Origin of the sequence: Marinoscillum sp. 108, assembly GCF_902506655.1 — a bacterium.
In the GTDB taxonomy this organism is placed as follows: domain Bacteria; phylum Bacteroidota; class Bacteroidia; order Cytophagales; family Cyclobacteriaceae; genus Marinoscillum; species Marinoscillum luteum.
On sequence record NZ_LR734811.1, the window covers coordinates 1 to 115,343 of the forward strand.

The window sequence follows — 115,343 nt, forward strand, 5'->3', positions numbered from 1 at the left end:
TCCTCCTGACTCCTGAAGTGACATCCCCCTCGGCCGATTCAACTTGCCCCCGTAGTTACCCAAACTTGTTGCGGTGGGTGTATTATCCAGAGTAACTCCAAAATCAAGAAATATTAAATTATTAGTCGCCTGGTCATTGGTCATCAACCCATACCAATGACCTCCCTCTTCGTGAAGCAATATCCTATCTGGTGAGGATAATAACCCGGATGGGTTACCTAGATTGGTTACAGTGGCTGTATTTGAATATACCACCCGATAGATTTTATTTCCGTTTCTATCTGAAACAAAATGATAATATTTGTCATTGTACCATTGCACCGTCTGATCAATAGGTAAAGAGCTACCCATTGTAGAAATGATAGATTTCGTCGGAATTAGGCTCATTTCTCCAGCGCAAAAATCCCACTCAAACTGAGCACTTTCGCTAGAGTGATTGCTGACTTCCAGACTCTGATCAACACATAAATCAGAGTCAACATCAAAATCGGGAGATATACACTGGCCGTATGAAGTGAAAAAATTTAGATTTGCCACCAAGGCAAAACTCACTACCCAAAATGGTTTGCAAGAATACCGCATAAATTTGCCCTTAAACAAGGGTTATTTAATTGCAATTTAAGAATAATTAATGCGACACTATCAAGTTGTTTCGTTGAACTGAAGCTAATTCACTATAAATAAGGTACTATTCACCACTATTGAAGTCCCTAACGAAAGAATTGCTCGTTAGCAGATTTTGGAGTAGTTAAAAAGGTTGAAGGTCAAATGAGTCACTATGGATTTCTTAAAGCCGTTTCTATTAAAGCTTGGTTATTGCTCTAAACCACAATTTATAATCATTGGAACCCAGAAGGGTGGTACCTCAGGTCTATTCAATATCCTAAACCAGCATTCACTACTTTATGGATCAAGTCAAAAAGAAGTGCACTATTTTGACAATGACGAATGGTATGAGCAGAACAAACTGGAAGAATACCATAGTTACTTTCCTCTACCACATCAAATCCCAAAAGGAGCAAAGGTTTTCGAAGCTTCTCCACTCTACCTGTTTCACCCTAAAGCTGCCGAAAGATTATATTCATACAACCCCAAACTAAAATTAATTATACTACTCAGAAACCCTGTCGAAAGAGCTTTCTCCGCCTGGACCATGTACCACCATCATTTTTCAAACCAGCTAAGTAGTCGCCATGATCCAAGAAGTTTTTCACAAGCCATTCATTATGAACTAAATCACCTTCAAACTTCGGACTACTACAGTGATTTTAGATCCTATTTAAAAAGAGGGATTTATGTTAATCAGATTCAGAATTTCTTAAAGTTTTTCCCTAGGAAACAACTGCTTGCCATTGAGAGTGCTAGTTTAAAAAATGATTTTGACCCTACAATTAGAGAAATATTAAATTTCATTGGAATCCCATATGCCAAGCTGGAAAATATAACCTCAAACAAAAGTCAGATTAATGATAAAAACCAATACCAACAAGAAATGAAGGCGCTTCATCAATTTTTTGAACCTTTCAATAAACAGCTGTTCGACCTACTAGACACCAACTGGAATTGGGATTACAAAACCTAGGTAGAAGTTTTTCTAGATAAGCGAAGGCCTATCTTCCTTAAGTAAACTCTCATTTTAATAATCAGTGCCTTCATGAGGCCTCTGAAGGGGGTTACCGAGGCTATTTTTTGTGGATCTGACAATACCCGCAAGTACTTATCCGCATTCATCAGATCAACAATCTCCTCAATTCCGGCTGTGGCTGCATCAGTATATTTGTTGTCAAAAGAAATGTTTACACAAGTATACAAGTATGAAAGACTGAGTATGAGTTTACCTTTGGTGAATCTACTTGAAACACCTCCTGGATGTCTTCTATAAACAGCCATGGGAGTATCATTATAGTGGATTTTACCCCCATTCCTCATTAAAGTAAAATACAATCCCAAATCCCCATGTGGAGAATTGAGGTACCAATCTGGCAAAACAATTACCGGAGGCTTTCTAAAAACCACACTGCATGTTGGGATGAACCAAGGTGAAAATAAATCTTCGATTTGAAACTCTTCTTTCACAATCTTCCCTTCAGAATTAAATAAATTCAATTCCTGATCCCGGCGCTCCAAAACATTGTGGCAAGAAATTATATAATCGGAGTTAGATTCTAATAGGTCAACCTGTTGCTGAAGCTTAGAGGGGTCAGTCCAGTAGTCATCTCCTTCGCAAAGAGCTATATATTTCCCTTTAGCCTTGGGCCATAGGTACGTTGGCGAGGCTCTAATCCCCTTAGACCATTGATTCTCCGTCTGATAAATAGGTTTGATAAGCCCAGGGTGCTTCTTTTCAAATTCCTGAATGACATGAGCTGTATGATCAGTCGAGGCATCATCATGTATGAGAATTTCAATCTCAAAATCCACGACTTGGCTTAAAAAACCGGAGATTGTATCTCTGATGAACTCTTCATGATTAAAAGTAATGCAGCAAATACTCACTAAGGGCTTATTCATCATTACTAGTTCCTGGTTATCAGCACTTATATGTATTTACCATATTAAACACTACTGCTTCGATTTGTAGTTTAACCTTGCTTCATCTATGTGCTCAAATCGTCCAAGCTCCATCTCAAGTTTCATATCTTCGAGAAGCTGTAAGTAATTATACTTTGGTTCGTACCCCAAATCTTTTTTGGCATTTTCAATATCATATAGGTACGAGGTTTGACTGGGTTTTTCAGGGCGATAGATAATTTCAGAACTCCTCCCTGTTGGGTTAAATACTTTAGCCACACCTCTTACTTGTTCTTCCAAGGAGGTGGCTTTCCCAGTAGCAACATTATAAAAACCTCTCGAATTTTCACTAGAAATGGCCTTAACCACCATTTGAGTAAAATCTTTCACATAAACTATATCCTTTGAAATTGTTGGGTCTCCCCAAATTTCAAGAGGGCTCCCTTTTTTAGCCTCATCAATTAAGAATCTATATGCCATGATTGCCCTCCTTCCATCCACATACATTTCTGAGAATGACCTATAGCTGTAAATCGTTGGAAGCCTGAGAATTACATTTTTTATCCCGAAATCCTGAAAATAGTGTTCAGAAAGATCCACCGCGGCATTCTTGCTAATGATGTAAACCGCATGATCCCCTTTTAAGTTGAGTCTCCTTGAAGCATCTGGTGGTATTGCCTTGCCGGTATTCCAAAAACCAGCAACGTCTGAATGAGATTGAGTAAAGATGTATTTCTCAACATTATGAACTCTGCAATATTCCAGAACATTGAAGGATCCAAGTATATTGGTTTCAAGATAAAGCGAAGGCTCATACCCTTCCATTCTGGAGGGCATCACTCCGGCTATTTGGACCACAGCTTTGACGTTAGATGTAGGTAAGGCCTCAAAAGCAGCCTTCTGCCTAATATCAATCTTTGCTGTTTCAATTCCCAGCCTTTGATAGTAGGCCTCATTAAGATTTCTATTGCCACAAACAACCAATCTATACTGTCCCATTTTGGACAATTCATCTACCAGATAAGTACCAAGTGTGCCAGAAGCACCCAAGATTACGATCGTCTCCTTCATTGTTCTAATGTATAACTTCTTAATAAATGGCCCATACTGGTAACATCATTGTACATCATGGCGTCTAGGATTGACAAATTATCTGAGAACTGCGTATTGGACTGATTATAGGTTAGGTCTTTCATTTTTATAAATGCCAATCTTATATGCTCACGCTCAAAGTCCTCTTTTTTATAAAGGATTCTGCCGTTAGACGCATTAATATAAAAATCACAGTTTAATCTCTTACAAATATCCAACACTCTATCTAATCCTTTCAGATGGTCGTTATCCCACGCTGCTGAGGACACAATGAACTCTTTATCAATACTAAGATGCTTGCATAACTTCTTTAAGCCGTTGATATTGAACTCCGAAAGGCTCCTGAATGGGGTGTTAACTATTTCAGAAATAAGCGGAAAAACCTGATCAAACTGTGGTGCTCTATAGTAGCACGATTCAATATTCTTCAATAGTTTATCCTTCCATCTAATATTTTCAACTACTTGTAATTCATTAATCCTCTTATTGGCAGATGCCCCCTCAATCATGGCATTAATGTATCGTACTTCACCTCTATACTGAATCCTGTTTCTGTTAACCCAGCCCCCCTTTATGTACTGAACATCATCATAAAAGACGAAGCTATCACATGAATGTATTAGCTGAAAGTAACCCAAATATGGAAAGAAGTAGGGTTGCATTATTGCTAATTTCATAAACTAAGGTAGTTATACTTTTCCAGCAGAGAATCACCAGTCAGTGTTTTGAAATTCTGGTTGGAAGCATTGAGTAAGTCCTTTATCAATCCACCATAATTAGACTCCCAGGATAAGTTAATATCATCTATATCTAAAATGGGTGCTAATTTTTTTGACAAATCACAAAGACTGTTTCTGAAATGATAATCTATGTAATGTTCGTTATCAACCCTGGGTTCCCTCAGGAAATCGGTATAATAAGGAATAAATCGGTGGGTGTCAAAAGGATGCAAAAAGCCACTCTCGAAAGAATGAGGGAATCTCCTGTTGAGCTCAAGCTTAATGGCTAATTCCCGGTCTGTAAGCTGCTCATTATACTCCGATTCGACATGGGTGATCCTATCATCCAATTCTAATTCATTTGAAATTCTTTTGAGGAATTGCTTCGAATTTTCTCTCATTTCCTCGAAAAAGAAGACTTTTATATTCTCTCGGCCAAAAAGATGAGCATATAAATTGAAAACCCGATCATAATTCAAATCACTCAGAAAATTTCTATCCTGATACTGCCATATGTATTTCAGGTAATCATCAAAACTTCCGTTATACCCAAACCTGACTGTTTCCTTATAAAGTGAGCGGATCAAATCAGTCTGTCTCCTAACAACCATTAGAATTTTTGTGCCCGATTCGAATATTCCAAATAACCTTTTGGCTTTGGTTGTTGTATCTATACCTCCGTGCCAGTTGAAGCAAATGTTTTCATTGGAGATACCAACCGCGCTTACCATTTTATTACTGTCAGACTGAAGGAAATAATTTTCAAAAATCCCCTTCACTTGAGCTTGATCATAGGAAAGATCGTTTTTGAATCTCAGATCTATCTCAAGAGCCATGTTCACATGCTTATCAATGTATCCATGGTCATCCCAGTAACCCTTCACACTATCATTTCCACATCCCAAGTGTAGAAGTTGCTGATGCCTACCAAAAAAACCTCTCTGAAGTGCTGTAGAAGCAGATTTTGGATATCCGATATGGATATAGCGGATTGCCTTCTCAGTTTTTCTCGGCTTAATTGGTTTACTCAATTTGGTCACTGATGACTGTTCTTTTGCCAAATGCTCTTTGAGGATTTTATGTATACCAAAATGCGAAAATATCTTTCTCAGATTGAGATGGTACAGGCTCCTTGCTAATGTGCTAATCTTTTTCATACCTTAAAGAGCCTTTAGAAGAATCTCAGCAATCTTTTCTTGATCACTCTCGGTCAACCCATAATACATAGGGAGACATAAAATTCTTTTTGAGATGTCCTCGGCTATAGGACAAGATTGGCTTTTCACATAGTCCAAACTATTTAAAGCCGGATAAAAATACCTCCTTGGAAAAATATCACTTTCTTCTAGTCTTTTCTTTACCTCGAGTAAAATTCGTTCACTCTCAAAAATTATGGGATAATAAGAGAAGTTAGATTCTCCGGCTGAACTAACGATAGGCCTTCTAACTCCAGAGTGCTGCAATAATGTATCATAAAAAACACTCAACTTCTTACGATCGAGGAGTATTTCATCAATATAGTTCAGGTTTACTAAACCCATGGCTGCATGGAATTCACTGACTTTCCCATTGATTCCAATGCCTTGGAATTTTTCTGAACCGTCGTGACCAAAATTTCTCATGAACGCAACCTTTTCGAGCCATCTCTCATCTTTAGAGAAGATTCCACCTCCCTCAATGGTGTGATATAACTTAGTGGAATGAAAACTAGATATGCTTATGTCTCCATATTCAAACAATGATTTGTCCTTATATTTCGAACCAAACCCATGTGCTGCATCAAAAATAAGTTTTTTTCCCCTGCTCTCACTTAAAAATTCAAGAGATTCAACATCACATGGATTTCCAAAACAATGAGTAGCAAGAATCCCATCGACCCCATGACCAAGTGCTTCCTCAACCCTCTCTGGGTCAATGTTCAATGAATCTGGGTCAATATCAACAAAAATGGGCTCACACCCTTCCCACACCAAACTACTGGTAGTGGCCACATAACTAAAGGGAGTGGTAATGACCTTACGTTTCATCCCCAAAACTTTGATAGCCAATTGCAAAGCAATGGTTCCATTATTCACTAGCAACATCTCCTTAATTTTTAGGTATTTTGCTAGTCTATCCTCCAATTGGCGAACATTAGGTCCATTGTTCGTTAACCAATTATTCTCCCATATTTCGTTGATATATTTTTGATATTCGTCCTTTTTTGGCAGGAAGGGCTGTGTAATAGGAATCATTGGACTCTTTTAGTAAAATGGAAATTATATACTAATGACTTGAATTAAGTTTTGGGAAAACTTCCCTCACAGGATTAACACTGAGAAACGAACAAAACTTATTATAGCTAGATTTATCATTCAAATTGATCACCAACAAATCCATTTTCCGCTCTTTGAAGTAGTCCTTAATGCCACGGTTATACTCATTGTAAAACCGAATCAAAATCTCCCTGTTGTATGGATCACTCTCGGGAGTGTCAAATAAAAGCCTATTCACCTTCCAAGGTCTTCCTGGTGATGAGTTGAATGCAGCTTGCAAGTGCTCTTTGGTGGGTGTTTGTCCGTTTGCCCACAACTTTCCATGAAAATTGATTAGGGAGGAAACCCACTGATCCGGATCATCCCTTTCCGTTAGAATAAACTTACTCCCTGGAAATGCCTGATCCAGCGCAACGTAAGTGTAGGGAAATGAAAAGGGTGAATCCTGAAAGGCTTCAGCGCTTTTACAATATTTCACTATTGGACGGAAATCTCTCATAGCCCAACTATCTAGTAAACCCTTGGCCTTCTCCTCATCACCCACTTTGAATCCGAGCTCACCAAGAGCGAATTTCAGCGAGGTGGTACCTGTCTTGTTAAGACCAACACAAAAAATCTTCCTTGCTTGAGAATACCTTCCGAACATGCTTTTGACGTTAAGACCAATAGGATTCAAACTCGATGGGTTGCCAAATATCTCTGTCTGATAAAATCTGAAATGTCAGAACAGAAGATATTCTCAAAACTCTCTCCCCATCATTGGTTACGGATAGAGTAAGGGAGTAAATCCCCTTAGATAGATTAATATGGTCAGTTTTAAGGTTCAAATGAATTTCACTAAACTCAGAATCTATTCTCGTAATCTTGTCATTCGGAATATCCTCTTTTGGCCAAATCAAACCAATGGGTCGCTGTTCCAAATCAAACACAATTAAATGTATTTTCGGATTTGCATACTGGTTGGAAATTTTGAGTCTTATTTCCACCACCAGATCATCTCCATGATTAACACTAAGGGTGCCCTGCGTCAGTTGAGCATTCTGGATACCAATTTGCAAAAGTTCCACCCCCCCCTCAGTATTAATGAACTCAAGACCCTTGGTGCTCATCATACTGTAATACTGATCTATCCCGGAGGGTACATTGCTCCCCGTATATACCACCTTCCCGTGGTCCAGCAACATCAGTTGATTTGAAAGTCTGGAAACCTGGGGCATTTGATGGGAAACAAAAATGACCGAGCAATTTGCAATTAGTCTGTCTAATAAGTTCAAGCATTTTAACCTAAAACCAATATCCCCTACAGCCAGAACCTCATCAATAATTAAAATGTCGGGCTCCAGTTGAGCTGCAACAGCAAAACCCAACCTAACCTTCATGCCTGAACTGTAATTTTGGACAGGTGTATCAATAAATTCTTCTAATTCTGCGAACTCAACGATTTCATCAAACTTCTCTTCAATTTCCTTTTTATCAAACCCCAGAACCGCAGCATTGATGAAAACATTCTCCCTCCCTGTCAAAATAGGATTAAATCCAGCTCCCAATTCAATCAGGGCACCAACCTTACCTCTCATCTCTATTCTACCAGTATCCGGTTTTATCAACCCATTCAAAATCTTAAGTAATGTGCTTTTTCCAGCTCCATTATGACCTATTAATCCAAGACATTCACCCCTGCGAAGTTCAAAAGAAACATCCTTTACAGCCCAAAATTCTTCCTTCCGTAATGTTCTATTCCGATCGCGACCTATCAGCTCAAAACCAATATCCTTCATGCCATACCACAAGGATCGTTTTAGACTTTTACAGAACTTTTTCGAAACTCCTTCGGCTTTGATGAGTATTTCTCCTGATCCTCTATTCTCCATAATTAGCTCCCAATTCGTTCAATAAGATGTGGCAAGGAGAGTCTAAACAATATCAACCCGCATACCATCCCTAATAATGACAGACCAAATATTAATATAAAATCAGCACTCACCCCATTGTATCCTATTGCCAGCCATGTTCGTGACTCGTCAAGGATGGTTGCTACCGGATTAATTCTGGCCACCACTGCAATCATTCCTCCTTTAGGCATTGGGTAAATAATGGGAGTAAGAAAGAATAAAAACTGAGTAATTATGGCTATCCCCTTCTGTACGTCACCGTATAGCAAGGATATCGGAGCCAGGATCAGGCTAAATGTAAACCCCAGAAAAATGATCGTCAATATGCCAATGAGGCCAGCGAAAGCACTGACGTGGAAATGCATACCTGTAAACACGAAAACGAATATCAATAGCACTAACTTGATGAGAAGGTTAAATACAATCTCATAAAACCCAGAGAGTAATATCGCCTCTCTCGGGAAATTGATTTTAACCAGCATTGACTTAGCTTGTTGTATGACCTTTAGCGGGGTATTAAGAGCATCCAGAAAGATTTGCCAGAGAATAGTACCCGTAAATACAAACACTATATATGGGATTGGAGTGTCATCTACCGTAAAAACGTTCTGACCTCTCAGGAAAACCCAAAACAGAGTGCTCATAATCGGTGGAATAAACGCCCAAGCCAACCCTAAGAAAGATTGCCTGTACATCGCGCTAATGTTCCTTCTAAACAATCGCCAAGCCAGAAATTTACCCTCAGAAAATCCTATCAGAATTGACCTTAACAATCTCAGCGGGTGATGCAATTGGGATTCCGGTTCGTAAATATGAATTTCCTGAGGCTTATCCAAATTGAAATAATCTATTTGACAGAATGAAAATTATAAATGCTAAAATAGGCATCTACGCCCACATCTAATGAAAAAACGGCCTTACATCTATTCCTTATCAAGTTACTATTCGCTGAAAACGCCAATAACCTCTGTGAACTTACATTAATCTCTGCCGGGCCCTCTACATCAACCATTACCCCCATCTCCCTTGAAATATAATTATCCGAATCTCCAATGCCTTTGTTTGCTATAATGGGCACTCCCATGGCCATAATTTCGCCCATCTTAGTGGGGGAAGACGCCTGCTTTGAGAACACAGGCTTGATAAAGAAAATAGAAAAACTGGAAAGTGCTATATGCGCCGGCATCTGAGATCTGGAGACAGGTCTGATCATGATGCTATCCAAGGGAATCTTAAGCCTTCTGGCAATTCGCAAAACACCCTCCGGATCATCCTTAGTTAGTAATAGGAATTTAGCCAATGGCTGAGAATTTAACATTTTGCTGAAAAACATGACCATTTCTTCCACCATGTACCATGTACCGAGTGAACCTACATAGGTCAATACAAATTCATCTGGCCCTATCCTGAGGTCTTCACGTAACTCCTTCAGATGGTCAGGATCCACCTTCTCTGGATCAAAGTGATCCATATCCACGCAGCAAGGAATAACAGTAACCGGTAAATCTCCAGGTTTTATAGCCCAAGAGTTTATAATATCGCGCGCTTTAAATGTGAGCGTCACCACATGATCAGCCTCCCTAAGAAAGAGCCTTTCTTTTCTTTTGAAGTAGTTGTAGACTAATCGATATGCCGGGTTTTTTAGATTCCAAATTCCGCCTTCCACACGTTCATCCGCCCAAAAACCACGCATGTCAAAAATAAATTGGCTTCCAAACTTTTTTTTAGTCTGAAGACCAACAAGCGCTGTTACATAGCTCCTACAATGAACGATCTCGGCTGAATCCTTAGTGACTAATTCCCTTACCTTCTTCCACAGGCGAATCACATCAAACAACGTAGAAATGATCGGAGGATTTCTGTGGTAAGTATTCGGAATCCACCTAATCTGCCTTTCCCTAATCAAATCTTGGATAACACCTTTCTCCTTTTCGAAATTTTCAGGTTTCTCAAAACTCACTATGGTAAACCTATGAATCCCCATAGCTTCCACCCCTAAAATATAAGGAAGTACCTGAGACTGTCCCAGTGGATCTGTAAGACCATCATAGGTCAAATACACCACATGCTTTCTCATTTGATGCCTCGCACTACACTCACATGATTTTGACCCCCAGAATAAGGAACCACTTCTCCCTCTATTTCGCTCAGTCCCCCTTTTCTAAAGGTATCAATTACCTCTTCCATCTTAAGTGGATTATCGAAGGCCGGTGAAAGCATGTTAAATGTATCCAATACCACCCATTGCCTCAGTTTTTCTTTAGCCAACCCTTTGGGAATTGTATTGTCAATATCACAGATAGGCAGAAACCTGTTTACAGCACGGTTGAGTCCAAGACGAGAGAAAAAGCGATAGGTTTTCATCAACCAATCAATATTGTTCTCGATGGCCTTCAATAGCCTTTCATTTGATAATTTCGATGTGTAAGGTCTAAGAATGTATTTGGCATGGATCTTCGTCCACCAGCCCTTCTTAGGAAAAAAGTCTACTACTAATTGCCCACCTGGCTTCAACACCTTTATCAGGGATTGGAGTGAAGAAATAGGATCAGGTGTAAACTGCAATACACCAAAACAAAAAATATAGTCAAATGAATCTTCAGCAAAGGGCATTTCATAAATGCTGGCCTGAAATAGATGAAGACGATCATTCGGACCATTCATCCTATAATTGGCAGACACGGAATCAGAATAGTCAAAACTATATAACTCAGCTTCGGTCTCGTTCAAAATCACCGAAGTAAATCTTCCGGCTCCACATCCCGCCTCCAGTACTATTTTACCCTTCAACTGTGCCGGTGTCCATTTTGTAGCTTTAAAAAAACGCTCTGATGTGATTCCGCTTCCCGAAAGGGTATCTACCTGCAAATCCCCAAACTTGTTCCATTGAAAGCCGAAATTACTAGTGTAATTCTCCGGTTCTACAAATCTATAGGCTCCGCTTACCAGTTCAAATTCCTTTCCTGTTTCATCAATCAGGTGATTCTCCCGAAGTGTAAGTCTTTCGGATGTGTTTGGGTTTATTAATTGCATTTGATTATTAGAATCTCTTGCGAAGATAAACAAACAGCACCGACGGTGTATTAATCAAGGACCTTAAAAGAAAATGGAGTGACCTTAAGAAACGTGTATCATCCTTGATATAACAAAGACAAAGCGTCAAAAACAATTTAGCCTTACTCCTCCTCAACGCTTTTTTGTTTCTCCAGACTCCAAGAGTTTGTAACTTATCAAACGAAGTACTCATGTCTTTCTCCATCTGACCTATGTTACTATGCATCTGATTTTGATGAAGTCTGTATTTAGTATAAGGCGAGCCCAGAAATCCAAAAGGAGTTACTAATGCCATCCTCACCCACATATCCCAGTCCGCAGATACTGAAAGTCGTTCGTCAAACAGACCAGTCGCTGCAAGGAGTTTCCTTCGCACAAGGACACTAGAGGGACTATGAATTACCGTTGTATCCAACAAAAGTAACTCCGAAAGAACTGTACCTCCCAGTCCTGACGACACCCTTTGGTGCGCTCCAGTATTACCATCAAAAATGATTTCAGGAGCATGTACCAAATCCATATCAAGGTGCTCCCTCAAAAAACCAATCTTCACCGAAAGGTTTTCGGGCATGAAAAGATCATCTGCATCTAAAAAGGCGATGAACTCCCCTCTCGCCATCCCTATACCAAAATTCCGGGCATGACTCACCCCACAGTTTTTGGTTCTGAAATACCTCAATCTTGCATCACTGCATTGCGCTACGACATCCCCAGTGCGATCCAATGACCCATCATCCACTATGATCAATTCGAGAGACTCATAACTCTGATCCAGTACGGACTGAATGGTTTCAGAAATATAATCCTCACCGTTATAACATGGCACGATTACCGAAACATCGGGGTTCAAAAGGTTGCTCATATTCCCAATTGGGTCTGATAAGTAGTTTCCAAGGAACTGATCATTTTCTTAAGTGAAAAACTTTCCTTCACAGTAGCGCTCCCACTTATACTTATTTGATTTCTCAACTCTGAATTTCCAAGGAGCTCTTTTAAGGCTTCGAAAATGGCGTCTTCAGACTGAAAGTCAACGATCAGTGCGTTGTCTTTATGTATCACAAACTCTCCAGCCACCCCGGACAAAGTGAAAACAGAGGGCACTCCGGCAGCCATGGCCTCCACGTAGATCTGCCCGAAAGCCTCTGAGTGGTTATCTATAGGCACATGAACGAACACATCAAACAATTGATATAATGACTGAATGTCAGCCTCAAAAGCAATTTCCCTATAGTTCCTTTCTTCAAGAGTTTTGTCCAGGATATCTTCTATTTCCTTCTTATAATCACCATTTGCGTTTGCCAAAATCAAAATCGCGTCTGGGTAAATCTGCAACAATTTTCTGAACGCCGGAATAGCGAATTGAATACCCTTCCAGTGTGTGTACCTGCTAATCATGCCCACCACCGGAAATGATTCTTTTGGAATAGTGTACTTTTCACGAAGTGCCGCCACATCGCGCTCCAACACCTCACTAAAACCAGATAATTCAAAGCCATGATGCACCACCTTTACCTTAGATGCTGGCACACCTTCAAGTCCTGTAAGGACCTGGCGGACGTTTTCTGAAACAGCAATGAGCTTGGTTGCCCTCCGATTGATCCAACTGTCTACCAATTTCCCTTTGGGAAAATAATGATGATGCAGTGTAGAATAATGTCTGGTATAAATTCTGCATTTAACACCGGCACACCAGGCTGCTGTGATTCCCATGTATCCAGCCTCATAAAGGTGAGCATGAACGATTTCCGGTTTTTGCTTTAGAAAATATAGGGTTAGCCTCAGGAAGGTCAGGATTTTAGACCAGAAGCTCAAAATCTTCATGGTTTTCACAGGAATATCAATGGAGATCAGATACTTTTCCAGATCAGAGGAATGATCATTGAGAAGAATAAAGGAAAGTTTGAACTTGTCATGATCCAGATCTTTAGCTATCCACTCAAAAGCAAGTGATTTGTTGATGTTAGAGACAATGTATGTTACACCTATCCTCATCTGCTCTTAAGGTATGAACTCCCTGTAAAAACCCAATCATAAACCAGATAGCGCAGTTTCAAGGGGAGTACCATGAACACGTTAAAATGGTCGATCATCCATATCCATATTGATTGACCGAAAAAAGCATAAACAATTTTTTGAAGACTGCTAAATCGTTTCTCTTTACTTGTAAAAAACTCGGGGTGTAATAATTGCAGCTGACTATTAGCTTTTTCGTATTCATGCAATCGCTTACTGTAGGATCTGGCTGTGATTAAATCATTGTGCCATGCGTTGATTTTTTTATCAAAATGAATTGGAATATTATCCTGAACACAACGAGCGGCCAGTTCTCGGTCTTCAGCATCCGTTAGAGATTCATCAAAGCCACCTATTCTTTGAAATAATTCTTTTGAAATAGAAAAATGAGCTGCCGTAATAAAAGGCTGAACTAATCTTCCGCTAGCATCTGTATGAAGCTGATTCAACCATTTGCGACTTAAAAACGCCTTATACCTCTGAACATCTGTTTTCAAAATGCTAGAATCCTCCATTTGATTACCCACCAATACAGAACCGGTAAATTTCTGATGGTGAGCCAAATGTGCTGCGAGACAGTGAGCATCTGGCTCCATATCATCATCCAGAAATAAAAGCAACTTCCCCTTGGCCAGTCGAGCACCCTGATTTCTAGTAGCAGATCGTCCCCGGTTGGGCTGAACTTTGTAGTTCAAATTAAACGTGTTTTCAAATTCCAGACTGCTTAGATACTCCTCGGTTCCGTCAGTAGAGCCATCCACTATCACCCACACTTCAAAATTCCCGACAGATTGCTTCATTAGACAACTCAGAAGGCCAGGGAGTTTAGCCAAGCCATTAAAGGAAGGTATGATGACACTTATTTCCAATTTAACTTTTGGTTAACCTAGACAGTTTCAACATTCTCTCCAAACCACGAATAAGAAAGATCTCCCAAGGACTATAATGCATCTTTAAGAAGATCTCCTCATTCTTTTTCATCATCGCATTTTTAGGTCCATTGCTGCCTCCCATCATGTGAATCACTTCAGCTTCTGGCCGATAGGCTATCTTAAAACCCAGTCTACTAAAGTGAAGACACCACTCCACATCCTCCTGGTACATGAAGAAGGTCTCTTGTAATTTACCATTGGGAAACTGCTTGAGAAGTTCCCTATTAAACATAAAAAAGGTTCCCCATACCCAATCCGCAAAACATGGTGTTTTATGATCAAAAAAAGCACCTAAAAGGACGGTAGCTCGTTTCTCTTTGGACCAAAATTTCTGCAACCGAAGAAGTTCTATCATCTGATACTTTAGCCCTGGAAATCGCTGACAGACATGTTGGATTACCCCATCGGGATACTCAAGTTTGGCTGAAGCCACGGCCACATCCGAATTCGACCTAAGGTAATTGAATACCAAAGAAATCGCATCATTTTTGAGTAGGGTATCACTATTGAGCAACAATATGTAATCGCCCGAAGCCTGTTCTATTCCTAAATTATTACCCGCTGCAAACCCGACATTTTTATGACTCTGAATAAATTTAACATCCTTAAATGCTCTTGGAATATCGGATGGGTCTTCGTCTGAATGATTATCCACCACAATGATTTCAAATGAGCACCCCAGTGTTCGTTGGTATACGCTCTGAATAGCACCTTTGGTAAGGTCTAGTGTATTATAATTAACGATGATAACAGAAACGTCCATTAAAACAACCACTTAATCCAATGCATAATGCGTGCGATATTTCTATTATTTCGGACGGCCAATCGAAATGAAGACAGTGGGAAAATCGGGGCTTTCATATGATCAATAAGTTCGTCGATATTAGCACCTTTCTCCAAAGTTAACGCAGGCCATTCGGGGGGATTGGCAGGGTGGACATTCTGGGCCATTTGGTAATTCGACACATTAAGTGATTTCCACCACTCGAAATAGCTCATTTTTTGTTCCTGAGCAGACAACTCCTCTGAAGCATGTCCCCAATTATTAAGCTTATACCACAGTTCTGCTTCACCCCTCGCCCAGGTTTCATGGAGAACATAAAAAGGTGACAACCTATTAAAATAACCATTGTGTCTCGCTCTTTCATAATTTGGGCAGGTAGTGGCGAAAGGAGCCATTTCCGGGAGTTCCCCACCGAAATCAACCATCAGAAAGCCCTCATCAAGTTTCTTGATAAGTGGTATCCAATTCGCCAAGACATTAAAGGGCTTTTCAGCTCCAGAAGGATTGGGATTTAGCTGAATAAGGTATTCCGTGAAGCCTTTAAAATCAAGAAAATACTCATCACTATCCACCTGAACATGCCACCCCCCTATACCCAGGCGATTAGCGATCATCATCCTCTGTCTGTTGCAGTTTCCTCTTGAATCAAGTGAGCTCAAAGAAAAGTCATCTTCATAAAGAATGATCTTTTTATCTTTATCAATTGACTCTACAAAAGCATAAAATTTATCGTCCTCGATATCATATTTTTCGCCAGACCAGGATCTTCTGTTCTTATCTATAGCCAAACAAATCACATCAGAGCTTTCATAAACCCGAGGCAGAGAATTCTTGAGAAACTCCCAGTCATAAGAAACACAAAATCCGGTCTTTATCATGGTACAGATTGAAATTACATGGCCCCAGATGGAGTAAAATGCGCATTTGGTGAAGCATCCCCGCGCAGATGATCTTCGATGCGTGCCAGCAACTCATCATCTAAGTAATTCCGCCAATCCGTAGGGTCTGCTTTTCTATACATTAATCTGCCTTCTCCTTTCCGCTGATCGGTCGAATTTCTCTTTTTCATTAAATCGAATGACTCACTTGCAATCGCCATATCAATGATTCCTTCCTCCAATTTGGGGAGTTGAAGTTCCTTAATTATTCGCTCAACTTCACTCCGGGTATTCGAGACAAGTTGATTATAATCAGAAAAACAACAGGCTCCTTTCAGGCTATTAGATTTCCACCCTTCAAGGTGATTTGTCCAGGTTCCAAACCACGGGACTCCATTGAGTAATAAGTCTTCAATAAATGTATTTAACCTTTTTCTATTTCTCCTGTATACGAAAATTTTCTTTGGCTTCAGAAGGAGGTCAGTCCATCTAAACAACCTATAGTATTCCTGAAAATCAGGGGACTCATAAAAATAAAAGAATGATGAAATGGCTACTGATGGAAAATCTCTGGATAAATAAATCACTCTTTCCGGGTCAGAATCTATCTGTCTAAAATTATCTATGGTATAGTGACCCTTCCCTATAAAGCCGTTTTTAGAGTCTGAGGAAATTCGATCATTTATCTCTGTCGCTATTTCGTGGTTTCCCATCACCACCTTTACTTCCAAGTTATAAAGATGGGCAAATAGCCTGGTCACCCAGGTATTTCCTGATCTGGGATACCCTATCACGTACAACTTAATTTTATCCATCAATTTCTATTTGATGCCACCCCTCGGGAATGACAGCCACAGGGTACTCACGTTTCACTTTGAACCCCAGCCAGTACTTTGGAACTATAACTTGCCGGTCTTCCTTCTTATTCAAATATGCTGCCCACCAGGCAAAAGTGCTATTTGAAATGATCGCTACGTCTGCAAATTGAATCAGCTGGAAATCAATAATCGCTTCATTTTGCACAATCTCATGCGCTCCCCACCCTGTCAGGTTTTTCTCACAATAGGCCACATCATTTGTGACCACCACCTTGTAGTATTGATCAATTCCATCAATGTAGCTCCTTGCCATTTCATAATACTGAACTGGCAAACTCAGATCGTACCCAAGCTTTTCATTGCCTGAGTGTTGGTAGTCTCCCCTCCTTACATGAATGACCAGAAGTTTTCTTCTCCTTAACTTATTGGCGTATAGTTTATCAAACGCCATGACATATTTTGGTCTTACTCTGAAACTGTTTACAATAAGATTCCGATGCGACTCAAAAAACAAACTTGATTGAAAATAGCCAATAAAAAATGCACCACGCTCAAGCAAGGGTTTAGCCGAATCGGGGTGATCCCAATTACTAACATTTACCTCTTTTTTCAGTACTCCCCCCCACATACATCGAAGCATAAAATTGTACAACCGCGGGTGTAATATTCGTTTTAACAAATAACCCAAATTTCTTGACGGACCTACAAAATATTGCAAGTCATCCTTTAGATCAATTTTAGTAATCAAAAAGGGTGTCTTCAAGTGTCTGGAAGTGGCTAGTCCAAATGCGTATTGAAAGAGCTGATTACCCAGCTGGCCTCTGGAATTGATTATGATCATCTGAAGAAGAAAATTCGATCCAAATGAAGTATTTCTAAGAAGGTACGCCGAGGAAAACTAAATAAGCATAAGAACAGACACTTCCCCATATGAAGATAGCTTGATTCTTTGCGAAACTTGGAGATCAAATACTTGTTATGCTCAAATATTGTGATTTTCCTAAAATCCATAAGTTCATGCTCTGACACAAGACCGTGTTGAAAATAATAATTGACCACCTGCATCCGTGTCTTATAGAGCCCAGAATATATTGTGTCCATATTTTGAGAGATGATTTTCACCGTATCGCTGTCCGACCATTTACGATGGTGATGAAGTATGCGGTCTACATAATAGGTTTGCGAATGAGCTCCGATTCTAAACCACATTTCAGTGTCGCCCCAGTGAAACTCCATAAAATTACCCACTTTTTCAATCAAGCCCCTTCTCATCAACCCAATACCCTGCTTCATCACGGGATAAGATAAAAACCCATGGGGGCCCTGTTTGACCAAGTCTACGCAGGAAAATGCTTGATTCATAAACTGATCAGGAGCTGGCAAGGGTTGATCGTTCATTGTTTCTCCCGATTCATTAATAATATCATGACCTGCACAGACCAACCCCACTTCCGGTTGAACATCTAATATATTGACGCATACTTCGATCATTTCCGGATCCCACCAGTCATCGGCATCCAACTTACCCCAGTAATCCCCTGTGCAGAGGGACATCCCATAATTCCAGTTTGGCATCATTCCAAGATTTTTCTCATTCCGGAAAAGCTTGATTCTGGAATCCGATGAGGCATACCGCTGGCAAATGCTATATGTATCATCCGTAGAACAGTCGTCTACAATTACCAATTCAAAATCTCCATAAGTTTGATTCAGTATAGATTCGATGGACTCAGCAATGAAATCCTGAGTATTGTAAACTGGAATTAAAATAGAAACCTTAGCCATTCTTCTGTGCCTGCATCACAATTGTTTCAACCTTATTTGGCACCAATCCCATTTCGTTCATATGCTGCTCCACACCTGTTAGCTCCGGGTCATTACTTTCTCCCACCTCATACTTCCTGACATGATTGAATCCATTCGTCTCAAGCAAATGAGTTAATGTGAACTCAGTGTGAATGAACCGATGCTTAAAGCCATAGAACAGCTTATTCACCACAAATGCGGGATCTCTGGGAACACCCTGATCAATGAATAGATTATAATAATGGTCTATATATTCTTTGTGCTCAGGGGTATCAGGATTTTGCAAAACCTGGATGGCACCCATCAGATTAGGGGTTGCAATCCTGATTTTTCCTTGAGGCTTCAGAACTCTAAAACACTCCTTGATCATAAAATCTGCGTCCCCATAGGGTATATGCTCGATCATGTGTTCAGCAAAAACGTAATCCAACGTATTGTCCCCAAATGGAAAAGTCTTGGTAGCGTCCATGTAGACCACATGGTTTGCCTTAGGCTCAATATCTGCATTGAGCCAGCCATTTATGGAATTGCCTTGCGCACCAATTTGTAGCTTTTTTGGACTGCTTGAGGACATGTAATCTTGAATCAATTGGTCTTGACGGCTTATGTGAAAGCGCTGGGACAATTTTTCCGGGGTTTGTCCCAATAAAAGCCTTACACTCCGTACCACATGGACGATTATTGGATACTTCTTCAATCTATTGAACATAGTGCAACTAAATTAACTTTTGATAGGTTTCCTGATATTCAGCACTAATTAATTTCCAGTCGAATCGTGAGATCACTTTGTCGATATTTCTTCTTAAATCGGCATAAACCTCTGGGTCAGATGCCATTTTGACAATGGCATCTTCAATTTCCCCAATATTTGGTTTTCCATCATCGTGAAATCCCACCACATAGCCTGCATAATGCTCACCATCTTGCATTACTTCTGGCAATCCACCCCAGTCCGTGACAATCACCGGCTTACCATTGGACAAATACTCCAGCACAGAAATACCAAATGTCTCTCCTTCAAAAAAGGAAGGTAGCACCCCGATATCAAAACCAGCAATATAAAGCCCCGGATTTGAACTATAGCCTGTGAAAACAATTCCTTCTTGATCACCATAGGTTTTGGCTAACTGGTCCAAAAAGGTGCCCTCCCCCACCAAAACCAGCTTCATTTGTCTCTGGACTCTCTTTTTGGCACCTAAAAATGCCAAAATCAGCGCCTCCCAACCTTTGCTCTGATGCCCTCTGGCAACCATCCCCACTACAAATGAATCCTTATCTTTTTGTTCTTCATTTTTCACTGGAACAAATGGCAGACCATTGTAAATAAGCTTTATTCTTTTCGGATCCAAAGCTAAATAGCTGGCTAATTTCCTCTTAGCAAACTCTGATACAGCCACCCAGCTATTCACTCTCCCTATGACAATCTCATCAATCTCCTCACCCTTTCTCATTCTCAATAGATAGTCCCCTTCTTCGGTAACCACGAGTGGAACGGATGAATGCAAGTGCTTCGCACAATTCAAATCAGAAGGATATAAAAAAGAATGGACCACGTCAACCCGGTGTTTCCAAATGATATATTTAAACAAAAGACCAATCATCTTTTGGCGAATCGAAGGTGATTTGCCACTCGATTCTTCAAGTGCATTCAATTTCCACCCAAGGTAATTAATTAGGTGAAAGCGGTTTAGGTCATAATATCTAACTTTTTTCGAGAGGAGCGTATTCAACATTTGAGTCTCTACCTTATCTCCATTCCAGACAAAAAAGTAAACTTCCGTCTGAGAATTCTCACTCAATATTGAGGCCAACTTGAGCGCAAAGGTCTGAGCCCCTCCTACTTCAAGTGTACTAATCGAGATCAATATTTTTTTGTGGGTGCCAGATTTATTCAATTTCGAAAGGACTTTTGTCTTAGAATATTAGCTAACCAGTACGCATTAAAAACTGCAACCACCAGATAGAGTAGATACCTCACACCGGGTTTGATCAAGAATGCTTGAAATACCTTTTTTACCCCTTTTTGGTAGTCTAGTTTGAGCGTATCGATAGCAATGTTCATCAAAAAATCTATATCAGAATTCAGGTACTCCAAATTGAGATTGACCAACTCGAAAAAGGGGGAATGCTTGCTAAATTCCCTTCTCATCACTATCCGATAATAATAGGTATTCCACAAATTACTACTTGTGTTATTTTCATGTCTTCTCACTAAGGCCAACCCTCCGGGTTGACTATTGAAGATGAATTTACATCCCGCATTCAGGCAAGATAACCAAAACATCCAGTCTTCATTATATCGAAAATCCGGGTTAAACAACCCGACTTTCCTAAAAAGTTCTTTCGGTATCAAGGGGGAATTAATTGTAAAGGGTCCTTTGAGCAGAGTTCGGCCAATCTCCACCCCAGATCCTGATACCTCGGGAGTATCAAATGATCTTACCTGGTTTTTGTGCCCGTTGAAAGATTCACCAAAAATCCGGTGATGTGAATAAACAATATCAACATGGGGATTGATACGATGGATTTCAACTTGATAACGGATCTTGTCAGGCTCCAGCATATCATCGGCATCCAGTAATTGAATGAAATCCCCCTTTGACACTTCCAATCCCAGATTTCTGGCGGCATTGGGTCCTGAATTTTTCTGGAACAAATAGCTAATTCTTGAGTCCTTTTTAGCGTATTCCAGTGCTACTTTCCTGGTGTCATCCTCCGAGCCATCATCTACTATAATGCACTCCCAACTGGGATAGCTCTGTGCCAGCACACTATCCAGACACTCCGGGAGATACCTCGCATAGTTATAACAAGGGATAATGACTGAAACCAAGGGATATTTACTCATGATTTTCTAAAGAACCTCTTCTTCAAAACATACAATACATCAAGCAGTTTCCTCATTTTATTTCTACCCAACAATACTGAAACAATGCTCATCTTAATACCAGTCATCATTGAGCCCGCTTCAATCTCATGATTGCCCTCTTTGCTTAAGTGTTCAAAATAAGCTTCATTATTAGAATCTATCCCCAAATGAGTCTTACACAATTTGTGCTTAATCCTAAGGAACGGTAAATCCAAATGAGCAGCACTAAAGCCTCTTTCATCAAAAACGGCAATTGGCTCATTCGTATAGAAATTATGGTTCGGATTCAAACCAAAAGCCTTAATCATGAATGCATAATCCGCACAACTTTTATAGCGCTGATCAAATAAACCGCACCGCACAAACAAACTCCTGTGAGCAAATATAGCCTGATGACAAATGACTCGCTCCGCCAGCTTTTCATTCGTATATTCAAATCCATATCTCCTCCCAGAATGCTTGAAAAAGACATCTCCATAAACGAAATGGACTTTCGGGTAATAAAGGTGGTCAGCAATTGCAGAGAGGGCATTCTCGTACAACTGATCATCCGAACCCAGAAAATACAACCACTCCCCACTGGCCATGGCAACGCCCTTATTCATGGCGTCATAAATACCCGTATCGCTCTCACTTATCCATTTAACTCCATATCCCTTATAATCCTCTATGATTTCTAACGTTCGGTCCGTGCTGTTCCCATCAATCAACAGTACCTCATAAGACGAATAGGATTGGTGGCAAACAGAATCCAAGCAACTTCTCAGAGTAAGTTCCGCATTGAAAGTAGGGATGATTATCGATATTGTAGGTTTATCAGGCACGGCTATCAGTCCTTTTCCTGAAGTTTTGTCCCTCACTAATAAGATAAAGGCCAATGATGAAAAACGGAATTAGAGGTATCCTGTACCTAACCAAAGATCCGAAATTATAGGTGGAAATTCCGATAGCGAATGCAAATGCCAGTGAAAAAACCATACAAAACCCTACCACTGGGTTGGAAAATATCTGGCTAAAAAACCGCGAAAGGCCAATTTTCCAAATAACCCTGATCAACAGAACGATCATAAAAAGACTCTCCAATGCAGACAACAGCATGACAGGATTGCGTACTTCCCAAATTACTGGCCGAAAAAGCCCTGTAAACACGGCCATTGGAGCCTTCCTTATCATCCCGCCCGTGGAGAAATCATAATCTCCGAATGTATATACCGACCCAGCCTGTTGCTCGCCCACATACTCCAACCATTTGGCAGTCTCTTCGGCAGTATAGGCTATTGCATCCAATGAATACCTTTGATTATCTTCTGATATTTCCTGAACGGAAAAAAACCCTCCAAAAATTACTATGATTACTATAAATGGAACAATTAATAGTTTGAGGGCCCAATTGTCAATTCTCTTCATGCTGGCAAATCCAACCATTACCATAATCCCCGGAATCAAACACATCAAAATATAAATCTTGATAGTATAGAGGATATAAAACGACACGATAAAAATTAATACCATCGAAATCGAATAGCGCCTTTGAAAAACCACACCAAACACCCCATAAACTATCCAACCCAAAGCAGAAAGTGTGATGGGGTCCTTTAGTATTCCAGATCCCCAAAACCATAATGATGGAATAAATAAACAAGCTACAGCCAATTGTTTGACCAAAGCTGGATAAAGGGTGCAGAATGCATTGAACAATGCCCACACTCCGCTAAAACTTAGCACCGCAAAAAAAATGGCTATAGAATAGTAGGATCCACCACAAACAACCCCAAAAAAACCCACAATACGAGCAATAAAGTATGTGGGGGCATCCCCAAAGGTAAAAATCCTGGAAGCATACTGATAGGTATCGGGATGATATTCTGTTGGCCCGAAAACAAGCCTGAACCATGCCATCGGGGATTCAAAAAAACTATTGGCAATAATCACCCCAGGCTTAAAGTAATAATTAAATGTATCTCCACCATACCCGTAGTAAAACTCAAAAATAAAACCCACCATTACGGCTCCAAATATTTTCAGATATAAGGCAGGTAAAAAATACCTTCGAGTCTGGCGATTCGTAAAGTATGGTCTCAGAAAAAAAGCGCCCACAGAAATAAGTAATAAGTAAAATGGTGTAAACAGCAAATCCCTAACTCCCATGTTTATTACTTTCGCTTAATTCTATTTTTTTAGTGACTTATTCCGTCTTATCATGCATTCATGAAACTCCTCTTCCTCACCCCATATCCAATTCAAAGAGCCCCATCACAGCGCTTTAGGTTCGAGCATTTTTTCAAATTTATGGAAGAAATGGATTTGACTTATGACTTTAGCTCTTTTCTTTCCGAAAAGGCCTGGGGCATAGCCTATCAGCGGGGTAATTTCGTAAATAAGGGATTTTATGTGATTGGAGGATATCTATCCAGGATAAAAATGCTCTTCACATTAGGGAAGTATGATTTTATCTTCATTCATCGGGAGCTCACACCCTTCGGTCCACCCGTCTTTGAATGGTTAATCACCCGGGTATTTAAGAAAAAGGTGATCTACGACTTTGATGACGCCATCTGGATGGCTGATCAGAACCATGAAAACATTCTCTGGAAAACCCTGAAATGGCGCTCAAAAGTAGCGTCAATCTGTAAATGGAGCTGGAAAGTATCGGTTGGGAATGAATACCTCGGTGATTTTGCACGCAAATATTGCGATGATGTGGTGCTAGTACCCACCATCGTGGACACTTCTATTCACACACCCCCTATTCATCAAAAACACCCAATACCGGTCATCGGGTGGACAGGCTCGCACTCTACACTCTTCTATCTGGACACTATTCTTCCGGCTCTTACACTGCTGCAGGAGCGATTCGAATTTGAATTTTTAGTCATTGCCAATAAAAACCCCAACCTACCTCTCAAACACTTTCGCTTCCTGGCATGGAAGAAAGAAACGGAGATTGAAGACCTGAGTCTCATGGATATAGGGGTGATGCCTTTGGAGGACACGGAATGGTCGAAAGGGAAATGCGGATTCAAGCTGATCCAATACCTTTCTCTTGGTGTACCAGCGGTCGCCAGTCCCGTAGGGGTGAATAATGAAATCATTCAAGAGGATTTTAACGGATACTTTGCCCAAACCACAGAAGATTGGGTGTCCAGGCTTTCAACCTTGCTTCAGGATCATCAGAAAAGAAAGACTTTGGGAAACAATGGCCGACTACTGATCGAGCAGAAATACTCAGTAAATAGCCAGAAGCAAACTTTTTTCAATCTATTCAACGACCAGCCCTAAGCTTCTCAAAAGTCGAAAATGCCTCTGCAGTTTCTGAATCGTAAGCGAGCAGCCGTACCGGAAGGGCTCCAAATTTATCCAGGGCACCGTCTTGCCCTAGAGCTTCCTGGGTGATCAGATAAAAATCCTCTGTCTCACACATGCGGCTCAGTTCGTTCTTCGTAGCCAGTTTTTCATGAATTTTCTCAAATCCCCGCTCTCCGCCAAACTTCACCTGAATGAGTGGAGCACAAACGCTTACCAAATCCGCTACTTTAACAGATCGAAGCTTGGGGATCATGATGACTCCCCCGAAATCTCTGCTCATTTGGGCATAGATCAATTGGCGGGCATTGTCCAATGAATCCACAAATCGAGTCAGTTCTTGGCTGTATAGAGTAATGGTCTCTCCTGCATTCAATTTTGACAACTTATCCACGATGGAGCCAGGTGATCCTATCAGATTACCAAACCGAATTACAGAAGCCTGAAACTCTGGACTATTGGATTTTAGCACCAACCGCTCACCGGCTTGTTTCGAATTGCCATAGACAGAAACTGGCTCTACTGCCTTGTCTGTAGACACAAAGATCAGTTGTCGAACACCAGAACGCCGGGCCGCGTGAATCACATTTTCCGTGCCCAACACATTGGTCTTGTAGCATTCGGTTGGATTATCCTCACACGTACCCACCTGCTTCATGGCCGCAGCATGTATCACCAGCTCCACCCCATTGCAGGCTTCGGCCAGTCTGTCTTCATCGCGCACATCCCCGATCACAAAATCCACCCTCTGGGATAAATCTCCGAGTTGCATCTTGAGATTGAAGTGCTTCAGCTCATCTCTGGAAAATACCACAACATGCGTATCCTCTTGCTTGAGGAGCTCACCTACCAGGAATGAGCCCAAATATCCGGCACCTCCGGTAATCAATACTTTCTTACGCAAATGATTTTCCATTATTTAGAGCTCCTTAAGCTTCATTTTAGCTTCCTTGTTAGCAGAATGACTCCTCCCTGTAATCTTACGAACCTGCTTATAATAGGCTTTGGCAGCCTCAGTATCTTCTTCTTTCTCTGCAATCCTGCCCAAATGTAGTACGGCATAAATATAGTAACCCATATCTGTGGCATCAGCAGCCTCACCGTATTCCATAGCTAGTTTAAAGTATTTCTTGGCCTCTTCAAAATTGCGGTGAATCTCATTCATATGCCCAAGGAAAAAGGAAGCATACCTGCCGGAATTGTATTCATATCCAGCCTGAGCACTGTCAATCCGGTTCAAAATGGATATACACTCTTTGGTGGCTTCTCCATAGTTGCCGGATTGATAGAGAAGGCGCGTATAAAATCTATGGAAATAAGCATTGCCCGGAAAAGTTTTATGGAGATACCCTGCCAGCTGCATCGATCCCTGAATATCATTTTCCTCATAATACGAGATTCGCATCAAATAGTATTGCGCCTCCGTGCGGGTATAAAATGCATTTCTGGCCACAATTTTTAACTGCTCAATCCCTTTTTCTTTATCCCCATCTGGAAAAATGGCCATAACAGGTTTCAGAAAAGGATAATTCTCCGGCACCCACTCCCGATAATAATTGAACAACGCATCTCCAAACAATAGCTCAGGGCTCAGATCACCATAGCCTTTACATTCCTCCAGATATTTCAAGGCATTCTTCCCTGCATAGGCCGCCTTCCCCCACTCTCTTCTTTCCGAATACAATCTTCCCTGAAAAGCATAAGTGGCTGCCAGCATAAAAGCTCCCTCTACCTTATTCAGGTCTTTGTAGAGCCGCTCCGCCAGGATCATGGAGGTGTCCATATAGGCATGAAAGGCCTTGTCATACTCCTCGTTGTTGAAATTAGGCAGAATACGCCACCAATAGTTCAGTCCCATGAGAAAATAGGGCAGCGGGTGCCAGCCATATTCCTTTCTCAGGTAATTAAAGTGTGACATAGATCGCTCAAAGCGAAAATTGTACATGTCATTGATCGCCTCAGTGGACTCCATCTGAATGAAGGGATTGGAGAGTATGCTATAGTTGCTATCTATGGGTATTTTGGCATTGAACTGCGCCCGGGCACTAAACATCCAGGTGAGACAACAGGCAAAAATCAGGAGTTTCTTCATGTGGTGATCCTTTTAGCAAGAGCTAGTAGGCAACTATTGTTCCAAACGGAGCAAGGCTTATGAATTTTCATACGAAATTAGCGCCAATGAACGGGTTAAATAAGTATCGCCAACGATTTTTAGACGACTGGTATAACATAGACGGAAAAGCCTTCTTCTTCGTTTTATGTCTGCTCTATTTTTCAGCCTTTCTCATCAAGAGGATGTTTATCATTGATAGCATTGCCGCATTCGAAATCCTGCAGGATCGCGGTGAAATGTGGATCATGGATGTCTTCTTTGGCCTACAGTACCTCTCGGTGCCCATCTTCATCGCCTGGAAATTTACCCTCACATCCTTCCTGCTATGGGTAGGCTGCTTTCTCTTTGGGTATAGGGTCACTTACGCTCAGCTATGGAAAATGGTGATGATCATGGAGTTGGTCTTTATTATCCCTGAACTTTTGAAGGTCGTCTGGTTTACTGTATTTGAAACCGACCCTACTTACCATGATTTCGTGGCCTACTATCCACTGAGCCTCATTAATTTTTTCAACTATGAAAGCCTGGATGCAAAGTGGCTATATCCCCTCAAAGCGCTCAATCTTTTTGAGATTCTATACTGGGGAATGCTGGTAGCCGGCATCTATTGGTTGAGCAATAAAAAACTGAAAACATCCCTTTTCATTACACTTAGCTCATATGTGCTTTTTTTCTTTTTGTGGCTAATCTATTATGTGATCGTGTACAAATGAATTTTACACCTGAAATCCTGGCAGAAACAAACTCTCCTTTTTAACAAAATTTATATGTAATGAAAGAATCAAAAATTCCATTTCGGAGTAAATAAGCTTTATAATAGCCCATATAAAGAATCGAATCCTCAGACATTATACCGCATTATTGCTAATTTCGCCAAGTTGACTCAAAAGAATCATGATGGGATATCAAAAGACTAACGTAATAGCCGGATGGGCTACTTTTATCATTTCAATGGTGGTCTACACCTTGACCGTGGAGCCCACTGCCAGTTTCTGGGACTGTGGTGAGTTTATCGCCTGTTCTTATAAGCTCGAAGTTCCCCACCCTCCGGGAGCACCTTTTTTCCTTTTGGTAGGCAGATTATTCTCTCTACTGGCTCTGGGTGATGTCACTCAGGTAGCCTTCTGGATCAATATGCTCAGTGTGATGAGTAGTGCATTTTCTATCCTGTTCTTGTTTTGGTCCATCACTCACCTTGTCAAGAGAGTGCTGAAAATCAAGAAAGGTGAAGAAACCACTGAACAGACCATCCTGATTATGAGTGCAGGCCTTGTTGGTGCTTTGTCTTGCACCTTCTCTGACTCCTTTTGGTTCAGCGCTGTGGAAGCCGAAGTTTACGGTATGTCAGCGTTTTTTACCGCCTTTGTATTTTGGGCTATCCTGAAATGGGAAAACATTGAAAACGACTCAGATGGAAACAAATGGCTGATCCTTATCGCTTACATGATGGGCTTATCCATTGGTGTTCACTTGCTCAACCTCGTGACGATCCCGGCTATGGGGCTGATCATTTATTTTAAAAACAACGAAAAGATTACCAAAAAAGGAATCATCCTAACCCTAGGTGCTGCCGGAGCTGCTATACTCATCGTCATGCTGGGCGTAATCCCCGGCCTGCCTTCGGTAGCGGGTACTCTGGAAATATTCTTTGTCAATGGCTTGGGACTTCCATTTGGATCGGGGGTTATATTCTTTGGTACTGCATTTCTTGGCGGATTGGTTTATGGAATATACTACTCCATCAAAAAACAGAAACTTACGCTCAATACCATTCTCCTTTGTTTCACTTTCATCATCATCGGTTATTCTTCCTATACCATCGTACTCATACGAAGTAATTACAACCCACCGATAGATGAAAACAACCCTGAAGACGTGCTGTCTTTCGTGTCTTACCTGAAACGCGAGCAGTACGGGAGCAGACCTTTGTTTAAAGGTCAGTACTATACAGCCGATATCGTAGATCAAAAGCAGGGCAGTCCTACTTACATGCGTGGTGAGGATAAGTACGAAATCAAAGATTACAAACTTGAGTACGTCTATAATCCCAAGCATACCACCATTCTGCCCAGGATGTACAGCAACACGGAAGCACACAAGCAGCGCTACCGAGAGATTACCGGGCTGCAACCCGATGAAAAACCAAGTTTTACGGACAACATATACTTTATGCTCAACTATCAGGTGGGCACTATGTACATGCGATATTTCCTATGGAACTTCTCTGGCAGAAGTTCAGACATTCAGGATGCTGGTTGGGTAGGGCTCAACGGTGCTTTTGATACAGACCTTCCAGAGTCTCTTCTGGAAAACAAGGGCAGGAACATCTATTATTCTCTGCCCCTTTTGCTAGGCTTGTTAGGGATTTTCATTCAGTACAAAAAGGACAAAAAATATTTTTCGGTCACGCTGCTACTCTTCTTCCTGACAGGAATAGCTCTGGTACTTTACCTGAACTCTCCCCCGTCTGAGCCTCGTGAGCGTGATTACATTTATTCCGGCTCCTATTATGTATTCGCTATTTGGATCGGTTTCGGAGTACTGGCCATATACGACTTGCTCGGGGCCATTGTGAAAAACAAGAAACTCCTGGCCGTACTCTCCTTACTATTGGGACTTACCATACCGGGTGTAATGGCAAAAGAAAACTGGGACGATCATGACAGATCCAACAGGTACTTCTCAGTAGATGCAGCCAAAAACTACCTGGATTCATGTGCGCCCAATGCCATATTGTTCACTGGTGGAGACAATGACACCTTCCCTCTCTGGTATGTTCAGGAAGTGGAAGGATACAGAACAGACGTGCGTGTGATCGTATTGAGCTATTTCAATACCGACTGGTACGTGAGCCAGATGATGCGCCCTGCCTACGAGTCAGCGCCGCTACCATTCAGCTTGTCTCTCAAGAATTATCAGCAGGGCGGGCTCAATGATTATCTGCCGGTAATGGAGAATAAGAGCATCAAAGGGGCCATCAATGCGAATAGGTTCCTCGATCTGATCAAACAGGAGCACAAAGGTCTTCAGGTGCCCCTGAGCACTGGATCTTACTACAACTCAGTTCCTTCCAGGCAGATGTTCCTGAACATTGACACTGCGAAGATCAAAGCAATGGGTGTAGTGCCTAAAAATCTGGAAAACAGGATTGTGGATAAAATGACCTGGAGTATACAGGGAAGAGGACTGGAAAAGAATGACCTGGGAGTGATTGACCTCATGGTCAACTCTAATTGGGAGAGACCTATCTACTTCAATACCACCTCCATGAATTCACTGAATATGAACCTTAGACCTTATGTGGTTCAGGAGGGTATTGCTTACCGACTATTGCCGGTAAAAAACCCGAATGCCCAGGAATATCAGGTGAACAACGACGTGATGTACCAAAACCTGATGGAGAAATATCACTGGAGACAGCTGGATAATCCGGATGTGTATTATTCTGAGGATTATCGCAATTTCTGTCTGAATCACAGATCAGCTTTTAACACACTGGCTATCTCACTGATGGAAGCCAATGACTATGACCGAGCTAAGGAAGTATTGGTAAGGTGTCTGGAGGTAATGCCCAATGAGTCCATTCCATTTGACTACTTCAATGTACAGCAGGTAGGTCTGCTTCTTGAGGTCGGCGAAAATGATCTGGCCAACTATGTGGCAGAAACCACCTCAAAAGATGCTGTAGAAATGCTGGATTACTATATAGAAAGGGGTATCTACAACCGTGCGGAAATCCAACAAAAACTCTACTCGCTAAATAACATCACCCGTGCCTATCGGGCCAACCGGATGAATGAGGAGGCTGCAAAGTATGAGGAGATGTTCAATAAATACTACAAATCCTTTCAGAATAATTAATGAGATAGAAGGATCTCAAAAAAGGCCCCGCGAGTTTCACTCGCGGGGCCTTTTGTTTTTTCAACCGGTGGTAAGGCTGACCCCCATTACTCATGGATCAATCTAACTCATCCCAGAGCATCTAACTACCAGGCTCTCACCCAAAGAATCCTGAGTTCGGGCTACGACCAATGACGAGTTCATCAGTTGGTATGAGGGGCTGACAACCGACGCGTTTAGAAGATCACCAACTAGACCATCGAGCCCTACATCATGACGAAAGCTATGGAGGGATCAAGCGGAATTCCTGTGGATAAATTGTATTAAAGATGGATGTTGAAGTAGTTATCTGATACCTTACATCCCTCAATCCAATTGATTTGCAACATACCCTTCATTTTCTTTGCTTGCCCCGGGCCGCGTAGGCAAAGAAAACAATTGGTGATTCCACATAAAGGAGGCACCAACCTGGCCGGTCGCACGCAAACAATCATTTTGACTCATCTGGGTTGCGCTTTTTTAGGAATTTTTTGGAGTCAAAATGATTCACACTTGTCCCGGCCGGGCAAGGCTTGGATGCCCCGCCCTCCTTTACGTCCTTGTTCTCTACTTTCAAGTAGATTATTTGATTTTACAAACAATAAATATATAATGTCACCCCACACAAATATTGTTTGACCCCTATGGAGGGGGATCATTAAGAGGACATCAAATATTGAACAAAAAAAAGCCACCAAAATCTTTTCAACTTGGTGGCATCTGCTTTCAGAAAGAAGATTCTAATTTTTCAAAAATCGATAGGCTTTTTTGAACCTCAATACCTCATCTTTTACCACAAGGAAATAATACCCTGTAGCAAAATCTTTCACGGGTACTCTGAATCGGCCATTTCCAATTTCCTCAGGAGAAATCTTAATCTCATTACCGATGATACTGTGCATCTCAAACTCAGTATTGGTAAGGGTAGAATTGGAGATCTCCACGATCACATACTCAACAGCCGGGTTAGGATAAATCTCAATCTTATTGCTAATATCAAGAGGCTGATTGTAGAAATTAGTTTCTGCACTCACCACGCTACCAGTACCACTCTGTGACCAGGCGGCCAAGGAGAGGAGGCAGGCAAACGACGCTATGATGAGTTTATTGTACATTGTTACATACAAAGTACGCAAAAAAAATACCAAAGTTCCCGCATTACCTCAAAATTTTTACATGAATTCTTCGTTAAGTCCGGTTTTTAACATCTTTTATGATGTCTTAAAAAAAACCACCCTAAAAATGTAATTTTTTGAAAGCCGCAGGCAGATATTCTATCAAATCTGATGCCATTAATGAAATCTCCCCCACGTTAATGGCAGCTTCGTCTCCGGCCTGTCCATGGAGATACACTCCGGCCCTCAGCGCATCAAATGGTGCCATCCCCTGTGCCAGCAAAGCCGCCACAATGCCCGTGAGCACATCGCCGCTGCCAGCAGTAGCCATCCCCGGGTTACCGGTGGGATTAAAATATAGGTACCCACGAGAACTGCAAACCGCTGAATAAGCTCCCTTCAACACCACATTTAGTTGATAGGTCTTCGCCAACCAGCGGAGTTTTTCCAATTTTTCAAAATCGCTCCTCCAGGCCCCTACCAAACGAGCAAACTCTCCAGGATGCGGTGTAAGAATGCTTTCCGGTGGCAATGCATTCAATAGCTCGGGGTTGAGTGCCAGGATATTAAGTGCATCAGCATCCAACACCATGGGTTCGCTGGTATGAAGAATCAAATCAGCCAACGCCTTTTGGGTAAGCGAATTGGTGCCGATACCCGGTCCCATTGCCAGCACATCCACATTGTCGGCGGGCATGACCTCCGTGATTACTTCAGTATGCTCATCTTCAATCACCATGGCCTCCGGTACATTCACCTGAAGAATATTTAACCCGCAGCAAGGCGTGTGTATATACAGCAACCCGCATCCGCTACGCATGGCTGCCCTGGCACTCAAAGTGGCCGCACCCATCTTGCCCTTACTACCTGCAATCAGCAGCAATCTGCCAGCACTTCCCTTGTGGTCAAACGTGGATCGTGAGGGCAGCGCAATATCCCGGGCCTGGGTAAAAAAAGCATCAGTCTCGCAACTCTGTATGAAAGGCTCATCCAGTCCAATATCCACCACATGCCACTGCCCTACGTACTTGCGCATTTCCGGAAGGAAAAAAATCAATTTGGGAGTCTGAAAAGAAATGGTATGTGTAGCCTCCACTACCGCTCCCTCACCCAGTGGCTGGTCAGGATAAAGGCCGGACGAGATGTCAATAGCGTATACCTCAGCACCTGATTTATTTATTTGATCAATCACATTGGCAAACAGACCACTCACAGGCCGGGAAAGACCACTGCCAAACAGTCCGTCTATCACCACAGCATTATCCGGGATACTGGGAATTTGATCTTCATTCACAACCTGATGAATCCCTGTGAGAACTGAAAGTCTTTCGAAATTGACCTTAAAATCTTCTGTGGCTCTTTCAACGGAACCAACAACAAAAATGCTGACATCATGTGCCTGCTGGATCAGCACCCGTGCAATGACCAGACCATCTCCTCCGTTGTTGCCAGTACCACAGAATATCATAATCCGGCTACCCCCTGGCACCAGCGTAGAAAATTTTCTTACAAATGCTCTGGAAGCACGTTCCATAAGGTTAATGGAAGTGATTGGCTCATGCCCAATGGTGTATTGGTCGGCATCACGTATTTGCTGAGCAGTGAGGATGGGTATCATAGCAGACTAAGCTACACAAGAAAAGCCCTTACTTCAAGCCATACGATACAGAAACCCCCACACTAAAAGGCTTGACGGATATAATGTCCATCTCTCTAAATTTAGTCACCGAATATTTGAAAGCAGGCGTCACATGAATGAGGCCGCGGTTTCCCTCGAAAAGTAACTTTCTCAATCCCAGTTCTAAAAAATATTGGTTGGGGTCAACCAGCGTGTGTCTGGTCCCTTCATATTCAAAGGTTGGTAGTGAGCTGATCATTCTTTGGTATTCAACAGAGGCAAACAAAGAATTGTAACGTGATGGGAAAGACCAGGTATTTTGGATTTTCACCCCCACTGTAGACACTCGCTTTTTAATCTGAACTGTACTGATCTCATAAATCGGAGTAACAAAATCCGATTCCACTACCACCGTTTGGGGTGTTGTACCACGAACGTTGAAGGAGAAATCCTGATTGTAATGATTAAATCCCAAACCAAGTCTGGTACTAAAATGCTCGGACCATGTCCGCTGCAGTCCCCAATGCACGGAAAGGCCAACCCGCGAAGCTGACAGCCCGAAAGGGGCATCATAATCACTCACATAAATGTCGTCATCGAGGTTTGGCCTGATCCTGTTGTATAAAAAGAAAGCCCCCCCTTCAAGGTATAGCGTGTAGGCTCGTCTGGTTCTCTTAAAAATAATCTCATTTGTCTCCACCCCACCTGCCAATGTCGGATAGGCAGGTTCCATGGCTTCCTCTCCCGCTAATTTCTCCAAATCCCAGGGATCAAACACAGCTCTGTGAGGGGCATCATATCGCTCCTCATCCCTCATCTCAGCATGGGGCAGTGGCGTAATTAATTCTTCCTTTGATTCCAGAGCCCTGGGCGAAGTTTTCATTGGAGTTGCTTCCTCATCATTCATGGCTATTGTCGGATGAGAAAATGAATCTCCAGAGAAGTCAACTACCTCTTGGCTGTTCAGCCTGCCCTCATCACCCAAACCCAAATCTGCCTGCTCCCTCATGGGGATATACCCCACCATGAATAGGGAAATCAGCATAAGCACCGCTCCAAACGCATGAAAAAAACGAACAAGCCAGGCCTCACCAGGTCCCGGAGCATTAAGAATAGCATCACGAAAACCTGCCGGTGGATCAACGCGGTATTCGCTCAATCGATCTCTTATTTTATCTTCAAATGACTTGTTCATAGCGTGTAATTCCTAGCTCATTCAAATATCTTTTCAACACATGCCTGGCATGCGTGAGCTGCGACCTGCTGGTGCTCTCCGAAATACCCAGTTCATTGGCAATTTCCTTGTGGCTAAATCCATCAATAACGCTCATATTGAAAATCACCCGGTAACCCTCAGCCAGATTATTGACTGCCTGCAAAATGACCTCCGTAGACAGCTTGTCGATCAGGTCGCTATAAAACTGGTCACTGAGTTCATTTCCTTCCGAACCGACATCATGATCATACCTAATCACTCGGAGATGATCCAGGGCCGTATTCACAGTGATCTTCTTAATCCATCCCGCTACGGCCTGCATGTTCTTTACCTGACCTAGGTTGTTGAATATTTTTATAAAGGCCTCCTGAAATACATCTGATGCTGCTTCATGACTTTTCATATATCGCATGCAAATACCCATCACCAATGGACTGAACTCATCATAAAATCGTCCCTGGGCCCGACGGTCTCCTTTCAATATTTCCTGGATCAACTGACTCACTTGATAACCGACACAACCCGACATGAAACCATGTCGGGTCGTTTTCTTTATTTGAGATGTCTAAATCAAAACTCCAACATCAGAGAAACGTGTGCCGTATCACAGGCGCCTCCGGCACATATTTGGTAGAGAAAAGCTGTTTCCGTACTATCCGATTCGAAATTCTCCACATAGTACTCAATCATTTGCTCGGCATTGACGGAACTGACCCCTATCTCCGGCTCTATCACAATCTGAAGGGTATAGTCTGTTGAGCACGTAATGTCATTTTCAGCTACATTCAGGATATACGGATGGTCCCGGGTACCTAGTGAATCCTTTGTGATCGAAAGCTGATATTCGTCATAAATGGCTTCAAGGCATTGATCATCGGTTCTGCCTTCGATGATGATGGTGATTTGGTTATGAAAAGTCTGATCTCCAAATGAGATGCTATAGTCTATCACATCAATGGAATCAGTTCCCGGGTAATACCTTATGAGGCCACTATTAAGTACTTCGGCACTCCCGGATGTCACGCTCTTCAAATGGACAGTCCAGGTGAAGACTTCACAAACCGGACTGGGCGCAAAAGGCAATACATCCAAATAACTAAGGGAATCGGGCATCTCATAGGTAAGCGGGTAGACCATGGTATCACAACCAAAAGAAGTCTCAGTCACCTCAATATTCACTTGCCCGATGGAATAAAACGTTGCTCCTTCATTATCTATGAGGGTGAGTTCATACATAAATTGCTCCCGGCCCACAAAATCAGCCTCAGGAGTGTACCGATAGGTAAATAACTCCACCTGACTCAGCGAACCGTGAGCTGGCTCTTCCATAAAATCAATCACCGCCCCGGAAGTGCTCTCCACACAATATCCATCGTTGGCGATCGGATAGATAATCAATGATGTATTTTTGGATACAGAATAGTAATCACTCAATGCACCATTGAAGCATGGCAGACTATCCGCAGAAGTAGCCATGGTGATCAGTAAACTGTCAGTATCAATAAGCTGCCCCACTCCATTAAGAAGTTGAATAGACACCACATCCTGCCCATGGGTGAAGTCGTTGTTAGGAACATACTGTAAAATCGCCTGGTCCGAAATAGTGGCGCTCCCTTTGTTGGGCGCCGCGCCAATACTAAACCTGACAGCCTCAGAGGACCGGATGGTCTTCTTCAGATCAATAAAAACTGGGGTGTTGGGTAACGCAGAAATACCTTCCGTCAGCACCAGTTCATCCTCTCCTTTTGGAGCTACATCCTCTTGAAAAGCATCGCATGAAGTCAGCAAAATGCCAACAATCAGTATTTGAAATGTTTGATTTTTCCAGATCATAGTAACATGGGTTTGGTACTAAGACTGAAGCTGTATCAAAAACGCTGCAAGCTCTGAAAAATATTATCTATCTACCTCCCCCATGACAAAATCAAGGGAGCCAACAATGGCAATAAGGTCTGCGAGCATATAACCCCGGCTGATCTCAGGAAGCACAGACAGGTTCGTGAAGCAGCAGGAGCGCGCCTTGCAACGTAAAGCCTGGTCACTTCGTCCGTCAGTCCGGAAAAAGAAACCCAACTCGCCCTTTGGATTTTCTGCACGAATGTAAAAATCCTGAGCCTTCGGCCTGATCTTCTTCGGCACCATCTCACGTGGATCAAACTCCCGGGTGCGTTTATGATCTGAGGTCAATTGAGTCAGACATTGGTCAATAATTTTTAGGGATTCCTCGCATTCGCGAAAGCGGACCCAATTGCGATCCCAGCAATCACCTACCTCTCCCACGTGTCCTTCACCGATGGGTATTTCAAAGTCCAGTTCGGGATACACACTGTATCCATCCACCCGCCTGAGGTCAAACTTAAGGCCGGATCCACGCAGCATTGGGCCTGTCACCCCATAGTTGATGGCCAGGTCAAGCGGGAGGGTCCCAACATGGGCAGTACGATCTATGAAGATCTTATTGGAGATCAAAAGCTTTTCCAGGTCTCGGAGTTTGGGCTTCAAGTATTTTGAAAAGCTCACGCAGCGCTCTTCGAAGCCCACAGGCAAGTCATAAAACAACCCACCTATCCATACATAATTATAGAGCATTCGGGCACCAGAAGCCCATTCTAAAAGTCTGAGAATATGCTCACGATCGCGCATCATCCAGAGGAAAGGGGTAAATGCCCCGATATCCATGCCATAGGTGCCAATGGCCACAAAATGGGAAGCAAGCCTGTTTAACTCTGCTACCAACACCCTGATGTATTCCACCCGTTTGGGGATTCTCTCAGAGATGCCAAGCATACGCTCTATACCCATGGCGTAGGCATGTTCTGAGTTCATGGCTGCCACATAGTCCAATCGATCCACATAGGGAATCACCTGATTAAAGGGAACTGACTCAGCATGCTTTTCAAAACATCTATGCAGGTAGCCAGGGTGAGGCACCACATCCTTCACCATTTCACCATCGGTGATTACCTCCAGCCTGAGCACCCCATGAGTGGAGGGGTGCTGCGGTCCCAGATTGATCAGCATTTCCTCTTTTTTCAGACTCTCCGCTGTGTAAACTGACGGTTCTGAGTTTTTCAGATGATCCGGGTGGTATGTGTATTGAATGTTCAAGTGAGTGTTGGAATGATGATGATAAACCGTGATTTATTTTACTTTCGAGGGTCTAGTTAGGCGCTTCCTTCCTGTCGTATTTCACTGTCATGCCATGGTACTTCTCCTGTTCCTCATAATCCTTCCTCAAGGGGTGGCCTTCCCAGTCCTTGGGTAAGAGAATTCTCCTCAAATCTGGGTGATTATTAAAATGAATACCCAAAAGGTCATAGGCCTCCCGCTCGTGCCAGTTGGCCGTTTTCCAAATATCTGATACGGTATCAATATGAGGATTAGCTCTCTCCAAAGAAACCTTTAGCATCAGATGCAGATCATACGGGATGCTGTACAGGTTGTAAATTACCTCCATGGTGCCAGCTTCAGGGCCATTGTCAAGTCCGGTGAGGCACGAAAGCGAATCAAAATAAGTCTTCTCTCCAGCATGCAGCCAGGTACAAACTGCATGAATGGCTTCTGGTGCCACCAGCAAGGCCTGCGGCGTGGCATTCAAATCCTCACCAAGCATGGCCTCAGGAAACTGGTCGGTTACAAGTTGTTTGAGTTCTTGAAAGGTCATGATACAGTAGCTTTCTTCCTCTTCTCCATTAATTTTTTCAAAGCTTCCGGCTTCATCAGAGACTCCCCTCTGATCTTCTCCTGAAGTTTCATAAAGCCTCCGATCAACGCCTCTGGTCTGGGAGGACACCCTGGTACATACACATCCACAGGAATGATTTTATCCACACCCTTCACTACATGGTAACCATGCTCCCAATAAGGTCCGCCACAGTTGGAACAGCTGCCCATGGAGATCACATATCTAGGCTCCGCCATCTGCTCATAAAGTCTCCTTACCCGGTCGGCCATTTTAAAAGTGACAGTACCGGCCACCACCATCACATCCGACTGCCGTGGTGAAGCACGCGGCAACACCCCGAAACGATCCATATCATAACCCGAAGCATAGGCCCCCATCATTTCTATGGCGCAGCAGGCCAGGCCAAATCCCATCGGCCATATACTGGAAAGTCGTGCCCAGTTGAGCAGGTCATCTGCCTTGGTGACGATAATCCCCCCCTGTCCAAACTGCTGATCAAGTAGTCCCATCCTGCTTCCTTACTTTATATTCTTTTTGATTGATGTGCGCATAGGCCTTGAGTGGTATTTTCGATTTGAATTCTACCGCTTTTGATTTTGGTTTCACCCAATCGAGCATTCCATTGGCCCACACATAGATCAGACCCAAAAACAAAATTCCTATGAAAATGAAAGTCTCTATGAGGGAAAACATGCCCCACAGACCGCTAGTCTCAGCATTCATCTCTGGATCTGCAAATACCGTAGCCCAGGGAAACAAAAAAACCAACTCGGTTTCGAAAAGGAGAAAAATAAGCGCAACTACGTAAAATCGTATGTTGAAAATACTCCACGCAGACTTCACGGGGTCCTCCCCCGATTCGTAGGTGGTTTCCTTCTCCACATTGGGGCGAACAGGGCGCAATGCTTTTCCTACCAGCAGTGTGGTCATGATAAACCCTACACCCCCGATAATAAATAACAGAGCAACTCCAAATCCTGAAATCTCTAACATCCCTGAAAATTACACAATGATTAGAATTTTAACGGGTCGAAGTGCTTGAAGTGTCCGTTCATTCTGATTTTTTCTTTGGCCTTCTCTGCCCTCTCCAGTGCCGGTATCAGGTTTTCCAGGTGATTGATTACATAAGATTGCCGCTCACTTTCAGAGCTCATCTTCAGCAATTGGTACTCCTCCTCTGGCTTCAGCCCTATTTTGTGGATGACATCATACATCACCGCTGTTTCACCTAAACCGATTTCCTCCTCCATATGCAACCACTCAAAAAGCTCCCGGCACAGCTCTACTATCCTGATGGCCTTGGAGGCGTCGGTATCGTCAATACACTCAACCAACTCCACAGGACCGCCGGCGTATTGCTTGGTATCCCATGGATTTTGAAAATCAAGCACTTTGAAAATTCTCAGCCCGGAGGTCTTAATATCCATTCGCCCATCCTTATACAACTTAGATACCTCCACGATCTTTACTTCGGTACCGTACTCTATTCGGGTCTCCACATAGGAGGGAATACCAAAAGTAGTTTTTGTAAGCAGGCAGTCATTGATCAGTTGCTTATACCGGGGTTCGAAAATATGAAGGTTGAGTTCCTCCCTCGGAAATACCACCAAATTCAACGGAAATAGAGGAATATCTTTCACCATATCTACACAACGCCAGAGTAATCGGAGAGTTTTGAATAAATTTTAAAAAATTGATGACCTTAGCCAATCATCTCACATTTGTACGCCGTGAACAAAATACGTATTAATCAAGGCCGCATTTTACCCTGGCAATTCAGAATGGTCGGAACCCTCATTGTGCTCGGCTCGATGGCCTTTGCTTTGCTTCGACTCTCAGAATTTCCGGCCATTGTCATCTGCATAGCTATTTCATTTCTGATCCCTGCCATGTGGTCTGCCTATTACATTCTGGAAATAGACCCTGAGCAGAAAACCATCTCCGAATTTAGCTGGGTACTTAGCTTCAAGAATGGGAAAACCAAATCCTTTCAGGAAGTTGAGAAAATCTTTGTCAATGAAACCAAAAAGGCTCAACGGATGACTTCATGGTCAGGTCAGGTGAGAACTTCCAAATTCAATGAGTACATGGCCTTTCTGAAACTTGTAGAAGGAGACAAATACTTTCTGATCAGTGATCCGGACCCCGCCAATCTCATGAAACGATTAACTCCGATCTCAGAGAAACTGGGATGCGACATTCATGAAAACTATGAAAAAACATAGGCACCGGGGTGCCCATGTCGGCAATTCTTCCTTAGGTAGCCCAGACCTTACCGTTACCAGTCTCGCTCAAAGGGGAGCAGCCATGATACTCCACAGGAATGGCCTGATACTGCAATGCCTCGGTAGCCCCATATTCTGTGGTGTAGTACCCCACTATGGTTAACTCCTTAATGGTCCAGAAGAATGGACGCCCGTTCTCCCAATTTTTGAGCTCTGAATTTTGTTTTTGAAGGAATTCGGTCTGTTTTTCGGGAGCAAGTGCAATAAAAGAATCCCCCATCTGTGAGTCACAATCCGCTTCAAACTGCTCGAGTCCTTTGATGAAAGCCTCACGGGCTCCCTGGTCATATACTACGCTCACCATTTCCTCAATGAACCCCGGCACGCCGAGTGACTTGGCTCCTGGGGTATCCGTCTCCGGCAAAATTCCCTCAGCTATCTGCATCACCAATCTTGCCTGATCCTCCGAGAAAAATGTAGGTGTCCAGGTAAGCTCTGGCTTGGGCGTACAACCATTCAAAATTCCCGCAACAGTGGGGGCACTCAATACCCCTCCCATTATCCAGGCGGTACGTTTCAGTGCTTCTCTTCGTTTGATATTTTCCATGATCAGAGGTTTCCTTTCTTCAATTCATTTACTGCAAAATCTGCTGCCCTGGCCGTGAGAGCCATATAGGTAAGCGATGGGTTCTGACAAGCAGAGGACGTCATGCAAGCTCCATCGGTCACAAACACGTTTTTCACTTCATGCACCTGATTCCACTTATTCAATACGGAAGTTTTCGGATCTCTGCCCATACGCGCGGTGCCCATCTCGTGGATACCCAGTCCCGGCCCTCCTATGTTATCATAAGTACTGACATTCTTCAGCCCCGCCTTTTCCAACATCTCGGCAGCCGAAGACTGCATGTCTTTTCGCATCGCTAGTTCATTGTCCTTAAACTCACAGTCGAAAATGAAAGTGGGCATGCCATGCTTATCCAGCTTGTCTGGATTCAGGGTCACTTTATTCTCATGGTAAGGGAGCATTTCACCAAAGCCCATCAGTCCCATTCTCCATTTTCCTGGGGTCTGAATATCATCTTTCAACTCCTCACCTATCCCCAACTCGGCAATAGATGACCTCCATGACTCACGGCTGGCACCACCCTGGTAGCCATAGCCTCTGATAAAATCAGGATGTTTTTCATTGATATTCCTAAATCTGGGGACATAAATACCGTTTGGTCTTCGTCCTGAGTAATACATATCCTCAAAGCCATCAAACTCACCTTCAGCTCCTGCTTTGAAGTGATGGTCCATCAGGTTGTGACCCAACTCGCCCGATTGATTCCCCATTCCTTCGGGGAAGTACTCACTTTTGGAGTTCATCAGTATGTAAGTAGATCCCAACGCTGATGCATTGAGAAAAACGATCTTCGCGTAATATTCCTGCACCTCTCCCGTTTCCGCGTCCTTCACACGCACACCCGAAGCCTTACGGGTTTCAGGATCATAAAGCACCTCCATCACGATTGATTGTGGCCGCAAGGTCATGTTTCCGGTGGCCATTGCAGCCGGAAGTGTACTGGATTGGCTACTGAAGTAACCTCCGAAGGGACATCCTCTCATGCACAGGTTTCTATAGTGGCAATGCGCCCGGCCATTGTGATTTTGAGTGATATTGGCCACCCTTCCAATCGTCAGCAGGCGGTCTTCAAAGTTTTTTGAAATGCTATCACGCACATGCTCTTCCAGACAGTTGAACTCCATGGGAGGTAAAAATTTACCGTCTGGCAACTGTGGTACTCCTTCATTCCGACCACTTACCCCTATATGTGTTTCAACATGATCATACCAGGGTGCCACGTCTTTGTATCGGATCGGCCAGTCTACAGCTATTCCTTCTTTCGCATTCGCCTCAAAATCCATTTCGCTCAACCTGTAGGACTGACGCCCCCAAAGAAGAGACCTGCCTCCCACATGATAACCACGAATCCAGTCAAATCGCTTGACCTCAGTGTAGGGATGCTCTGTATCTTTTACCCACCAGTGCTTGGTAGATTCTTTGATGGTATATCCAGTTCTCAGCTGAACATCATAATCTTTTTTCTCCTCCGCAGAAACCTGATCGTCATGAGGCAGCTCCCAGGGGTTCAGATTCATGGTGGGGTAATCTTTGATATGCTTCACATCTCGTCCCCGCTCCAGTACCAGGGTTTTCAGACCCTTTTCGGTTAATTCTTTAGCGGCCCAGCCTCCACTGATGCCTGTACCTACCACTATCGCATCGTAGGTGTTTTCCGCTTTTGCTTTATTATTAAAATTCATTGATCTTAATTTGTGAACAATCGAAACTAATCAATCTGAAGCCAAATCTTAGGCGGCTTTTTGATGTATTTTTAATGAAAACGTTTTCTTTTGGCGCTATAGTCAAAATAAAGACATAACATACCCTCATTGAACACATGAAGATCTCCAGAAAAAAAGCACTCAAAAACATGGCCGGATTATCAGCTCTTGGATTCATCGGATTTCCGGAGTTTGGTCATTCACAAAGCATTAAAGAAATGAAGGGAAAAATCAATCATTCGGTATGTCGCTGGCCATATGGAAAAAATACCCTGGAAGAACTCTGTGAAGCAGCCAAAGAAATTGGGATCTCTTCGATAGAACTACTCAACCCGGATGAATGGCCGATCGTGCAAAAATATGGGCTGACCTGCGCCATGGCCAACTGTGTGCCTCTGAGCCTGACAGACGGCTTCAATGACCCCAAACTGCACGAGCAGTTGAAAAAGGACTATTTTGATCTGATCCCAAAGGTGGCGGATGCAGGCCTGAAAAATATCATTTGTTTCTCTGGTAACAGAAATGGAATGCCGGATGATCTGGGCATGGAAAACTGCGCCATAGGTCTGGAGCCTGTGGTGAAAAAAGCCCAGGAATATGGTCTTACCATTTGCATGGAGCTCCTCAACTCCAAAGTGAATCACCCTGACTATCAATGTGACCATACTGAATGGGGTGCCGGGCTCTGCGAAAAACTGGGCATGGAAAATTTCAAACTCCTGTACGACATCTACCACATGCAGATCATGGAGGGTGACATCATCGCTACCATCCAGAAATATCATCCTTACATCGCGCACTACCATACCGGAGGTGTACCCGGCCGAAATGAAATTGATGAAACCCAGGAGCTCAATTATAAAGCCATCATGGAAGCCATAGTGGCTACAGGGTTTACCGGATATGTGGCCCAGGAATTTATTCCTAAAAATGAAGATGTGTTTGCTTCCCTGGCTCAGGGCGTGCGCATATGTGATGTTTAATCCGTTACCACGGGTAGATCCGAAGGTTGACCCCATTCACTCCAGGAGCCATCATATACAGATAGGTTTTGATAACCGCTGACATGTGCACCTAAGGCAAGGATACAAGCAGTAAGACCTGACCCGCATGATAGGGTAACATGCTGATCCTTGATTTCCAGCTTTTCAAAAATCCCTTTGAGCTCTTCTTTAGGAATCAGCTGATTGGCTCTGATTAGTTCTGTAAAGGGAAGGTTGAGTGAATTTGGAATGTGTCCACCTCTCAATCCCCTGCGGGGCTCAGGAGCAGTCCCGTGAAAGCGAGCCGCAGATCGCGCGTCTATCAGACATTCCTTTTCATTTCCTATGGCATCCAATACCTGATCAGCATTCCGGAAAAACCCAGACTGAGGGTTGGCCCTGAAATCACCTTTCTCAAACTCAGCACTTACTATATGTTCCGTGGGCAAACCAGCTGCCTTCCACGCTGGCAAGCCGCCATTGAGAACGGCCACACGCTCATGACCCATGGCCCGGAACATCCACCAGGCCCGGGGAGAGGCATACACTCCCAAATAGTCGTATAGAATGATGGTATGGCGCTGATTGATTCCGAGGGCTTGTGCTTCACGTGTAAACACCTCTGCCGAACACATCATATGTGGAAGGTCTGTAGAAAGATCAGAAAACCGACCATTTATATCAAAAAACCTGGCTCTTGGAATCCGAATTCCGACGAGGGCAGGATCCACCTCGCCCTGTACCGGCGGGATACTGGCATCCAATACAATCACCTCGGGATGGTGAATTCGCTCAGCCAGCCAATTGACTGAAACCAGTGCGTCGGGCAAGTCGAGCGAATTCACTTCCATGGTTTGTTGTTTTTATTTCAATCGATCAAGAATGGTATTGAACGTAGCACTCGGCCTCATGGCTTTGGAGGTGAGTTCTTCACTAGGCTTGTAATACCCATCAATATCCACAGGAGCTCCCTGAGCGGCAAGCAATTCTCCATTTATCACAGACTCTTGCTCTTTCAATTCTTTAGCTACCCCAGCGAAAAGATCTCTGAGGGCTGCATCATTGTCTTGTGCTGCAAGGGCTTCTGCCCAATACATGGCCAGGTAAAAATGGCTACCTCTGTTATCCAGCTCATTCACACTTCTGGATGGAGACTTATTTTCCTCCAAAAACTTACCGGTAGCTGCATCCAGCGCATCAGCCAACACCTGAGCGCGAGGGTTGCTGTCTGCAATACTCAGGTGCTCCAAAGACGCTGCCAGGGCCAAAAACTCTCCAAGGGAATCCCACCTCAGGTGGCCTTCCTCTACGAACTGCTGTACGTGCTTAGGCGCTGATCCTCCTGCCCCAGTTTCAAACAGCCCACCACCATTCATCAATGGTACAATTGAAAGCATTTTGGCACTGGTACCTACCTCCAATATTGGGAAAAGATCCGTCAGGTAATCGCGGAGCACATTGCCTGTAACCGAAATGGTATCCAGTCCCTTTCTGATTCGCTCTACGGTAAACTTGGTAGCCGCTACTGGTGACATGATGTGGATTTCCAGGCTGCTGGTATCATGATCCTTCAGGTACTGATTCACTTTTTGAATCAACTGCGCATCGTGCGCCCGGTTCTCATCCAACCAAAATACAGCAGGGGTTTTGGAAGCACGCGCACGGGTAACAGCAAGCTTCACCCAGTCCTGCACCGGGGCATCCTTCACCTGACACATTCTCCAAATGTCTCCGGCCTCTACTTGATGGGATATCAATACATTGCCAGCGGCATCCACTACTCGCACTTCACCATCTCCAGGGATTTCAAAAGTCTTGTCGTGAGAGCCATATTCCTCTGCTTTTTGGGCCATGAGCCCCACGTTGGGTACACTTCCCATGGTAGTAGGATCATAGGCTCCATTGGCCTTGCAGTCCTCAATCACTGCTGCGTAAACACCCGCATATGAGCGGTCAGGAATAATGAATTTGGTGTCTTTTAGTTTTCCATCAGGGCCCCACATACGGCCGGAAGTCCTGATAGCCGCAGGCATTGAGGCATCGATAATCACATCACTAGGTACATGCAAGTTGGTGATCCCTTTATCAGAGTTGACCATGGCCAATTCTGGACGAGCGGCATAACATGCAGCAATGTCTGCTTCAATATTCGCCTTCTCAGCTACAGGAAGGGTTTCAATTTTTGCAAGCAGATCAGCCATACCATTGTTGGCATCTACTCCCAGACTTTTGAAGGTCGCCTCATATTTTGCAAAAACAGGCTTGAAAAACACTGAAACCGCGTGTCCAAAAATAATGGGATCGGACACCTTCATCATAGTAGCTTTCAGGTGTACCGAAAGGAGGACGTCTTCCTTTTTGGCAGACTCTATCTCACCCTCGAAGAATGCTCTCAGTGCATTCTTGCTCAAAACTGATGCATCGATCACCTCACCTGCTTTCAATGAAGTTTTTTCTTTCAATACAGTCACCGCTCCGTTTGCTTCAACCAGTTCTATCTTCACATCACCAGGCTCACTCACGCTAACAGATTTTTCACTTCCGTAAAAATCGCCATCCTTCATGTGGGCAACGCTTGATTTGGAATCTGCTCCCCAGGCACCCATCGAATGTGGGTTTTTCCTGGCATACTCTTTCACGGCTCTGGGGGCTCTCCGATCAGAATTTCCCTCTCTCAGCACAGGGTTCACTGCACTCCCTTTTACTTTGTCGTATCGTGATTTGATGTCTTTTTCGTCCTCTGTTGTGGCTTCAGCCGGGTAATCAGGCAGATTGTAGCCTTTACTTTGAAGTTCTTTGATCACCGCCACCAGCTGTGGAATTGAAGCGCTGATATTGGGCAGTTTAATGATATTGGCTTCTGGCGTTTTTGCCAGATTGCCCAACTCAGCCAGGTCATCAGTGATTCGCTGGTCTGCCGTAAGTCTTTCAGGAAAACTGGCAATGACCCTCCCTGCCAGAGAAATATCCCTGGTTTCGAGCTGAATGCCTGCGGGCGCGGCAAATGCCTGGATGATAGGTAGGAAAGAATGAGTTGCCAGAGCCGGAGCTTCGTCGGTAATAGTGTAAATAATTGTGCCTTGTTTTGCCATTTGTTCCTGAGTTTCCTGAGTCATTGTTTGACGACTCAAATCGTATTTGTACTTAGTTTGTATTTAATAACTTTCTTCCTTGTTGGGAAAATCCTTGGACCTAATGTCCTTGATGAAATTGGTGGTAGCCTCACCAATGATTTTATTCAAATCTGCATATTGTCTTAAAAACCTGGGCTTGAAATCCTGAGTGATTCCCAACATATCATGCACCACCAGCACCTGACCATCTACATCCGGTCCTGCTCCTATACCAATAATCGGGATGTGCAGGGACTCTGATACTTCTTTGGCCAAACTGGCTGGGATTTTTTCCAGCACGATACCGAAGCATCCAATGTCCTGTAAAATCTGTGCATCAGATTTCAATTTTTCGGCCTCTACCTCCTCTTTGGCACGCACGCTATATGTGCCAAACTTATAAATAGACTGAGGTGTAAGCCCCAAATGTCCCATAACAGGAATCCCTGCTGACAGCACTCGGGAGATACTTTCCTTGATCTCAATGCCGCCTTCCATCTTTACCGCATGTGCACCGGATTCTTTCATAATACGGATGCTCGATCTGAGTGCTTCAGAAGAATTGCCCTGATAACTCCCAAAAGGAACATCCACCACCACGAGTGCACGATGAACGGCCTTGACCACCGAAGTGGCATGCCAGATCATGTGATCCAGAGTGATGGGCAGGGTAGTTTCATTCCCGGCCATGACATTGGACGCTGAATCTCCTACCAGGATCACATCTATACCGGAGGCATCCAGAATACGCGCCATCGAGTAATCGTATGCAGTGAGCATAGCTATCTTCTCTCCGGTCGCTTTCATCTCCTGAAGCCGGTGGGTGGTGATTTTCTTAAATTGTCCTTGCGCTGTGCTCATACTCTGTGGGGTCAGGTTGTTTATCGGGGTAATGCCCAATCGTCGGGGAAGGCGCAAATTAATAAAAACCTACTTCATCTGAAACGACTCTTTGTCACTTCCATTTGATATTACATCCCATACTCGGGTGTTGGTCATCAGAAATAGGATCACCCAACACCAGCGCATCCAAAGCACCCCTCAAATCCTTCCCATTTACCGGCTTCCCATTTCCTGGAGAGGCTTCATCCATTCTACCCCTGTAGACACAGAGATTGTTTTCATCAAACACAAAAAAATCAGGAGTACACTCAGCTTTGTAAGCCCTGGCCACACGTTGGGATTCATCATATAAATACGGAAAGGTAAACCCCACGGAGAGGGCCTGCTCCTTCAAGGCCTTCGGACTATCTCCGGGGTATTTGATGACGTCATTGGCTGAAATGGCCACAAAGTCAACCCCTTTATCCTGATAATAATGAGCAATATTGGCTATCTCCTCCTGAATATGAATCACATAAGGGCAATGCGCACAGATGAACATGATCACCGTGCCTTTCGCTCCTCTTGCCTCGGATAAGGATACTGATTTTCCTGAAACGACATCCGGTAGCCTAAAATCTGGAGCCGGTGTGCCTAGTGACATCATGCTGGATAAGGTGAGTGACATTTGATCTTTACTTTTTGCTACAAAAAATGAATTAAATTGAACTTCAAAATTATCACGAAGTTTCACCATGAGATACCCATTTGCCCTACTTTTTGTTTTCATTACAGGATTGGTCTTTGCCCAGACACCTGCCCCAGAGCGTACCGAGGGCGACGGCCCCTATGATCGCCTGATTATCCGTGGGGCTACCCTGATTAACGGAAATGGAGCACCACCTATGGGGCCGGTAGATATTGTGATCACGAAAAACAAGATTAGCCAGATCAGTATAGTGGGATATCCTGGTGTGTCGATTGACAACAGCAAAAGACCCAGAAGTGGCGAAAACGATCATGAAATAGATGCTGAAGGCATGTATGTCCTCCCCGGGTTTATTGATATGCACGGCCACATCGGATCTATCTCTGAGATTCCGGCGGAGTATGTCTTCAAATTGTGGATGGCACATGGCATTACCACAATACGTGAGCCCGGGAGTTTTCAGGGCAGAGACTGGACGCTCGATCACAAAAAGCGAAGTTCCAAAAACGAGATCACCGCTCCAAGAATCATTTCCTACACGGGGTTTGGAATGGGGTCCGATGGCATCAATACGGAAGAGGAAGCACGAAAATGGGTGCGCGCCAATGCTGAAGCCGGTTCTGATGGCATAAAATTTTTCGGTGCCCGGCCTGAGATCATGAAAGCAGCGCTGGAAGAAAACAAAAAACTGGGACTGGGGGCTGCATGCCATCACGCCCAAACCAACGTGGCATGGTTAAATGTCCTTAACTCTTCGGAATGGGGACTTACCACGATGGAACACTGGTATGGCCTCCCTGAGGCCATGTTTCATGATCGTACTGTACAGCACTATCCGGCAGACTACAACTACCAGAATGAACAGCAGCGCTTCGAAGAAGCAGGCAAGCTCTGGGAGCAGGCCGCAGCTCCGGGTTCGGAGAAGTGGAATGAGGTAATGAATACATTGCTGGCTCGGGACTTCACCCTGGATCCTACCTTCAACATCTATGAAGCCAACCGGGACCTCATGCGAGCCAGAAATGCTGACTGGCACAAGGACTATACCCTGCCTGTACAGTGGGATTTTTATGCCCCCAGCAAAGTATCTCACGGATCTTACTGGCACGCCTGGGGCACGGAACAGGAAGTAGCCTGGAAGAAGAATTATCTGCTCTGGATGACATTTGTGAATGAATACAAAAATCGGGGTGGGCGGGTGACCACTGGCTCTGACAGTGGTTACATCTATCAGCTTTATGGATTTGCTTATATCCGGGAGCTTGAGCTCCTCAGGGAAGCCGGTTTTCATCCACTGGAAGTCATTCGATCCGCCACCCTAATGGGCGCAGAAGCCCTTGGGCTTCAGAATCAGATCGGCACCATAGAGGTGGGCAAACTGGCAGATCTGGTCCTGGTAGAGGAAAACCCCCTTGCAGACCTGAAGGTGCTGTATGGAACGGGAGCCATCAGGCTGACCGAAGAGAATGAAATAATACGTGCCGGTGGCGTAAAATACACCATCAAAGACGGGATAGTATATGACGCCAAAGAACTCCTGAAGGACGTGCGCGAAATGGTGAAAAAAGCCAAATTAACTGATGGTGAAATCACTCAACCAGGATATCCCAATTGGGATTAAGGCACAAAATTCATACTTTTAGCAGAATCCAACTATCAATATGCTCAACCCCAGATTTCTTTTCCTCCTCATACTGATCGCGCTCTCTGCCTGCATTGAGACTCAATCCAGCAAGGGTCAGGAAGATACGCCCAACGCGGCACCACAGGTTCCGACGAATCCATCTGGCAGGATGGTCTCTCTGCTGGGTACCGTGCTGCCTCCCAAGCAACTTTCAGAAAGAGTCATGGGAAAAAGACTGGAGCAGCTGGAGGATGCACGGAAAAAATATGAAAGCGATCCGGAAAATCTGGACAACATCATTTGGTATGGGCGACGCATGGCCTATCTGGGCCGCTACCAGGAAGCCATTCGCATTTACTCTATTGGGCTGGATATTAATCCTAATTCCTACAGGCTGCTGAGGCATCGTGGCCATAGGTACATTACCGTGAGGAAATTTGATGCGGCCATCGAAGACCTGCAGAGGGCGGCTTTCTATGCCCGACCTGCCGAAAACAAAATAGAACCTGACGGACTACCAAACAGGCTTAATAAGCCCCTTTCTAACGATAAATTCAACATATGGTACCACCTTGGCATTGCTTATTATCTGAAAGGAAACTATGACAAAGCCATCTCTTCCTTTAAAAAATGCATCACCTACGCCGACAATGATGACCTGATAGTGGCTACCACGGATTGGTTTTATATGACCTACCGTAAAATCGGAAACCTGCCGGCAGCTCAGGAGCTACTCGCTCCCATTTCCAGAAGGATGAATATTGTTGAAAATTATGCCTACCATCAACGACTGATGATGTATCAGGGCCACTACCAACCAGAAGACCTCCTGGATAAAGCAGATCGTGACAATGACAGCATTGATCCCACCATAGGGTATGGGGTGGCCAACTGGTATTTGTACAATGGTCAGGTAGATATCGCCACAGAACTTATTGACAAGATACTCCGCAACCCACAGTGGGACGGATTCGGGTATATCGCTTCAGAAGTAGATAAGGTCTCTCTCGGCAATCTTTAGAGTGCCTCGATATCCTTTCGGATCTGAATAAGGATTTGAGGATAATCGGTAATGATACCATCTACCCCCATGTGAAGCATTTTCACCATGTCCTCACGATTATTAGGTGAATAAGTGTATACCTGAAATCCCCGGGCATGCATCCTAAAAACCCGCCGGGTAGATAGCGTGTGGTATTCAGGGTTGAGTGCTTTCATTCGGTCATCCTCCTTAGCCCGCCCCAGGTGCATTTTTGTTTCCACATAAAACGCAATCAAAGGCGCAGAATCTTCACCGATCATGAGCTTTTTGGTCTGCACATGATCATCATACTCATGAGCCGCTTCTATGTACTCTACTTCTTCCGACTGGAGGATGATCCATTCATAGCCATTCTTTTCTTGTCGGATTACGTCCACAAGTTTCTCAGCAAAATCATGATAATGTGGGTGATCCATGTGCTTGATCTCGATGAGCACCTTGCATCTTCCATTGATCAGGTCCAGCACCTCTTTGAGTGTTGGGACACGCTCATCTCTGAATTTGGGATCAAACCATGAACCCGCATCCAACTGCCTGATTTCCTCCAATGTGTAATCATGCACGGCCCCTGTGCCGTTGGTAGTCCTGTCCAGAAACTCATCATGAAACACCACTATTTCCTCATCCTTGGTGTTTCTCACATCCAGTTCTATCATATCCACACCCATTTCGATGGCCGCACGAAATGCCGCCATGGTGTTTTCAGGAGCAATCCCTGAAGCTCCTTTATGAGCGATGATGTCAAAGTGTTCTTTCTTCAGGGACTTATCAATCACCGGACTCGTGAGGAAATGTAGATAGATATAAGGCTCGAATAAAGCGACAGCCAAAAACAACACCATAACGGGTGATGAATAAAGAAGAAATTTTTTAGTCATTTCAGTTGTCGAATAGTCGCATTAAGTTATAAAAATAACCATCCATTACCACGTGGTTCACTCGCTTTTTGCCGGTTTTGTCAAACTTAGGTGAAGCTCCTGAAGCTGTGCTGAGTCAATCAGGGATGGAGAGTCGATCATTACATCGCGGCCTGATGTGTTTTTAGGAAACGCGATAAAATCTCTGATACTGTCCTGTCCTCCGAAAAGTGCGCAGAGTCTGTCAAAACCAAATGCAATACCACCATGCGGAGGAGCGCCATATTCAAAGGCACTCATCAAAAAGCCAAACTGATCCTGAGCTTCCTCTCTGGTAAAGCCGAGGGCATCAAACATTTGCGACTGCAGGGTTCGGTCGTGAATCCTGATAGACCCACCTCCAAGTTCTACTCCGTTCACCACCATGTCGTAGGCATTGGCTCTCACACTTCCAGGATCTGTGGAAAGTTTATCCAAATCTTCCGGATTTGGTGAGGTAAATGGGTGGTGCATTGCATGATATCGCTGAGAATCTTCATCCCACTCCAATAGTGGGAAATCAACCACCCAGGCGGCCGTGAACTTACTGCGGTCTCTGAGCCCAAGTCTTGAGCCCATCTCCAGACGCAATTCGCAAAGCGCCTTCCTGGTTTTATTGGACTCACCGGCCAAAATCAGCAGCAGATCACCGGGGCTCGCCTCCAAACGCTCAGCCCAGGATTTCAATGCCTCCTGATCATAAAATTTATCTACAGAACTCTTAAAGGAGCCATCCTCGTTGCATTTCACATACACCAGGCCCTTTGCCCCAATCTGTGGTTTCTTCACAAAATCCGTCAACCCATCCAACTCCTTGCGGGTGTACTCGCCACAGCCCGTCGCGTTGATCCCTACGACCAACTCCGCACTGTCAAATACGACAAACCCTTTTCCCTGAGTCAGGTCGTTGAGCTCCCTGAATTCCATTCCGAACCTCAGGTCAGGCTTATCCGAGCCATATTTGGTCATGGCATCAGCATAGGAGATGTGAGGCAGCTCACCGAGATCCACCCCTTTCACTTCTTTGAAAAGATATTTGATCAGTCCTTCGAAAGTATCCAGTATGTCCTTTCGGGTGACAAATGACATCTCACAGTCTATCTGTGTAAACTCCGGCTGACGGTCTGCGCGCAGATCCTCATCCCTAAAGCACTTCACGATCTGAAAATACCGATCGAATCCCGAAACCATCAGCAACTGCTTAAAAGTCTGTGGAGACTGAGGCAAAGCATAAAACTGATTGGGATTCATACGTGAAGGCACCACAAAATCGCGCGCACCCTCAGGTGTACTTTTGATCAGGTAAGGAGTCTCTACCTCCGTAAATAAGTGATCTGACAGATAGGCTCTGGTCTTTTGCAACAGCTGGTGGCGCATTTCCAGGTTTTTCCTGACAATCCCCCTCCTCAAATCGAGGTATCGATACTTTGCCCGCAAGTCTTCTCCACCATCCGTTTCATCATCGATAATGAATGGAGGGGTCTTCGACTCGTTGAGTACCGTCAGCTCTTTCACCCTTATTTCCACATCCCCTGTCGGGATTTTATCGTTTTTAGCCACACGTTCTACCACTTCTCCTGTCGCTGAAATCACAAACTCGCGACCTACGCTTCTCGCCAGCTCTAGCGTCTTCTCATCAGTTTTCCCCTCCTCAAAGATGAGCTGAGTGATGCCGTACTTATCCCGAACGTCTACCCAGATCATTCCACCTTTGTCTCTAATCTTCTGTACCCAGCCGGCCATGGTGACCTGCTGACCAATGTGACTGCTTCTAAGCTCCCCGCACGTATGTGTTCTCAACATTTTATTATTTTTTGCGTCGTTTCCTGTTAAAACAGCGGCAAATTTAACAATAGTTTTAGCTTTGAAATAATAAATCTCAACAACCGATGAAACTACCCAAACAGCTCTGGATAATGATTTTACTTCTCTTGACCTTTAGCCATTTCGCTACTGCTCAGATTTCCGTGACCCGCCAGAAAGTCACCAAAGATATTTCCATGGAAGTGCCTGAATCGTTCATTCCCATGAGCCAGTCCGAACTCATTGGCAAATATGTGTCCTCACGCACTCCCATTGCCATGTACACCAGTGAGGATCGAAACATTGATCTGGGAATCAATGAAACCAGCAGTGCCTGGGCGGGTGATGACCTCCCCATTCTACAGGCCTTTTACAAAGCCAACATTGCCAACCTCTTCACGGAAGTGGAATTTTTACAGGAAGAAATTCGTGAAATCGGGGGAAGGCCCTTCATTGTATTTGAATTTATCTCTAAAATCACCGACGAGGAGAGCACCTTTGGGGGTAACAGCAGCATTTCCAAGTATACCTACATACAATATACTTTACGAAATAATAAGGTGCTGCTCTTCAACTTCACCTGTCCGCTGAGAGCACGCCCTCAATGGCAGGAAACCGCTCAAAGAATGATGGAAAGCGTAAGGATCAAATCATGAATACGCTGAGCATTCATAGTGATGAACACTATATGCGTCAGGCACTGAAAGAAGCTGAGGCAGCCTTTGAGGAGCAGGAAATACCTGTAGGCGCAGTGGTCACCTGCCAAAACCGGATCATTGCTCGGGCACACAACCAGGTGCAAAGGCTCAATGATGTCACGGCCCATGCCGAGATGCTGGCCATCACCGCGGCACAGAATTTTCTGGGCTCCAAATACCTGGACCAATGCACACTGTATGTAACCCTCGAGCCATGCACCATGTGTGCCGGAGCACTGTACTGGTCGCAGATAGCCAAGGTGTGCTACGGGGCGAAAGATGAGAAAAGAGGCTACCACCTGGCCAACCCTGATATATTGCATCCACAAACCACGCTCATCACCGGGCTGCTGGCAGATGAGTCCTCTGAATTGATCAAAGCATTTTTTAGAAAGATGCGCGGGAACAATTCATAGGTTGCTATGTTCTATATTTGACTAATCAATAGATTTTTAAACTAAAAACATATACCAAAATGGCATTCGAACTACCAGATTTACCCTATGCACATGATGACCTTGAGCCACACATTGACAAGCAGACAATGGAAATCCATCATGGAAAGCACCATGCAGGATATGTAGCCAAGCTAAACGCGGCGATCGAAGGCACAGAAATGGCTGGTCTTTCGCTGGAAGAGCTGCTAACCAAGCACAGTAGCAACGGAGCAGTACGAAATAACGGAGGTGGTCATTGGAATCACTCATTGTTCTGGACCATCATGGGACCAGATGGTGGCGGAAACCCTTCGGGCACTATTATGGACGCCATACACGACTCGTTTGGTTCTTTTGAAGCCTTCAAAGAAAAATTCAGCAACGCGGCAGCCACCAGATTCGGATCGGGCTGGGCATGGCTATGTGTACACCCGGGCGGAAAACTGGAGGTCTGCTCTACGGCCAATCAAGACAATCCACTGATGCCAGAGGCCGGATGTGGTGGAAGGCCCATCCTCGGACTGGACGTATGGGAGCATGCCTATTACCTGAAATATCAAAACAAAAGGCCCGACTACATTGATGCTTTTTTCAGTGTAATCAACTGGTCAGAAGTGAATAAAAATTACGAAGCCGCTAAGTAGTTAGCCCACCTTCCCAGAAAAGGTCCATTTCTCATAGGAATGGACCTTTTTTTATGATTCTCGCTCACAACCCGGGTCTGTTAACATCCCTCTTGACTCACCCCATTTCACCCCTACCAAATTCAGCCCCACGTCCGTTCATGCCCAGAAAGTACTCTAAGTTTTAATATTTACACAACCGATTGCATAAATTTATTAAGTTTACCAAACCAGCAATAACTCTACTCAAACTCAATGGATGTCTAACATTTCGGAACTATGCTAAAATTACCCGGCTATCTGGTTGCATTAATCCTGCTCAGCAGCATCAGCTGTAAGCAGGAGGATACTCAAACCGCAGCACGTGAGCGCATCTCGATCAACGATGATTGGCGCTTTATGAAATATCAATCATCGGATGAGTCTGACAGCCTCATCTATGATGTAAGACCAGAGGTTACTGACACACAAGATGACAAAGCTGCAGACTCGAAGCCTACGGAAGCGATAGAAGTATCCACCAATATGGCGGTGCTTAAGCCCTGGATACTGCCTACAGGTAATGAGTTTATCAGCGATCCCTCAAAAAAAAGTGTCCGCCCGGATGGCAACCCAGGAGGCACCTACCCGCTGGTGCAAAGAGACTACGATGACCATACGTGGGAGCTTATAGACCTCCCTCATGACTGGGCCATACAGGGCCCATTCTTTGAGGGGTGGAACACTCCGGTAGGTGGAGGAATGGGAAGACTCCCAAGCCCCGGAGTGGCATGGTATCGCAAGACGATCGAAATCCCGAAGGAAGACGAAGGAAAATCGATTTTTCTGGATGTGGACGGAGCCATGTCCTATGCCATGGTGTGGGTAAATGGTCATTTGGCAGGTGGCTGGCCATACGGATATTCCTCTTGGCGAATCAACCTCACACCATATCTTGAAATTGGCGGAGACAATCAGCTCGCTATAAGACTTGATAACCCGCCGAATTCCTCGAGGTGGTATCCTGGTGGAGGTATTTATCGAAATGTGTGGCTGGTTAAAACCGATCCAATTCACGTAGCACACTGGGGCACTTTTATTAAAACGAACAACGTCTCAAGCAAATCAGCGGAAATTAGTCTGACGGTAGACATCAGCAATAATTCTGACGCAAGCCATGACGTGGAGGTAGTGACGTCAATCTACGCCCTAGAAAATGGCACCTCCGAGCGCTCATTTGTTAAGAAATTTGACAGGAAAACCCTTGTCCTTTCGCCAAATGCGAGGCATTCTGTCGAAAGCTCTGTCATCTTGGAAAACCCAAAACTCTGGGGGCCACCTCCTTCCCAAAAGCCTAACCTCTACTTGGCGGTCACTCAGGTCATCCGTGATCATAAGATACTGGATGAATATGAAACCCAGTTTGGTATCAGGTCCATCGAATTTGATGCAAACAGAGGTCTGATTGTCAATGGTGAACCTGTTTATATTAAGGGAGTGAACCAACATCATGATCTCGGAGCCCTGGGCGCTGCCTGGAATGACAGAGCCGCTGAACGACAGCTTGAAATGCTCAAAGAATTGGGATGCAATGCTATCAGAATCGCCCATAATCCACCTGCCCCCGAACTACTAGATATGACCGATCGCATGGGCTTTCTGGTGGTGGACGAGCTTTATGATTGCTGGGAGCGCAAAAAAACACCATTGGACTTTCACCTGATATTCCCGGAGTGGCACGAGCAAGACCTGAGAGCCATGATCCGTCGTGACAAAAATCACCCATCGGTAATCCTGTGGAGCACTGGCAACGAGGTGGGCGAGCAGTACACTGATGAGGCTGGGGCCCGAGTAGCAGCCAAGCTCAGAGCAATAGCTAATGACGAAGATCCCACCAGACCTACATCTGCTTCATTTAACTATGCAAAACCCGACATGCCCATCACGGCTGAAGTGGAAGTGATCAACCTCAACTATCAAGGTGAGGGGATTCGAAATGCGCCCGCTTACGCTCACCTGAAAGGGATCAACACTCCTCCATTGTATCCAAAATTTCATGATAAATTTCCAGACAAAATGATCATTAGCAGCGAAAATGCCGCTGCACTTAGTAGCCGTGGCACCTACCTGTTCCCTGTGGTAGACGGAATAAGTGCCCCGATCAGCGATTCGGTTGGAGGAGACCCTGCCCAAGGCTACGTCAGCGCATACGAACTTCACACCGCAAATTTCGGCTCCTCTGCTGATAAGGTGTTTAGCTCCTTAGATATGCACCCCTATGTAGCTGGCGGGTTCGTTTGGAGTGGTTGGGATTATTTGGGAGAGCCTACCCCCTATTACCTTTCCAGAAGTTCCTATTTTGGGCTCATAGACCTGGCAGGATTCAAGAAAGATCGCTTCTATCTATATCAGGCCAGATGGAGACCCGATTTCCCCATGGTTCATATTTTGCCTCACTGGAACTGGCCTGACAGGATAGGAAAAATCACCCCGGTGCACATTTTCACTTCCGGAGATGAAGTGGAGCTTTTTCTGAATGGAAAGTCATTGGGAAGGAAAAAGAAAAAACCATTTGAATACAGGCTAAGATGGGATGATGTGATCTATGAACCCGGAACCCTCAAAGCCATTGCTTATAAGGAAGGAAAAGAGTGGTCTGAAGACATGATCAAGACCACAGGTGCTCCAGCTAAGCTGAAGCTGATGGCTGACAGAAGTGTAATCAACTCAGATGGAAAAGATCTGGCCTTTATCACTGCCCTGATTTTGGATGAAAACAATCTCGAAATCCCGAATGCTGCTCATTCGGTATCATTCACGATAGAGGGGCCAGGTAACATACTGGCAACTGACAATGGTGACCCAACAGATCTGACATCCTTCTCGTCACCAACGAGAAAGACCTTTAGCGGAAAAGCATTGGCAATTATTCAGTCCCAAAAGGGACAAGTCGTGCCGTTCAGAATCACAGCTACATCGCCCGGACTGGATCCTTATACCCTTACTATCGAGTCCGCCAAAGACGGTCCTCTAAAAGGAGTGAACAAGTAGATATTTCGCACAATAAACAACCGGTTGCGCAAAAGCAAGATTTATACACACGATTATCCTATGAATACACAAATGAAAATAATCAAGGCCATTGTTCTACTGATATTGAGTATCACCCTTATCCATTGTAGCTCAGAAGAAATGCCTAAACCAAGCTTTGGTGGGCCCTCTGATGGAGATGGCACTCCATCAAAACAGTACCTCAAAGAATTCGCAGCCTTCCCGGTTGGCAATATTGTGTCGGCCAGCAAGCTAGCCTCCAGTTCAGAGGATAATCTCAAGTTTAAAGAGATATTACTCAATGACTACAACAGTATTACCGCTGAAAATGACATGAAAATGGCCAATATCTTCAGAGGTCCTGATAATTACGACTGGAGTGATGGAGATGCGATTGTAGCCTACGCAAAAGCCAATGGGCTCAGGGTACATGGTCATGCGCTGGTTTGGCACTCCTCTATCCCCGGATGGCTCACCAATTTCGCCGGCACTGACGAAGAATTTTCTAAACTCATTGAGAACTACATCAAGCAAACAGTCGCCCATTTCGCAGAGGAAAAAGACAGTCTGGGCAATTCGGTAGTGGCCAGCTGGGATGTGCTCAATGAGTACTTTGATGGCACTAGTGTAAGATCTTCACTATTCTCACAGAGAATGGGAGCTGATTTTCATAAAAAGCTATTCCAATGGGCACGGGAAGCCAACTCTGATGTGAAACTCTTCTACAATGACTATAATGTGATTGGAATCTCCAGCAAAAGGGGTGCGATCCTTAGCATGGTGAGTGATTTTCAGAGCAACAATATTCCAATAGATGGCATAGGTGCACAGGTACATATTAACTATCAATGGCCCACAATCACTGACATTCAGAATGGCTTTCAGGAAATTGCCAATACCGGGTTGCTGATACATTCCTCAGAATTGGACATCACTGTCAACCCAAATGACGATATTTCCGAACTGACCGCCGAAAGAGCGATATCCCAGTCTGTGCAATTTCAGCGGTTGGCCTTTTACTACGGAGAAATCGTACCAAAAAATCAACAATTCGGGATCACCGTTTGGGGGTTCAGAGATCAGGATAGCTGGATATATGAAGGAGGCACAGACTGGCCACTTTTATATGACAACAATTTTGAGCCCAAACCAGCATACGATGGCTTCAGAAATGGCCTTGATGGTCAGGCACCCTAAGGCGCCTGAATGCTTTAATTGGCTCTGTCAATTACTTTAAATAGCTCTACAGGAGAATTGTTTGCTCCCAAAATGATGTGTTTGCTTCCTGCTATCTCAAGGGACCTCATGTTTTTGATGTTCCCTTTGGTAAAAAAGGAATTATCAGGAAAAGCCCTTAGGTTTCCATTGGAATCTCCAAGGAGAAGGTACCCAGTGTTGCCATCATAGCGTACTGTTTCGACCTCCGCCTCATAAATTGCGCCTGCACCAATCACATCCAAATGCCCATCTCCATTGACGTCAAAGATCTCAAAAGCCAGTGTAGGACCAAACTGCGCAGGAGTGGGGAGACGCTTCACTTGGAATCGCCCATTTTGGTTTTCCAGGTATGCGCTGGCAAACTCATAGACCATTTTGTGGTCCGCTCCTTCAATTGTTTGCTCGCCATATATATCAAATAGTGTGGCATTGGCAAATGCCTCAAAACTTTCTATTTTCTCACTCACGAAAGGATTTTGCTCCGTGGAGCATTCCTTACCTCGAACAGGCACCAAATTGCCCTGGTAAGATTTGCTCAGGAACATATCATAGTTATCATCATCCCTGAGGTTAGTGGAATAGACATGAAGCGGCTGCTGCTCCGATGGATGAAATTTATTGTTTTCACCCAGGTTGCCTACCAAATAGTCCACATCACCATCCTGATCCAGATCTACCTCCCTGACTGTATTCCACCACCCACTCGAATATTCTAACCCCGCCACTTCTTCTTTAAGAAAATGACCTTCTCTGTTCCTGAAAAATGTAATCGGAAACCATTCCCCCACTACCACAATATCCATTTCTCCATCACCATTAAAATCCGTAAAAAGCAAGTCATTAACCAAGCCTACATTGCTCAATTCCGGAGCTCTCTCCTGAGTAACATCGCGGAACCTTCCTCCACTATTTTCCAGGAGAAATGATTCTGAAAACAGTGGATACCTTCCCGGGATGACCTGCCCCCCAACAACTAAATCCATATCTCCATCCTGATCAAAATCACTGGACGCCACAGCACCGGTAATCCCCGGCATTGCAGGCAGACCACCAGATCTGGTGAAAATTCCTTCACCATTATTAAGATAAAGCCTGTCCTGCAACATCACATTACCTTCAGTTAACTCATATCCTCCACTCGCTACATATAAGTCCTGATCTCCGTCTCCATCTGCGTCAAAAAAAATGGCTTTGTTATCCTCATAATCCCTATCCGCTACAAAGGATGGCTGGGGCAATTCGTGAAAGTTTCCATCAGCACTCTGAAGGTATACTTGCCCATGCTGACCCACTGCTCCCCCTATATACAAATCTGAAAACCCGTCACCATTGAGATCAGTCACAGCCAGAGCAGGCCCCTTCTCCGATTGCTTTTGAGGTAGTAGTACCTGCCGCGAGAAGTCATTATATACATTCTCCTTATGTTCATATTTCAATCCTAACTGATCCGGATTCAGCTCAGCAAAAAAGTGCTGCATCGGGCTATTGAGCTCACCATCCCACTTGAAGTCCTTCTTGTCAAAAGTCAACGTTTGATTAGCGCCAACATCTTCCGCTGCCAATACTGATCCGTCACCCCAGATCACTTCGATACGTTTGACTACTTTTTCGGCCCCCAAGCCAAACAGGAGCACCTTGCTCACCGACGACAAGTATCCTCTGGAAAGGTAGAGCTCCTGATACTGCTGCCCGCTTTCAGTATAAACTTTCACCCCTGCACCAATGGCATTAATATTTCGCGCATCGCCTGTCAGGGCGATTCTAATGTAATTTCCTATGGAATGGTTCTCATAAACAGTGGCCTCCTCCTGCAGATTATTGAGCACGATATCCAGGTCACCATCGTTATCAAAATCACCATAGGCGATTCCGTTTGAATTTATCTTTTGATCAAATCCCCACTCTACAGACGCCTTGTCAAACGTAAGGTCTCCGTTATTTTTGAAAGCGTAATTCATTAGCTTCTCTGAGGGCATGGTACTAAGGATTTCGTCAATACTGAGGGTTTGCTTCTCATTTGTGAGCGCTGATAACTTTCTGCGATAATCCTGATTGCCCAACTCATGCTCCAATCCATTGGTCACCAGAATATCTTTGAAACCATCACAGTCATAATCAGCAATCAAAGCAGCCCAGCTCCAGTCTGTTTTAGAAATACCAGCCATCTGAGCAATGTCAGTGAAGAATCCATTGCCGTTGTTCAGGTTCAGCATATTAGACATGTAAGAGTAGTGATAGCCACCATTTACCATTTTCCAAAACCCGGCAGTATTCATGCTGGGCATATTTTGCTTACCCCTTCTGTGATCTTCGGCGGACATGTCCAAAACAAGCAAATCCGGCTTCAGATCGTTGTTAATATCGGCATAGTCAGAACCCATACTCGTATAAGAAGTGTGCCTGAACCGATCTCTGATTTGATTAGAAAAAGTACCATCCTGATTATTGATATACAGGTAATCAGGGGTAATCAAATCGTTGGCCACATAAATATCCGGCCAACCATCATCATTAAAATCTCCAATAGCGGCACTCAGACCAAACTCCTTATTTCGAACCCCAGACTCCAGTGTGACATCCTTAAAAACAACTCCCTCATTTCGGTACAAATGATCTGAGGTCTCTGAAAAATATTTTCTGTCATGGCGATCTTCAAGGTTGTTGGCCAGTGCAAAATCATGTCGGTGATTGAGGAGATACATGTCAAGATCACCGTCTTTGTCATAATCCAGAAAGTAAGCCTGAGTGGAGAACCCATTATTATCCAACCCCCATTTGGCTGCTTCTTGAGTAAACCTCCCATTTCGCTGATTCACGTAAAGCCTGTTTCTTCTCAACCCTTCATCCTCCATGGAAGCCGACTTGCACACATATATATCCAACCAGCCATCGTTGTTGATATCGATGAGCGTAACCCCTGTACTCCAACCACCCTCATCACTTACCCCGGCACTCTGAGTCGCATCTTTAAACTTAAAATCTCCCTGATTCAGATAGAGCTTATTTGAATGTTGATTCGAAACAAGATAAATATCCTCTAGCCCATCATTGTTCAAATCACCAACTGCCACCCCTGCCCCGTTATAGGCATAAGGATATATCAGGGCATTAAACTTCAAGTTCTGGTCAATGGTGTTTTGAAAATAAACTCCCGATACGGAGGCAGGCACGACAGTGAAAAGTTTCTCGAAAGTGCCGGTCTTTTGATCGAAGGACTCCGTACAGCCGAGCAACACCATGAAGGTCATAATTGCCGCTAATTTGGTCAATGATTTCATAAAAAAAAGTCTAATGTATGCCAATAAGGTACCCAAAACACGAAAAAGCCACTTGCTTTTGCAAGTGGCTTTCACATTTCAATTAATCATATTATTCATCTTATAACAAATCAATCGTTATTCACATGCGTCATGCTCCACTACCGACACATCATCTATGAAGAAAGTCTGTGTAGTTGCTCCCATGTCAAAAAGTAATCTATGATCACCAGAAGCAGTGGCCTGAGCGGTGGTAACAAATGCGAAATAGCTCCAATCTTCGGGGATTTCTAAATCCCGTGAGTAGAAGAAATCTGCTCCATTTCCATCATACTGCGACATAGAAATCCTGAATACTCCATCAGGGCCCGCAGCTTTAGCCCAGAAGCTGATCTTGTATTGATTACCCACAGTCAGTGCTACCGCATCTGATGCTATTTGGGTATCCCATGGATTGCCACCCGCACCTGTTGCGGTCATCGAGCCTGAGCCTGAGTGGGCATCAGTAGAAGCCTCAGCTGCACCGTTCAGCGCTGTCCATCCGGTCAGGCCATCTTCGAAACCTCCATTAGAGTATTCGCTTGATGAAGAAACTTCATATTCCTTTACACTCACACCATCCACAAAGAATGTCTGGGTGCTTGCCCCCATGTCGAAAAGTAATCTATGATTACCAGTGGAGGTAGCCTGAGCAGTTGTGACAAACGAAAAATACGTCCACTCCTCCGGAATAGTAAGATCAGGGGAGTAAAAGAAATCATCTGATTGGCCGCTGGCAAATTGTGACATAGACAGCCTGAACACGCCATCGGGGCCCTCAGCTTTCGCCCAAAAGCCGATCTCATAGTCTGTGCCAACTTCCAATTCCATAGCATCAGAAGCAATCTGAACGTCCCATGGGTTACCTCCTGCACCTGTAGCAGTCATCGACTGGCTACCGCAATAAGCTTCGGCACTAGTGACCTCAGCTGCTCCATTTAGAGCAGTCCATCCGGTCAGGTCAGTTTCGAAGCTCGAATTGGCAAGCAACTCAACCGGCCCTGAAGCTCCAATGGAACCTGGGACTAATCCTATTTGGTCAATTGCAAAAGGAACAGCTCCCATTCCCATATCCAACACCACTCTATGAGTAGGCAGGTCATTTGTGACCGTGAAGGTCCAGGTATATTGCTCCCAGTTGGTAGACATCTCTACGGTCTCCCCATAAAAATAGTCGGCACCATTTCCATCATATTGTGATACTGATACTCGCATTTGTGCGCCTGCGGTCTCACCTTTAGCCCATAATACGACGGTATAAACATCCCCGAAATTCAGCGGTACTGCGGTACTAGCCACTTGTCTGTCCCAGGGGTTTCCGGCTGCCGGAACCACTCTCATGGACCTGGAACCACCATATCCGCTTGTGATGGCTGTAATAGCTCCATCACCGGCATTTAGCAACTCCCATCCGGCAAATGGAACACCATCTCCTTCAGCCTCCAAATCGGAATTAGGTATCACACTCTCCCGGGCATAGAATGCCGTGGTTGGTTTGGCTACCCCGTAGGTCGTTGTGATTTCAAATTCTATTGCTGAAGTCTCATCCACACCTGAGGGCACCGTCACTACTAATTCAGAATCACCTGCCGATACCACGGTGGCACTAATACCATCTACCGTAACTGAAGTGTTGTTATTCAAACTTGATCCCTTGATAACCAAATCACCACCCACCGGCACATAAGCATCAAAGGATGTAATCACCGGAGAAGGTTTCAATACCACCTCAAATACATAAGTGGCACGCACGTTTCGAGGCATTGCCAAGGTGATAGTCGTTTCACCCACTGGTGCTTCGTCCGGAACCGTAAAGGTGATCGTATTTCCATCTAGCGTAAAAGACGCTTGTATATTCCCGACAAAAACAAACTGAACCTGGTCAAAACCCTCCCCCGTCAAAGAAACCGGAGATCCCTGAAACACTGCTTCGGCACTGATGCTACCTACCTTTACCTCTGCCATCATCTCATCTTCACAGCCTGTAATCACTATGGAAAGCAACATTACTGTAAGGCATCCTATTAAAAGTTTAAAATTTTTCATTGTCTCTTTCTTTTAAATTTTAATAACCCGTGTTCTGCGTACTGCCAGTCTGATCAATGAACTCCAGCGGAATGGGCCAGCGAACATGTTTTGACTCGATATTCGGTGCCGCTGCAGGATTGTGCATACGTACTCTTTCTACCAGCAAGTCATTGCGCTTTAAGAACGCCCACCGGTGTCCCTCATGCCCAAGTTCTCTTGCCTGCTCTTCCACAATGTCCTCCAGAGTGATACTTGAAAAATTGCCCGTGACATTGCCGTAAGCTCTTTCTCTGAGTACATTCAGGTAAGTCATGGCCTGGCCTGTATTACCCTGTCCAAAATAGGCCTCCGCTGCGGCGATGTATGCATGAGAGTATCTAAAGAGAATGATGTTTCTCCAACCCTCAGCCTGAGCGGTGGTCCTTCCGTAAGTATTATCTTCGTAGTACTTGAAAGTGGTAGGGTCAGCGTAACGCAACCTTATGGGATCTTCTCCAAACTGTGCTTCCAGATCTTCTCTCTCCACCCGGTCTCCGATATTCCTCCCGTCAGGCAAAGCCTCTGGATCATCAAATACCCAGTGGGTTTTGTGCCAGGCTTCTAACCTACCATCCGCCTCGTCAAACAGGGTCCAGTAGTAGTCTGACGGGGACAACCTAGACCATGGCCTTCCACCTGCTTCCATCGTTCTGGCTACTCCATTCACACGATCATACAGGGGCATGAAGTGTTGGGAGGTCCACTGTACCTCATCAGGAATGTCACTGGTAAACCCAATAGAAAAGATGATTTCTGCATTGTTTTCTTCTCCAGATTTGCCTCCATCCAGACCAAAGATTCCATCCAGTGGCTGCAATGAATAGGAAGGGTCGGTGATGACTGCCTCTGCTGCAGCGGCGGCTTTTTCATACAAACCCCTGTCTAGCGCTGCTTCCGCCAACAGAAGATTGGCCAAACCTTTCGAAGGGATCAGTACTCCTCTGTCACCAATCTCACTTCGGGTAAACATCAACGGGACAGCTGTCTCCAGATCAGAAATGATCAGGTCATATACTTCTGATTCCTGTCGCTGCTCTGCCTCGAACACCGGCCCCTGATCCAAATCCGCAGCTGCTATAATCGGAATATTGCCAAACCGGCGAACCAACTCCAGATACAAATATGCCCGCATGGTATAGGCTTGTCCGAGTTTGTCTTTGATTTCCGGATCCAAGTCATCCACTGACCCGGAAGAAACAAGTCCGTTTATTGCTGTATTTGCAAAGGTAATACCGCTATAGTAGGTGTCCCAAATGGATAAAACCTGAGTGCTATTAGCAGCAAATGAACCATTGTATGAATTCATCCCAGGCATACCTGAGGCTGGCTCGTCAGACAGATTGGTTCCATCTCTCACTATATCGGTACCACAGGCTTTGTACACCGAGATTCCTGGATCCCTGAATGTGGACCTGACTGCCAGCAGGGCCCCGGAAAGAATCGCATCACTACCTTTTGCCGTCCGCGCTGCTTCCTCTGCAGAAAGTGAATGTCTCAGCTCTATATCATCAAGGAGCTTATCACAACCCCAAAATGAAGTAGTAAAAGTAAGGAGCAGTGCTATGAATAAATATCTATATTTTTTCATGTTTAGTGTTTTTTAGAATGTGACATTTAATCCTGCTGTCCAATTTTTAGTCACAGGGTACTGATCTGTGTTTGTGATCTCCGGAGAATAAGCGTTGGTGTAATCAGTCCAGTACTTGAGGTTATTTCCCCTGATAGATAAGGTTACCCCTCCCAATGAGGCCTTTTTAACCCACTTGGACGGAAGGTTATAGGAGAATGAAATGTTCCGCAATGAAACAAAACTGGCATCCTCTGTGAAGATAGCTGCCCCAAATGGTCCGGACATTGGGGAACCCTCTCCCACTCTTGGATAATCGTTGGAAGGGTTATCAGGAGTCCAGTAGTTGATTGCGATAGTATTGCCCCGTGCAGAGTTGTAACCGCCGTATATACTGTTGTATCGCTTTACACCCATCACTGCCTCAAATAGCACCGATAGCGTAAATCCTTTGTAGGTAATCACGTTATTGATCCCACCATACCAGCTTGGAGTAGGGTTTCCAATGAATGTTCTGTCATCAAAATCGATATTTCCATCTCCATTTACATCATCTATCTTGGCATCACCGGCTTGTGGAGCAGTTCCGAACGTGGTGACAATAGCATCAGCCACTTCATCAGCCTGCCAAACGCCCAGGTATTTAAAATCGTAGATTTCTCTAAAATCCTGACCTATGAACCATCCATTTGAGATGTCATCAAGTGGCTCTCCGTCAGGGCCAGTCTCATTTAGCTTTTCGATTGTGCTACGATTAGCAGCCAGATTAAGACTAGGTGTCCAGCTAAAATCATTTGACTCCATGGCAACAGCCTTTAGAGACAATTCAATCCCCTTATTAGCTGTTTCTCCAATGTTAGATGGAAACTGGCTGTAGCCATTATTGAGAGGAGCTGGTATCTGCTGATAAAGTAATACGTCCTTAGTGGCAGTATTGTATACCTCTATCGATCCCGAAATACGACTAGCCAATAAACCAAAGTCGGCTCCAACGTTGAACTGCTTGCTCGTTTCCCATTTCAAGTTCTTGTTCCCGGCCGTGGTTCCAGGTCTAAACCCTGTGTTCTCTGTACCAGGTATAGAAGTAGGGTAAGTGCCCGCCTGATAGGAGAATGGATTGATATTGTCATTACCCATTACCCCGTAACTCAGTCTCATCTTGAACATGTTGAAATTATTTCCACCAAACCACCAACTCTCCTCCTGGGCATTCCATGCCAATGAAGCAGACGGGAATATTCCATAGCGATTATCTCCAAGAAACCTCGAAGAAGCGTCGCGTCGTACCGTAAATGTTGCACTATACTTGCCCTGATAGTTGTAGCCAAGTCTAGTGGCCACATAGTACTTCGCCCAATCACTTGTGTTGGTGCCTATGGTTTGCTGGGCCGCAGGTGCTGAGTGTATTCCGTAATAACCGAGCTCATCAGCGGCAATGTTACGAGCATTCATCTCAAACCTTGTCCATTTGTTTACCTGCCCACCATAGATCACGGTGGCGTTCACTCCATGGTCGCCAAACTCTCTGGTATAGTTGAGGATGTTGTCCAACAAATAGTTCACTTCCTCAGACTCTCTGACTTGCGCCAGGTTGAGAGCATCATCTGTGAAGTTATCAGATTGGTATCTGCCGAAAAACTCCATTCTCGTTTGCGCGAAAGTGTTCAAAGTGTAAGTCAGTCCATCTATAATCTCAATGTTGATGTTGGGATTGATATATGCTCTGGTCACATTGACGTCAAATTCACTTTCATTGAACTTGTGCAATGGATTTACGGCAAACAAGTCTTCTGTAGCAAATTTGCTGTAATTGCCCTCTGCATCATATAGATTTCCGAAAGGGCTGGTGCCTACGAGTGCTGAAAGTGATGGCACGGCATTGTTTTCAAATCCCACAATACGTGTTCGCTGATCCGAGAAGCTCTTTGAAAGCTGAACATTTGCTCCCACAGTGATTCGATCATTGATGTTCCAGTTGGCATTAAATCGAGTGGAAAACCTCTTGTAGTCCGAAGCCTCAATGGGGCCCTTCTCACCATAGTAATTACCACTCAGGTAGAAATTGCCCTGAGCAGATCCACCTGAAACTTCCACTCCCATATTGTTCTGAATTCCGGTTCGCAATACCTCATCCAACCAGTTCACCTCATTCCCTGCGATGTAGTTTTGCTCCTCTACCATGTCCAACAAACTGGTTACAGTAGGGTCTGGTACTGTCGCATCGCCAGCCTTAAACGCGTCAAACTTGAATTGAAGAAATTCATCTCCATTCATAATATTAGGTCTTTGAGCGATATTAACAATACCTGTGGACGCAGAGGCTTTGATTTGAGTTCTACCAGGCCGCCCGTTTTTTGTGGTGATCAGTATCACTCCGTTGGCACCACTCGAACCATAAATGGAAGCCGAAGCTGCATCCTTCAGCACGTTAATACTTTCTATATCCGCTGGATTGAGCTCTGCCAGATTTCCACCAACCAGAGGTACACCGTCAATCACAATAATGGGTTGGTTCACATCATCTATATTGCTACCTCCACTCGCCGAAGCGCCAAGGGAGTTGTTCCCTCGTATTTTGAAAGTCACTCCTGAACCCGGTTGACCACCTGTCCTCACGATCTGGAGGCCGGCCACTTGCCCCCTCATAGCTTCTACTACATTGGGTACGGAAGCCTTGGTGATTTCCTGCACATCTACGGTGCTGATCGCACCCGTAACGTTAGCCCGCTCCATCGTACCATAGCCTACCACCACTACTTCGTTAAGTGCCTGAATATCAGCAGATAATGCCACATCCACTATTTGTCGACCATTTATTTCCACTTCCTGCGGAGCAAAGCCTACAAAACTAAATACAAGGGTGGCATTCGCTTCGGGTACCGAAAAGCGATAATTGCCCTCAATGTCCGTAACCGTTCCTGTGGAACTGCCTTTGACCAGAACGGTAACACCAGGAAGTCCTTCCTCAGTTTCGTTATCTGTAACTCTACCACTGACCGTCATCTGTGCATAGGATGAGTAGGTCAACAGAAGCATCATTATCCACGACCACCGCGCCGTTTGGTGAGCCATGACTTTCATTTTTTTAGTACACATAATACATACATCATTTTGTTAGGTTTCACATTTTCATCAGGTCAAAAAGCACCTTCAAAAAGAAGTCACTTCAAATCCCCTTTAATCTGCAAATCGGCAAATCATACAATGAAAGTAGTAGTAATATTCAATAAACGCAATCGATTGTGTTAATTTCTTGAAAAAATTAGCATATTTTCAATAGGGATAGCTTTATATGGTTGAAATCGGTTGCGAAAAAAAGCCAAATTCAGCGCATTTCACGTGGTCCCTTATAACTACTAAAACGCATGGTCTCATAGAAAAAAAGGGAATTGAATGCTCACGAAATACCGGGTGCATATGCTCACACCCGACCAACACCAATCTCATTCGCTTCTCTTCGAATTCCGGAAATTCTCAGGTGCCTGGTATGAACTGAAAAGACTTCTCACAAGTAGCAGACGCCCTGGCCTGATAGCGCAGCGGATTGTTCTACAAAAAGCTGCTAATCAGAAATATTTCTTAAATTCAACTCATGAACTTAAGGGAAATCATCGATCAGCTAAATGAAGTATATGATGGGGAACCATGGTTTGGCAACTCTATTTCGACCTACCTCCAGGAAATAGAACCCGAGCTCCTCAGCAAACACCTGGGTACCGGGCATTCGATCGGCCAGATCATCTCTCATATGATTGCCTGGAGGGAATATGTGATTGGAAAACTAACCGGGCTAGACCTCAAAATAGAGGTCGGTGGAGAGAATGACTGGGAGTCCCGACAATTCGAGCCAGCTGATAAAACCGAGCTTTATTCGAAGTTTAAATCCACACAAAAAAGACTAAACTCCCTGCTCTCGGAGCATACAGATGAACTCCTGGGCAAGACCGTCCCAAACCACACCATCACCTTTGAAAAGCTATTATGCGGTATCATTCAGCACGACATCTATCATCTGGGTCAGATCTATTTGCTCAAATCTTCTAAATAATCTCTTTCTGAAACTAATCGGGCAAATACTCCACAAATATCGGGACGCACTGGGGCCAGACTACCATGCCTACCACAATCACGCACAGAGAGTGTACACCTATGCCACCACCCTCCTGTTAATGCGCGAAAATAAAAAACTGGCCATCGCCGTGGCATTTCACGATCTGGATATATGGGTATCTGATGGAATGGACTACCTATCAGGGTCCGAGCAGTTGGCCAGAGATTACCTAAAAAACAGCGACTTTGATTACCTGCCAGATGAGGTAGCGTTTTTCATCAAAAACCATCACAAACTGTGGCCCATCAAGGGAAACATAGAAGCTGAGGCTTTTAGAAAAGCTGATCTGATAGACCTAACCAGCGGATTTATCCGGTACAATATCCCCGAAAGCATTATCTCAGAAACTGAGCGCACTTTCCCCAGGGAAAATTTCACCCGTATGATCTCATCCAGAGCCCTTAATCATGCCATCAGACATCCCCTGAGGCCATTTCCAATGATTAAGTGGTAATTTTGACCATGATCTATGAAGAAGCACTGAAGCAGGCAAGAGACCAGCAAAAAGCCAATAAAGCTTTTCTGAAGACTCTGAAAAGGATTAAACCTAAAAATCTGGATAATCAATTTCACACCCTTCACGAAGAAGCCTTCGAAGAGATAGATTGCCTCGAATGTGCCAACTGCTGCAAAACCACCTCGCCCATCTTTCAGATGGCAGACATAGAGCGACTCGCCCGCACAGTAAAAATGAAAGTACCGGTTTTCATCGATACATATCTTTACCTGGACGAAGAAAAGGATTATGTCCTCAAATCCTCACCCTGTCCGTTTCTGGGTGCCGACAATAAATGCATTGTCTATGAAAACCGTCCAAAGGCCTGCCGTGAATACCCCCATACCGACAGAAAACGAATGTATCAGATCACAGACCTCACCTTCAAAAACACCCTGGTTTGTCCAGCCGTAAGTCAGATCGTAAGGAAACTAAGCGAATCGTACAACCAATAGTCCTTCTGCTGCATCCTTAGAGGTAAATTGCTTAAATTAAGTCCACGTAACCCCAAAAACGATGCGCGCTCAAGCATACCTCACTCTCCTTATCCTCCTACTGGCCAGTTGTAGCGAAAAAGAAAACAAGCCCGAGGATCCATTGAAAGCGTATACTTCCAGCTATGAGATCATACAAGGGGAAATATGGGATCAAACCTGTATCAGCTGCCATGTATCAGGATCTTCCTTTGCACGACAATCCGATCTGATCCTCACTGCCGATGTATCCTACGCTCAGCTCATCAATCGCCCCCCTAAAAACACCGCCGCGTTAGAGGATGGCCTGATGCTCGTAGGCGATAAGGGACTGGAAAGTCTTTACGAAAGTTTCCTTTGGGAAAAAATCAACGCTCCGGATCAGGAGCACTTTTACGCAGATCACCCAGGCTATGGCTCACAGATGCCTCTGGGTGGGGATCCACTGACCAATGGGCAAATTGAATTCATCCGCCAATGGATTTCTGCGGGCGCACCACAGGAGGGTGACGTGATAGACAGGGAGGTACTTAAGGACACCAGCTGGTTTGAACGTGTTGCCTTTCAGCCGCTTCCGTTACCCGAGCAAGGATATCAATTTCATATTACTCCTTTTGAGGTGCGCCCAAACAGCGAACGTGAGCTTTTCAAGTACCAGCCACTCAATAATACCGAGCCACTCTACATCTCCGGCTTTGAAATCACCATGAAGTCAGGAAGCCACCATTTTATCCTTTACAACTTCCCCGAGACTTTTGCTCCCTCGCTCCTGCCCAATGAAAACCTGATCAGAGATGTCTACGATGCCTCCGGCAACTATGTGTTTACTACGTTGTATCACATGCAGTTTCATCAGTTTGTAGCTGGTACCCAGGTGCCCAAAGTGCGATACAACTACCCGGAGGGAGTGGCTCTGAAAGTACCTGCAAACTCAGGGTTTGACATGAACAGTCACTATGCCAACCGCACAGACGAGACCATGGAGGGGGAAGTATATGCCAATATCTATACCACCTCTGCCAGTGAAGTCACGCATATTGCTCAAATTCTCAACCTCAATAATGACAACTTCTATCTACCGGCCGGAAAAGTAACCACCATTCAAAAAACCTACACCTTTGATAAGGATCGGCATATTTTTCAACTTTGGTCTCACGCGCATGAGCACAACACCTCCTTCAAAGTGTTCATCTCAGGGGGAGAACGCCACGGTGAGCTTGTCTACTTCTCCAATGACTGGGAGCACCCACCTATTCTGCAATTGGATCCACCCCTCGGCCTCAAAGCGGGCGAGGGCCTCATGCTGGAGGCCACCTATAACAACTGGGAAGACCGGGATCTGGCCTTTGGACTGAGAAGCACCGATGAAATGATGATTCTCTTTGGTGCGTATTATGAGTAACTCAAAGGCCTTTTAAGTGATGGATATGTTCGTCCACCACGTCTATTTGTTTGGTGATTGCTTCCACATACTTTTTCATTTCCTTCTCCAGTTCCTTGGACACCTTCTTATAGTCATCCATGGTTTTGTTGCGTTCATTATCATTCAAAGCGGTGCACTCTTGTCTCAGAAACATCAGAAAAGCGCCTGTGGTGTAATCTGTCTCCAGCGTATTGATGTCATCCAACGTGGCCTTGGCCTCAGGATCCTCGCTCGTCTGAAATTTACTCTGTACAATCCTGTAAAGGGCACTATCATAATGATGAATTTGCTTTAAGAGCAAGATGGTGTTATCCCTATATGCCTTCGTGCGGCAATAGTCCATCAAGCCCTCATAAGTTCTGAGTTTCTCTGCAGAATTGTCCCACTGGATAGTGAGGTCATCAATGATCGTCACAATATTCTCGTCCTTTTCCTGTGCTCTGGTCATCAAAAAAAAGCAGGAAAAGCAGAGTAGTAGTATCAAGCGGTGTTTCATAAAAAAATGAGTTTAGAATCTTCAGCCAATAAAGATATCAAATTCAACCAATTCTTACTCGCCGAGTTTTTTTGATACGCCCCGCTATTCAGCCTTACCTTTGTGCTATGGAGAAAATCTCGATCCTGGGATGTGGCTGGTTAGGCCTCCCGCTGGCCAAAGCCCTCATAAAAGCAGGACATCTGGTCAAAGGCAGTACCACACATCCTGAAAAAATATCTCTTTTGCACATCGCAGGTATCCATCCGTATCTGATAGATCTTAACCCCACGTATCAGGGACCGAAAGATTTTTTCGAAAGTGACCTTGTCATTATCAATCTCCCACCCAGAAATAGAAACGAAGACCCGTCCTTTCACCTAAAGCAACTTCTATCCGTAAGAGAAAACATGCTTGTTTCCAGGGTTTCCAAAGTGATCTTTGTGAGCTCTACGGCAGTCTATCCTGATCTCAATCGGGTGGTCACGGAGGAGGATGCCGCGGCAAATAGCCTGAGCAGGGCTGGTATCTCGCTACTGCAGATGGAGCACCTCTTCACAGAAGTCCCCAACCTCCAAAGTACCATTATCAGGTTTGGTGGGCTCTATGGCCCCGGGCGGCACCCCGGTAGATTTCTGGCTGGCAAAAAACAGCTTGGTGGTGCTCATAACCCGGTCAACATGATCCATTTAGACGACTGTATTGGCATTATCCAAACCATCATCCGAGACCATCACTGGAATCAAACATTCAACGCTTGCTCCCCCCATCGCCAGACCAGAGCCGAGTTTTATACCCTGGCGGCAAAAGACCTGGGCGTGGAAATTCCGGACTTCACACAGGAAGCCAAACCCTACAAAGAGGTTTCATCCGAAAAAATGCTCTCCCAAACAGGTTACAAGTTCTTTCATTGAGGTTCACCTTTTCGTTCTCTTGGTTTTGTCCTACTTTTGCCCCCGTTTTAATCAAAGCCAACCATGAAAATATTCAGGTACATTCCAATCATTATTCTTAGTCTGCTTTCTATACAGTCCTTCGGGCAAATGGCCATCTCCTTTGAGGAAGCCAAAAACCAGGGTATCAACGTAGCAGAGCTGGACAGTACCTACAAGAGTGGCATACACAGTGATCCCAACCTGGCGGTGTTTTCTGAGCAGCAAACCGAGTACATTCAGGCATACTACGCGATGATTCGTGACCTAAGCACCTATTTGAATAGCAACGATTTCAGATGGGGTGGACAGACCCGCTGCTTCAACAGAATCTATTTTGCCGCCGATGGCTCCATCGAATATTTCATCTATCAGTTTGAGGAAGGTGAACTCAGTGTAGAAAGACAGGCAGAGTTTGATCAACTCCTGAATGAGTTTATCAACAGTGCGAAGTTCCCGATGAGCAAGGACGTGAAATTTGCACAATGTAGTCCTGTGAACTACCGGGATACGCTATAATACTTCACACCAAACAACATTTCCGAAATGATCTCCTGCTGAGAATTCTCTGTCAGTGTATTGGCATGGGCTGTACTGAGTATGCTTTGTCATATCAGCTCTATCAAGTTTTCTGATGGCATTATGGATCAAGCAATATTTGTGTGGGGCATCACTACATAGTTATTTTTTGCAAAAAAATAACTATTCCACTGTAGATCCAGAAAAGTAAGGACACAAAGGCGGGTGGGGCATCCAAGGCAAGTGTGAATCATTTTGACTTCAGAAGGTCTTTAAAAAAGTCCATAAACGATGAGTCAAAATGATTTTTTGCGTGCGACCGGCCAGGTTGGTGCCCTTCTGTAGGACCACTAATTGTTTTCTTTGCCTACGCGGCCCGGGGCAAGCAAAGAAAATGAAGGCTAAGCAGCCAATCAGTTGGATTGAGTCAAATGAGATGCCAGATTACGGATCACTATCCATCTTTAATACAATCTCCCCACTAGAATTCCGTTTGATCCGGCATTAGCCATTTGCGCATTCACTCGTGCTCAATGGTTCTTTTGCATACATACCCCCTACTATACGCCCTGAGATAAGGGCACCCACCACTCATTTTCACAATAAGAATGAAACAACGTACACTTTCAGCACCAAAAATTCAAGTCTCACAACTCACCAAAACCATACTATATTTTTATTATTCACAACAATTGTCTATTTTTATTAAATAATATTTTGCTTTTGATTGGATAAATTAAAAATATTTCAATAATTGAAGACTTTGAATATTAACTCCGTAATTGACCCCTCTTTATTGGACAAGGGTATAGAAATCCGTTTAAAAAACGGTGAAATCCTGACTCAGCAATTTGCCAAAGCGAATGATTTCTATCTGATGAAATCGGGTCGCGTAAGGTTTTTTCTGTCCATGGATGACTCAGGTGGAGAAATAGAAGTAGGTGAAAGTGACACCAAGCTGACTCCCATTGGATGGAGTGGGTTCAATTCGCCCGGCAGATATGCCACCACTGTGAAAGTGGATTCGCTTTCGGCCACCTTTATCAAATGGAACCACGAGGAGCTCCGCGAGATTCTGGAAGCCAATCCTGAACTGGGCACTGCCTTTCTCAGAGACATTTGCGGAAGAGCCAGAGACCTCATTAAAATCGCGGTAAAAATTCTCAATGCAAAAGCCCCATCTGTGCTGCCCTCACTTCCTGAAAGCTCCAATGGATTTACCATCACGGCGCCTTCTCCGGAAGAAGACCTGGTCAAATTCCTAAGAAAATCTGCGTTTTTCGAGGCCTTTGATGAAGTCCCGCTAGAGTTTCTCTCCCAAAATGTAGAGCGCCGGATGTATGCAGCCAATGAAATCATCTACACACAGGATAAAAAATCTGATGGCCTGTTTATTCTCGGGATGGGGAAAGTCCGTTTTAGCTACCACAGCGAAAATCAGGCAAATGTAAGTTTCACACAGATCACCACTCCTGGGTTTGTACTCAGCTGGGCCTCATCCGTGTTCAAAGCCAACATCATCAATGCGCATGCCGTCCAGGATACCCTGGTCTACTTTGTGCCTCAGACCAGCATGGACAGGATCATCAAGCTCAACCCTACTTTCTCACCACAGTACTTCAAGCGACTCCTCTGGCTGATCAGCCACCAGCTGCAAGCCATCCGGGCCAGGATCATTGCCTCTCGACTTAACCATGAAGTGGTGGCCATCAGCAACCTGATCGACCAAAACAGCGCCAGGCTCACGCTTACTTCTCCATTACACAAAATACCTCACCTGCTGGACAACAAGCTTACAGTGACCGATGCCATTGACACCCTGGAGAATCTCAAAGAACACGGCACCTCTCTGGAGAAGACTGTAGCGCTCTCTTCTCTGGACATTCTGGAAGGAATCCGAAAAGAGCAACAGTTTTACAAAGGCCTGGTGAATGTGTACAACAGCGTGGTGGGTGCCCCTAAGGACTTGCCTGCCGAGCAGGTCAGAAAAATCAGTGCGACCGCCTATATGAAGATCTTCGATCATCAGGATCACATCATCAAGGGCCAGGAAAACCTGCCAGAGAAATCCGGTAATATCTTCATATACAATCACCTCCGAAACCATACGTACAACACCCTGCCCAACCAGTTTCAAATCACTCTGGACTCTCATTTTATCAGCAGCATGGTGCTGATGAAAAAATATGGTGATCCGGGCTTGCGCATCGTGCGGGTGGGACTGAGCAAAGAGTTTGCACATCAGGAATACTACCAACGCCTGGGGCACATAGATGTGTTCACTGAAGATTCGGGAACGAAACCTAAAAAACTCAAGAAGCAGGTACGCCAAATGTTTTACAATGAAGCCGGTGCGCACCTTGCCAAAGGTGGCAACCTCATCATTAGCCCGGAAGGAAACTCCTACAGCACTGAAGAATCCCCCGGACCATTCAAATCGGGGGCCTTCAACCTGGCACTTTCCATGAAAAAAGAACCCTGGATCGTGCCTGTGGCCATGGCCAATTTTGAGAAGCGTGCCCGAAACAATTGCTTCTCCTGCCTCATTTTGCCCCCTTTCAAGGTGTCTGACTATATTAGCGACCCTGAAAGCAAAACAGAGATGAAGCAGTTTCTTTCGGAGTATCAGGAAACGTACCGCGCCTACGTGGAGCGAGCCCTGGAACAATCCAGGAAGTCTTAGTGCAATGACCCATGGATGAACATATTATGGATTTTGAATTTGAAGAGGAGATCGAGGCGCTTGAGCAAAAAATCCTTGATCACCCCAATAAAAAGGACCTTGTCGTATTTTATGGAAGCTCCTCGATAAGGCTATGGGAAAACCTGGAAAATGACCTGACTCCCCTGAACATCCTCAACCTTGGCTTTGGCGGATCTTCTTTCTCCTGGTGTATTTACTACTTCGAGCGTCTTTTCGCCAACATTGAGCCGTCCCATATGGTCATCTACGTAGGAGACAATGACCTGGCGAATGGCATCAAACCAGAGAAAGTGCTGAAAAAATTTCGGATGCTGGTGAAGATGGTTCGACTCACTTTTCCCAGGATGCCTTTGGATTTCATTACCATCAAACCCAGTCCTATACGCACCTACCTACTACCGGAAATACAGCTTACCAATAAGCTCATCAGGAAGGAACTGATGGGTCTGGACAAAGCCCGCCTCATCAACGTGTTTGACTCTATGCTCAATGAACGAAATGTAGCCCGTCCGGAACTCTATCTGGAAGATCAGCTTCATATGAATGAGAAGGGTTACAAAATCTGGCGCGGCGTGGTGAGGCGTTACTTTGAGATATAAAAAAACCACCCGGCAAGGCCAGGTGGTATCGGGTGTGTTGTTTAATAAGCGCTTATTCCACTCCATACAGAGCTTTCCCTGCCTCTTCGTACTTGTCTCCCGCTTCCCAGAAAATCTCCTCGGTACGGTTGCCAATGAGCCACACTGCGTAAATAAACGATTTGGAGTATTTCGTCAGATACTCATAATCCAGCGTATTGGGTTCATCTGTAGGCTGATGGTAGTATTTAGTGATTTCTTCGTTCATTTCGGTATATCCGGGATCATAAGAAACCGAAGGCACGCCCTTGGCCGCAAAGCTCACATTGTCTGATCGATCGTAATAGTTTTCTTCTGGCAAAGGATCATCTATGGCGGTAAGTCCAAAGGCCTGCGCTGACTTCACAAAAAGTGGTGTCACTGAAGTCCTGTTAAATCCTACCACGGTTACCTTCGTCACGTCGTTGTACCCTCCGGTATCAGTATTCAGGTCAAAAACGGTTTTTTCCAGGGGAAACACAGGATGATCCGCGTACCAACGACTACCCAACAGTCCTTTCTCCTCAGCATTGCATGCTAAAAAAGCCACAGATCGCTTGGGTGGGTTTTTGCTTAGATACTCAGCAGCCGTGAGCATATTGGCTATGCCTATGCCATTGTCACGGGCACCATTCCAGATGGAGTCTCCGTCTGCCTTGCTCACACCTACATGATCCAGGTGCGCCGAGATCATGACATACTCACTTTTCATCGTGGGGTCGGTCCCCTCTATGTAGCCCACTACATTGGGTACAGATATGGACAGATTATTTTTACCCTCGATCGTGATCGTGGCAAGCGCCCCATCACTTTCTTCAAAATAGGCCAGCACATCACCCGAGTCATACAGCCATGCCGATGGAAATGTGGATTTGCCTCCCACTTCGCCTTTGTCGAGTCGGTACTTTTCTCCTGAGAAGTAATATTGAATGAGCTTCCATGGATAACGACCGGGCTTATAAAGTTCCACCAGGCCTAATCCACCTGCCGCCTCCACCATTTCCTGCTTTTGGATGGTATAAGGGGTAAGTCTCTCATCAGGGTTACCATTCCCGGCTTTGGCTACCACTATTTTTCCTTTGAGGTCTTTACCTTCCAGGTCGTCCTCCAGGCCAAAACCCACATAGATGACCTCACCACTGAATGTCCCATTGGTAGAACTGTAGAAGACCATATCATCTCCCAGATTGAAGGTTTTCTCCCCTACCGACAAAGTAGCTTTCTGGGGACTTACTTCTTTGATCAGGGAGACAGGTTGGAAATAGGAATCCATACCCGGAGCCATTTTCACTCCATAAGAGCGAAACCGCTCTGCAATGTATCTGGCCGCTATTTCATTTTCTAGAGTACCTGTATTTCTTCCTCTCAGCTCATCGGAGGCCAAAAAATACAAGTGTGATTTGATTTCACTTAGCTGAACTTTCTTGTCTATGTCCTTCACCAGTTTTTGAGAAAAACTCCCAAAAGAGACCAATAAGGCCGTGGATAGTACCAGTAATTGCTTCATTTTCAGTTTGTGTTTATTCTTAGAAGCGCTAAAGTACAGAATTGTTTATCAGAGCGTAATGAGGATTTTGTATGCGGTCATTATTTGGCGTTGGATGGTATTGCTTCAGGCTGCTGGTATAAAAAAGCCCTCCAGATACTTGATCTGGAGGGCTTTCGGAAAAGAAGAACTTCTGTTAAAACTTTGGATGTTTTTCACCCGGGAAAGTTTTCTCGAAGAACTCGCCGTATTCTTTGATCGTTTGCTTCATGTCTTTCCTCAACCAAATGATCCCGATCAGGTTGGGTATCGTCATCAGAGCTATGGTGATGCCCGACAAGGTCCAGATGATGGTGGTATCCTGAAAAGCCGCAAAGAAAAAGGCAATGACATAGACGATGCGGTAGTAAATCACGGATTTAGAACCGAATAAGAAAGTCATGGCACGGTCTCCATAGTAAGACCAGCTAATGGCTGTGCTAAAGGCAAATAATAGCAGGCCAATGGAGACAATATACTGACCATAGTCACCAAAAAATCCTCTATTGAATGCAATGGCCGTAAGTGGTGCACTGTGCACCAGTGACTCTCCAATAAACTTCAGCGGCTTACTGTCGGTCACTGTCCCGTTGACAATCTCCACCGAACCGGTGAAGACCTCATCTGTCAGGAGCCCTTCATTTTTGTAGACCATGACATTCTCTGCAAAACTTCTTGAATGCAGAAACGTGATGTCTTCGTTCTGTATTTTACCATCCACCACATTCAGTGCGCCAGTATATACAGGCAATGCTTTAATGCCATTCAAATGGTCATAGATGGTTTTAGAGTTATCTGGGTTGCTCTCTTTATAGCTATCGTTGAGTATCTCTATCTCAGCATATTCAAATTGATTATTGTGCTTTTCTGACCATACGCCAGATGAAAGTAGTACCAGGCCAGTCACCAGACAGATGATAATGGTATCGATGAAAGGCTCCAGAATGGCCACCATACCCTCAGACAATGGCTCGTTAGCCTTGGCCGATGCGTGAGCAATAGGTGCTGACCCCTGACCCGCTTCATTGGAGAAGAGTCCTCTGTTCACTCCACGATTGAAGGCAAAAGCAAGATTGGCTCCGATGAAGCCCCCAGTAGCAGCCGTACCAGTGAAAATATCACTAAAGATGGAAACGAAAGAAGGGATAATATTTTCGATGTTGAAGAATATAACGGCAAAGGCTCCAATGAAATAAACTATGGCCATCCCGGGTACCAGCTTGGAAGTCACCGCAGCGATCCGCTTGATCCCTCCGATAATCACCAATCCCAAACAAATAGCCAGTACCGCGCCTGTTAGCATCTGATTAACTCCGAAGGTGGATAACATGGTGCTGGAGATGCTGTTGATCTGAGGGAGACTCCCTGTGCCAAACGAAGACAGCACTGTAGCCACAGCAAAGATGGTCGCCAGCCACTTCAGGTTCACTTTTTTACCTCCTATTTTGAAGTCGGCATTTTTCATGTAATACATTGGCCCACCGGCCATGGTGCCGTCATCCAGTTTGTTTCTGTACTTATGCGAAAGCGAAACCTCCACAAATTTGGTACACATACCCAAAGCAGCAGTCACGAGCATCCAAAAAAGAGCTGCAGGGCCACCAAGGTGTACCGCAAACGCAACACCCGCAATATTGCCCGTACCTACCGTGCCCGAAAGGGCTGTAGACAATGCCTGAAAGTGCGAAGTATCGCCTGGAAGATCCTTTCGATCAAACTTTCCACTCACAATGCGGAGGGCATGTCTGAAAAACCTAACCTGAGGAAACTTGAGGTAAATAGTAAAAAACAAACCTGTACCTAGCAGGGCATAAGGAAACCAGACTGCCCCACCAATGAAACTGTCAATGAGGCTAAGAAATTCGTTGATCTGAAGCATAAAAGGGAAAAGGTTGTAAAATTGATAATCCGACAAAAGTAATGATTCTAATGAAAGTAGTGCGGTCTATCACCTCGCTTTGATTTCACGGCTGCCTTGGATAAATTGACCACATGATCGGTCTTCTGAAAATCATCCTCAAAATACTCCCCTGGCTATTGGTAGTACTCCTACTCACACTTATGCTGCTGGAGGAGAAGCTGTCACTGGATGTGATCACGGGAGGAAAAGACACTTACCAGAGCACCATCCTCACACGTGTAGAGGAAATGGGAAATCTGGAGCTGGTAAAATACAATTTTCAGGAGGTGACGGAAGTAAAAAAGGCGGTGGATAAAATCGATTTTAAGTTTTTCAAACTGCCCACATCTCTGGCTCCCGACTCCAGGGCGGTGCTCATCAGTCAGGGAAGTGCTGCCGGTTGCATCGACCTGTCCGCCGTACGAAAAGAAGACATCAGGGAGGATAACGACACCCTCTATGTGACCCTACCCACGCCTAAACTCTGCTATTTCAAAATAGATCTGGAAAAATCAAGGCTCTATGACCTGGAGATCTCCGGAATAGCCAGAAACGATCAGAAAAAATTCATGGAGGAACTATACAAAGTGGCTGAAGCAGAAATCAAAGCTTCAGCTCTGAAAATGGGCATCCTGGAGCAAACGCGGACCAATGCCCGACTTGTCCTACAGCCACTTTTTGAAAACTTGTCCAATAAACCGGTCGTCATCAAGTTCCGAATGGATCAATCCATCATTTTAAATCAATAAATCAACCTATGAGAACAAACATTTCCTCGGGGAGCCCCTGGGAAGACAAAGTTGGCTACAGCAGGGCGGTAGTCATTGGCAACGTGATAGAAATATCCGGCACAGCACCGGTCAAAGATGGTGCTCCTTTTTACGGGTCTGCCTATGAGCAAACCAGGTGCTGCCTGGAAATCATCGAAGCAACACTCAAGAAAGCCGGAGCTTCCCTACAGGACGTGGTGCGCACACGCATGTACGTCACCAACATTTCTCTGTGGGAAGAAGTTGGCAGGGCACACGGAGAATTTTTCAGCACCATCAAGCCTGCCACCACCATGGTAGAAGTGTCGGCACTGATAGACGATAAGCTGGTGGTGGAGATAGAAGCAACGGCTGTCATCAGCAAGGGCTAGAAAACCCAAAGCGCTCCTGCCGGACGGCAGGAGCGCTTTTTTCAGCTCTTCTCTTTCTTTTTTCGGCTCATGGCCACATCGTAAACAAACGAAGCAGCCAGTTTGGCGGTACGCCCATCGTCATAGGTGGGGTTAAATTCCGCCACATCAAAGCTGATGACTTTGCCCGTACCCAGGATGGTTTTGATCATTCCCCGAACTAAATAGGGAAACACACCGAAGGCTGCCGGAGCACTCACACCAGGCGAAAAGCCCATGGACATCACATCCAGGTCCAAGGTGATATAGATGTAATCCATGCGTGCGGCAAAGCCCAAAATACGCATTTTGATCTCCTCTATGGTATCAATGCGTACCTCCTCCAACGGGATATAGGTCTGGTTGTAAATCTCCATCACCTTGAACTGAGCCCGCTGATTGGCCGCCTGATTGATCCCTATGGGTAGATAATGGATCTGCTCTCCGCGCTCCTCACAGTCGTCTACTATTTGCCGAAAGGGCGATCCCGAATGCGCGCCGTTGGCGTAAGACCTGAAATCAAAATGCGCATCAAAGTTGATGACTCCTATATTTCTCTTTGGCTTATCCTTCACAAACTCGTAGATGCCATTGTAATGACCATAGGCGATCTCATGTCCACCTCCAAGCAAGATTGGGAAATACCCGGCGCCTAATAAAGTGGTCACCTTCTCCGACAACTCCTTTTGCGCCTCTTCCAGTTTGCTTTTTACCGTGACCACATTGCCCACGTCTTTGATCATGAGTTCGTCATTATTGAAATGTACGGCCAGATTGCACATGGCCTTTCGGATAACATCAGGACCATCTTTGGCTCCGGGTCTTCCCTGATTTCTTTTCACACCCTCATCAGAAGCAAAACCTAAAATAGCTACCTGATTGGGGTGGGCAGCAGGCACCAGGTTTTTTTCCATGTCCACTACCTCCACTACATGATGCCACAAGTGGCCATCTTCTCCATCAAACGGGTCATTTCTCCCCGTCCAAATTTTCTTATTTGGTGACTGATACATATTTGGTCTAATCTAAAAATCTGTGACTTCAGGTGAGCTGCCCGCTTTTCCAAACCAGCGATGGCTTCACACTCCCCTGATGATAAAAAATCTCTCTGTAGTCCTTTAAGGAAAAGGCGATCATATCCGCACGCTCACCAATGGCCAACCGGCCCCGGTCCTTCAGGTTGAGCGCCTGAGCAGCCCGGAAGGTAATCCCGGCAAGCAGCTCAGCGGCGGTTAGTTTTTCATATACCCCCAACAGGGAGGTTTGCACCAGCAAATCACCCATGGGCGCAGATCCTGGATTCCAATCGGTCGCAATGGCCAGACTCACACCAGCGTCCAGCAACTTTCGCGCGGGAGTAAACTGCATTCCCAACCCCAAAGAGGCTCCTGGCAAAGCCACTGAAATCACATCCGAAGTGGCCAGGGCTTTGATCTCATTTTCGCCAGAGGCTTCCAGGTGATCGGCACTAAATGCCCCCATTTCCACCGCCAACTTACTGCCCCCTACACTAAACTGATCAGCATGTACTGTCAGCTCGAAGCCCAATTTGCGTGCCGCTGACAGATAAGGTCGCGCCAGGGGCTCAGGAAAAGCATTGTCTTCCACAAAAATGTCAACTCTTTTGGACAGTCCTCTTACCAGCACCTGAGGAAGTAGCTCATTTTCCAGGTAAGCCAAAAAAGCAGCAGGTTCATAATCTTTGGGGCACACATGAGCTGCCAGGCAGGTGGGGACCAGATCGGCCTTCACCACCGACTTTGCATCACGGATCACCTCCAACAGCCGAAGTTCATGTGCTGTTTCCAGTCCATAACCGGTCTTCACTTCTATGGTGGTCACACCTTCATTCAGATGCTTATCGGCTCTTCGGATTAAGTTTTGAAGGAGATCCTCCGATTCGGCCTGCTGAGTTTTACGGACTGAATCAAAAATACCTCCTCCAGCTGCCAGAATATCCTGATATGACCGCCCCGAAGTACGCATGGTATAGTCCTGATAGCGACTTCCTCCCCACACGAGGTGAGTATGGCAGTCCACCAGGCCGGGGATGAGCACCATGTCTTCTTCAATGGGGTGGTATTCGTAATCCCGGACATCAAAGGAAGAAAACGGAGCGATGTTGACAATGTATCCATCCTCTACCACTACCCCTCCCTGCTCAATCACCGTGAGCTCCTCGTTCTGAATTTTCCCTTTCAAGGGAATGTCCCAAAGTGCAATAATTTGCCTGAAAGGTCCATGAAGAATAGGCATCGAGGGTGTTTTTTGGATTTAAATGAAAAAGAACACAAAGCTAGTAGGATTTGCTTACTTAGAAGCAGATGCCCCTGGTAATTACACTCAATATCCGTACTTCTCTTTCCATCGGTTTTTGAGAAATTTTCGCAGTTCATCCTCCCGGGGATTCTTACCCGGATCATAAAATCTGGTGGCCCTGATTTCCTCCGGCAGAAACTCCATTTCGGTAAAATTGTGCTCATAGGCGTGGGCATACTTATAACCCTCACCATATCCCTGATCCTTCATCAGCTTGGTTGGGGCATTGCGAATGGCCATGGGCACTTGCAAATCACCTGTGCGGGCGACCACCCGCTGAGCTTCATTGATGGCCTCATAACTGGCATTGCTCTTGGGCGAGCAGGCCAGATAGGTTACACATTGTGACAAAATAATCCGGGATTCGGGATAGCCAATTACGTTGACTGACTGAAACGTCGCATTGGCCATGACCAGCGCAGTGGGGTTGGCATTGCCAATGTCTTCAGAAGCTAAAATGAGCAACCTGCGGGCGATGAACTTGACGTCTTCTCCTCCTTCGATCATTCGCGCAAGGTAATACACCGCTGCATTGGGATCACTCCCCCTGATGGATTTGATGAATGCAGAAATGATGTCATAATGCATCTCCCCGGACTTGTCATAAAGTACCGTCTTGCGCTGCACGGCATTGATCACCTTTTCATCGGTGATCACAATTTCCTTCGTATTTTCATCGCTCTTGATCACCAGCTCCAGGATGTTCAGGAGCTTCCTGGCATCCCCTCCTGAGAGGTTAAAAAGTGCTTCGGTCTCTTTCAAATCCACCTGCATCTTCTTCAACTCATGATCCTCGACCAGAGCTTTTTCGATGATGGTTTTCAGGTGACCTTTTTCCAGGTGATTGAGCGTGTACACCTGGCATCTGGAAAGTAGGGCTGCATTCACCTCAAAGCTTGGGTTTTCTGTTGTAGCCCCAATCAGCGTGATCGCTCCTTTTTCTACTGCGCCCAACAGGGCATCCTGCTGGCCTTTATTGAACCGGTGGATCTCATCAATAAAGAGAATGGCCTTGCTGCCGCCACGTATATTTCCAATTACTTCCCGGATGTCCTTTACGCCAGCGCTTATGGCACTCAGGGTATGAAAGGGCATTTTCACCTGATTGGCAATGATATTGGCCAAGGTGGTTTTCCCTGTACCGGGAGGTCCCCACAAAATCATGGAAGGCACTCGGCCCGAAGCGATGGATCGCTTCAGAATGCCCTTCTCACCCACCAAATGCTCCTGACCGATAAGCTGATCCAGATTGGAAGGCCGCATCCGCTCCGCCAGTGGGGAGTTGTCTTGAAAAATGCTCATACCACAAAGATAAATGGCCCGGTGGCCAATGGGCACAAAAAAACAGCTTTCCTTTAGAAAGGAAAGCTGTTCACTTTTGGATTGAAAAATGTCAGTTATCGAATCTGGCCGTTAGCCCCAGGTTATTAACAACCTGTTGGTAAAATTCTCTTTCGGATTTTTTGGGGTGATAATCCTTATTCATATAGGAGAAGCAATAATTAACAAAATGTCGCTTTTCCTCCTCTGAAGCCAAATGCATGATATCATACTCTTCCCATTCTTCCAGCAGCTCCAAAGTGTCATCTTTGGGAACTCCCAAAAACTGACCTATATTAACAATTGCATCTCTTTTCTCTCCAGCAGGCCCGGCTAGCTTTGCAAGGGTGCAGAGGATCTGCATAGTCTTTTTGTCAATTTCGGTGAATACCATAAGCTGTCTTTTTAGAGTTACCAGAATATAGAATCGTAGTACAATTATACGAATTGCAAACGATTGCAAGGCCATTTTCGTTGTAAATATTTTCACTTTATTTGCGCCGAACCAACGTCCGTTAAATTTACATTTCGCAAAAAATAACCAGCGCAAATCATTCATTATGCAGAGTACAAATCGGCAAAATAAAATGCTGCGACAAGGCCAGTTTTTATTCAAATATCGTGGTCTCCTCCCAGTGGCTTTTTTGATCATCGGGTTGATTATTTTTTTTCTGCAAGCCCGACACTCTGCTTTTTTCTTTACCGAAGATGACCAGCGCACCTACGATCTCGCATGTTTGTGCCTGGCCCTATCAGGCCTGATCATTCGGATCATTACAGTAGGTTATAGCCCAAAAGGTACCTCCGGAAGAAACACAGCCACGCAGGTAGCCCATCAGCTTAACACTACAGGACTTTACGCTGTGACCAGAAACCCGCTGTACCTTGGCAATTTCCTCCTCTGGCTGGCAGTGGTTCTCCTTTGCCAGCACCTTGGGTTCACAATCTTATTTCTGTTGAGTTTTTGGTGGTTTTATCGACTCATCATCTTCACGGAAGAGACCTTTCTGGAAACAGAGTTCGGAGCAGACTACCTGACCTGGAAGCACAACACCTCAGTCTTCTTTCCCTCTCTGAGAAAATACCAACCCAGCACCCGGGCCTTCAACTGGAAAAAAGTGCTGAGAAAGGAGAAAAATGGGATTGCTGCCATTTTCGGCATTTTCTTCCTATTCCAACTCTCCGGAGCCATAGCAGCTCCGGAAAAATTTCATCCCGTGACATTTCTAGCTGATCACCTCTTCTGGTCTGTGTGCGCCCTTGGTTCCGGCCTGTACTACCTGCTGATCAAAGTGATTTCAGCCACGACAAACTGGCTCGAAAATAACAGCGGAACTGGTAGGGCTTAAGTCCGCGACCATATCTTTGCCACGTGAAAATTCCGGATTTCAAGCAACATATCGCCATGCTCCTGGTGGGGCTCCTCTATGGCACCAATTACAGCATTGTCAAAATCATCACTCCAGAGTACATTCTTCCTTTTGGGCTGATCGTGATACGGGTGGCCATCGCCACAGCTTGTTTTTGGCTCATAGGGCTTTCCGTTAATGAAAAAATAAATTGGCGTGCTGACTGGGTTCGGATTGTGCTCTGCGCATTCTTTGGTGTAGGGATCAATATGCTTTTCTTCTTCAAAGGAGTGAGCCTAACCACCGCCATCAATGGGAGCATCATCATGACACTCACACCGGTGATGGTCTTTGTGACCTCCCTGATCCTGCTGAAAGAGAAGGTCACCCTTCTGAAAGTCCTCGGGTTGGCCGTTGGGTTCCTCGGGGCATTTCTGATTATCTACAGCCCTGGAACAGGGATATCCCTGGGAAACTGGAGAGGGGATGTGCTCATTCTCCTCAATGCCATGAGCTACGGTGTCTACTTAGTCCTGGTAAAGCCACTCATGACCAGGTATACCCCCATTTCGGTAGCCAAATGGATCTTTTTCTTCGGCTTTTTACTGGTGCTCCCGGTTGGCTGGAATGAATTCACCCAGATTGAATGGCAGGCACTCACGGCCAAGGTATATTTTAGCATGGCCTTTGTGATCATAGGGGTGACAGTGATCGTCTATGTACTGAACATCTGGGCTTTGAAAAAAGTCAATCCCTCTACGGTAGGTGTTTACATCTACGTCCAACCTGTTTTCGCCACGCTGATCGCCAGTACCTTCTTCGGGGAAATACTATCCATCCGGCACCTCATAGCAGCACTTCTCGTGTTTGCGGGTGTATGGCTGGTGGTGAAAAGAGGTTAGAGGTTGACTGTATCGTAAAACACCAGGTACCATTTTCCATCGATCAGTTGGAAGCGGCGCTCCGAATAAAAACCGCCACCATCCTCCTGTACTTTTTCGATGACTTCACCTTCTGTTTTCACGATATCGGTGATGTATTGTGGATCAGAAATTTCAGTCACCTTTTGCTTATGTGGCTCCCAAGCTGATTTTACCCAGGGCTGACTGCCCTCTGGGCCTTCATACTCTCCGGACAGCGGAAACTTCACCCGGTCTAGCTGGAAGCGCTCGTCAGCATGAAAGCGGTCATAGAACTCCTCAAAGACCTCTGAAGTCCTGGAAGTAGTAATGTTCTTGGCGCATCCGGCCAATAGCGCTGCGATCAGGCATAGGATACTCCATTGATAAAGGTTTTTCATAGGCTTTTGAAGGTGGAAAGTGTTTGCTCCAGGTGATCATCCGTGAAATCCAGATGAGTCACAAATCTGACTGCTTTTTTTCCGAAAGATACGGCCAGCACGCCCTTTTTGGCGAGCTTCTTCAAATATTCTTCCGGTGAAATCCCATCCAGCTCGGCAATCACGATATTGGTTACCACCGGGATCACCTCACCAATAAAAGGCTGCCCCTCCAGCCCCCTGCCGATGGCCCTGGCCCTCTGATGATCTTCGGCAAGTCTGGTACGATGGTGATCCAGGGCATAGGTACATGCTGCGGCCAGATAGCCCGCCTGTCGCATGCCTCCACCCATAGCTTTCCGCACCCGCTTAGCTTCTTTGATCATGGGCTTGGAGGCCAGCAGCACAGAACCCACCGGAGCCCCCAGACCTTTTGAAAAACTAATAGAGAGCGTATCAAACAAACCTCCATAATCTGCCGGGTCTTCCCCCGTCTCCGCCAGCGCATTGAAAAACCGAGCCCCATCCATGTGTAGATTCAGGCCATGAGCATCGCAAACTTTTCGAATCCTGCGTATCTCCCTGATATCGTAGATACTCCCACCACCCTTGTTCATGGTGTTCTCGAGGCCTACCAGTTTGGTCCGCGGAAAATGAATGTCATCCGCATTGATGTTTTCCTCAACCTGCTCCGCTGTAAGACGTCCTCTGTCTCCAACGAGTAACTTCGGGGAGAGCATAGAATTGTAAGCCATTCCGCCACCTTCGTAGAGATAAATATGAGCATCTTTATCGCAGATCACCTCATCCTGGGGGCTGGTGGATATGCGCAGCGCAATCTGATTGGCCATGGTGCCAGAAGGGCAAAAAAGTGCCGCCTCCATACCAAAAAGTGCCGCAATCCTCTCCTGAAGTTCATTCACTGAGGGGTCATCGCCCAGCACATCGTCGCCCACCTTAGCGGACATCATGGCCTCCAGCATGGCAGGCGTAGGTCGTGTGATGGTGTCGCTTCTCAGGTCGGCTATGCTGCTTGTTGTCATCATTGCTCTAAAATATGGAAATTGGAAATAAACCTATCTTTGAATCCCCATAAATTCATATTAACACGCATTAATTCGACTCTATGATTATCCACCTCAAAGGTGACCTGGCTCCTGAGAAAATAGCCACCCTCGCTACTGCACATGAAGCCATCCATTTTCGGTCAGAGGACAGGGACATACTGGTGCTCTCTTCCAAAATCACTTCCGTCCCGACAGCCCTGGCCCCTTACGTTGATCAATCTTTTGTGATGTCCAGCGATATCCAGCTGGCCAGCAGGGACTATCAGCCTTATAAGAGAAATATTAAAATTGGTCAGGATGTGTTAGGTGGCAGCACCAATCACACCATGATGATGGCTGGACCCTGCAGCATAGAATCCTGGGAACAAATCTCTCAGACTGCTGAGCTGCTAAAATCCCTCAACATCAAAACATTGAGGGCAGGCTGTTTCAAGCCACGCACCTCGCCCTATACCTTTCAGGGAATGGGCGAAGAGGGATTAAAAATGCTGGTAAAAGTGCGGGAAACTTATGATCTGAATATTATCACTGAGGTGAAAGACAGCTCTCACGTGGACCTGGTGATTGACCATGCAGACATTGTACAAATCGGCACCAAAGCCATGTATGACCAGAGTATTCTACGAAAATGCGGGAAGTCTACCAAGCCAGTCCTGCTCAAAAGAGGCTTCGGTACCACTCTGCAGGAGTTTGTGCAGGCGGCAGAGTTTATCCTTTCCGGTGGCAATCCCAATGTCATGCTGTGTGAACGGGGTATTCGCACATTTGAAAATAAAACCAGGTTTACCCTCGACCTGACCGGTGTGGCCTATCTGAAGGAATTCACCAACCTGCCCGTGGTGGTAGACCCCAGCCATGCCATGGGTTATAGATATGGCATCCCTGATCTCACCAGAGCTGCTGTAGCGATGGGGATTGATGGTTTGCTGATAGAAACCCACCCAACACCCGAACTGGCGAAATCTGATGCCGCCCAGCAACTCAATTTTGATGAGTTTACCAAAATGTTTCATTCACTAAAACCTGTCGCAGAGGCGGTAGGTCAAAAACTAATCTGATGTCTAAACTTTCACACATTAAGCTCCTGGTATTGGACGTGGACGGCACCATGACCGACGGAGGGATCTACATCATGGAGGATGGCAGGCAGTTCAAAAAATTTCATGCCCGTGACGGGCTAGGTATCAAGGAAGCCATCAAGGCTGGCGTGGAAGTGGGCATCATTAGCCATAGTCTGGCCACAGAAATGGTCAACTCCCGCGCCAATATGCTGGGAATGAAGCACTTTTATGTGGGTCAACGCCCTAAGCTTGAGGTCTTAAATGAATGGATGAAAGCACTCGACATCAGCTACAGTGAGGTCTGTTTTATTGGTGATGACCTCAATGACCTGGAGGTCATGCAAAAAGTGGGTTTCTCTGCCTGCCCGGCGGATGCAGCATCCGGTATCAAGAAAATTGCGAAAGTGGTATTGGACAGAAAAGGTGGAGATGCTGCGGTGCGTGAATTTATTGATCGATTTATCCTTTCTGGGGACTAATCAATCAAATTTATTTAAAAACTGAGTGAAGAAGAAGATGGGCATTGGCCAGAGCTTCCTGGCAAACTTCTTTTTGAAAAAGCCAAAATGGCCAATTTTTTCAAATCCCAGATCTTTTGGTTTGATAAACTGAAAAGTGGTCACGGCATTTCGATAATAATGCATCAGGGCCTGTGTAGCGGCCGAAGGTGCCAGCAGTTTATCATCCTGAATATTCACAAAATGCACCGGGATCTTTACCGCATCAAATTTTTGGGCCATCTCCTTACTCCCCTGCAATACGCCCTGAGGGTGGGTTCCCCACTTTCTCCACTCGAGTGCCGCATTCCTGGGGATATCTATTTTTCCACCCATGGTCCAGCCCGGCAAGTAGCGGTAGATGGCCACAGTGGTGGGTATTAAAATATACCAGAAAATCAGTACATACAGCCACCAAAAGCCCTTCCAGTGTCCATTATAGGCAGATTGAGACCCCACAAAGTAAGCTGATCTAATGCGTCCGTTGTTGGCCGCCTTTGGAAAAATCTGCCCCGCCACACTGTGACCTATCAGGAAAATTTTATCATATTTTTTATTCGCCCAGGCAATCACGCTATTGAGGTCTTTGTCCCCCCAGTCGCTCATTTTGCAGCGCTCGTCTTTGACCGAGCTGTGCAGCGAGTCTCCTATCCCCCGATAGTCAAAAGTGATCACATCAAATTCTTTGTATTGGCAAGCGTAGTCTGCAAACCCTTTGTAGTAGCGCTGAGGGGCCCCTGCTGCAGGGCTCACGATGATCAGATGTGCGCTTTTGGCATCCCCTGAAAAAAGCGTAGCGCTTATTTTAGTTTTATCCTCCGAAATGATCTGAAACCCTTCAGCCTTATGCATGCCTTGTTTTTATACTGAATTTGCCGATGTGGCGGATGACATCTGACTGCCGCAAATGTATTATAATACTTTATATTCACAATCCGTTTGGCAATGTGTCCATTTCAAATATTTTTGCAACTCAAATAGAAACCAATCCAAAATGAGCGTTCTAGTTAATAAAAATTCTAAAATAATCGTACAGGGCTTTACCGGCACTGAAGGAACCTTCCACGCCACTCAAATGATTGAGTACGGCACGAATGTAGTAGGAGGCGTAACTCCAGGCAAAGGTGGACAAAGCCACCTGGACAAACCTGTGTTTAATACTGTGAAGGATGCCGTAGATGCAACAGGTGCTGACGTATCTATCATCTTCGTGCCACCAGCATTCGCTGCTGATGCCATCATGGAAGCTGCTGATGCAGGCATCAAGGTTATCATCACCATCACAGAGGGTATTCCTGTGAAGGACATGATGAAAGCCAAACCTTACGCCATTGCCAGAGGAGCCAAACTGGTAGGGCCAAACTGCCCTGGGGTGATCACTCCGGGTGAAGCCAAAGTGGGCATTATGCCAGGTTTTGTATTTAAGAAAGGAAATATTGGGATCGTTTCTAAATCAGGAACATTGACCTACGAAGCAGCCGATCAGGTAGTAAAAGCAGGATTGGGTATTACTACCGCCATCGGTATTGGAGGAGATCCTATCATCGGTACTTCTACCAAAGATGCTGTACAGTTGCTCATGGAGGATCCGGAGACTGAAGGGATCGTGATGATCGGTGAAATCGGTGGAAACTACGAAGCTGAGGCAGCCAAATGGATCAAAGAAAATGGCAACAAAAAGCCTGTAGTAGGATTTATTGCCGGCCAAACAGCACCTCCCGGAAGAAGAATGGGCCATGCCGGAGCCATTATCGGTGGCGCAGATGACACTGCTGCCGCCAAAATGAAGATCATGGCCGCCAATGGCATCCATGTGGTCAACTCCCCTGCAGATATCGGGGAAGTCATGAAAAAAGCATTGGGCTAATAACTTTAGTTCGATTAGATATAGATAAGCCGGTCAGAATTTTCTGACCGGCTTTATTTTTTTATTGCCCTTCTTTTTTTTTGCAAACTAATTTTTCCGTGTTACGTTTGTGCTCTCAAATCGATAAAGCATCGATTTATAAAGAAGCGCTGAGAGACAGGCTCTAAGAAGCGCTAGCAACCCCCACCCTAAACGGGAAGGTGCTAATTCCTGATATATAAATTGATAGTTATGAAATTCAACAAAAACACTTTTGCGAAAGCAACTGCTTTTTTGCCAAGCATTGAAGCAAGGTTATCTATTTCACATTCTCCGATCGACAGAGGGTTCTGTTGTATGTGTTACTACTGCTAATTCCGCAGGTATTGTTCCTTTTAGTTATTGGAAAATCCGCAGGCCGATTCATGTATTGTCTTTGGTCATAAAAGCATACCCCATATACTATTCTAGAATCTTAAAAAATATACACTCATGTCAGCATTAAAATTTGAAACCTTACAACTACACGCAGGCCAGGAAATAGACCCCACTACAGGATCACGGGCTGTGCCTATTTATCAAACTACTTCATTCGGATTCAAAAACTCCGAGCACGGCGCTAACCTTTTCGCCCTGAAGGAATTTGGAAACATCTATAGTCGGATCATGAATCCCACCAATGATGTATTCGAGAAGCGTATCGCTGCACTGGAAGGGGGAGTGGCCGCATTGGCGGTAGGCTCCGGGCAAGCTGCTCAGTTTATCGCACTCAGCAATATTCTGGAGTCTGGTGACAACTTTGTGTCCAGCTCATTTCTCTATGGCGGCACTTACAATCAGTTTAAAGTAGCCTTCAAGCGCCTCGGCATTAAAGTGAAGTTTGCTGAAAGCGACCAGGCCGAAGAGTTTGAGAAATTGATCGATGAGAAAACCAAAGCCATTTATCTGGAAACCATCGGCAATCCGGGTTTCAACGTGCCTGATTTTGAGGCGATCGCGGCAGTAGCCAAAGCAAACAATATTCCACTCATAGTGGACAATACTTTTGGAGCTGGTGGCTACCTCTTTCGACCTTTGGAGCATGGGGCTTCAGTGGTCACTGCCTCGGCTACCAAATGGATAGGTGGCCATGGCACAAGCATAGGTGGTGTGATCATAGATGGCGGAAACTTCAACTGGGGCAATGGAAAATTCCCGCAGTTTACCGAGCCTTCTGAGGGCTATCACGGATTGGTCTTCTGGGATGTGTTTGGAGAAGGAAATCCGCTAGGTCTGCCCAATATTGCCTTTGCTATCCGAGCCCGGGTGGAAGGTCTAAGAGATTTTGGACCGGCACTCAGCCCATTCAATAGCTTCTTGCTTTTGCAGGGACTGGAAACGTTATCGCTGCGCGTGCAGCGTACCGTGGATAATGCACTGGAACTGGCGCAATGGCTGGAGCAGCACCCATTGGTAGAAACCGTCAACTATCCGGGTCTGAAAAGCAGCAGCTATCATGAGCTTGCCAAAAAATACCTCAAAAACGGGTTTGGTGGAGTGCTCTCATTTACCCTGAAGGGAGAAAAAGAGTTGGCCACACAACTAGTAGATAATCTGGAGTTGGTCAGTCATTTGGCCAATGTGGGGGATGCCAAAACGCTGATCATACAGCCTGCGGCCACCACCCACCAGCAATTATCCAATGAAGAACAATTAAATGCGGGCGTACTTCCCAACCTGCTCAGAGTCTCTTTGGGCATCGAGCACATCGATGACATCAAAGCGGATTTCCAGCAGGCTTTCGAAAAAATATATGCAGACAATCAAGTTAATGCCTAATACCATCGAACAAATACAGCCAAAATCTGCGATCCTCAAAGTAGAAGAACCGTTCATCCTGGAGTGTGGAGACACACTCCGGAATGTCCGGATTTCCTACACCACCTACGGTACGCTCAATAGTGAGAAGACCAATGTGGCCTGGGTATTTCATGCCCTCACTGCAAACGGGAACCCCGCGGAGTGGTGGCCCGAGCTTGTGGGTCCCGGTAAGGCTATCGATCCGGAAGATAAGTTCGTCGTATGTGCCAATATGCTGGGCTCATGCTACGGCACCACCGGACCAAAAAACTATAACTTCCCTCTGGTCACGATCCGTGACATGGTGAATGCTCACAAGCTACTGAAAGCGCATTTGGGAATCGAAACCATCCATCTGGGAATCGGTGGATCTATGGGTGGACAGCAGCTTCTGGAATGGGCCGTGGAAGAGCCTACACTTTTTGATCACATCGTACCCTTAGCGACCAACGCTTTCCATTCCCCATGGGGGATTGCCTTCAACGAGGCACAGCGAATGGCGCTGGAAAACATCGATAGTGCCAAAGGACTGGAGGCCGCCCGAGCCATAGCCATGCTATCATACAGGCACTACAACACCTATAACAAAACGCAGCGAGACATAGACCAGCGATGGGATGACTTCTCGGCATCCTCTTATCAGCGATATCAGGGTGAGAAACTCCGCAAACGATTTTCAGTGGAGAGTTATTATTACCTCTCCAAGGCCATGGATAGCCACCACGTAGGCAGGCATTTCGGGTCGTCAGAAACTGCCCTGAAACGTATCCGATCCAAAGCACTGGTGATCGGTATAGATACAGATATACTTTTCCCCCCGGAGGAGCAGCAGTACATTGCCGGGCTCATACCGGATGCAAAATTCCGTTTGGTCACATCCGCATTTGGTCATGATGGATTTCTGACTGAATCGGAACAGATTTCTGAATTGATCCGTGATTTTTTGAAAGCCTAAACATATCAGACACAAAAAAAGCCAACCCCTTGGGTTGGCTTATCTCCCGAAAAGTATCCGGGACTGCCCTAGTTCTTCTTGATCACTTTTACCTGATCAATGACCTTACCTTCGCTGAGTATTTGCAGGATATAAATACCCGCTTCTACCCTGCTAATGTCCATGGGTTCATTGCTTTTCCCTTCCTGTACTAGACCACCATCCAGTTCATACAGTTTGCAAATGGTTACCTCTGGTGTTTTCACTAAGATGTGGCTACTCGCCGGATTGGGGTATACGTTCACCCGAACTGGAGACGGTGCACTCAAAACCTGCTCTGAAGTAATGACCAAAGTTTCGGTAGCGGATCCCGTATAATTAGTTTCAATGATTTCCACAATGACCTCATAACTGCCGGCTGTCACAGGCTCCTCAGCGTCCCCATTGAATGTCATGACAAAGTTCAAGTCGGCCGGCTCAGTGGTCACTTCAGGTCTCTTCCCGGTGCCATCCTCCTCATGTTCCAAATCGGTCAGTACTATTGAGGCCATGGCCTTGTGGATCGTAAGCACCCCTTCTGTGTATACAAAAGAATAATTTGCTGCTTCTCCACCTGAGCTGGTGATTTCATAAACTCCGGCATCAGGAATCCCAGATAAACCAGCGCCTGCCTGAGGTTGTACGAGCAGGGCCTGCTCATCCTCGCCATTTACAAATCCTGAAATGGAATAAGTAAACTCAGGAAGCGCTTCACCATATACCACCTCCTGATCATCTGGTGTCACCACCAGCTCAGCGGTACTCACTTCAAACGGCTGACCCACTGATTCTGCAGACAGGTAATCCTGATCACCATTCTGAGTAGCAGTGATTGTAGTGGTACCAGCCCCCACAATGGTGACAGTGCTACCACTGACAGTGGCTACCGACTCATCCGAACTTTCAAAACTCACCACCAGACCGGAGGTGGCCGTTGCACTAAGTTCAAATGGCGCATCGCCAAACACCCTATCATCAGGTCCCACAAACGTGATGGTCTGATCGAGTTTAGTCACATCAGAAACGGATAAAATCTGCTCCTCCGACGCAGGCAAGTAATTCGCATTGCCTGCCTGAGTGGCCGTGATAGTAGTGGTTCCCGATGACAAGATGCTCACCGTATTTCCAGAGATGGTAGCGACCGTTTCGTCAGAGCTCGAAAAGGAAACTTCAAGATCCGAACTGGATGTAGCGATCAGGTCAAAGGGTTTCTCGTTAGCTGCTTTTTCACCAATCGCTTCAAAAGTAATCAGCTGTGGTGCTCTGTTGACTGTAAGCACCTGAGCCACGTCACTGGCCACGTCAAACTCCTCATCACCCGGCTGGCTCGCTGTAATGGTAGTATTACCAGCGCCGATTATGGTCACCACCTTGCCAGAGATGGTAGCCACTGTTTCATCTGAACTCTCATAAGTAATCTCCAACCCACTGCTGGCATAAGCTTCCAAATCGAAGGAGCCATCTCCATAGGTTTTTTCACTGAGTAGTTCGAAAGTAATCGACTGTGAATACTTGCTGACTGTAATCGTTTGCTGACTTGTAGTAGCATTATAGCTTTCGTCACCAGGCTGGCTTGCGGTGATGATTGCACTGCCAGCACCAATGATTTCTAAAAACCCACCTTCGACCATCGCCACATCCGTATTGGATGAGCTAAACACTACTTCCAGTCCGGAGCTGGCTGTAGCTTCAAGTGGGATACTCTCTGCCCCGATGTTCACCTCTGAGGCTATCTGCGTGAAGGAAATGGTCTGATCACTTTTGGAAACCTCCAGGTCAAATGTCATGGACACTGACTCATCAAAAGGGTCTGAAGCTATAATCTCCACAGTATATTCTCCCAATGTGCCCACTGTGGGTGAAATGGTCAGCGTATCCTCTTCCAGCACGATCCAATCAGGCAACTCGGCTCCCCCAAATAACTGAGATTCAAAAGACAGATCGTCACCGTTGGGATCTTCAAATAGGGTACTCATCGCCAGGGTCAGTGTATCCCCAATGTCCAACCTCAAAAGAGATAGCGAAGAGCGAACAACTGGCGAACTATTGGTGGATATAACTGTCAACACAAATACATCAGAAGCGCTTTCCTCTCCATCAGAAGCCGTAACCCGGAGTGAATATTGACCCACATTCTCCTGAGAACTCGTCCCACTGAGCGTACGACTGGCCGCGTCAAAAGTCAACCAGGATGGCAAATCACTTCCGTCTTCCATTCTAATGGAAAAAATCAGTTCTGCATGATCCTCATCAGAAAAGGCCGACTCAGAGATGACGATGGAGATGTCCTCCCCTACATCTACACTGTGATCGGGCAAACCAGCTACCAGGAAGGGCGCATCATTGACCTCATTCACCGTCAGCACAAACTCATCGGACACCTCAGCAAACTCATCAGCTGCTGTAAGCACAATCGTGTACGTGCTCACGTCTGACTGCAACGGGGTACCCGACAACTCAAAATCTGTAGCTTCAAAGGTCAACCAGGATGGTAACGGGTCGCCTCCCTGCAAGGTCATGCCATAAGTAAGTAAATCGTCATCTGGATCTGTGAATGTATTGGCCGCAAAGCTGTACTGAAAAGGCTGGTCTTCACTGGCTTCCAGATCTGGTACAGGCGCCGCTACCACCGGGGGATCATTATCCAATGTGACCTTTAAAGTGAAGTCTGTATAAACACTGGAAGTGGAGGGATCAGTAGCAGTAACTCTTATGGTATGGTTTGCCACATCTGACACAGTGGGTGTACCGTCAAATGTTTTGGTAGAACCATCAAACGATAACCAGTCCGGCAAGGCCGACCCATCTGAGAGACCTGCTGTAAGTGTTAATACATCCTCGTCCTCATCTTCAAAAGTATTTGTGGGCACCTCGAAAGAAAAGGTCAAATCCGTTAAAGCCGTCTTAGTTGAAATGGATTGATTCACTACTGGCGCATCATTCACATTGTTAACTGTGATGTCAAAATCATCAGAAACAATCCCTTCCAGCCCGTCATCGGCAGTAACCCTGATGCTGATCGTACCCACATTTGCCTGAAGGGGCGTGCCGCTGAAGGTGTGACTGGCAGGGTCGAAAGAAAGCCAGTCAGGCAAGGCACTCTCATCGGTTAAACTTGCAGATAGTGAAAGCTCATCCTCATCAGCATCTGCGAACGTATTTTCAGGAATAGAAAAAGTAAAAAGAGCATCTTCATTGGTCTCCTGATTTGCCATGGCGTTGTCCACTGTAGGGTCTGCATTGGATCGATTCTTAAACCAGGTGACCTCATTGTCTCCATAGTTACAAACGATGATGTCAAGGTTTCCATCTCCATTTAAATCACCTACCTCAAAATCAATAACATCCGACTCCTGGTCAGAGAGCAATGCTGAAGTAAACGCCCCACTTCCATCATTTTCTAAAAAGAAGAGCGCATTATCCGATCGAAAAGAGGTCACCACATCCAGATGACCGTCTCCATTCAAATCGACTACTTTCAATACACCTGTACCCTGTCCTGAAAGCAGTGTTTCCGTAATATAGGAGCCTGTTCCATCATTATTGTATAGCGTAAGGTTATTGGCATGGGAGACTACTATATCCTGATCACCATCACCATCGATATCATCCATTTCCAGGTCATCGAAGAAAATGCCGCTGTGACTGATGAAAGAAAGTAGTCCGTCATTTTCATACCATACGTTTTCTCCTCCCAAAATATCCAGATCACCATCCAGGTCATAGTCCAATACTTCTAAGGCGGTGTGATCATCATCGCTTACATGAAGCTTGGTGAAAGTAAGACTGCCGTTATTCTGATAGATGTCCACAGAAAGATGAGAGACCACAATCAGGTCAAAATCTCCATCCATGTCCATGTCCTTTATCCTGAAAGCTTCAGGGTCTGTAATACCAGGTACAATGTCCGTGATGGTGAAATTGCCATCCCCGTCGTTTTTATTCAGCGTGATTTTATCATCAATCGTAGTGGCCGAAATCACATCCAAATCACCATCCTGATCCAAATCAAAAATAAGAATTGAAGATGCATGGACACCCAGATCCTTGGTGACGCCTGCATCCGCACCTGCCGATACCAGCAAGTTTGCTGTAGCGGCTGTACCTCCGGGTACTGTAATATCTAAATCATCGTCACCATCCAAATCGCCCAAGTCAAGTCCTAGTGGAAAACTATGACTAACAAGGGTCGACTGTTTCACAAATGCTCCGGGAGCGGGTGAGGCAGATGTCTTAAAGTAAAACGAAAAGGGTGAAGTCCGGATGGATCCATCCTCGGCCTCTAATTGATCAGAAAGAACAACCGTATATTCATGATTCTGAGCTAAATCAAACGCCGGAGTAAATGTGATTGTAGCGGTTCCACCTCCCCCCAAATCCCCAGAAACGACCTGTCCCTGATCATCATATAGCATGAGCGAACCAGGAAGTGTAGTGGCATCTACGTTTTTATCAAATGTGATGGAAATACCCGCGTCTGTGGACTGATAGGAACCACGTAGAGGAGTGAAGCTCACCACTGAGATCAGCGGAGGCTCACTCACCGTAAAATCGAAATCGTCAAATGCAGCTTCACCCGCATGATCGGTGGCAATAAGCCTAAGGCTATAGGTACCATCTGCTCCATAGGGAGCCGTACCCGTCAGGGTATTATTCTCACTGTTGAAGGTGAGATAATCCGGCAGTGCATTTCCATTGGTCATAGTCATGGAATGTACCAGTGTATTGCTACCGTCAGGATCGGAAAAAACGCCACTCATGTCAATCGAAAAAGCCACTCCGGCCACTACCTCCTCATCAGACTTAGGGCTGCTCACCACAGGAGTTTCGTTGGCTTTGTTTTGGTACCAATAGAGTTTATTCGTTCCCTCAGACACAGATACCAGATCCAAATCTGAGTCACCATCCAAATCTCCAAAACCTATCAGATTTCCTTCATTCGCTGCCAGCTCCCAGTAGGTGAAATTGAAGCCTCCTTTATTTTCCAGCCAGCCTACAGCGTTTACACCATCCGCTCCTATCACAATATCCAGGTCATCATCAGCATCCAAGTCCACAAAACAGGCCTGTACTGGTCCGGTAATGTCATCTGATACCTCCAGAGCTGTGAACGACTGATTCCCGTTATTTTGATAAATGACCACATGATCCTCCCGATTCTCAGCAGTAAGGATGTCCATATCGCCATCACCATCCACATCCGCCACGTCCACATCTGACACCCCGTCGGCAGTTTGTGTGATTTCATTATAAGTAAAACCCTGTGATCCGTCATTTTCATACCATGCCAGAAAATTGGTACCATAGTTATGTCCACCAACGACAACATCAATATCGCCATCTTGATCCAAATCCTCTGCGTAAGCCTTATTGGGATTAGTCCCAAAGGTTCCTATTTCGAGCTGCGTAAAATTTTGGGCACCATCATTTTTAAACCAGAGCACGTTATCTGAGCCGCTTTCGGTAGCCAAAACGTCAAGGGAACCATCCTGATTAAGATCTACAATGGAGACACTCATAGTGTAATTCATGGCGGCACTCATTACGTGAGAGGTAAACACCTGACTACCGTCGTTCTCCAGCCAGGTCCAAGCCCCCCCAGAATTAGCAAACACTACAATGTCATTGTCTCCATCCTGATCTATATCTGCTACATCTATTTTGCAGGAGGTCACTCCACTGTGATTGATATAGGTCACGGTAAAGTTTCCTGCTCCATCATTTACATGCCAGTTGATCCGCTGGTAGGGTCGGCTACTAGTCAGCACATCCAGGTCCCCGTCTTTGTCAAGGTCCACTTCCACCATGTCTGTGGGCGTGCTGTCAATGTTATATTCATTTTCGCTCACAAGAAGTGCCGGAGTGCTCGGGGGAAGAGCTGCCTCTACGTCAAAATAGTAAGACTTATTCCCCGCTATAATACCTCCGCCTTCACTTTTCAAATCTGTGGTGATCATGACATGGATGCGCTCTCCCGGCAAAAAGTCGTTACCAGGGAGAAACTGGATAGTGGGTGTGCCTCCTCCGGAAAAGCTTCCGGCTATCAGGCCTGACATTGAGCCCCGCACCTTGATATTGGCAGGTGTCAGGGTGGTATTATCTATATTCCCTGAAAAGGTGAAGGTCAGGTTTGCTCCTGCCGACACGTTTTGTTCGTAATGTTCAGGAGCATATGAGTCCAGCGTCATAAGTGAAGGCACAGTGATCTCCAGATCAAATTCGTCACTTACAGATGCTCCAGCCGGGTCCGTAGCCGTAACTTTCACTGAAATAGTACCTGCGTCCGATCCGCCCGGAGTGCCAGAAAATGTCCTAAGATCTGCATCAAAGGATAACCACCCTGGCAGAGGATCTCCTGTACCCAGTGTAGCAGAATAGTTCAGAATCATCAAATCCGGATCAGAAAAAACATCTGAGGGAAACGTATAGGTAAATGAAATATACGCCTGAGCGGACTCGTCGGAAATTGGATTTTCCAAAGTGGGGTCTTCATTTACTTTATTTTCAAACCAGTAAATTCCATCACTCTGATAGACCACCAGGTCCATACGGCCATCCAAATTTAGATCCACCGGATTCATAAATTTGACAGAATTAAAATTATCCGCCAGAACTCGCTCCGTGAAGTTTTCAGAACCATCATTTTCTAACCACACCACCTGGGCATCATTGCTATAAGTGGTCAGAATATCCATGTCGCCATCTCCATCTAAATCCCCTGCTTTGATCAGGTGAACACCATCTGCACTGTTGGAAAGTAAGTGTTTCGAGAAAGTTTGTGACCCGTTATTTTCAAACCAGTAGTATTCATCATTAAAATTAGAGCTGATCACCACGTCCATATCACCATCGTCATCCAGATCTACAGGATCGATGTAAGACAAGGAGGATACCGAACTTCCAAGGAGGTGTTGTGTCATATTGCCCGAGCCGTCATTTTCATACCAAAAGCATCTTGAGCTGGTACCCTGACAAACCAGGTCTATATCTCCATCCTTGTCCATATCCGCCAGACCTACAAGCTTTCCGTTGGACTGCTCTCCTTCTATATCCACCAGGGTAAATTCTCCGCTACCATTGTTAAAGGCCAACTGGAGCCCATTATTGGAAGTATAGGCAATATCAACCAGGCCGTCGTTGTTCAAATCCCCGGAAGCTAAAACATTCGGACCATCCGCTTCGGTAGTCACATCATGTTCGGTAAATGAAGCCGCATCATTTTCGAGCCATTTGAAGAGATCCATAGCAAGCTCCTCATAGATTACGTCCACATCGCCATCGTAATCCAAATCATCCAGGTGCATATCAAAGGAATTTCCACCTCCAATGTTAGCCAACTCATTGACAGAAGGTGTGTATGTACTGAAGGACTCTGAACCATCATTTTTATACCAAAACAGACTCCCTCCACCAAGACTCAGCAAATCCATCTCTCCATCGTTGTCCATATCCGCCACACTCAGGTCTTTTTCTCCGGCATAGTATGTGGACAATTTCTGAGGTTTCAGCGTAGGACTCGCAGAATACGAAGGCAGTGTTTTCACCCGAAACGAATATCCAAATCCATTGGTCAGAGGAGCAGCAGAAACAGACTGTATTCCCGATTTGAGTAGGACATGGATTTTATCTCCATAGAGAAATGAATCATTGGGATCAATGGTGATCACTGCCGTACCCCCGCCGGTGACGGTGAATGGCAAGCCACCCTGAAGATCGCTCTTTACGAGAATGTTTCCAGCCAGCGTAGTAGCATCTACAGCCGCACTGAAGGTGATTTCTATATTGGCATCAATGGCTGCGTAGTTGGCATTCTGACCAGGCACCAGGCCGGTCACGGTGAGCTGGGCTACCGCCCAATGGGAAATGAAAATGAGCAGGAAGGTATAAAGTGATTTATTCATAGGGCTTAGATTTTAACTCTATGAAATTATGACGGGCACTTTACCCCCGGAACACCCTTTTAGTGAAGGGCAAAAAATTTTTAGTGGAGGGCTATTGTCTTTTAGTGGCGCTAAAGCAACGACAGTCTGTCCATAAACTCCTTTCGGAAGGATTTTCCGATCTGAACTTTGTGACCTTTCAGAAAGACATACCCTTCTGATATGGAATCGATCTGCTCAAAATTGATGAGATACGAGCGATGCACGCGGAGAAAACCTAGCGGCACCAGCTTTTCTTCTATGCTCTTGAGGGTATGGCTGATAATGTACTTTTCTGATTCGGTATAGAGGTAGGCGTAGTTATCAAATGCCTCCGCGAAGAGGATTTGATCGGACATCACAGAGAGAATCTCCTGATCCCTTTTCACAAAGAGTTTTTCTGGATGTGCCTTGGCTGCCACCGGCTGCTGGGGCACTTTGTGCAACGCCAGCTCCACATTGGCGATCAGGTCGCGCTCGCTGAAGGGCTTTACAATGTAACCAGCAGGACGCAGAACTTTCGCCCGGTCTAGTGTGGCTTTGTCATAATAGGAAGTTAAAAAAACAAAAGGGATGCCCAGTTTTGGTGCCAACTCAATGCCATCCATATCGCCCTCAATATTCACATCCAATATGGCCAGATCCGGCTTATGGTCCTCCATGGCCTGAAGCGCATCCACTCCTTCATCCACAATGGCTACCACATGGTATCCGTTTTTGGTCAGCGTATCCGCAATGTCATCCGCAATGAGTGGCTCATCCTCCACTACTAAGATCGAGGGTTTTGTCATACGACTAATTTATATCTCGAAAGGGTCATCTGCACGGTGGTACCCTGATCATTTAGGATGTTTATTTCCGCTTTTACCTTTCTGGACAGTGAACGGATCATCTTCCACCCAAAGGAGTTTGATTTTTCCAGTGCCTCGGCATCCATGCCTGCTCCATTGTCGCGCACCATTACATTGAGCTTATCTCCCTCCTCTCTGATCTGTATTTCCAATAACCCCTCATGAGAGGTAACAAAAGCATACTTAATGGTATTGGTAATGAGCTCATTGATGATGAGGCCCAAAGGGATGACCGTATCTATGTCCAGTTTGATGCCCGAAGCATCAATCTCAAATCCTGCACCCTGCACCCCAAAGGCACTGAACAGCTCTGAAGTGAGGTTCTCGAGGTAGTCTTGCACATCCACCCCCCGGATATCTTCGGCACTGTAAAGTTTCTGATGGATCAGCGCCATGGATTTCACCCGGTTCTGTCCTTCCTTTACTGCATCCACCGCTGCTTCGTCTTTCAGCGATCCGGCCTGTAGGTTTAGCAGACTGGAGATGACCTGCAAGTTGTTCTTTACCCGGTGGTGGATTTCTTTGAGCAGCGTCTCCCGCTCCTCTAGTGCCAGGGAAATCTGTTGATTTTTTTCTGTCAGTAGGTTTGAGGTTTTTCGCTTGGTATTGTAGCGGTAGAGCAAGAAGCCAGCCGCTATAAAAAAGATGATAAACCCTGAAATAAAGATGTTTCGTTGGTTTTGTGAGTTGGCCAGAGCTAGAGCTGCTGTTTGCTGGTCTAAGTTCAGTGCCGCAATTTCCCGATCCTTTTCAGCGGTTTGATACTTCGTGCTCATCTCAGTTACCATGCGGTTGGTCCGATCGCTCCTCAGGCTATCCTCATAGTTCTCATAGCTCAGCCTATGCTCGTACGCTTTTTCATAATTCCCATTGGAAGCATTTACTCTGGACAAACCTTTATAGATGTCCCGGAATTGTTCCTTGCTCTTCGCTTGCTTTGCTGAGGCTAAGGCCAGTTCCAAATTCGTAATTGAGGGTTCGAATCGGCCCTGCATTCTATGCAGTTCAGCAATATTGAAATAGGACCTGGCTATTTCCTTCTTATCGTCCACAGCTTGATAGGTCTGGAGGGCGTTGTGAAACAGCTTTGCGGTTGAATCGGGCTTATCCAAATAGTAATAGAGTATTCCCAAATTATTGTAGCTCCCAGCGAGGGCATAGTAATCCCTGGCATTTATGCGATAATGAATCGCCTTTCGGTAAAAATATTCCGCAGAATCCAATTGATCCCGCACTCTAAATTCGATCCCCAGGTTGTTATAAATATTACCGAGGGACTCAAAGTCTTCACTGGCTTCCTTCAGCGGAATGGCCTTCTGGTAATAGGAAATAGCCTCGTCTGCCTGACCAAGGTTTGACATGACAAGGCCCAGATTTATATAGTTTGAACCCAATATTTTGTCATTTCCAATTTGTTCATTGAGTTGGATTGATTCTAGAAGTACCTCCGCGGCTGCTTCATAGTTGCCCCTTTCCTGCTCTATATGCCCAATGTTATTCAAAGCCGTGGCCCGGCCCTTTTCATCCCCCAGCTTCTGATAGTATTCGATCGACTTTCTGTGCAAGGACACCGCGGTATCATATTCACTCCTGATGATAAATACAGCCCCTAAATTATTATAGCTCTCAGCAATACCCCTGTCGAAACCAATGATCTTTGATCGCTCCAGAGCTCGCTGCCCATAGCTAAGGGCACTATCAGGAAAATTTTTTCTGAGGGCATAAGTGGCGTCAAACAGCATTTTTATCCCCACAGTATCAGGAGAAGATGATACCAGCTGCTCCAAACTGTCGAAATCAAATTGCTTTTCCGAAGGCTGGGACTGAACGATTCCAACTGAGGCGAGGCAAATGACCAAAACGAATATTGGAATTAGTTTCTTTCTTAGCGATGACATGAGTCGAAAGATAACATACTGAGGCATTAAAATACCCGATCTGACGCAAAAACCATCTGATCTACGGTCAGGAGTCATCATCAGACTTTTGCTAAGAACAAAACCATAAGACACGGGTGCTGATAAGGTGACTAGTCTTCTATGTACTCTGCCGGAAGCCTCCCGAAACGTTTTTTGAAGACAGTGGAAAAGTAGGCAGGCTGTGGAAACCCAACCGCATAGGACAGCTGGGAGGTACGTTTGTAAACCTTTTTCTGGATCAGATCCATGGCACGTTGCAGCCTGATCTCTTTGATGAAATTGGCGGGAGTGAGGCCTGTCATCTCACGGATGTACCTATACAGCTGACGCTCACTCATAGAAGCGGCCTCCGCCAGCCTGATCACGTTGAAGTTGGAATCATCAATGTTGTCATACACTTCCTTTTCCAGCTTTTTCAAGGTCTTTTCTTCATGAGAAATTTCCTCCTCTTGTGGCTCAGCCTGTGAGGTGATCCGCTCCGAATAATTATAAATCAGGTTTTGCACACGCACACGGAGCTCTTCTGCAAAGAAGGGCTTCACCAGATAATCATCGATCCCGATTCTCAGGGTGTTCACTTTCTCCGTTTCGTCCCCAATGGCACTCACCGTGATGAAAGGAATGTTTTTCCAGGTCGGGTGCTTCTTCACTTCTCTGGCAAAAGTGAGCCCATCCATTCGGGGCATCATTACATCAGACACGATGAGGTCCGGTGTGTGAGCACGCAACTTCTCCAGTCCCTCCATGCCGTCTCTGGCTTCTATCACTTCAAAATCCCTGCTCAGGAAACCCGAGATATAAGCACGCATATCTGCATTGTCCTCTACCACCAGTATTTTTTTGTCTTTCAACACGGAACGGTACTGGGCAGGTTCTTCATGAATATCCGGAGTTGCCAACTGCAGTGCTTCTTCTTCCTGCGCTATCTCATCTGCGCCTGAGAGCCTTTGCCCCGGAAGGAACAATTCGAACCGGCTACCCACACCCAACTCACTGGTTACAGAAAGGTCCCCCCCATGCATCCGGGCGATTTCCTTGCAAAAGGCAAGTCCCACACCTGTGCCCCCCTGACCTCCGCCAGAATGGGTGGACTGATAGAAGCGATCGAATATTTTATCCAGATCATCTGCCGGAATCCCATCACCAGTATCTCTTACAAAAAGGGCTACGCCCTCCTCACTCACCTGAAGCCCAACAGTGATTTTGCCTCCTTCGTGCGTGAATTTCAAAGCATTGGAAATGAGATTGGTCAGGACATTGTTGATTTTTTCGCGGTCCGCGCTGATCACCACCGGATCCTGCGGATCCAGTTCAAACTCTAACTTCACCTTGGTATGGCGCGCGGCATTGTCAAAACTCGCCAGGGCATTCAATACAAGCTCGGTCAGGTTAGTTCTCCCCAAATTCACAGGCATCTTGCCATCTTCCATTTTGGAAAGATCCAGAATCTCATCCACCAGTTTTTGTAATTGGCCTACATTCCGGTCGGCTATCTTCAGGTCCTGATAAATGTGATCATTGCTGGGGATGGCCCCAAGCGCCTGCCTGATGGGCCCTTTGATGAGCGTAAGCGGTGTGCGGAGCTCATGAGAGATATTGATAAACCAGCGTGATTTGGCCTCCTCCATGGATTTGATTTCCTTGTTCTTCTCCTCTATCTGCTGATTTTTTTGTTTCAGAATATTATTGGCTCTATCCTTCAGCCGGCGACTTCTGTAAATCATCACCACCAGCACCATGACGAATAACAGGCCGACAATCAGAATATTTCTCTGAAACTCCTTTCTTCCCAACTCACCAGAAGCTCTTTCCAGCTCCAGATCCTTCTGAGCCAATTCCTTTTGCTTTTTCAGGGTGCTGTACTGGGCCTCTACCTCCTGTAGCTGACGGGTCATATCCAGGTTGTAAAATGAATCGCTTTTTGCCCGTACCTCCTTCAGCAACTCGTAGGCTTCCTTGTATAAGCCCTTCTTGAAGAGGTACTGGTGATTGATCTCATTGAGGTTGTTGTGCAGGTTCCCGATAGCGTATTTTTCCGCCAGTTCCCTGGTGAGTTCCATGTACTTAGGTACAGAATCCAGCTGATCAGTGTTGACATACAGGAAAGCCAGGTTCTGATAGGTGTAGGCGAGTTGGATATAGTCCTTCACTTCTTTGCCCAATGACACAGCCTCACGATAATACGCTTCGGCCCCATCGTACTCCTTGGTTTCTTCTTTGATAATACCAATTCCCAAAATGTGATCCATTCGCTGACGAGCGTTATTAACACTCCATTTCAGGGCTTTTTCATAATATTCCAGGGATTTATCATAATCCTTCCTGACCGTATACAAATTGGCAATGTTTCCCAAGACTTTGGAAACACCAGTGGAGTCTCCAATAGTGGAATATAGTTCCATGGATTTCTGGTAGTTCTCCAGAGAGAGGTTAAACTCAGCGATGTAGCAGTAGCTATTGCCTATTCCATTGTAAGCATTTCCAGCTTCTGCTTGCATCCCCAACTCCTCATAGATCGCCAGAGCCCGATGATAGGCACTGATGGCACTGGAGATGTCCTCAATGTCATAGCATAGATGTCCAAGATAGATCAATGAGGCCGCCAGATCTCTTTTCCTTCCGGGGGCCTTGGCATAGTAGCCTATGGCTTCTTCCATAAAGTGTTTGGCTGAATCGAACTGAAATTCACTGAAATAGTGACGCCCCCATAGCAGGTTGATGCGGGCCTTAATGGTATCAGACTTAGCACTGAAATAAGGCTGACTCAAGGCCCATAAGCTATCCGTAGGCGGCTCATCCTGAGCTTCTATCGCTTCAATAGACCTAACCAAATCCTGGAATTCATTACTCTGGGCAAAAGCACAATGAACACAAAAAAAGGTGCTGATCAGTAGAAAAAATGCGTACTTATTCGCTGGTGGGTTGCTCATATTCCGCTCCTATCTTCATACCAAAGAACCCGAAAATTAACTCATTTCGCCAACTAAATATCGCAATAGGTCAGAAAAATACCGCGTGGTAAAATAAAACAAATTGATAATGAGTCGGTTAAATACTTAAAGATTAGATCACTAAAAACTTTAACGATATGAGTGCTAGCAAAACATTATTCACATTTATTACAGGAGTGGCATCAGGACTGGCCCTGGCCTACTATGCAGATCCGAAGGGAAGTCAGCAAAAACTGAAGAAAATAGAGAAGGATTTGAAGAAAACGAGGAAAACGCTCGATAAGAAACTTACGGAGTATAAAACCACGTACAATGATATGGTGGAAACCTATGCAACCAAGTCCAAAGGACTTATTGACAATGCCAAAGGTCTGGTAGATGGCGCCAAGAAGTCTGTAAAAGCAGAGTAAGCCACCTAAGGCAACACTCTCAAGCATTTTTGGTAGCAAAAATGCTTTTTTTATGCCCTTTTAAGCTTTAGAACCAATACTCCAGAAGCCCAAGGATAATGAGTGCAAAGATCAGGTATCCAAGTCCTCTGAGTAAGGAGTGGTTTACCTGCTTTCTCATCAGCTGATTGAAAGCCTGCCAGTGCTGCATGTATTTGTATAATGGGTGAACGTCCTTGCGGGATTTTGTAGTTAACATACTTCCGATTTTTTGAGTAAAGATATGACCTGTTCACCCTCATAATCTTGCCATTCGGGGCCACGATTCCGCCAAACTTGAATAATCCAAGCTAATGAGTAAGAAGCGTCTGATAGAGCTTCTCTCGTTCGATGGGTTTCAGTAAAAAACCATCAAAATACGGCTCAAAAACCTCTCGCTGATGAGCAGTAATATCAGCCGTCAGTGCAAAAATGGGAGTCTCAAGATTTGGATTCTCTGATTCCCGAATGGTCTTGGCAGCATCGAATCCATCTACCTCTGGCATATGAATATCCATGAGGATGTAATCGTATTTACATTCGCTGGACATTTGAATGGCCTCCGATCCATCCCGGGCATGGGTGGCTTTCACCCCCCAGTTGGCCAGTAGTTTGAGAGCTACCATTGCATTGATCATATTATCTTCAGCTATGAGCACCGTACGGCCGGTTAGTCCATCAGATTCCTGATGAGAGGGGGTAATCTTTCTTTCCCCCTTCATAAAACTCACCTGAAAGTAAAATACCGAACCTTCATTTTCCTGGGTTTTCACATGAATGTTACTCCCATGAAGTCCTATGAGCTTTTTCACTATGGCCAAGCCCAACCCAGACCCACCTTGCTTTTTGGTAGTATAAGACCGAGGCTGTGAGAAACTTTCAAAAATCTCCTCCAGGAAATTCTCGGGGATCCCTCCCCCGGTATCCTCCACCCTGAACTCAATCTGATCCCGCGATTCGCCCTGATCCAATAGTTTTACTTCCACGTTCACCTGCCCCTCATCGGTATACTTGATCGCATTGCTGATAAGGTTACCCAAAATCTGGGAAAGCTTGGTTTCGTCTGCCAGATAGACCTCCGCCAGCAAAGGATCTACAGTCAGCTTAAGGTCAATCCCTTTTTCGCGAGCCATCCCCAGGTATGTATTTCTGATGTTTTCCATCAGCAAGCTGATCTCCACGGGCTGAGGTTCCAGTACCACTTTGCCGGCATCCAGTTTGGAGAAATCCAGGATGTCATTGATGATTCTCAAAAGGTTATCTGCAGAAAACTTCAGCGATCGGAGTAATTCATTCTCTTCCTTGTCCGATCTCTCTTCCAACAAGGATGTAATGGTAATAACCGCATTGAGGGGAGTCCTGATCTCATGACTCATGGTGGATAAAAACTCCTGCTTCACCCTGGAAGACTCCTCTGCCCTATTCTTCTTCTTGAGAATTTCGGCCTTTTCCCTGTTCATCTGTGCCTCCTTCTGCAGGCGCTCCATTTTGGTTACTGCTTCATAGCTTTCGATCACTTTTTGGGTCTGAGTATTCATCACCGCCTCCTTCTCTTTGAGGTAGATTTCTAAATACTTCAGTGCCTGCACCGCATCATCCTTCTGCCTATAAAGCTGATACTTGAGGTAATTACAGTTAATTTTAATGATGACCATGTTGTACTCCTGGGCAAAGTCTAATGCCTCATCCAGCATCTTCTCAGATTTCCCCAGATCACCCATTTCGAGGTACAGTTGACCCAGCTTATGATAACACATACCCCGGCCCAGTCGCTCACCCATCTCCACATGGATTCGCACAGCTTCCAGGAAGGTCTCCTCCGCCAACTGATATTGTTTGCGTTTTACATACACCTTGGCCCTGCCATAAAGGCAAAAGGCAAGCCCCCTTACATCTCCCGTTTCCTGCTTCATTTGATAGGACCGCTCTATCATTTCTGATGCCTGATCTATTTCGTCGCGGTTGAGGTATATCCCGGAGAGTGGATTATAGGCGTTGGACTCCAGATTGAGATCACCAGCCATTTGGGCGGCTTTGATGGCTTTTTCGTAGGAAAGAATGGCACTTTTCTGGTCTCCAAAATACTCATAAATGGTGCCCAGCGATTTTTGCACCCGTGATTGATTATGAAAATCGTTGAGCTTTTGATAAATCTCAAAACAATCAATCAGGTAAATAAGCGCCAGGTGATAGTTGTCAGTACGGTAGTACACCCCGGCGATGTTGTACTTGACATCCGCAATACCCTTTTCATCACCCAGAATCTGAAAATACCCCAAAGCCTTTTTACCAAGCTTCATGGTCTTCTTATACTCTCCCAAAATCATATGGAACAGGGAGAGCCTCGAAAGAGAACGGGCGATAAGAATAGCTTCGTCCAGTCGCTGGCTAATCTCCAGGGCCTCCTGCGCCAGCATCACGCTTTTAGAAAGGTCATTAACCCTCGCATCATAGGCTTCTACGAGCAGGCGTGTTACTTTTTGGGCGTCATTCACATTGGTCTGATACATGTTGGCGGCTACTTGTTCAGGGGGTACAAACGGGGCATGGGTATGAAAATAGCGAAAATTATGAGAATTCTACAGACAAGACCCATTGGCTGATTGCATATGATAGGTCAAATTGCCTGTTTATCTCCACTGCACAATCAATATACCCATAATTGACCGCTGAAGTAAAAAAGGCATAGCTCCAGGCTATATGTCGTAAATAAAACAAACAAACTCCGCGCCCATGACGCCTGAATACATCAAAACCACTGTAAGAAGCCTGGCCAAAAACAAATTGATCAGTTTTATCAACATTGTTGGACTGGCAGTGAGCCTTGCTGCATTCTTTTTTATTTACAGGTATGTAATGAAGGAGTTGAGCTATGACCAGGGACACCCGCACTATGAGCGGCTGTACCGCGTGGCAGAGCTCATAGAAAGTGAAAACTATCTGGAGAACAGCTCCAGTTCACCATGGCCCACCGGGCCCGCTATTGTCAGAGAGTTTCCGGATGATGTGGAGGGGATGGTAAGATTTTTTGACTTCCAAACTCCCATCATCACTATCACCTTGGAAGATCAGCGAAAGTTCAATGAGCGCTATATCTACTTCACTGACTCCACGGTGTTCGACCTTCTGGATTTTAAGCTTATTCAGGGTGATCGGTCTGCTTTGTCCGGCCCCTTCTCTGCCACCATTTCTAAAAACCTTGCGGAGAAATATTTTGGTGATGAAAATCCAATGGGGAAGAAGATCACCCGTGAAGGATTTAATACCACCTATACCATTACAGGGGTATACGAACAAGGATCTATCTCCCATATTCGGACGGAAATGCTGCTTTCCATGCAAACGCTGGAAACAAATGCCCCATTTCTCAAAACTCAATGGGTGTGGAATCCCGCATGGACCTATATCAGGCTAAGCGAAAATGCTTCGGTTCAGGACCTGGAAAAAAATAAGTTTCCCCTGATGGTGGAAAAATATTATGATCCACGCACCAAGGATAAAACCAGCCACTACCTCCAGCCCATTCAGGATATCCACCTGGGCTCGCACCTTGAATTCGAACTGAGTGCCAACAGTGATATGAAGTACGTGTATATTTTTATCTCCTGTGCGCTGTTCCTCATCGTTATTGCCATTGTCAATTTTATCAATCTTTCTACCTCATTTTCCCTTCTGAGGGCCAAAGAAATAGGGGTCCGCAAGGTGTCAGGAGCAGCCAGGTCTCAGCTGATATTTCAGTTTTTATCTGAGTCAGTGATCATTTCACTCATTGCCTATGTGTTAGCACTCATTGGGTGTTATATAGCGCTCCCTTTCCTGCAGGGTTTGATCAATATCAGCTTCGCAGAGCTATTTGGATTGAACAATCTGCTCTTCCAGTTGGGAGTGGTAATTTTAGTTGGGCTAGTGTCCGGGATTTATCCCGCCTTTTTTATCTCCTCATTCGATCCGCTGCTGGTCTTCAAAGGCAAATTTATCTCCAACGCCAAAGGACAGCTACTTAGAAAAGGGCTGGTGATCTCCCAGTTTACCATTGCCATAGTACTTATCATATTTACCTATGTCACCTATCAGCAACTACAGCTCCTTCGCAACCAGGACTATGGCTATCACACCAACGACGTGATCATTCTGGATGCGGCCACCACAAATCTTGGTCAGCGGATTGAAGGCTTTAAAACGGCCCTAAAAGCCAATGCATCAGTTGAGTCTATCACCACCATGAGTGACATGATAGGTGCTAATAACAATAATCACGACTTTCACCATGAGGGCATGCAGCCTGGCACCTGGAATTTCTATCCGGCACTGCTGGTGGATGAAGACTTTGCAGGCACACTAGGCCTGGAGGTGGT

At 45.2% G+C, this 115,343-nt stretch carries 96 protein-coding genes and 1 riboswitch (1 of these 97 running past the window's edge); of the genes, 32 read left to right on the forward strand and 64 right to left on the reverse strand.

What is annotated here, in order from left to right:
* Positions 1–351 (reverse strand): hypothetical protein (locus GV030_RS15260; protein ID WP_159583858.1); only part of this gene is annotated, 351 nt, incomplete at its 3' end.
* Positions 352–778: 427 nt separating this feature from the next.
* Here GV030_RS15260 and GV030_RS15265 point away from each other — a divergent pair.
* The gene (locus tag GV030_RS15265) at positions 779–1,582 is read left to right on the forward strand and encodes a sulfotransferase domain-containing protein (protein ID WP_159583860.1); all 804 of its coding nucleotides are present in this window, start codon (positions 779–781) and stop codon (positions 1,580–1,582) included.
* Here the strand turns inward: GV030_RS15265 and GV030_RS15270 are convergent.
* From GV030_RS15270 to GV030_RS15380, 23 genes are all read right to left on the reverse strand, one after another.
* Positions 1,579–2,514: a glycosyltransferase gene (locus GV030_RS15270; RefSeq protein WP_159583862.1), complete on the reverse strand. Its 936-nt coding sequence runs from the start codon at positions 2,512–2,514 to the stop codon at positions 1,579–1,581. The genes GV030_RS15265 and GV030_RS15270 overlap by 4 nt on opposite strands.
* 48 nt (positions 2,515–2,562) lie before the next feature.
* The gene (locus GV030_RS15275) at positions 2,563–3,582 is read right to left on the reverse strand and encodes an NAD(P)-dependent oxidoreductase (protein WP_159583864.1); all 1,020 of its coding nucleotides are present in this window, start codon (positions 3,580–3,582) and stop codon (positions 2,563–2,565) included.
* Complete coding sequence (locus GV030_RS15280; RefSeq protein ID WP_159583867.1) at positions 3,579–4,280, reverse strand: WbqC family protein; 702 nt, start codon at positions 4,278–4,280, stop codon at positions 3,579–3,581. Before GV030_RS15280 ends, GV030_RS15275 begins: the two co-directional genes overlap by 4 nt.
* Positions 4,277–5,479, reverse strand: coding sequence for a hypothetical protein (locus GV030_RS15285; protein ID WP_159583869.1), 1,203 nt, complete (start codon positions 5,477–5,479; stop codon positions 4,277–4,279). The genes GV030_RS15280 and GV030_RS15285 overlap by 4 nt, the downstream gene beginning before the upstream one ends.
* 3 nt (positions 5,480–5,482) lie before the next feature.
* Positions 5,483–6,556 carry a DegT/DnrJ/EryC1/StrS aminotransferase family protein gene (locus GV030_RS15290; RefSeq protein ID WP_159583871.1) on the reverse strand — a complete coding sequence of 358 codons (1,074 nt, stop codon included), beginning with the start codon at positions 6,554–6,556 and terminating at the stop codon, positions 5,483–5,485.
* Between the two features lie 31 nt (positions 6,557–6,587).
* Entirely contained in the window at positions 6,588–7,223 is a 636-nt protein-coding gene (locus tag GV030_RS15295) for a sulfotransferase (protein WP_159583873.1), read from the reverse strand.
* Between the two features lie 10 nt (positions 7,224–7,233).
* Entirely contained in the window at positions 7,234–8,448 is a 1,215-nt protein-coding gene (locus GV030_RS15300) for an ABC transporter ATP-binding protein (protein WP_159583875.1), read from the reverse strand.
* Between the two features lie 2 nt (positions 8,449–8,450).
* The gene (locus GV030_RS15305) at positions 8,451–9,305 is read right to left on the reverse strand and encodes an ABC transporter permease (protein ID WP_370519074.1); all 855 of its coding nucleotides are present in this window, start codon (positions 9,303–9,305) and stop codon (positions 8,451–8,453) included.
* 11 nt (positions 9,306–9,316) lie between these two features.
* Positions 9,317–10,525, reverse strand: a complete 1,209-nt coding sequence (locus tag GV030_RS15310; protein ID WP_159583879.1) for a glycosyltransferase — start codon at positions 10,523–10,525, stop codon at positions 9,317–9,319.
* A gap of 17 nt (positions 10,526–10,542) precedes the next feature.
* The gene (locus GV030_RS15315) at positions 10,543–11,502 is read right to left on the reverse strand and encodes a class I SAM-dependent methyltransferase (protein ID WP_159583881.1); all 960 of its coding nucleotides are present in this window, start codon (positions 11,500–11,502) and stop codon (positions 10,543–10,545) included.
* Positions 11,503–11,509: 7 nt separating this feature from the next.
* Entirely contained in the window at positions 11,510–12,385 is an 876-nt protein-coding gene (locus GV030_RS15320) for a glycosyltransferase (RefSeq protein ID WP_159583883.1), read from the reverse strand.
* Positions 12,382–13,515: a glycosyltransferase family 4 protein gene (locus GV030_RS15325; RefSeq protein ID WP_159583885.1), complete on the reverse strand. Its 1,134-nt coding sequence runs from the start codon at positions 13,513–13,515 to the stop codon at positions 12,382–12,384. The genes GV030_RS15320 and GV030_RS15325 overlap by 4 nt, the downstream gene beginning before the upstream one ends.
* A complete protein-coding gene (locus tag GV030_RS15330) occupies positions 13,512–14,405 on the reverse strand; it encodes a glycosyltransferase family 2 protein (protein ID WP_159583887.1) in 894 nt (297 codons plus the stop codon). The genes GV030_RS15325 and GV030_RS15330 overlap by 4 nt, the downstream gene beginning before the upstream one ends.
* 1 nt (position 14,406) lies before the next feature.
* Positions 14,407–15,231 carry a glycosyltransferase family 2 protein gene (locus GV030_RS15335; protein ID WP_159583889.1) on the reverse strand — a complete coding sequence of 275 codons (825 nt, stop codon included), beginning with the start codon at positions 15,229–15,231 and terminating at the stop codon, positions 14,407–14,409.
* Positions 15,231–16,130, reverse strand: a complete 900-nt coding sequence (locus GV030_RS15340; protein WP_159583891.1) for a hypothetical protein — start codon at positions 16,128–16,130, stop codon at positions 15,231–15,233. The genes GV030_RS15335 and GV030_RS15340 overlap by 1 nt, the downstream gene beginning before the upstream one ends.
* A 14-nt stretch (positions 16,131–16,144) precedes the next feature.
* Positions 16,145–16,945 carry a sulfotransferase domain-containing protein gene (locus GV030_RS15345; protein ID WP_159583893.1) on the reverse strand — a complete coding sequence of 267 codons (801 nt, stop codon included), beginning with the start codon at positions 16,943–16,945 and terminating at the stop codon, positions 16,145–16,147.
* On the reverse strand, positions 16,938–17,789 hold the full coding sequence (locus GV030_RS15350; RefSeq protein ID WP_370519075.1) for an alpha-1,2-fucosyltransferase: 852 nt from the start codon (positions 17,787–17,789) through the stop codon (positions 16,938–16,940). Before GV030_RS15350 ends, GV030_RS15345 begins: the two co-directional genes overlap by 8 nt.
* Complete coding sequence (locus GV030_RS15355; protein ID WP_159583897.1) at positions 17,786–18,733, reverse strand: glycosyltransferase family 2 protein; 948 nt, start codon at positions 18,731–18,733, stop codon at positions 17,786–17,788. The genes GV030_RS15350 and GV030_RS15355 overlap by 4 nt, the downstream gene beginning before the upstream one ends.
* The gene (locus GV030_RS15360; RefSeq protein WP_159583899.1) at positions 18,726–19,328 is read right to left on the reverse strand and encodes a methyltransferase domain-containing protein; all 603 of its coding nucleotides are present in this window, start codon (positions 19,326–19,328) and stop codon (positions 18,726–18,728) included. Before GV030_RS15360 ends, GV030_RS15355 begins: the two co-directional genes overlap by 8 nt.
* A gap of 142 nt (positions 19,329–19,470) precedes the next feature.
* Positions 19,471–20,649 (reverse strand): glycosyltransferase family 4 protein, encoded by a 1,179-nt coding sequence (locus tag GV030_RS15365; RefSeq protein WP_159583901.1) that lies wholly within the window; start codon positions 20,647–20,649, stop codon positions 19,471–19,473.
* Positions 20,646–21,602 (reverse strand): glycosyltransferase family A protein, encoded by a 957-nt coding sequence (locus tag GV030_RS15370; protein WP_159583903.1) that lies wholly within the window; start codon positions 21,600–21,602, stop codon positions 20,646–20,648. Before GV030_RS15370 ends, GV030_RS15365 begins: the two co-directional genes overlap by 4 nt.
* Complete coding sequence (locus GV030_RS15375) at positions 21,599–22,501, reverse strand: glycosyltransferase family 2 protein (protein WP_159583905.1); 903 nt, start codon at positions 22,499–22,501, stop codon at positions 21,599–21,601. Before GV030_RS15375 ends, GV030_RS15370 begins: the two co-directional genes overlap by 4 nt.
* Positions 22,440–23,627, reverse strand: coding sequence for a hypothetical protein (locus GV030_RS15380; RefSeq protein ID WP_159583907.1), 1,188 nt, complete (start codon positions 23,625–23,627; stop codon positions 22,440–22,442). Before GV030_RS15380 ends, GV030_RS15375 begins: the two co-directional genes overlap by 62 nt.
* A 204-nt stretch (positions 23,628–23,831) precedes the next feature.
* Between GV030_RS15380 and GV030_RS15385 the strand changes: the two genes are divergently transcribed.
* The gene (locus GV030_RS15385; RefSeq protein WP_159583909.1) at positions 23,832–24,902 is read left to right on the forward strand and encodes a glycosyltransferase family 4 protein; all 1,071 of its coding nucleotides are present in this window, start codon (positions 23,832–23,834) and stop codon (positions 24,900–24,902) included.
* On the opposite strand, the gene GV030_RS15390 is transcribed toward GV030_RS15385, so the two are convergent.
* Both GV030_RS15390 and GV030_RS15395 read right to left on the reverse strand, forming a co-directional pair.
* Positions 24,886–25,842, reverse strand: coding sequence for an SDR family NAD(P)-dependent oxidoreductase (locus tag GV030_RS15390; RefSeq protein ID WP_159583911.1), 957 nt, complete (start codon positions 25,840–25,842; stop codon positions 24,886–24,888). The two genes, GV030_RS15385 and GV030_RS15390, sit on opposite strands and share 17 nt — an antisense overlap.
* A gap of 3 nt (positions 25,843–25,845) precedes the next feature.
* A complete protein-coding gene (locus tag GV030_RS15395; protein WP_159583915.1) occupies positions 25,846–27,018 on the reverse strand; it encodes a lipopolysaccharide assembly protein LapB in 1,173 nt (390 codons plus the stop codon).
* An 86-nt stretch (positions 27,019–27,104) separates the two neighbouring features.
* On the opposite strand from GV030_RS15395, the gene GV030_RS15400 reads away from it, so the two are divergent.
* Complete coding sequence (locus GV030_RS15400; RefSeq protein ID WP_159583917.1) at positions 27,105–27,752, forward strand: hypothetical protein; 648 nt, start codon at positions 27,105–27,107, stop codon at positions 27,750–27,752.
* A gap of 181 nt (positions 27,753–27,933) precedes the next feature.
* On the forward strand, positions 27,934–30,900 hold the full coding sequence (locus GV030_RS15405) for a DUF2723 domain-containing protein (RefSeq protein ID WP_159583919.1): 2,967 nt from the start codon (positions 27,934–27,936) through the stop codon (positions 30,898–30,900).
* A 758-nt stretch (positions 30,901–31,658) separates the two neighbouring features.
* On the opposite strand, the gene GV030_RS15410 is transcribed toward GV030_RS15405, so the two are convergent.
* The 10 genes from GV030_RS15410 to GV030_RS15455 form a co-directional block, all read right to left on the reverse strand.
* Positions 31,659–32,033: a T9SS type A sorting domain-containing protein gene (locus GV030_RS15410; RefSeq protein ID WP_159583921.1), complete on the reverse strand. Its 375-nt coding sequence runs from the start codon at positions 32,031–32,033 to the stop codon at positions 31,659–31,661.
* A 121-nt stretch (positions 32,034–32,154) separates the two neighbouring features.
* Positions 32,155–33,651, reverse strand: coding sequence for an NAD(P)H-hydrate dehydratase (locus GV030_RS15415; protein WP_159583923.1), 1,497 nt, complete (start codon positions 33,649–33,651; stop codon positions 32,155–32,157).
* A gap of 28 nt (positions 33,652–33,679) precedes the next feature.
* Positions 33,680–34,846, reverse strand: coding sequence for a hypothetical protein (locus GV030_RS15420; RefSeq protein WP_159583925.1), 1,167 nt, complete (start codon positions 34,844–34,846; stop codon positions 33,680–33,682).
* Positions 34,830–35,396, reverse strand: coding sequence for an RNA polymerase sigma factor (locus GV030_RS15425; RefSeq protein ID WP_159583927.1), 567 nt, complete (start codon positions 35,394–35,396; stop codon positions 34,830–34,832). Before GV030_RS15425 ends, GV030_RS15420 begins: the two co-directional genes overlap by 17 nt.
* A gap of 41 nt (positions 35,397–35,437) precedes the next feature.
* Entirely contained in the window at positions 35,438–36,700 is a 1,263-nt protein-coding gene (locus tag GV030_RS15430) for a hypothetical protein (protein WP_159583929.1), read from the reverse strand.
* Positions 36,701–36,763: 63 nt separating this feature from the next.
* Positions 36,764–37,975, reverse strand: coding sequence for an NADH-quinone oxidoreductase subunit D (locus tag GV030_RS15435; RefSeq protein WP_255465485.1), 1,212 nt, complete (start codon positions 37,973–37,975; stop codon positions 36,764–36,766).
* Between the two features lie 52 nt (positions 37,976–38,027).
* Complete coding sequence (locus tag GV030_RS15440) at positions 38,028–38,531, reverse strand: NADH-quinone oxidoreductase subunit C (protein ID WP_159583931.1); 504 nt, start codon at positions 38,529–38,531, stop codon at positions 38,028–38,030.
* Positions 38,528–39,061, reverse strand: a complete 534-nt coding sequence (gene nuoB, locus GV030_RS15445; RefSeq protein WP_159583933.1) for an NADH-quinone oxidoreductase subunit NuoB — start codon at positions 39,059–39,061, stop codon at positions 38,528–38,530. Before nuoB ends, GV030_RS15440 begins: the two co-directional genes overlap by 4 nt.
* Positions 39,048–39,545 (reverse strand): NADH-quinone oxidoreductase subunit A, encoded by a 498-nt coding sequence (locus tag GV030_RS15450; RefSeq protein ID WP_159583935.1) that lies wholly within the window; start codon positions 39,543–39,545, stop codon positions 39,048–39,050. The genes nuoB and GV030_RS15450 overlap by 14 nt, the downstream gene beginning before the upstream one ends.
* A gap of 20 nt (positions 39,546–39,565) precedes the next feature.
* Positions 39,566–40,195, reverse strand: a complete 630-nt coding sequence (locus GV030_RS15455; RefSeq protein ID WP_159583937.1) for an LON peptidase substrate-binding domain-containing protein — start codon at positions 40,193–40,195, stop codon at positions 39,566–39,568.
* Between the two features lie 87 nt (positions 40,196–40,282).
* Between GV030_RS15455 and GV030_RS15460 the strand changes: the two genes are divergently transcribed.
* Positions 40,283–40,777: a hypothetical protein gene (locus GV030_RS15460; RefSeq protein ID WP_159583939.1), complete on the forward strand. Its 495-nt coding sequence runs from the start codon at positions 40,283–40,285 to the stop codon at positions 40,775–40,777.
* 31 nt (positions 40,778–40,808) lie between these two features.
* Here GV030_RS15460 and GV030_RS15465 read toward each other — a convergent pair whose 3' ends face one another.
* Both GV030_RS15465 and GV030_RS15470 read right to left on the reverse strand, forming a co-directional pair.
* Positions 40,809–41,384 carry a gluconate 2-dehydrogenase subunit 3 family protein gene (locus tag GV030_RS15465; RefSeq protein WP_159583941.1) on the reverse strand — a complete coding sequence of 192 codons (576 nt, stop codon included), beginning with the start codon at positions 41,382–41,384 and terminating at the stop codon, positions 40,809–40,811.
* Between the two features lie 2 nt (positions 41,385–41,386).
* Complete coding sequence (locus GV030_RS15470) at positions 41,387–43,087, reverse strand: GMC oxidoreductase (protein WP_159583943.1); 1,701 nt, start codon at positions 43,085–43,087, stop codon at positions 41,387–41,389.
* Between the two features lie 137 nt (positions 43,088–43,224).
* Here GV030_RS15470 and GV030_RS15475 point away from each other — a divergent pair, with 137 nt between their 5' ends.
* Positions 43,225–44,091 carry a hydroxypyruvate isomerase family protein gene (locus GV030_RS15475; RefSeq protein ID WP_159583945.1) on the forward strand — a complete coding sequence of 289 codons (867 nt, stop codon included), beginning with the start codon at positions 43,225–43,227 and terminating at the stop codon, positions 44,089–44,091.
* Here GV030_RS15475 and GV030_RS15480 read toward each other — a convergent pair.
* From GV030_RS15480 to GV030_RS15495, 4 genes are all read right to left on the reverse strand, one after another.
* Positions 44,088–44,942 carry a sulfurtransferase gene (locus tag GV030_RS15480; protein WP_221413395.1) on the reverse strand — a complete coding sequence of 285 codons (855 nt, stop codon included), beginning with the start codon at positions 44,940–44,942 and terminating at the stop codon, positions 44,088–44,090. The genes GV030_RS15475 and GV030_RS15480 overlap by 4 nt on opposite strands.
* Positions 44,943–44,954: 12 nt before the next feature.
* Entirely contained in the window at positions 44,955–47,183 is a 2,229-nt protein-coding gene (locus GV030_RS15485) for an NADP-dependent isocitrate dehydrogenase (protein WP_221413396.1), read from the reverse strand.
* 63 nt (positions 47,184–47,246) lie between these two features.
* Positions 47,247–48,065 (reverse strand): 3-methyl-2-oxobutanoate hydroxymethyltransferase, encoded by an 819-nt coding sequence (gene panB / locus GV030_RS15490; RefSeq protein ID WP_159583949.1) that lies wholly within the window; start codon positions 48,063–48,065, stop codon positions 47,247–47,249.
* Between the two features lie 94 nt (positions 48,066–48,159).
* Positions 48,160–48,714 carry a thioredoxin family protein gene (locus GV030_RS15495; RefSeq protein ID WP_159583951.1) on the reverse strand — a complete coding sequence of 185 codons (555 nt, stop codon included), beginning with the start codon at positions 48,712–48,714 and terminating at the stop codon, positions 48,160–48,162.
* Between the two features lie 67 nt (positions 48,715–48,781).
* On the opposite strand from GV030_RS15495, the gene GV030_RS15500 reads away from it, so the two are divergent.
* Together GV030_RS15500 and GV030_RS15505 are read left to right on the forward strand one after the other, a co-directional pair.
* The gene (locus GV030_RS15500) at positions 48,782–50,356 is read left to right on the forward strand and encodes an amidohydrolase family protein (RefSeq protein WP_159583953.1); all 1,575 of its coding nucleotides are present in this window, start codon (positions 48,782–48,784) and stop codon (positions 50,354–50,356) included.
* A gap of 40 nt (positions 50,357–50,396) precedes the next feature.
* Positions 50,397–51,380 (forward strand): tetratricopeptide repeat protein, encoded by a 984-nt coding sequence (locus GV030_RS15505; RefSeq protein ID WP_159583955.1) that lies wholly within the window; start codon positions 50,397–50,399, stop codon positions 51,378–51,380.
* Here the strand turns inward: GV030_RS15505 and GV030_RS15510 are convergent.
* Positions 51,377–52,279, reverse strand: a complete 903-nt coding sequence (locus GV030_RS15510; protein ID WP_159583957.1) for a glycerophosphodiester phosphodiesterase family protein — start codon at positions 52,277–52,279, stop codon at positions 51,377–51,379. The two genes, GV030_RS15505 and GV030_RS15510, sit on opposite strands and share 4 nt — an antisense overlap.
* A 57-nt stretch (positions 52,280–52,336) precedes the next feature.
* Entirely contained in the window at positions 52,337–54,100 is a 1,764-nt protein-coding gene (aspS, locus tag GV030_RS15515) for an aspartate--tRNA ligase (protein WP_159583959.1), read from the reverse strand.
* A gap of 113 nt (positions 54,101–54,213) precedes the next feature.
* Between aspS and GV030_RS15520 the strand changes: the two genes are divergently transcribed.
* The 5 genes from GV030_RS15520 to GV030_RS15540 all read left to right on the forward strand — a co-directional run bounded on the left by GV030_RS15520 (position 54,214) and on the right by GV030_RS15540 (position 60,085).
* Positions 54,214–54,756 carry a hypothetical protein gene (locus GV030_RS15520; RefSeq protein ID WP_159583961.1) on the forward strand — a complete coding sequence of 181 codons (543 nt, stop codon included), beginning with the start codon at positions 54,214–54,216 and terminating at the stop codon, positions 54,754–54,756.
* Positions 54,753–55,214 (forward strand): nucleoside deaminase, encoded by a 462-nt coding sequence (locus GV030_RS15525; RefSeq protein ID WP_159583963.1) that lies wholly within the window; start codon positions 54,753–54,755, stop codon positions 55,212–55,214. Before GV030_RS15520 ends, GV030_RS15525 begins: the two co-directional genes overlap by 4 nt.
* 59 nt (positions 55,215–55,273) lie before the next feature.
* On the forward strand, positions 55,274–55,879 hold the full coding sequence (locus GV030_RS15530; RefSeq protein ID WP_159583965.1) for a superoxide dismutase: 606 nt from the start codon (positions 55,274–55,276) through the stop codon (positions 55,877–55,879).
* A gap of 258 nt (positions 55,880–56,137) precedes the next feature.
* Positions 56,138–58,888, forward strand: a complete 2,751-nt coding sequence (gene galB, locus GV030_RS15535) for a beta-galactosidase GalB (protein ID WP_159583967.1) — start codon at positions 56,138–56,140, stop codon at positions 58,886–58,888.
* Positions 58,889–58,960: 72 nt separating this feature from the next.
* Positions 58,961–60,085 (forward strand): endo-1,4-beta-xylanase, encoded by a 1,125-nt coding sequence (locus tag GV030_RS15540; protein WP_159583969.1) that lies wholly within the window; start codon positions 58,961–58,963, stop codon positions 60,083–60,085.
* Between the two features lie 14 nt (positions 60,086–60,099).
* Here GV030_RS15540 and GV030_RS15545 read toward each other — a convergent pair whose 3' ends face one another.
* The 4 genes from GV030_RS15545 to GV030_RS15560 form a co-directional block, all read right to left on the reverse strand.
* The gene (locus GV030_RS15545; protein WP_159583971.1) at positions 60,100–63,384 is read right to left on the reverse strand and encodes a VCBS repeat-containing protein; all 3,285 of its coding nucleotides are present in this window, start codon (positions 63,382–63,384) and stop codon (positions 60,100–60,102) included.
* A 117-nt stretch (positions 63,385–63,501) separates the two neighbouring features.
* Positions 63,502–65,448 (reverse strand): carbohydrate binding domain-containing protein, encoded by a 1,947-nt coding sequence (locus GV030_RS15550; protein WP_159583973.1) that lies wholly within the window; start codon positions 65,446–65,448, stop codon positions 63,502–63,504.
* A 19-nt stretch (positions 65,449–65,467) separates the two neighbouring features.
* Complete coding sequence (locus tag GV030_RS15555) at positions 65,468–67,057, reverse strand: RagB/SusD family nutrient uptake outer membrane protein (RefSeq protein ID WP_159583975.1); 1,590 nt, start codon at positions 67,055–67,057, stop codon at positions 65,468–65,470.
* A 12-nt stretch (positions 67,058–67,069) separates the two neighbouring features.
* Positions 67,070–70,108 (reverse strand): TonB-dependent receptor, encoded by a 3,039-nt coding sequence (locus GV030_RS15560; RefSeq protein WP_159583977.1) that lies wholly within the window; start codon positions 70,106–70,108, stop codon positions 67,070–67,072.
* A gap of 520 nt (positions 70,109–70,628) precedes the next feature.
* On the opposite strand from GV030_RS15560, the gene GV030_RS15565 reads away from it, so the two are divergent.
* From GV030_RS15565 to GV030_RS15580, 4 genes are all read left to right on the forward strand, one after another.
* The gene (locus GV030_RS15565) at positions 70,629–71,084 is read left to right on the forward strand and encodes a DinB family protein (RefSeq protein WP_159583979.1); all 456 of its coding nucleotides are present in this window, start codon (positions 70,629–70,631) and stop codon (positions 71,082–71,084) included.
* A 121-nt stretch (positions 71,085–71,205) separates the two neighbouring features.
* The gene (locus tag GV030_RS15570; protein WP_159583981.1) at positions 71,206–71,601 is read left to right on the forward strand and encodes a phosphohydrolase; all 396 of its coding nucleotides are present in this window, start codon (positions 71,206–71,208) and stop codon (positions 71,599–71,601) included.
* A gap of 8 nt (positions 71,602–71,609) precedes the next feature.
* On the forward strand, positions 71,610–72,098 hold the full coding sequence (locus GV030_RS15575) for a YkgJ family cysteine cluster protein (protein WP_159583983.1): 489 nt from the start codon (positions 71,610–71,612) through the stop codon (positions 72,096–72,098).
* A 61-nt stretch (positions 72,099–72,159) separates the two neighbouring features.
* Entirely contained in the window at positions 72,160–73,518 is a 1,359-nt protein-coding gene (locus GV030_RS15580) for a hypothetical protein (protein ID WP_159583985.1), read from the forward strand.
* Position 73,519: 1 nt separating this feature from the next.
* Here the strand turns inward: GV030_RS15580 and GV030_RS15585 are convergent, their stop codons facing one another.
* Positions 73,520–74,035 (reverse strand): hypothetical protein, encoded by a 516-nt coding sequence (locus GV030_RS15585; RefSeq protein WP_159583987.1) that lies wholly within the window; start codon positions 74,033–74,035, stop codon positions 73,520–73,522.
* Positions 74,036–74,142: 107 nt separating this feature from the next.
* Here GV030_RS15585 and GV030_RS15590 point away from each other — a divergent pair, with 107 nt between their 5' ends.
* From GV030_RS15590 to GV030_RS15605, 4 genes are all read left to right on the forward strand, one after another.
* Positions 74,143–74,928 carry an SDR family oxidoreductase gene (locus GV030_RS15590; RefSeq protein ID WP_159583989.1) on the forward strand — a complete coding sequence of 262 codons (786 nt, stop codon included), beginning with the start codon at positions 74,143–74,145 and terminating at the stop codon, positions 74,926–74,928.
* 63 nt (positions 74,929–74,991) lie between these two features.
* Entirely contained in the window at positions 74,992–75,465 is a 474-nt protein-coding gene (locus GV030_RS15595) for a hypothetical protein (protein WP_159583991.1), read from the forward strand.
* A 763-nt stretch (positions 75,466–76,228) separates the two neighbouring features.
* Positions 76,229–78,148 (forward strand): 1-acyl-sn-glycerol-3-phosphate acyltransferase, encoded by a 1,920-nt coding sequence (locus GV030_RS15600; RefSeq protein ID WP_221413397.1) that lies wholly within the window; start codon positions 76,229–76,231, stop codon positions 78,146–78,148.
* Between the two features lie 11 nt (positions 78,149–78,159).
* Positions 78,160–78,768 carry a GDSL-type esterase/lipase family protein gene (locus GV030_RS15605; RefSeq protein ID WP_159583995.1) on the forward strand — a complete coding sequence of 203 codons (609 nt, stop codon included), beginning with the start codon at positions 78,160–78,162 and terminating at the stop codon, positions 78,766–78,768.
* Between the two features lie 52 nt (positions 78,769–78,820).
* Here the strand turns inward: GV030_RS15605 and GV030_RS15610 are convergent, their stop codons facing one another.
* Both GV030_RS15610 and GV030_RS15615 read right to left on the reverse strand, forming a co-directional pair.
* Complete coding sequence (locus tag GV030_RS15610; protein WP_159583997.1) at positions 78,821–80,293, reverse strand: M28 family peptidase; 1,473 nt, start codon at positions 80,291–80,293, stop codon at positions 78,821–78,823.
* Between the two features lie 175 nt (positions 80,294–80,468).
* On the reverse strand, positions 80,469–82,190 hold the full coding sequence (locus GV030_RS15615; protein WP_159583999.1) for a sodium:alanine symporter family protein: 1,722 nt from the start codon (positions 82,188–82,190) through the stop codon (positions 80,469–80,471).
* A 113-nt stretch (positions 82,191–82,303) separates the two neighbouring features.
* Here GV030_RS15615 and GV030_RS15620 point away from each other — a divergent pair, with 113 nt between their 5' ends.
* Together GV030_RS15620 and GV030_RS15625 are read left to right on the forward strand one after the other, a co-directional pair.
* Positions 82,304–82,960, forward strand: coding sequence for a DUF4230 domain-containing protein (locus GV030_RS15620; protein WP_159584001.1), 657 nt, complete (start codon positions 82,304–82,306; stop codon positions 82,958–82,960).
* An 8-nt stretch (positions 82,961–82,968) separates the two neighbouring features.
* Positions 82,969–83,352 carry a RidA family protein gene (locus tag GV030_RS15625; protein ID WP_159584003.1) on the forward strand — a complete coding sequence of 128 codons (384 nt, stop codon included), beginning with the start codon at positions 82,969–82,971 and terminating at the stop codon, positions 83,350–83,352.
* Positions 83,353–83,393: 41 nt separating this feature from the next.
* On the opposite strand, the gene hutG is transcribed toward GV030_RS15625, so the two are convergent.
* From hutG to GV030_RS15645, 4 genes are all read right to left on the reverse strand, one after another.
* On the reverse strand, positions 83,394–84,383 hold the full coding sequence (gene hutG / locus GV030_RS15630; protein ID WP_159584005.1) for a formimidoylglutamase: 990 nt from the start codon (positions 84,381–84,383) through the stop codon (positions 83,394–83,396).
* A gap of 28 nt (positions 84,384–84,411) precedes the next feature.
* Positions 84,412–85,626 (reverse strand): imidazolonepropionase, encoded by a 1,215-nt coding sequence (gene hutI, locus GV030_RS15635; protein WP_159584007.1) that lies wholly within the window; start codon positions 85,624–85,626, stop codon positions 84,412–84,414.
* 87 nt (positions 85,627–85,713) lie between these two features.
* The gene (locus tag GV030_RS15640) at positions 85,714–86,991 is read right to left on the reverse strand and encodes a replication-associated recombination protein A (RefSeq protein ID WP_159584009.1); all 1,278 of its coding nucleotides are present in this window, start codon (positions 86,989–86,991) and stop codon (positions 85,714–85,716) included.
* Between the two features lie 91 nt (positions 86,992–87,082).
* The gene (locus GV030_RS15645; protein WP_159584011.1) at positions 87,083–87,568 is read right to left on the reverse strand and encodes a hypothetical protein; all 486 of its coding nucleotides are present in this window, start codon (positions 87,566–87,568) and stop codon (positions 87,083–87,085) included.
* Positions 87,569–87,596: 28 nt separating this feature from the next.
* On the opposite strand from GV030_RS15645, the gene GV030_RS15650 reads away from it, so the two are divergent.
* Both GV030_RS15650 and GV030_RS15655 read left to right on the forward strand, forming a co-directional pair.
* Positions 87,597–88,358, forward strand: coding sequence for an isoprenylcysteine carboxylmethyltransferase family protein (locus tag GV030_RS15650; protein ID WP_159584013.1), 762 nt, complete (start codon positions 87,597–87,599; stop codon positions 88,356–88,358).
* Between the two features lie 23 nt (positions 88,359–88,381).
* Positions 88,382–89,260: a DMT family transporter gene (locus GV030_RS15655; protein WP_159584015.1), complete on the forward strand. Its 879-nt coding sequence runs from the start codon at positions 88,382–88,384 to the stop codon at positions 89,258–89,260.
* On the opposite strand, the gene GV030_RS15660 is transcribed toward GV030_RS15655, so the two are convergent.
* Both GV030_RS15660 and GV030_RS15665 read right to left on the reverse strand, forming a co-directional pair.
* Positions 89,257–89,658, reverse strand: a complete 402-nt coding sequence (locus GV030_RS15660; RefSeq protein ID WP_159584017.1) for a hypothetical protein — start codon at positions 89,656–89,658, stop codon at positions 89,257–89,259. The two genes, GV030_RS15655 and GV030_RS15660, sit on opposite strands and share 4 nt — an antisense overlap.
* Positions 89,655–90,683 carry a low specificity L-threonine aldolase gene (locus tag GV030_RS15665; RefSeq protein WP_255465487.1) on the reverse strand — a complete coding sequence of 343 codons (1,029 nt, stop codon included), beginning with the start codon at positions 90,681–90,683 and terminating at the stop codon, positions 89,655–89,657. The genes GV030_RS15660 and GV030_RS15665 overlap by 4 nt, the downstream gene beginning before the upstream one ends.
* 80 nt (positions 90,684–90,763) lie before the next feature.
* Here GV030_RS15665 and aroF point away from each other — a divergent pair, with 80 nt between their 5' ends.
* Both aroF and GV030_RS15675 read left to right on the forward strand, forming a co-directional pair.
* Positions 90,764–91,762 carry a 3-deoxy-7-phosphoheptulonate synthase gene (gene aroF, locus GV030_RS15670; RefSeq protein ID WP_159584019.1) on the forward strand — a complete coding sequence of 333 codons (999 nt, stop codon included), beginning with the start codon at positions 90,764–90,766 and terminating at the stop codon, positions 91,760–91,762.
* Positions 91,762–92,244 (forward strand): HAD family hydrolase, encoded by a 483-nt coding sequence (locus tag GV030_RS15675; protein ID WP_159584021.1) that lies wholly within the window; start codon positions 91,762–91,764, stop codon positions 92,242–92,244. Before aroF ends, GV030_RS15675 begins: the two co-directional genes overlap by 1 nt.
* Here the strand turns inward: GV030_RS15675 and GV030_RS15680 are convergent, their stop codons facing one another.
* On the reverse strand, positions 92,245–93,114 hold the full coding sequence (locus GV030_RS15680; protein WP_159584023.1) for an alpha/beta fold hydrolase: 870 nt from the start codon (positions 93,112–93,114) through the stop codon (positions 92,245–92,247).
* Between the two features lie 142 nt (positions 93,115–93,256).
* Here GV030_RS15680 and sucD point away from each other — a divergent pair, with 142 nt between their 5' ends.
* From sucD to metX, 3 genes are all read left to right on the forward strand, one after another.
* Positions 93,257–94,129, forward strand: coding sequence for a succinate--CoA ligase subunit alpha (gene sucD, locus GV030_RS15685; protein WP_159584025.1), 873 nt, complete (start codon positions 93,257–93,259; stop codon positions 94,127–94,129).
* 133 nt (positions 94,130–94,262) lie between these two features.
* A riboswitch (SAM riboswitch) is annotated at positions 94,263–94,353 on the forward strand.
* Between the two features lie 247 nt (positions 94,354–94,600).
* Positions 94,601–95,926 (forward strand): O-acetylhomoserine aminocarboxypropyltransferase/cysteine synthase family protein, encoded by a 1,326-nt coding sequence (locus GV030_RS15690; RefSeq protein WP_159584027.1) that lies wholly within the window; start codon positions 94,601–94,603, stop codon positions 95,924–95,926.
* Positions 95,919–96,902 carry a homoserine O-acetyltransferase gene (gene metX, locus GV030_RS15695; RefSeq protein ID WP_159584029.1) on the forward strand — a complete coding sequence of 328 codons (984 nt, stop codon included), beginning with the start codon at positions 95,919–95,921 and terminating at the stop codon, positions 96,900–96,902. Before GV030_RS15690 ends, metX begins: the two co-directional genes overlap by 8 nt.
* A 68-nt stretch (positions 96,903–96,970) precedes the next feature.
* On the opposite strand, the gene GV030_RS15700 is transcribed toward metX, so the two are convergent.
* From GV030_RS15700 to GV030_RS15715, 4 genes are all read right to left on the reverse strand, one after another.
* On the reverse strand, positions 96,971–104,821 hold the full coding sequence (locus GV030_RS15700) for an FG-GAP-like repeat-containing protein (protein ID WP_159584031.1): 7,851 nt from the start codon (positions 104,819–104,821) through the stop codon (positions 96,971–96,973).
* A gap of 110 nt (positions 104,822–104,931) precedes the next feature.
* Complete coding sequence (locus tag GV030_RS15705) at positions 104,932–105,630, reverse strand: LytTR family DNA-binding domain-containing protein (protein ID WP_159584033.1); 699 nt, start codon at positions 105,628–105,630, stop codon at positions 104,932–104,934.
* A complete protein-coding gene (locus tag GV030_RS15710; RefSeq protein WP_159584035.1) occupies positions 105,627–107,588 on the reverse strand; it encodes a tetratricopeptide repeat protein in 1,962 nt (653 codons plus the stop codon). Before GV030_RS15710 ends, GV030_RS15705 begins: the two co-directional genes overlap by 4 nt.
* Positions 107,589–107,719: 131 nt before the next feature.
* The gene (locus GV030_RS15715) at positions 107,720–110,539 is read right to left on the reverse strand and encodes an ATP-binding protein (RefSeq protein WP_159584037.1); all 2,820 of its coding nucleotides are present in this window, start codon (positions 110,537–110,539) and stop codon (positions 107,720–107,722) included.
* Between the two features lie 158 nt (positions 110,540–110,697).
* Between GV030_RS15715 and GV030_RS15720 the strand changes: the two genes are divergently transcribed.
* Positions 110,698–110,970: a hypothetical protein gene (locus tag GV030_RS15720; protein ID WP_159584039.1), complete on the forward strand. Its 273-nt coding sequence runs from the start codon at positions 110,698–110,700 to the stop codon at positions 110,968–110,970.
* 67 nt (positions 110,971–111,037) lie between these two features.
* Here GV030_RS15720 and GV030_RS15725 read toward each other — a convergent pair whose 3' ends face one another.
* Together GV030_RS15725 and GV030_RS15730 are read right to left on the reverse strand one after the other, a co-directional pair.
* Entirely contained in the window at positions 111,038–111,208 is a 171-nt protein-coding gene (locus tag GV030_RS15725) for a hypothetical protein (RefSeq protein ID WP_159584041.1), read from the reverse strand.
* A gap of 91 nt (positions 111,209–111,299) precedes the next feature.
* Positions 111,300–113,498: a tetratricopeptide repeat protein gene (locus tag GV030_RS15730; protein WP_159584043.1), complete on the reverse strand. Its 2,199-nt coding sequence runs from the start codon at positions 113,496–113,498 to the stop codon at positions 111,300–111,302.
* 223 nt (positions 113,499–113,721) lie between these two features.
* On the opposite strand from GV030_RS15730, the gene GV030_RS15735 reads away from it, so the two are divergent.
* Positions 113,722–115,343, forward strand: the 5' portion of a protein-coding gene (locus GV030_RS15735; protein ID WP_159584045.1) for an ABC transporter permease. Its footprint extends 781 nt past the window's final position; the window shows 1,622 of its 2,403 coding nt (coding positions 1–1,622); it begins with the start codon at positions 113,722–113,724; its stop codon lies beyond the right edge, outside the window.

Excerpts from the sequence above, each read along its gene's own strand:
- GV030_RS15650 (WP_159584013.1), top strand. The coding sequence starts at position 87,597 with ATGCTGCGACAAGGCCAGTTTTTATTCAAATATCGTGGTCTCCTCCCA.
- GV030_RS15480 (WP_221413395.1), bottom strand. The coding sequence starts at position 44,942 with ATGGAAGTGAATTCGCTCGACTTGCCCGACGCACTGGTTTCAGTCAAT.
- GV030_RS15385 (WP_159583909.1), top strand. The coding sequence starts at position 23,832 with ATGAAACTCCTCTTCCTCACCCCATATCCAATTCAAAGAGCCCCATCA.
- GV030_RS15565 (WP_159583979.1), top strand. The coding sequence starts at position 70,629 with ATGAACTTAAGGGAAATCATCGATCAGCTAAATGAAGTATATGATGGG.
- GV030_RS15555 (WP_159583975.1), bottom strand. The coding sequence starts at position 67,057 with ATGAAAAAATATAGATATTTATTCATAGCACTGCTCCTTACTTTTACT.
- metX (WP_159584029.1), top strand. The coding sequence starts at position 95,919 with ATGCCTAATACCATCGAACAAATACAGCCAAAATCTGCGATCCTCAAA.
- GV030_RS15400 (WP_159583917.1), top strand. The coding sequence starts at position 27,105 with ATGAACGGGTTAAATAAGTATCGCCAACGATTTTTAGACGACTGGTAT.
- GV030_RS15355 (WP_159583897.1), bottom strand. The coding sequence starts at position 18,733 with ATGGCTAAGGTTTCTATTTTAATTCCAGTTTACAATACTCAGGATTTC.
- GV030_RS15575 (WP_159583983.1), top strand. The coding sequence starts at position 71,610 with ATGATCTATGAAGAAGCACTGAAGCAGGCAAGAGACCAGCAAAAAGCC.
- GV030_RS15430 (WP_159583929.1), bottom strand. The coding sequence starts at position 36,700 with ATGATCTGGAAAAATCAAACATTTCAAATACTGATTGTTGGCATTTTG.
- nuoB (WP_159583933.1), bottom strand. The coding sequence starts at position 39,061 with ATGGGACTACTTGATCAGCAGTTTGGACAGGGGGGGATTATCGTCACC.
- GV030_RS15710 (WP_159584035.1), bottom strand. The coding sequence starts at position 107,588 with ATGTCATCGCTAAGAAAGAAACTAATTCCAATATTCGTTTTGGTCATT.
- GV030_RS15420 (WP_159583925.1), bottom strand. The coding sequence starts at position 34,846 with ATGAACAAGTCATTTGAAGATAAAATAAGAGATCGATTGAGCGAATAC.
- GV030_RS15300 (WP_159583875.1), bottom strand. The coding sequence starts at position 8,448 with ATGGAGAATAGAGGATCAGGAGAAATACTCATCAAAGCCGAAGGAGTT.
- GV030_RS15665 (WP_255465487.1), bottom strand. The coding sequence starts at position 90,683 with ATGATGACAACAAGCAGCATAGCCGACCTGAGAAGCGACACCATCACA.
- panB (WP_159583949.1), bottom strand. The coding sequence starts at position 48,065 with ATGAGCACAGCGCAAGGACAATTTAAGAAAATCACCACCCACCGGCTT.
- GV030_RS15605 (WP_159583995.1), top strand. The coding sequence starts at position 78,160 with ATGGATGAACATATTATGGATTTTGAATTTGAAGAGGAGATCGAGGCG.
- GV030_RS15505 (WP_159583955.1), top strand. The coding sequence starts at position 50,397 with ATGCTCAACCCCAGATTTCTTTTCCTCCTCATACTGATCGCGCTCTCT.
- sucD (WP_159584025.1), top strand. The coding sequence starts at position 93,257 with ATGAGCGTTCTAGTTAATAAAAATTCTAAAATAATCGTACAGGGCTTT.
- GV030_RS15455 (WP_159583937.1), bottom strand. The coding sequence starts at position 40,195 with ATGGTGAAAGATATTCCTCTATTTCCGTTGAATTTGGTGGTATTTCCG.
- GV030_RS15720 (WP_159584039.1), top strand. The coding sequence starts at position 110,698 with ATGAGTGCTAGCAAAACATTATTCACATTTATTACAGGAGTGGCATCA.
- GV030_RS15350 (WP_370519075.1), bottom strand. The coding sequence starts at position 17,789 with ATGATCATAATCAATTCCAGAGGCCAGCTGGGTAATCAGCTCTTTCAA.
- GV030_RS15470 (WP_159583943.1), bottom strand. The coding sequence starts at position 43,087 with ATGAATTTTAATAATAAAGCAAAAGCGGAAAACACCTACGATGCGATA.
- GV030_RS15690 (WP_159584027.1), top strand. The coding sequence starts at position 94,601 with ATGTCAGCATTAAAATTTGAAACCTTACAACTACACGCAGGCCAGGAA.
- GV030_RS15660 (WP_159584017.1), bottom strand. The coding sequence starts at position 89,658 with ATGAAAAACCTTTATCAATGGAGTATCCTATGCCTGATCGCAGCGCTA.
- GV030_RS15415 (WP_159583923.1), bottom strand. The coding sequence starts at position 33,651 with ATGATACCCATCCTCACTGCTCAGCAAATACGTGATGCCGACCAATAC.
- GV030_RS15540 (WP_159583969.1), top strand. The coding sequence starts at position 58,961 with ATGAAAATAATCAAGGCCATTGTTCTACTGATATTGAGTATCACCCTT.
- GV030_RS15270 (WP_159583862.1), bottom strand. The coding sequence starts at position 2,514 with ATGATGAATAAGCCCTTAGTGAGTATTTGCTGCATTACTTTTAATCAT.
- GV030_RS15585 (WP_159583987.1), bottom strand. The coding sequence starts at position 74,035 with ATGAAACACCGCTTGATACTACTACTCTGCTTTTCCTGCTTTTTTTTG.
- aroF (WP_159584019.1), top strand. The coding sequence starts at position 90,764 with ATGATTATCCACCTCAAAGGTGACCTGGCTCCTGAGAAAATAGCCACC.
- GV030_RS15450 (WP_159583935.1), bottom strand. The coding sequence starts at position 39,545 with ATGTTAGAGATTTCAGGATTTGGAGTTGCTCTGTTATTTATTATCGGG.
- GV030_RS15325 (WP_159583885.1), bottom strand. The coding sequence starts at position 13,515 with ATGAGGATAGGTGTAACATACATTGTCTCTAACATCAACAAATCACTT.
- GV030_RS15380 (WP_159583907.1), bottom strand. The coding sequence starts at position 23,627 with ATGGTGGGTTTTATTTTTGAGTTTTACTACGGGTATGGTGGAGATACA.
- GV030_RS15360 (WP_159583899.1), bottom strand. The coding sequence starts at position 19,328 with ATGTCCTCAAGCAGTCCAAAAAAGCTACAAATTGGTGCGCAAGGCAAT.
- GV030_RS15290 (WP_159583871.1), bottom strand. The coding sequence starts at position 6,556 with ATGATTCCTATTACACAGCCCTTCCTGCCAAAAAAGGACGAATATCAA.
- GV030_RS15615 (WP_159583999.1), bottom strand. The coding sequence starts at position 82,190 with ATGCTTCAGATCAACGAATTTCTTAGCCTCATTGACAGTTTCATTGGT.
- GV030_RS15705 (WP_159584033.1), bottom strand. The coding sequence starts at position 105,630 with ATGACAAAACCCTCGATCTTAGTAGTGGAGGATGAGCCACTCATTGCG.
- GV030_RS15370 (WP_159583903.1), bottom strand. The coding sequence starts at position 21,602 with ATGAGTAAATATCCCTTGGTTTCAGTCATTATCCCTTGTTATAACTAT.
- GV030_RS15440 (WP_159583931.1), bottom strand. The coding sequence starts at position 38,531 with ATGACCTTTCAAGAACTCAAACAACTTGTAACCGACCAGTTTCCTGAG.
- GV030_RS15645 (WP_159584011.1), bottom strand. The coding sequence starts at position 87,568 with ATGAATGATTTGCGCTGGTTATTTTTTGCGAAATGTAAATTTAACGGA.
- GV030_RS15520 (WP_159583961.1), top strand. The coding sequence starts at position 54,214 with ATGATTTTACTTCTCTTGACCTTTAGCCATTTCGCTACTGCTCAGATT.
- GV030_RS15275 (WP_159583864.1), bottom strand. The coding sequence starts at position 3,582 with ATGAAGGAGACGATCGTAATCTTGGGTGCTTCTGGCACACTTGGTACT.
- GV030_RS15295 (WP_159583873.1), bottom strand. The coding sequence starts at position 7,223 with ATGTTCGGAAGGTATTCTCAAGCAAGGAAGATTTTTTGTGTTGGTCTT.
- GV030_RS15620 (WP_159584001.1), top strand. The coding sequence starts at position 82,304 with ATGATCGGTCTTCTGAAAATCATCCTCAAAATACTCCCCTGGCTATTG.
- GV030_RS15335 (WP_159583889.1), bottom strand. The coding sequence starts at position 15,231 with ATGGACGTTTCTGTTATCATCGTTAATTATAATACACTAGACCTTACC.
- GV030_RS15570 (WP_159583981.1), top strand. The coding sequence starts at position 71,206 with ATGCGCGAAAATAAAAAACTGGCCATCGCCGTGGCATTTCACGATCTG.
- hutG (WP_159584005.1), bottom strand. The coding sequence starts at position 84,383 with ATGTATCAGTCACCAAATAAGAAAATTTGGACGGGGAGAAATGACCCG.
- hutI (WP_159584007.1), bottom strand. The coding sequence starts at position 85,626 with ATGCCTATTCTTCATGGACCTTTCAGGCAAATTATTGCACTTTGGGAC.
- GV030_RS15485 (WP_221413396.1), bottom strand. The coding sequence starts at position 47,183 with ATGGCAAAACAAGGCACAATTATTTACACTATTACCGACGAAGCTCCG.
- GV030_RS15500 (WP_159583953.1), top strand. The coding sequence starts at position 48,782 with ATGAGATACCCATTTGCCCTACTTTTTGTTTTCATTACAGGATTGGTC.
- GV030_RS15475 (WP_159583945.1), top strand. The coding sequence starts at position 43,225 with ATGAAGATCTCCAGAAAAAAAGCACTCAAAAACATGGCCGGATTATCA.
- GV030_RS15595 (WP_159583991.1), top strand. The coding sequence starts at position 74,992 with ATGAAAATATTCAGGTACATTCCAATCATTATTCTTAGTCTGCTTTCT.
- GV030_RS15525 (WP_159583963.1), top strand. The coding sequence starts at position 54,753 with ATGAATACGCTGAGCATTCATAGTGATGAACACTATATGCGTCAGGCA.
- GV030_RS15315 (WP_159583881.1), bottom strand. The coding sequence starts at position 11,502 with ATGCAATTAATAAACCCAAACACATCCGAAAGACTTACACTTCGGGAG.
- GV030_RS15285 (WP_159583869.1), bottom strand. The coding sequence starts at position 5,479 with ATGAAAAAGATTAGCACATTAGCAAGGAGCCTGTACCATCTCAATCTG.
- GV030_RS15345 (WP_159583893.1), bottom strand. The coding sequence starts at position 16,945 with ATGGATAAAATTAAGTTGTACGTGATAGGGTATCCCAGATCAGGAAAT.
- GV030_RS15495 (WP_159583951.1), bottom strand. The coding sequence starts at position 48,714 with ATGTCACTCACCTTATCCAGCATGATGTCACTAGGCACACCGGCTCCA.
- GV030_RS15580 (WP_159583985.1), top strand. The coding sequence starts at position 72,160 with ATGCGCGCTCAAGCATACCTCACTCTCCTTATCCTCCTACTGGCCAGT.
- GV030_RS15425 (WP_159583927.1), bottom strand. The coding sequence starts at position 35,396 with ATGTCGGGTTGTGTCGGTTATCAAGTGAGTCAGTTGATCCAGGAAATA.
- GV030_RS15675 (WP_159584021.1), top strand. The coding sequence starts at position 91,762 with ATGTCTAAACTTTCACACATTAAGCTCCTGGTATTGGACGTGGACGGC.
- GV030_RS15560 (WP_159583977.1), bottom strand. The coding sequence starts at position 70,108 with ATGGCTCACCAAACGGCGCGGTGGTCGTGGATAATGATGCTTCTGTTG.
- GV030_RS15410 (WP_159583921.1), bottom strand. The coding sequence starts at position 32,033 with ATGTACAATAAACTCATCATAGCGTCGTTTGCCTGCCTCCTCTCCTTG.
- GV030_RS15530 (WP_159583965.1), top strand. The coding sequence starts at position 55,274 with ATGGCATTCGAACTACCAGATTTACCCTATGCACATGATGACCTTGAG.
- GV030_RS15550 (WP_159583973.1), bottom strand. The coding sequence starts at position 65,448 with ATGAAAAATTTTAAACTTTTAATAGGATGCCTTACAGTAATGTTGCTT.
- GV030_RS15320 (WP_159583883.1), bottom strand. The coding sequence starts at position 12,385 with ATGAGCAACCTTTTGAACCCCGATGTTTCGGTAATCGTGCCATGTTAT.
- GV030_RS15390 (WP_159583911.1), bottom strand. The coding sequence starts at position 25,842 with ATGGAAAATCATTTGCGTAAGAAAGTATTGATTACCGGAGGTGCCGGA.
- GV030_RS15700 (WP_159584031.1), bottom strand. The coding sequence starts at position 104,821 with ATGAATAAATCACTTTATACCTTCCTGCTCATTTTCATTTCCCATTGG.
- GV030_RS15590 (WP_159583989.1), top strand. The coding sequence starts at position 74,143 with ATGGAGAAAATCTCGATCCTGGGATGTGGCTGGTTAGGCCTCCCGCTG.
- galB (WP_159583967.1), top strand. The coding sequence starts at position 56,138 with ATGCTAAAATTACCCGGCTATCTGGTTGCATTAATCCTGCTCAGCAGC.
- GV030_RS15280 (WP_159583867.1), bottom strand. The coding sequence starts at position 4,280 with ATGAAATTAGCAATAATGCAACCCTACTTCTTTCCATATTTGGGTTAC.
- GV030_RS15730 (WP_159584043.1), bottom strand. The coding sequence starts at position 113,498 with ATGTATCAGACCAATGTGAATGACGCCCAAAAAGTAACACGCCTGCTC.
- GV030_RS15265 (WP_159583860.1), top strand. The coding sequence starts at position 779 with ATGGATTTCTTAAAGCCGTTTCTATTAAAGCTTGGTTATTGCTCTAAA.
- GV030_RS15640 (WP_159584009.1), bottom strand. The coding sequence starts at position 86,991 with ATGAGCATTTTTCAAGACAACTCCCCACTGGCGGAGCGGATGCGGCCT.
- GV030_RS15725 (WP_159584041.1), bottom strand. The coding sequence starts at position 111,208 with ATGTTAACTACAAAATCCCGCAAGGACGTTCACCCATTATACAAATAC.
- GV030_RS15465 (WP_159583941.1), bottom strand. The coding sequence starts at position 41,384 with ATGGAAAATATCAAACGAAGAGAAGCACTGAAACGTACCGCCTGGATA.
- GV030_RS15340 (WP_159583891.1), bottom strand. The coding sequence starts at position 16,130 with ATGATAAAGACCGGATTTTGTGTTTCTTATGACTGGGAGTTTCTCAAG.
- GV030_RS15610 (WP_159583997.1), bottom strand. The coding sequence starts at position 80,293 with ATGAAGCAATTACTGGTACTATCCACGGCCTTATTGGTCTCTTTTGGG.
- GV030_RS15510 (WP_159583957.1), bottom strand. The coding sequence starts at position 52,279 with ATGACTAAAAAATTTCTTCTTTATTCATCACCCGTTATGGTGTTGTTT.
- aspS (WP_159583959.1), bottom strand. The coding sequence starts at position 54,100 with ATGTTGAGAACACATACGTGCGGGGAGCTTAGAAGCAGTCACATTGGT.
- GV030_RS15625 (WP_159584003.1), top strand. The coding sequence starts at position 82,969 with ATGAGAACAAACATTTCCTCGGGGAGCCCCTGGGAAGACAAAGTTGGC.
- GV030_RS15715 (WP_159584037.1), bottom strand. The coding sequence starts at position 110,539 with ATGAGCAACCCACCAGCGAATAAGTACGCATTTTTTCTACTGATCAGC.
- GV030_RS15545 (WP_159583971.1), bottom strand. The coding sequence starts at position 63,384 with ATGAAATCATTGACCAAATTAGCGGCAATTATGACCTTCATGGTGTTG.
- GV030_RS15680 (WP_159584023.1), bottom strand. The coding sequence starts at position 93,114 with ATGCATAAGGCTGAAGGGTTTCAGATCATTTCGGAGGATAAAACTAAA.
- GV030_RS15395 (WP_159583915.1), bottom strand. The coding sequence starts at position 27,018 with ATGAAGAAACTCCTGATTTTTGCCTGTTGTCTCACCTGGATGTTTAGT.
- GV030_RS15405 (WP_159583919.1), top strand. The coding sequence starts at position 27,934 with ATGATGGGATATCAAAAGACTAACGTAATAGCCGGATGGGCTACTTTT.